Source organism: Ignavibacteriota bacterium (genome assembly GCA_013285405.1).
Lineage (GTDB): Bacteria > Bacteroidota > Ignavibacteria > Ignavibacteriales > Ignavibacteriaceae > IGN2.
Window position 1 is genome coordinate 115343 of the sequence record CP053446.1, and the last position, 115343, is coordinate 230685.

The window sequence follows — 115343 nt, forward strand, 5'->3', positions numbered from 1 at the left end:
GCGCAGATTCTCAAAGGAATCGGCGCAGGCTGCGATGAAGCTGCACGTGATGCCGTCTTACAAACCAAATTTAAACCTGGTAAGCAGAGAGGAGTGCCTGTAAAAGTTCAGGTCTCCATACCGATTGTATTCAAGCTTCAGTAATTTGATATTCGACCAAAGGAAGTTATGCTTTGTCCATAATGAGCATCTTCAATCTTGCCATGTCTCTCATCTATATTGGAGCAGGTATGTTTCTTATTTTAGGTAAAAATATTTTCAGTTTTACAGATTTTCAGAAAATTGGTTTAGGAGTAATACTAATCGCTTACGGAACTTTCAGAACCTATAGTTCGATAAAAAAATTATTGGGGAAAGAGGAAGAGAATGAAAGTTAATTTATTCACTTCATTTATTGTTTGTGCAGCACTATTCTTATCAAACTGTAAAAGTTCTGATTCTCCATCGGATACACCTACTTACGGAAAAATTGCAATCTCCGTTGATGAAACTTTCAAACCACTGATTGAATCTGAAGTCGATACCTTCCAGAAAATTTATGAATACGCTGAAGTTACAGTAAAATACAAAACTGAAATTGACGCATTTTATGATCTGATGGAGACGGATATCAGGCTGATCATTGTTCCGAGAACACTTAATAAGACAGAACTTGAAGTATTTGAGAAATGGGAAATAGTTCCCAAGATCACCAAGATTGCTTACGATGGTGTTGCTTTAATCGGAAGTAAAGACCTAAAAGATTCTACACTAACTATAAAAGAAATCGGTGAACTTCTGAAAGGGGAAAATATACCGGGATTTAAGGATACGAAAATTATTTTCGATAATAGCAAGTCAAGCACGATTCGGTTTTTAAAAGAAAAAACAGGCGCATCTGAATTATCAAAAAATTGTTTTGCACTTGACTCCAATACTGCAGTACTAAATTATGTGGCTGCAGAAAAAAATTGTATTGGTGTTGTTGGAGTAAATTGGATCAGCGATTCAGATGATACTACCAGGTTGAGTTTTTTAAAATCGGTTAAGGTACTCGAGATAGCGATGACAAAAGATGATGATTTTTATAAACCTTATCAGGCGTATATTGCACAAAAGTATTATCCTTTGTGGCGTGAAGTTTATATAATCAGTAAAGAAGCTTACACAGGTTTGGGAACTGGTTTAACTGCGTTTATTGCAAGTGAAAGAGGTCAACGCATCGTACTAAAATTTGGTTTGGTACCTGCAACAATGCCTGTAAGACTTGTAGAATTAGTAGAAAATGAAGACTTATACATTAAACAGGAATAAACGATGTCTCGTAAAAATATTCTATACATACTTTTCTTACTTCTTTTCATTCCCATAAGCTTATGCGCCCAGGATATTACATCTGGTGTGAAGCTGATCAGAAATGAAAAATATAATGATGCAAAAAAATATTTTAAAGGGTTCCTATCTTCAACGTCAGCGTCTGAAGCATATTTCTATCTTGGAGAAATTTATATGATCGAAGAGAATGTAGATTCAGCGAGGATTTGTTATACAAAAGGAATGGAATCTAATAAAGATTTTGCGCTTAATTATGCCGGTATGGTTAGACTAAATGTGCTTAATGGAAATGATTCAGAAATTGCTAAGAACAGAAACCAAGCTTTCGACTTAAGTGATGAAGAAAATCCAAAAGTTTATATTGTAATTGCTGAAGCTTTTATGCACATTAAATACTTTGACACTGCTATGCAGATAATGGATAAAGCATTGGCGAACAAACTAAAAACAGCGGATATTTTTATTACAATTGGGAAAATATATCTCGGGAAAATCAACGGCACAGAAGCAATAAAGAATTTTGAAGAAGCTTTAAGAATTGAACCGGAGAACCCTGAAGCTCTTTCACTAAAAGCCAGAGTTTATTCGCTTATAAGTAATTACAATTCAGCAATTTCACTTCTCGAAGAAGCAATCGCAAGCGACTCCACCTATTCACCGGCATACAAAGAACTCTCAGATGTTTATTCAAATATTAATAATTATTCTAAAGCTGCTGAGTATTACCTGAAGTATATCAACAAATCAGAAACAAATAATGAAAAACTAAAAAGGTATGCTTCAATTTTATACCTTAATAAAGACTACCGGAAAGCCATTGACATTCTTGAAGAATTAGTAAGTAAAGATCCTGATAATTCGTCTTTAGTTAGAATTCTTGCATATTCATACTTCAAATTGGATGACATCGAAAATAGCAAGTCATACTTCCAAAAATTATTTTCGATGTCCGATGATAAATATCTGCCAAGTGATTATGAGAATTATGCTGAGTTGCTGAGTAAAACCGGGAATGATTCCTTAGCGATAGAATATTTAGCTAAGGTAGTTCAAGCAGACAGCTCACGCAATGATGTTTACGGAAAAATGTCTATCCTCTACTACAAGAATAAAAATTGGGATGGTGTTATCAGTTCACTTAATAGAAAAAAGGATTTAACTGCTCAGGAATATTTTGATCTTGGTAAAGCATATTATTTCACTCAAAAATATAATGAAGCTGATAGTGCTTTCAGTACGCTGGCATCAAAAGTTCCTGATCTCGCAATTGCTTATTTCTGGCAGGCAAGAGTTAAAGCTAATTTCGATCCTGAATCAGTTGAAGGTCTTGCAAAACCTTACTATGAACAGTTCATCACAATATCACAAGAGGATACGACTAAATTTAAAAAAGAACTTATTGAAGCTTACTCCTACCTCGGCTATTATTATTATTTGAAAACTGATAATGCAAACTCGAAATTATACTGGCAGAAGGTTTATGCACTTGATCCTAAGAATGCGCAAGCTGTTGAAGCTTTAAAAAGTTTATAATAAAAATATTTTTCTTATTTCTTAAAAGCGTTCTTAAACAGGACGCTTTTTTGTTTTAAATAAATTATTCCTCCAACGTAGATAGATTTCCCGGATCAATTCCCAAAGCTTTTGCTTTTAAAACTCTTCTCATAATTTTTCCGCTTCTAGTTTTGGGAAGTGAATCAACAATTTCGATACGTTCAGGCTTTGCTATTGGACCGACTTCGTGACCAACGTGCTGTCTTAACTCTTCAATCAGCTTATCTGATTTTTCATAGCCTGTTCTTAAAATTACAAACGCGTGTATTGCATTCCCTTTTATTTCGTGAGGCAGTCCAATAGCTGCGGCTTCTGCAACAGCAGGATGACTTACAAAAGCACTTTCTATTTCTGCAGTACCTAGTCTATATCCTGAAACTTTTATTACGTCATCTACTCTGCCAATCACCCAATAGTAACCATCTTCATCTCTTCTGGCGGAATCACCTGTCATATAAACACCTGGAAATCTTGACCAGTATTGCTGGACGTATCTTTCAGGATCATTCCATATTGTTCTGAGCATTGCTGGCCAGGGAGTTTTAATTACTAGAAATCCTTCTTCATTGTCTGCAACTGATTTACCTTCTTCATCAACAACATCCACTTTTAGTCCTGGGAATGGTTTGGTTCCTGAACCTGGTTTTAATGGTGTACATGGCATCGGTGTAATCATAAACATTCCTGTTTCTGTTTGCCACCAGGTATCCATAATTGGACAGCGTTCACCGCCGACAACTTTATGATACCATCTCCATGCTTCAGGATTTATTGGTTCACCAACACTTCCGAGTAATCTTAGTGAAGAGAGATTGTGTCTTTTAACCCAGGCATCACCGAATCTCATAAAACCTCTGATTGCAGTTGGAGCTGTGTAAAGAATATTGATTCCATATTTTTCGATCATTCCCCACCATCTGCTTGGATAAGGATAAGTCGGCGCTCCTTCATACATAAAAGAAGTCGCACCATTTAGAAGAGGTCCATAAACAATATAACTATGTCCTGTAACCCAGCCTGGATCTGCGGCACACCAAAACCGGTCTTCTTCGTGAATGTCGAAAACATATTTCAGAGTTGTGTACATACCAACCATATAACCGCCGTGAGTATGTACGATTGCTTTAGGCTTACCAGTCGTTCCGGAAGTGTATAGAAGATAGAGCGGATCCTCAGCATCCATTATCTCTATATCGCATGAATTTCCTGCGATAGGCAACGACATCAAATCGTGATACCACATATCTCTTCCAAATTCCATATTAACTTCGTGACCGGTTCGTTTAACTACTAAAACGCTTTCAACAGTTGCTGCTCTTTGAAGTGCTTCGTCAGCAATCTTTTTCAACTCAACAATTTTTCCTCTCTGGTAAGCACCATCGGCAACAATTAAAACTTTAGACTGACTATCTTCCAATCTTTCACGCAATGCTTCAACCGAAAAGCCACCATAAACAACAGAATGAATTGCACCAATCCTTGCACAGGCAAGCATTGCCATTACAATTTCAGGAATTCTTCCCATATAAATTGTCACACGATCACCTTTTTTAACACCAAGACTTCTGAGAACGTTTGCAAAGCGGCATGTTTCTCTCTTCAAAGCAAAATAAGACAAAGATCTGAAATCACCATTCTCCCCTTCCCAGACAAATGCAACTTTATTACGCCGGTAAGTTTCGCAATGAACATCAAGACAATTATATGCGATATTCGTTTTTCCGTTTACAAACCATTTGAAGAAAGGTTTTTTGGAATCATCAAGTACTTTATCCCACTTTTGAAACCAGTGAAGATTTTTAGCTTCATTTTCCCAAAAACCGATATAATCTTTGTCAGCTGATTGATATAACTGCTGGCATTTTGCATTAGAATTTTTAATGATTTCTTCGGTTGGATAATAAACATCGCCGGAGAGTTTTTTATCTGTCATAATTAGTTTCCTCCATTTGCAGGATTATTATTATATCGTCCTGACGTATAGTGTTAACTGGCAATCAATTTATTTATTTAATGGTTATTTATTTTTCTATTCTCTGCTATCTGCTGAAAGTAAAACTCAATATTTTTACATTGAGATAGATGTTTCATTCAGTTTGTTATGCTCGGATCATTAACTAAACTATTTAAGAGCTACACTATTTATACCTTACATTATCTTCCAGACTGCTACCGGGCTGCACCCACTCTTTAATGGTTTTAATCTTATGATCATCAAGTTTTGCACCCGGATGAGTAAATGTATAAATCGGCAGCGGCATATTTTCTTTTTCAATTTCCTCAACTATTTCCTCATATATTTTTTCTCTTTTCTCAGCTTCATATTTATCCCACTCAGAAAAGTTAAGATGCTTTCTTCCATCATTCACATCTCCGGCAACTAGAAAGGAAACCGGTGCAATGTGAGAATACCACGGCCAATCTGTTTCGTTGGAGTGACAATCGTAACACGATTCGCGCAATATTGAAGCAACTTTTTCGGGTGCATTAATATCCCAACTGATTGAAGGATTTGTTCGTTCAACAGGTACAAATTGGATCCCAACTAAAATTACTACCAATGCAATTACAATTTTTTTCATTTGAATTAACTCTCTGATTATTTAAAAAATTTATCAATTGATAAGCCGGGTATTTTTATTCTCAATCAACTTATCAGCAATTGATTATACTAACTTTGGTCCTGCAGCAATAATTTCTTTCTCTGTATCAGCTTCATATTCTCTGAAGTTATTCACAAACATAACTGCCAGTTTTTTTGCCATTTCATCATAAGCATTTTTATCTTTCCATGTATTTCTCGGATTTAAAACATCAGCAGGTACACCTTCGCAGGATTTTGGAACTTTTAAATTAAATACAGGATCAGTCTCATAATCAATATTTTCAAGTTTTCCATGGAGAGCTGCATTTAACATTGCTCTTGTATATTGAATTTTCATACGTGAGCCGACACCATAAGGACCACCAGTCCAGCCAGTGTTGACAAGCCAGCATTTCACGTTGTGCTTTTTAATTTTCTCACCCAAAAGTTTTGCATAAACAGTAGGATGCCAAACCATAAACGGAGCCCCGAAGCAAGTGCTGAATGTAGCTTTCGGTTCAGTAACTCCTTTTTCTGTTCCTGCTACTTTTGCAGTATATCCGGAGATGAAATGATACATCGCCTGTTCTGTTGAAAGTTTAGAAATAGGCGGCAAAACACCAAATGCATCAGCAGTCAGCATAATAAGATTTTTCGGATGACCAGCTTTTCCTTCTTCAACAATATTTTCTATATGTGTAAGTGGATACGCAGCCCGTGTATTTTCAGTGAAAGTGTCATCGTTTAAATCTATTCTTCTGGTTTGTGCATCAATCTGGACATTTTCAAGTATAGTACCGAATCTTCTGGTTGTATCATAAATTTCCGGTTCTGCTTCTTCAGAAAGGCGGATAACTTTAGCATAACATCCTCCTTCATAATTAAATACTCCATCTTCACTCCAGCCATGTTCATCATCGCCGATTAGTTTTCTTCCCGGATCGGCAGAGAGAGTAGTCTTTCCGGTGCCGGATAATCCAAAAAATAACGCAACATCTCCGTGTTCTCCAAGATTAGCAGAGCAGTGCATTGACATAACATGATCAATAGGCATCAGGTAATTGAGAATAGTAAAAATTGATTTTTTAATCTCACCGGCATAGCTGGTTCCACCAATGAGTACAAGTTTCTTTCCAAAATTTATTATGATGAAAACTTCGGAGTTGGTATTATCAGACTGCGGATACGCGTGAAAGTTTGGCATCTGCATAACAGTAAACTGAGGAACATGATTTTCAAGCTCTGAAGAATCATTATATCTTCTGAACATGTTTCTCGCAAACAGATTATGCCAGGCAGCTTCAGTTATAACCCTGATAGGCAGACGATATTTTTCGTCAGCACAAACATAGCAGTCTTCAACATAAAGATCTTTCCCCTGTATATAAGCCATCATCTTTGCGAAGAGACGATTAAAATCTTCTTCAGTCATTGATTTATTTGCTTTACCCCACCAGATATTTTTTTCGCTTGATGGTTCTTTAACAATAAATTTATCATTCGGACTTCTTCCGGTGTGATGTCCGGTTCTTACTACAATCGGTCCTAAATGAGCAAGCAATCCTTCTCTTCTCCTAACCACCTGTTCGTATAATGCAGGCGTTCCATAATTATAAAAGACTTCACGGATATTACGTATTCCCTGTGCCTCTAATTCTTTAATTACTTTATCTTTAAGAATCATTTTTACTCCTTAGTTTTCATGAAAGTTATATTTTAAAATAATTGTTACATCAAATCCGAAAAATCATATTCAATATTCTCTTCACAATAAAATGGTTCGCCGTATTTTTTTCGTATCTGGAAACCATAAAATTCTGCACGCGTTCTGACGTAATCGAGAAATTCCGGTTTACTGATAAATGTGTCTTCCTTTTTTGACCTTGGATTATGAAACTGGCTTTTATACTTGCCGACTGATTCCATTTTCTTTTGGAAATGCTCAGAGATGTCCACGATAAACGTTGGTTGAAACAGATATGTTTGCATATAATAAAATAGCTTTTTGGGTCTATATTGAATCTGGGACTTTCCGGCAAACTTTGTTTTGAATTTTTCCAGACCAGAACTAAAAAATGCTCTCTTTACTAAATTGCTCACATCCATGTGGTCCGGATGACGATCGTTAGAGTAAGGAGCAAAAACTATCTTTGGTTTGTATTTCCGAATAAGTACAACAACACTCCTGAGATTTTCTTGTGAAGCTAAGATATTGCCATCAGGAATACCAAGATTTTCGTGAGCTTTCAGATTAAGAATTTTTGAAGCAGCAGCCGTTTCTTTTGCACGTAATTTTACGTTGCCTCTTGTGCTTAGTTCGGCTTTAGACAAATCGGCAACACCAACCTTCAATCCCTTCGAAGTAAATTTCGCAATCGTTCCGCCCATTGATAGTTCTGCGTCATCAGGATGAGCTGCAAATACAAGAATATCTAATTCCATCGTTTAAACTTTTTCCTTTTTGAAGATATGAAATAATCCAAATATACTTTTACCGATCGAACAGTCAAAAAATATATTTTGTTCTAATTTCCCTTCTAAAATAAGTTTTATAAATAACATTTTTCACCATTAAGAAATATTTGATTTTTATCAACTAATGTTTAATTTGTAGTAATTCTTTTTACGGTCAAACCATTTTATAATAACGGAGTAATAATGAAATACCTTGCAACCGCAGTACTTATTTGTTCAATGTTCCTGACTGTTAGTAATGCACAGCCTGCATATCAATGGGTTCTAAAAAGATCAGGAAGCAGTCTCGGAGGACCAATAGATTATCACAATTTCAATCCTGATATAGTTTACTATGGCTCGAATGCTACTATTTACAAAAGCACTGATCGCGGTGAAACTTTTTCAGCCACAGGAACCAACGTACCTGGTTCTTCAGAAATAAAAGCAATATTGCTTGATGATAGTAACCCCGGAACTTTTCTTGTAGCAATTGAATCTTCACCTGAGAAAATTATGAAAACTACCAACGACGGTCAAACCTGGACAACATCTCTTAATAATGTAACATTTTCTTATTTCGGAATTCCAATAACAGAAGATCCATCACACCCTGACACAGTATATACAATGAACGGAGTTAATTTCCTTCGCTCGCCTGATTTTGGTGATACATGGATTACATTATCCTCTAATACTGGTTCGAACTCTGCACCTTGCGATATTGAAGTTTTCCCTGATACTAGTATAATTTTAATTGGTGATAACGGAACCGGAATATTCCGGAGTACAGATTATGGTGTTACATGGTCACAAGCATATAGTACTTCAGGTGAAATACCGACAATCTCTATTAATTATACAACACCGGGAATAGCCTGGGCTACTAAATGGGGCGGTGGTGGTGGATTATTAAAATCAACTAATTATGGTTCTACATGGAATTTGCAATCTGGTTTTACCGGAACGAGTATGTGGGGAGTTCACGTTCAACCAACAGACGGAAATATGGTTATTGCTGGTTGTTATTCCTGTGGAGCTTCATGGAGAACAAAAAATGGTGGACAAACCTGGACTCAAATTTCAATTGGCGGATCAAACTATCAATATTCAATTGTTGATTCAATGACACAGTTTGCTGCTCAAAGCAGCGGATTTTATAAACTGGAATCTCAATACTTTATTCCTGTTGAATTGGCTTCATTCGTCGCTGAATTATCCGGTAATGATGTAACACTTAGCTGGACAACGGCAACTGAGCTAAACAATCAAGGTTTTGAAATTGAACAAAGTTTTGATAACCAAAACTTCAATAAAATAGGATTCGTACCGGGATTTGGAACAACAACTGAAATGAAATCATATTCTTTCATCATTCCTGATGTCAATGCGGTTGTTCAGTATTATAGATTAAAACAAATTGATTTTGACGGAACATCAACAACTTTTAATTCTGTTGAAGTAACAGGACCAATGCCAGATAATTTTGTACTTAACCAAAATCATCCAAATCCATTTAATCCTTCAACAACTATTTCGTTCACATTACCCGTCGAATCGTATGTAACAATAAAATTATTTAATATGCTTGGACAGGAAGTTGCTAAGATTGCAGATGGAAGTTTTCAAACCGGGAGCCATAACTTTGAGTTTAACGCACAGAACTTAACAAGTGGTGCTTACATTTATACGTTAGAAGCTAATGGAGTGAATGGACAGGTGTTCAAATCAACAAAGAAAATGTTGCTGCTGCGTTAAAGAATTATCATTGATATAATTTTGTTTTTCATTTATTATGAAGTCCCGGTTTTCGGGACTTTTTAATTCAGGAGATACCTATGAAAATAAATTTTATTCTTGTTTTAGCTTTTATTTCTTTCATCGCTTATGCAAATATCGATTATCTGCATGGAATTGTTGGGATGACTTTAAGAGATGGAGGAATCGGTTGTATCTGTCACAATATTGAATCTAACGATTCTGTTTTTGTTTGGATTGAAGGACCGGATAGTGTAAAAAGAAATTCTACCCAACAGTTTAAACTATTTATGAGCGGTGGTCCGGCAATTGCCGGTGGTTTTAATTTAGCAAGTTATTTTGGGGAACTCGACTCTGTTGACACTTTAACACATGTAATGTTCGGCGAACTAACTCACACGCAGCCAAATCCATTCATAAATGATACTGTATCTTGGAATTTTTTATATACCGCACCCGATTCAATTTTAACTGATACGATTTATTCTGTCGGAAACAGTGTTAATTGGGACAGCATACCAAGTAACTTTGATCAGTGGAACTTTGGTCAGAATTTTGCAGTTCAGGTAACCGATTACCCAGTAAATCTGAGTAATGAAAATAAATCGCCAAAAGATTTTGTGCTATATCAGAATTATCCTAACCCATTTAATCCTTCAACCAGAATTAGTTTTCAAATTTCAGATTTCGGATTCGTTAGTCTGAAAGTTTATGATATTCTTGGAAATGAAATTGCTGTTTTGGTAAATGGAAATTTAGCTGCAGGTGAATATGAGGTTGAATTCAATATTAACTCGGTCGAAAACCGAGACCTCACATCCGGAATATACTTTTACCAGTTGACTCAAGAAGGTCCTGAATCAAACCCGACTGACAGTGATGTAGGTTTAGAACAAGGTTTTGCCGAAACAAAAAAAATGATTCTTTTAAAGTAGTTCTGGATAAGGATTTTTAAATTCCCGGATATACGCCAAGAAAAATCATCAGGAAACCAATAGTATCATAAATTCCATGAGCTAAAATTGCTGCCCAGAGATTTCTGTTTGTTGCGAAGTAAAGCCAGGCAAATATGAAACCTGTTATTGCTGTGATGATCATCCCGGATAAACCCTGATACAGATGACCGAAGCCAAATAACAAATTGGAAAGTATCAGTCCAACAATCCATCCTGTATTATTTCTGTTGAACAAATCTGCAATCCTGTGCATCAGGTAACCACGATAAATCATTTCTTCAATGAATGCAGCAAATGTCCATGATAATACAAAATAAAAAAGTAATTGAGGAACATTTCCCACCATTGGTCTGAAAAAACTAACATCAGGAATATCGCCAGTTAGCTTTCCGAGGAAAGGTTCAATAACATAAAGGCTTAATCCCTGAAAAATAATTCCGACTAACAATGCGAGTGATATTGTCTTCTTCCAGTTTTCTGGTTTCTTTAAACCAAAATCGCTCCACCCTTTTCCTCTCAACCATAATGAAAACCAGGCATAAAGAACAATAGCTAATATTATAAACTGTGTTATCCAGCCAAGTTCTATTGCTAGTAAAATGAAAATTGCTAGTGATAACTCAACGAAGGTAATCCATCTGTTGTGTTCGATAAATGATTTTATTTGTTCGCGCATAGGTGATTGTTAATTTTTTGTCTAAATAAATTAGAAGTATCTTAAAACAGAATAAACACTTTCAATTAACTGTCCTTCGATTGATGGAATCATTACATTATGGGCAAACAAAGATATAGATGAAGTATAAATCAATCAACATTTTGGATCATCATAATTAAAATTCATTATTCTTAAAAATTGAGTTCCAAGAAAAAAAATTTAGGAAAATTTGAAATAACTAATTAGTTTTCACAACATATTAATCTAAACTAAATTGTAATTGCAGTTTCATTTGTAAAAGTTTATCCCAAAATCTACTCACATATTTAAAAGTTATCCCGGATGAAAAAATACTTTATTAAAAAGCCACTTCATATCCTGCTGGAAGAAGTACACGGTGAGAATCGATTAAGAAGAATTCTTGGCCCGGTTGCATTGACAAGCCTTGGAGTTGGAGCGATAATCGGAACCGGAATTTTTGTCCTGACCGGCGTAGCTGCACATGATAAAGCAGGCGCAGCAGTTGTGCTTTCATTTTCGGTCGCTGGTATTGCCTGTATCTTTGCAGCATTATGTTATGCTGAATTCGCTTCAATGGTTCCCGTTGCCGGTTCTGCTTATACTTATGCATACGCTACTCTTGGTGAATTATTTGCATGGATAATTGGTTGGGATCTTATTCTTGAATATGCTGTTGCTTCTGCTACAGTTGCACACGGATGGTCTCACTACTTTCAGGATTTTATCGGGATTATCGGGTTACATCTTCCGCCTGAATTAACAAAAGCACCGTTTGATTTTGATGTTGCAACAGGACAGTTCGTCTCAACAGGTTCAGTCGTTGATATTACAGCTATAATAATCGCACTGATTATTACTATAATACTTGTTAAAGGAATTAAAGAGAGCTCAGGATTTAATACAAGTATGGTAATAATAAAGTTAGCTGTTGTTTTACTTGTAATAATTGTCGGTGCAATGTATATAAATTCAGCTAACTGGGAACCATTTGCACCTTTCGGTTATGCTGGTTTGAGTATTTTCGGTCATACAATCTGGGGTGAAACCGGAGCCGGAGGAGTTCCGGTTGGAGTTCTTGCAGGTGCTGCGATGATATTTTTTGCTTACATAGGTTTTGATTCTGTCTCTACTCATGCAGAGGAAGCAAAGAGACCACACCGTGATGTCCCGATTGGTATTATTACTTCTCTGATTTTGTGTACAGTACTTTATATTCTGGTCTCCGGTGTAATTACAGGAATGGTGCCTTACGACAAAATTGATATTGACGCACCCGTGTCAAATGCATTCAAACAAGTTGGTTTGGAGTGGGCACAATTCATCGTTTCGCTTGGAGCAATTGCCGGAATAACATCCGTCCTTCTAGTTATGATGCTTAGTCAACCAAGAATTTTCCTGGCAATGGCTCGTGATGGTCTTCTTCCTGAAAATATTTTTGGTGCAGTTCATGAAAAATTCCGGACGCCATGGAAATCAACTATTCTTACAGGAATTTTTGTTGCTCTGTTAGGTGGATTTTTGCCGCTGAGAATACTGGCAGAACTTGTGAATATAGGTACCTTGTTCGCATTTGTTGTAGTGTGTGCGGCTGTACTGATAATGAGAAAAACTCATCCTGAGGCTGAAAGACCATTTAAAGCGCCTTTGTTTCCGTTCGTTCCTATAATGGGAATTATAACCTGCCTCATTCTTATGTTTTCACTTCCCGAAGAAAATTGGTTGAGATTATTTGTTTGGCTGGCAATTGGTTTTGCAATCTATTTCCTTTATAGTGTAAAACACAGTAAGCTTAGAAAGCTAAACCAAAATGAATTGAAAGATTAAAGTTCAGGGACACTTTATGCTGTGTCCCTGTTTCATCCTATACATAATAATATTAGTACTGCAATTATGTAGCGAAGCTCGCTTCTATAACTTTTATTCCGTTCTTCAAAATATATTCACTAGAAAATTTTTTCTGAACTTTTCTTGAAGTGGATTATACTCTACAGCTTGCATATCTCTGAAGAGTCTTTCCATTCCAAAATTTCTGTAAAATCTCCGTCCACCAACTGCTGATTAAAAAGAGTGTTCAATAATCGCGATACATTTCAAAAAGTATTCTACCGATTTCAAATTTGTTATAATAATCACTCGTGCGAATATCCACGAATAGGTTTAACAAATTCTTGAACTATAAAATATTTGTATTACAAAAATTGACTGAATAAATTTTTCTAATACGATGCTTTTTCTTCGCCACTTAATGGATCAATATACAGTTTAGGTTTATTTGCTGATTTACGGAATTTAACTTCCCACAAGCCATCTTCGAATTCAACTTCTTTTATATCTTTTGTTCCCTTGGATTCAAGTGATTCGATGATCGTCGAGATTAGCAGAGCATCTGCAGGCGGTAATTCTTCTCTGTCAGTTCCTTTCCTGAACTTTTCCATACCAGAAATCGGATCAATATAAAGTTTCTGGCATTCACCCGAATTGCAAACTTTTACTTCCCACAAACCTTCATCAAGTTCGGCATTTGCAATGATTCCAATTTTCTGAGCTTCAACCGATTTTAATATTGACGAGAGAGGTTGACTATTTGCAAGCTGCGGCTGACCTATTGAAAATGAACAGAGCGTAAGAGTTATTATAAAAACTGATAAGATATTTCTGGTGTTCATAATTTTTCCTCATTTTTATTTGTGATTTATTTTTTAAAAAAAAGAAAAGAAAGAACTTGTCGGAAAATAGGAAATAGAAATGAAGCGGTCAATGAATAGCAAATATTTCGTGATACAGATCAAATATTATTCTATCCGATCAAATCAATGATGTATTACCATTAGCATATAAATATTATTATCGGAACGAAAATAATTACTCCTGCGGAAATGCTTTTCTAAATTTTGCTATCCTCACTTCAAAAGCAAAATTTTATGCGTATAATTTTTTTTCGATGTTCTCAATACAATGAAATATACGCCGCTAGATAATGAATTTCCTTCCAGATGAATTTTGTGATCGCCGGATTTTCTGAATCCTGTAAAAATATTACTTACCTTTTCACCAAGACAGCTTTACAAATCTAATGAAATGTTATCATCATCAGTTAAATAATATTGAATTATTGTAGAGCTGTTAAACGGATTCGGATAGTTTGTAATAGAAAATGCTGATGGAAGAATGCCATCATCCGGTACAGAAACCACAAAATTTTCAAGAGCGAGTGCTGCAATTGTTGCGATACCAAGTTTAGAAACATTATGAAAGTAGGTTAAATTAAATTTATCAATTCTGTCCTGACTGCTATGATAATACGGATTGAAATCACCTCCGTAGTAAGCTTCACTAAAACAAATCGCCGAATAATTGTGCTGCCAGAATGATGAGTGATCGCTTGCCGTTGTTCCCGGATTATATACAACCGGTACAGTCGGCAAGTTATACAATGTATCAATGTTTTTCATAAAATTACCAAGTAAAACAGAATTAGAAATATTACGTGTGTGAATATCCATTAGCCCATCGTTATTACTATCCCAGCCAGACATTTCAAATTGTATTACACCTTTAATGTTTAATTGATTTGAATCAGCTTGTTCAGCAAAAAAAGCGCTTCCAACCAAACCAATTTCTTCCTCATCCCAAAATCCATAAACGATCGAATACTCAAACTGATAAGATGATAATATTCTTGCAGCTTCTACAACTCCCGCACAACCGCTTGCATCATCATCAGCACAGAAATAGGTTACAGCATCATAATGAGCGCTGTAGATATAGTATTCTTCAGGGTAGAGCGTTCCCCGTTGAATTGCATAAATATTTCTTCCACTCGCACTGTAATGCTGGTCGTAAATTTCTAAACCATAACCTGTTAATTTTTCTTTAATGTATTCAGCAGCCAGATCATTCCCTGTTGAACTTACTCTTTGCGTTATTAACACAGTTGAATCACCAATGACAACAGAATCTTCTCCTGAAAGAATCCGGACATAAGAAACTAATGAATCTAAATTTGTTTCATCAATTACTTGCTCAATGAATGGATCATAAGTTTGACTAAAACAAAATATTGAGAATAAGAATTGTAATGAAAGAGTTGCTTTAAGTTTCATAATAACTACCAAATAATTTTTAGAGACTTCTGAATTATTATCGATGGGTCACTCTGAATCCGGCAACTGCCGGATTTTTTAATTTAAAAACAAGATATTTCACTCTTGCCTCGCCGGCAGGCAGTTCGCTCAACATGATAATTATTGATTATTCAGAAGTCTTTATAAAATAAATAAAGATTACTTTAAAAATAAATATCATCGTTTCGGTTTAGTTTGTGACCAGTGAGAACTTATCAGTTTCCAATCCCCTTCAATCAGTTTGTAAACTTCAGTTGTATTAAAATATTCCTTGCTGCCTTCCTTCATAAATCCAATAAAGTTGAAAGTAAGAATACCAATTTCACCATGCATTTGAACCTGCGGATCAAGCAATTCATAATCGGGAAAGCTGAATGTTCCGTTAAAAGCAGCTATCCAATCATGAAAATCATTTTTACCTGTGCAGCGTTTTTCCAGACCGGGATCAAAATAAGTTATTTCTTCGGCAGCAGCTTCGATGAATCCGAATGTATCGCCTGTTATCCAGCGGTCTAGTATTGCTTTTTCTTTTGCAATTATTCTTTCTTGTGGTTTCATTTGTGTTGAATCTCCTTTAGAATAACAGAAATCAGAATTATTAGCTATAAATATTGTTGATGAGATTTCAACTATAAAAATTATTACAGACAATTTTTTAATAAACATAATTACTCCCTTGTTTTTAACAGATGTCCTCTTGAATCTCTCGATACTTTATTTATTAATTTTGTATCTATTAAAAATAGTCCTTTTCAATTCAAATTGTCTAAAGCAGTTGCTTTTAACCTGCTGCTCAGAACAATAATGCAGAATAAAGCACAACTGTCTCTGATTAAAAATTAATTTTGCCGGTTTTATTTTTCCTCGATCATTAAGGGAGTCAATGCATCAGTAGAATCCACAATCGATCCTTCAAAGCTGATTCGGGGATCGTTTATATCGACAAGTTCATTCAATTCATAGACATTGTGATAACCATATCCGTAAAGGTTTATGTAAGTTGGTATATTCAATGCCATCATCAGCGGTTTTTCTTGTGAGTTGAACTGTGCAGTAATAATGCTGCCTGAGTTAGTTACCGGCATTGCAACTTTGGACGCAAAATCAATCTGGTTGCCATCGAAATTATTGTTGCAGTAGATTAGTATTGTTGTCTCGAATGAAGGAATGACTTCTGCAAGATTGTTCTGCGTAAAATCTGTGAAACTCAGGTGCTTTGCTCCTTTCACGTGAATGCGTTCGTAACGAAAAGTTGAACGACTATCCAGAATAATTACTCCAGGTTGATTACTCATCTTTAAGAATGTGTCGAGATCAACCAACCGTTTTTCGCGATGTGGCTCAACTTCAGAGACAAGGTTTTTAAAGTCATCAAAACTGACTTTAGCTTTTGGGTAGGAATTGTCCTGTGCTATAACCGATGTACTAAAAAGTATCATTGCAAATGCTGCAAGTATTTTCGCATTCATAACCATTCCTTTCTTTTTTTTCAGATATCGATGATACTGACAATTCCCTTTTCAGAATTTAAGCTGAGTTTGCTAAAGCACAAAAAGTTTTTTACTAAGCTGCAAATCTAAAAGTTCCGAAACAGCCAAGCCTGCCTGTCAGTAGACAGGTGCGAAAAGGCAATCAGGTTGATTACTAGTTATACAGCTTTTGCTATTTTAATTTCGTATCTAAACTTTTTAGAAACTCTTCTGCTGTCAAGATATCTATTTTACTACGTCTATAATCTATTTTATTTCTGGAAATAATAAGTGTGATACCATTATTTACAGCCGTGTAATACTGAATTGCATCTTCAAAATCATTGAATCCGGAATTAAGTGATTGTTCAATTACTCTTTCATCAATTGGTAAAATATTTATGAGAGTTTTTAGTTTTCTTAAACTCTTTAATGCTACGAAATTTGTGGTTTGTTTCTTTAGAAGGTAGTGCAGATTTGCGAAAATAAGTGGCGACGTGTAAGCGATAATTTTATTTTGATTAATCAACGTGAATAATCTAGCTGAGTGAATATAGTACGGCTCCCTTTCAGCAAGTAAATCCAATATTATATCCGAATCAACAAATATTTTTATCATTTGGAATATTTTGCTTCTATATGATCTCTATAAGCCTCTTTCAAATTAATATGCTTTGGTAACTTGATAATCCCGGAAAGTTCGAGAACATTTGGTGATATTTCAATTTCAGTAATGCTTTCTTTATCAGATATTAAATTGAAATATTTTTCTACCATTATTGAAAGACTCTGTTTATTTCTTTGAGCATATTTTTTAGCACGATCAATTGCTTTTTTATTGAGTTTTAATGTTAGTTTTGTATTCATATAAATCCTTTCTATCATACGTAAATATTCTAATGACAAGATACGTATAACCACTCCAATTTTCAAGTTCTACTATTTGCAATATAACGGCGTTATTGATAACCCGCTGCCTATAATTTATACTAAGATTACTAAAGAAAAAAAAGTTTTTACTTCACTCCGATTCCAAAAGTTCCAGAACTGCCAAACTCGAAAACACTGTAGGATTGAGTTGCTGGTTAGTTGCTATTTTAATATTTTCTAATAGCATTATATTATAATTATTAAATAGACATATTAAATATGCGTTTTGTTTGGGATAAAAATAAGAACCTCGCTAATATCAAGAAACATAAAATATCTTTTGAAGAAGCAAAGACAGTTTTTCTTGATGATAATGCCAGACTTATACATGATCCGGAACATTCAATATCGGAAGAACGATTTATTATTTTAGGAATTACAAACAAATTAAGACTCCTCGTTGTTGTGCATACCTATAAAGAGGACGGTGATGTTATTAGAATAATTTCTGCCCGCAAAGCAACAAGAACTGAAACAATATATTATTACAAGGTGAAATAAAATGAAAAAAGAATATAACTTCAGTGATTCCATTAAGAATCCTTATACAAAGAAACTAAAAAAACAGATTTCAATCCGTATCGAAAAAGAAACTGTTGAGTATTTCAAAAAACTGGCTTCAGAAATTGATATCCCTTATCAGAATCTGATGAATATGTATTTAAGGGAATGTGCGCAAAACAATTTCAAACCAAATATTCACTGGCGAAAGTAATTTTACACTAGCTTCTAATATTTTTCTTGAAACTATCAGAATAATGATATAATTTTGACATAGACAAAAGGAGTACTTATGCCAATTATAAAACCAATATCTGATTTGAGAAATAAATCAAACCAAATATCAGAACTTGCCAACAATTCTAACGAACCGATATTCATAACTAAAAATGGTGAAGGAGATTTAGTAGTTATGTCAATGTCTCATTATTCCAAGCTGCAATTAAAGATCGATTTACTTAGTAAACTATCCGCTGCACAGAATCAAAAAGCCGAAGGTGATAAGGGACGAACACTAAAACAAGTAATGACTGATATTCGGAATTCGATTAATGCCAAAAGATAAATATCAAATTCGATTTCTCAGAGTTGCTGATGAAGATTTAACTGAAATAATATCTTTTATTGCATCCGATAATCCGACTGCGGCAAATGCAATCGCTGACAAAATTGAAAAGAACATTGAACTTCTATCTGAGAATCCAATTCTTGGCAGAATACCAAGAGATGAAGACATCAAAAATCTTGGGTATAGATATATAATTATTCAAAATTATATCGTTTTCTATACAATCGAAGAAAGAACGATTTTAATTCACAGAATCCTGCACGGCGCTAGAAATTATAAAACAATTCTATGATTTCTTAACAGCTTAACGGCTTGCCGATAACCCCTGCCCAGCTTGCCCGCCGAAGTTTTAACGAAGTCGAGGACAGCAATGCAGATTAAAAAGACAAAACAAATGATTTATTCCGGTAGTTGCCGAACACTTTTCTTTCTTTGCAAGCACGTTTTGCAAGTTAATTATTTTTTTATAAGACTTTTAACAACAAACTTTTTACGGAACGACTAAGCCAAAAAAATAAAAACTGCCAAGCCTGCCTGTCGGCAGACAGGTGCGAATTGGCAGGCAGCTTGAGGCACGGGTTATATTGATATTAATTAAAATGAAATTTATTTGATTAAAGAAACAATAGTAACATTCAAATATAAAGGACCACCATCAACAGGATAACCTTCAATAAGATTTCCAGAAATTTTCACTTCTTTATTTTCAAAATTATTTAAATCAATAGTTGAACTGGTTAAAGCATAAATTGGCTTACCACCCGCATCATTGAGAGTATGTGTTCCGTACATCCAGGTTGATACTTCGATTTTATGAATTACACCAATCTGATTTTGTTTTTCTGCAGGATCTACACTTGACTCACAAGCAAAAAAGAAAAGTGAAAATGCTAATAAAAATAATGTTAGTTTCATTTCAGTCACCTTTAAATTGTTTGCAATATAACGACGTTGCCGATAACCTGCTGCCAAGAACAACAATGCAGAATAAAAAGACAAAGCCAAAGACCTGCCTGCCGGCAGGCAGGTTTAGTAAACTGTGCTTATCTTTCTTTGCAAGTGCAGTTTACAAGTTAATTATTTTTTTATAACACTTTAACAACAAACTTTTTACGGAACGACCAACCAGAAAATTTTATAAATACCAACTGCGAATTCGCAGGCAGCTTGAGGCACGGGTTAGGTTGTTATTGTTTTAGTTGAACGTTAGTTGAAACCAGTTCTCTTGTCTGGATTAAATATGTCGTATCACTATTATATGGTCTCATTGGTGTTTCACTGTAAATTAAACCAATACCAGGCGAATAGATTGTATTATAAGAAAAATCATAGAAATATCGATTGTATACATAACATTTTAACTTACCTAAATTTGTTTGAAATAGTGAATCTTTTGATGTAACAGTAAATCCATCTAATGATTCACCAACTTCTGCTGGATAAGGATATGTTATTGAATATGATTCAAAGTTAGTAACATGATGCCCAATGGTATCATTTCTAAAACCTGTTTGCCCAAGCATTGTCCTATTAGAGCCTTGAAGAAACCATAATACATTATTAATAGCAGTATCTTTTTTAATAAAAAATGTTAAAGTATCTATCCAATCTATTGCTCCCAAAGTATCATATGTTGTTATCTTAAAAGACCAGCTATTTCCAATTTTCAATGGAACTAATTCATCAGGCTCTGTATCTGGAGGTAAAATCGGATTTGTTGATTCACTGCACGTACTGATAACAATAGAAAAAAATATTAACAGTACTATTGAAATTTTTTTGTTATTCATATTTACCCCTTAATCTTCATTTGACAACCTAACGACGTGTTATGTTAAAACACAACACCGTAATTATTTTTAATTTAAGATTTCCTGTGTGTTTATCTTTTTATTAAACACTTTAATTAATTTCAATATCTAACTTAATCCAATCAACGAAATAAATCATCCTCTTTAATAATAGGATATCCTCCCGTATAGCAGGACAAGTCGTTATACGCTCTTCCACTAAAGAATGAGTAATTCCCAAAATGCCTGTCCCGAACTTGTTTCGGGAAAGTATGGCTGCCATAGCCTTTTTGATATTAAGGCAGAATAGTTGTTTTCCCGCTTTTGCAGGATCCCGTTTTAAGGGAAAGTAAGAAACATTGTAGATCAGTTTTTCAAAGCACTTAATTTTTAATTTAACTGTCTCGAGCCGGATAACTATTTATTTTCTGTGCCTATTGACTTTTTATTATTAAAGAGGTTAGGCACAGATTATAAATTATTTTTTTTATATACTAAATAAATGTTTAAAAAAGACTAAATATTAAAATGTTTTAAAATGAAAAATTGGAACATCAATTGCTGTTTCATTCAACATTATTTTTCTTATTTCTAAATCAGCTGCAAAATAAACTAGGTTTGCAAAAACATTATCCTCTTTTGAGAATTGAAAACTAAACTTTGCTGTACTATTTGGATAAACAGAGATTGAATTTTTAATCATACTCTTTCCATCTTTGAGGAAACCCTTTTGATTATAAAAATATACGTTATCTAAATTAAATACTTTGTAATTAGTAATATCGTTTAAAACTATATCATCCAATAAAAATTTAATTGAATCAACTTTACTTGATATTTCAATTTCGAAATTACTATAATTGAGAAGTGGCGGTTGGTCGTAATAATGAAAATCTCCCTTAACTTTAACAATTAATTTATCTGTTAAATAGATGATATATTCATCTGATACAGAGTAATTTGAAGATTCGATTGGTTTATATTCTATTAAAAGAGTGCAACTTGAAAATATTAAAGCGACTATAGATATATAAAATCCTTTTTTCATTTTAGTGCCTAACTATTACTTATACCGAGTTGGTGGTCCTCAATCCGGTTGTTATTTAAGAATTATTTTCTAATCTACCGACCACATTATTTATTATTTTTTTCTTCTAACTTATTTTAATGCTTATACTTAAAAATGCAATTACCGGGTTCTTTCAGGAATATATTCCCGAAAGTTTTTCTCATCTATCAACTTTTAATCCAATGGGCTTCTAACTCCAATGCCTCTATTCAACACGTGAGTATATATCATCGTTGTTTTTACAACCTAAAATTAAAACTTCGTGGTAACTATATCAATCAACATTTAACAATAATTCGCTCAACTCTTTTCAAATTTTTATATTTACTGAAGACTGTTCATAATAATTCTTAATATCAAAATATGATCATCCAAAGAATAAATAATTCTATGTCGTCCCAAAGGGACTTTCATTTATCTTATGTAAATTTTTACTAAAAATATTCAGTCCCTAAAGGGACTATCACAAATTTATTATCCCACAGGGACAAAATATTTGTAACTTAAAACATCCAATAAAATTAAAAGTCCCGTAGGGACTATATAAAAAATGTTTGAGAGATATATATTTGCACAACAACAATAAATCAAATAACTCGATGAAAAATTCAGCGCTATTTATTCTAACATTAATTTGCATTCATACGTTCATACAACCATTCCTGCCTGTCCGGCAGGCAGGCATTCATACAACGATGGCTCAATCGAAGCAGACCGCTTTCATCAACGGAAAAATTTATACAGTTAACGAAAAGCAGCCGTATGCAGAAGCTGTTGTTGTTGAAGGAAATAAAATAAAATTCGTCGGTTCAACAAGTGAAGCAAGAAAATTCATTGATACACAAACAGAAGTAATTGATCTTGATGGAAAGCTGATGCTTCCGGGATTTAATGACAGCCATCTCCATTTTACAAGCGGAGGGAATTATTTGCTTGGAATAAATCTTCGTCCTGCACTCAGCAAAGAAGAGTTTGTTGAAATAATTCAGTCATATATTTTAAGAAGAACTCTCTCCGAATCATCCTGGGTTACAGGAGGACGATGGGACCACGAACTCTGGCAGGATAAATCTCTTCCTACAAAAGATTTGATTGATCCGGTAACAGAAAACACTCCGGTTTTTGTAAGCAGAATTGATGGACACATCGGTCTTGCAAATTCAAAAGCACTTGAGCTTGCAGGAATAAATAAAAATACACCCGATCCGGATGGTGGGTTAATAGAAAGAGATAAAAACGGAGAACCGACAGGAATTTTAAAAGACAATGCAATGGATTTGGTTTTCAAAATAATTCCCTCGCCAACTCTTGAAGAAAATATTGAATCCACTCTTCGTGCGCTTGAAGAAGCAAGAAAACTTGGAATTACAAGCGTTCAGGATATGACTCAACCGGGAGAACTTGAAGCTTATCAACAAATAATGAAAGATGGGAAATTGACCTGTAGAATTTATTCCATCTGGCCAATTGATCGGTACGAAGATATTGTCCGTGCTGGAATTACAGTTAATACTGAAGATATTTTTATTAAACGTGGTGGACTAAAAGGCTATGCTGATGGTTCACTCGGAGCAAGCACTGCATGGTTTTTTGAACCGTATTACAGCAATCCTTCTAACTACGGATTGGCAAATGATGTTGTTACAAATGGCAATCTTGAAAAATGGTCAACTGATGCAGATAGAAATCGTTTGCAGGTTTGCATCCATGCAATTGGTGATAAAGCTAATGCATATGTTCTCGATATGTTTCAGAAAATTAAAAACATTAATTCACCGTGGAACAGAAGATTCAGAATCGAGCATGCACAACATCTTCGTAAAGAAGATATAAATCGATTTGCAGAAATAGGAGTAATTGCTTCTGTTCAGCCATATCATTGCATTGACGATGGTGTGTGGGCTGAAAAAAGAATTGGATCTGAAAGAATAAAAACTACTCACGTATATCATTCGTTACTGGAGAGTGGAGCAGTAGTTTCATTCGGTACTGACTGGCCAGTTGCACCGCTCAATCCTCTCTATGGAATTTATGCAGCGGTTACACGAGAAACTGTTGACGGTAAAAATCCAAATGGCTGGATACCTTCAGAAATAATCTCTGTTGAAGATGCTGTGAAGTGTTACACATTAAATTCAGCTTACGCATCTTTTGAAGAAAAAATAAAAGGCAGTATCGAAGTCGGTAAACTGGCAGATTTTGTTGTATTGAGTGATGATATTTTTTCAATCGATCCAGATGAAATAAAAAATGTTGAAGTAGAGATGACAATTTTTAATGGCGAGATTGTTTATACGGTGAGGGAATAGAACGCAGATACCACCGATTAAGCAGATTATAACAGATTTAAATCTGCGTAAATCAACCCGATCTGCGTAATCAGCGTTCTATTTATTCAGTGTAAACCTTACATTTCTCCTCTATATCAAAGCAATATTCTACATCGCCTTTGTAACTATGATTTTGAGATTGTTAATTTTCTAATTATTTATCAACCAATCCAATGGATTTCATTGGCATTTAAGTTGACCTTATGGAAACAAAATTTATAAACAAAATGGAGGTTCAATGAAAACCCGGTTACTTGTAAGTCTGTTATTTGCTTTCTTTTTCATATTCGTTTCAAATCTTTCTGCACAGACATTATACTTCTGCGAAGGAGTTGATGATGACGGTTATCCGATAACTGATGCATCTTCATTCACAATTCCGGATGATGGTGGATATCTCTACGTACTAATCCGTCTGCCATACGAGGTTGATTGTTCATCAGTGAGATTGGAAATTTACAGGAATGGAGATTATGATAATACAATTTATGTTGATACAGAATATGAATGGAGCTGGTTCTGGAAACAAATTACATTTTATAAGCGCGGCACGTATGATGTTTATGCTTATGATTGTGATGATTATGAATTGGCAAGCGGCAGAGTCAAGATAAGTTTTGATTAATAAATTTTTAGTTCTATCAAGTGGCTGTCTCATAAGTCTGATTTTGTCAACCTGAACCTGCCTGACGGCGGACAGGTTTGTTTCTCCAAAGGAGTCCTTTAGACAGGTTCTAATTTTTAACTGAAATTAAGATATTAGATTCCGAAATAAATTCGGAATGACAATTCTGAGACAGCCTCTTTTCTATTTTAAAAGCCTAACACCAATGCAATCCATTCATCTTCTTTTTCAATTCGTCTGATCTCAAAACCAATAGAATAATATTTATTCCTGATTACATCAAAGTCAGAGTCTAACAAACCAGAAAGAATTACAAAACCATTTTTATTCAATCTTGATTTTAACTTCTCAGCAATTTCGATAAGCACATTCTTCTGGATATTGGCAAGTATTAAGTCAAAATCATTTTCATTGACTGCATCAATTTCGCCGGTCAGTATTTTAACTGAATCAACAACCTGATTTAATGAACAGTTCTCATTACAATTATCAAGACAAATTTCATCCGAATCAACCGCAACAGCTTTTGAAGCTCCTAATTTAATTGATGCAATGGCAAGTATTCCGGTTCCCGAACCAACATCAAGAACTTTTATTCCGGGTTTTACAGTATCTTCAAGCAATTGCAAAATAAGTTTGGTTGTTTGATGTTCACCAGTTCCGAATGACATTTTTGGATCGATTGTGAGAACGATTTCATTTTCTTTTGCCGAGTAATTTTTAAACGTAGGTTTAATTACAATTCTATCCGAAATGCGGATCACTTCCCTGCTTTTTTCCCATTCCTCATTCCAGTTTTTATCTTCCAGAATTTCTTTCTCTACTCTGAATGATTCGATAAAATTTTCATTTTTTAATTTCATTAATGATGAATTCAATTTTGCTTCAACAGCTAAGTCAATATCAGAAATAAAAACAGAAACGTGATCATCGTTTTCAAGAAGACCGGTTATGTTAAACTCCCACATTATTCCTGAAAGCAGCTCAGTATCAAATGGTTGAGTGTAAATCTTATAAATTAAAAATTTTTTCATTTGTTATTAATTAACTCTCAGATTCCCGACACTCTCCGTTCGCGGGAATGACAACCTCACAGTCATTCCGGCGATAATCCCAGAGGGTTTGAGTCCGGAATCTACTCTCAGATTCTCAACAGGTCCGGTAATTGCCGGACTTGCGGAAATGACAGCCGTCTCATTGTCACTCAAACTCAACCAGCAGTTCACAAATTTTATTCTGAAAGTTTCTTGCTCTGGAAGATTGATCAACATAATTCTGAATCAGAATTGAAAATGCAAGCAAATGTCCGTTCTTTGCAGTAACATATCCTGAAAGATTGCTGACTCCGTTAAGTGTTCCGGTTTTTGCATGCACATTATTTAGTGCGGATGTGTTTTTCATTCTGTTCTTCAATGTACCATCAACACCGGCAACGGCAAGTGAATTGTAAAAGAGATTGAACAAACTTTTATGATCGTAGTACATATATTTCAATGTAGCAAGAATAAGCTCAGCATTGAGAAGATTATAATGAGATACGCCTGAACCATCGGCAATTGAATAATCATTTGAATTAAAACCAATTGAATCAATTAATCTTTTTACAGCAGCAAGTCCGTCATCAGCAACCGCCGGCGCACCGGAATCTTTATATGCCATAGCATAAATCAGCATTTCAGCACTGAGGTTATCACTATCTTTATTTACAAAAGAAAGTACTGTATCAATTGAATGATAAATACTTGTCAGGTAAACAGAATTCTGTTCAAGATTTTTTACATCAACGGGTTTGTAAAAGGTAATTCCACTTTGTGCAAGTTTCTCCTTGCACAATTCAAGAAAATATCTTTCCGGATACATTAAATTAATTTTAGAAGAATATTCATGCGATTGATCCTTACCTGCACTTCCGCTGATCAGGATAATATTTTTATTATTCAGCCAATCGCGAGTGATTAAAATTTCTTCGGATTCATCGGAGTCAACCGTAATGGAGTTGTTAGCAACTTTAACAAATTTTGTTTCCGGATTTATTTTAATGATTAAAGGTGAATCTATCTCTGCAGTATTTGCAAAAACTTCGATTGCATTTCCGTTTACATTTAATGAACTCAGATAAGGAGCGCCCGGATCAGGATTATCATCCCACATCCAACCTCTGCCCCAGTAAATTGAATCTTTCTTTGATATATCGGCATAGACACCACCAGATATTTTTTTGATTCCAAGTGATTTAATAATCGAAATCATTGAATCTATATCTGTAGTCATCAACATCGGATCAAAGCCGCCAACAATAAATAAATCTCCATACATTATTGTATCCTCTATTACTCCCGTATGATACAAATCAGTTTTGAAAGTATAATGTTCGCCAAGGTTTAAAAGCGCAGATGCTGAAGTGAGCAATTTCATATTTGATGCGGGACGAAGCAGCAGTTGATTATTTTTTTGATAGAGTGACGTGCTGTCTGTTAAATCAAAAATATCAATTGCAATAATTGTTTTATCAAAGAAAGGATCATTGACTATTGTTTCAATCTCTAATGAGAGGTTACTGCTTGCGGATTTCTGATTGCGGGTTTCGGATTGAGAGAAAATATTATTGTTGAAAAGAAAGAATATGGAAAATAAAATAACTTTTATAAAACTGCTCTTCAGATATTTTTTAAAGCTAAAATTATAACCTTCCACATTTTTCATATTCCATCAGCCATTTTCCAATTAAAAATATTCTCTTACTCTGAAATCTGCACCAACTTCATCTACTGCAATTTTTCTGGCACGTTCAATATCAACCTCATCAACAGAAACGATTGTCAGAACAACTTTTTCAACAAAATTTTTTGATTTTTTTGCGAAGTCGATCATTTCATTAAAATAATTTTTCCCGAGTCCAACTAATTTTGAATATTGTTCCGGATCAAAAGAATTCAGGCTGATTGAAACAACATCAATAAGATCTTTCATCTCGGATGTAATATCCCTTTTGTTTATTACATTTCCATGACCATTAGTATTCAGTCGTGTTCTTCCGCCATTTGATTTAACATAACTGGCAATAGATTTTAAAATATCCCATCTAATAGTTGGTTCACCATAACCGCAGAAAACAATCTCTTTATACTTTTGGGGATCATCAATCTCCTTTATATAAACTTCAGCGGACGGTTCTTCGCTTCTTTCCATACCAAGATTGTAACCGCTGATTACTGGATTTTCATTTCTCTTACAAAAGACACAATTAGCATTGCAGCGATTCGTAACGTTAATATACAATGAATTATCAAGTTTGTAAGTAAAAGATGTCTCAGGTTTAGCACCAATTCCATAGATTCTGAATGCATTGAATGATGTAATGTTTGCAACATCTGCGATTCTCAAATTATGAAGTTCGGCTACTATTTCAGCAATGAATTTTATATTTGCCGGTTCATTTCTTTTTCCGCGATTCGGAACCGGAGTCATAAAAGGTGAATCAGTTTCAAGCAGTAAATTTTCTAATGGAATATGTTTTAAAATATTTCTTAAACCATCAGCATTTTTAAAAGTAATATTCCCCGTAAAGGAAATCATAAAATTCATTCCCACTAATTCCATTGCATCTTCAAGCGATCCATTAAAACAATGAAATTGACCTCGCAAACCTGAACCGCAATAACTTCTGATTATTTCCATCATATCTTCATCCGAATCACGATTATGAACGATGATGGGCAAATCAAGTTTCAAAGCCAGATCTATCTGAGATTTGAAAGCTTCTATTTGTTTTTCTTTCGGAGAGAAATCATAATAGTAATCAAGACCGATTTCGCCAATGGCAACAATTTTTTTATTCTTTGCTAACTTTTCAATCGGAGAAATTAAAGAAGGATTCCAGTCTTTTGTATCATGAGGATGAACACCAACAGCACCGTAAATCATTTCATATTTTTCAGTCAGATCAATTACCTGTTCTGCAGTTTTAAGATCGGTTGCTGGTACGAGAATATATTTGACACCGGTTTTTTTTGCCCGGTCAATTACTTCATCGAGTTCTCCATCATAGTTTGGATAGAAAAGATGTGCGTGAGAATCTATAAACATAAAAGCTAAATCAGATTTTATCTACTTCGCCAATCACTATAAACTGCTCGTTGATTTCATTAGCAAGTTTTAGCGCAGCACCAACTTTTTTCTTATGAATAATTATTACAAGTCCGATTCCCATATTGAATACTTCGTGCATTTCTTCATCAGAAATTTCGCCGGAAGATTGTATCAGTTTGAATATTTGAGGTGTTTCCCAATTGTTCCAATCAACGTTTAGTTTTAATCCCTGCGGAAGAATTCTCTTTGTATTACCTATCAATCCCCCGCCGGTAATGTGAGAAAGACCTTTAACATCAATTTTACTTTTGATTGCGTTGATAAGCTTTAAATATGAACGATGAATAGTGAGAAGTTCTTCACCCAAAGTCTTCTTTAGTGATGGAATTTTTTCAGTGAGTTTGTATTTTTCGAGTAATACTTTTCTTGCGAGAGAATATCCATTTGTATGAAGTCCGGTTGAAGGAACTCCAATCAGTACATCACCTGAAGAAATTTTATCACCTTTAATTATTTCTGATTTTTCTACGACGCCAACAATAGTTCCTGAAATATCATAATCACTTGTTTTATAAACTCCGGGCATTTCAGCAGTTTCACCACCGATAAGAGAACAATTATTTTCTTTGCAGGCGATCGAAAATCCTTTTACTATTTCCGCTCCAATATTTGAATCCAATTTTCCAAAAGCTAAATAATCCAGAAAGAAAAGTGGTTCGGCTCCACAAACTGCAATATCATTAACACAATGATTCACCAAATCCTGACCAATAGTATCATGTTTGTTTAACTCAATGGCTATTTTCAGCTTCGTTCCAACTCCATCAACGCTGGAAACCAGGACAGGCTCTTTATATTTTGAAAAATCAGGTTGGAAAAATGCACCAAACAGACCAATGTCCGTTAGAACAGATCTGCTAAAAGTTGTTTTTGCGTATTCTTTTATCTTATCAACTGTATCATTACCAGTTTTTATACTTACACCAGCTTCTTCATATTTCTTAGCCAAAACCAGTTCCCTTCACTCAAAATAAACATAATAAAAATTTCTTTTTGAAAATTAAGCAGATATGCCAAATTATTCAAAAAACCAGGTCAGTAAAGCTGAGTAATAAATTAATAAAGAGAAATTTAAATTGAGACTTTATGAGTACATGATCATCCAATGCCTGCCAAATAATGCTTAATTTTGATATATTTGCGCCTTGATTTCGTGCAAGAAAAACTAAAAATGGAAACAGAAGAATTAAATCAGAGAGAGAAATCTATACTAAGATCAATCGTTCAGCAGTTTATACTTACTGCAACACCGGTTGGTTCTCGTAATATTACAAAAAAGTATGATATCGGTTTCTCACCGGCAACTGTGAGAAATGTAATGGCTGATCTTGAAGATTCAGGTTATATTAATCATCCGCACACATCGGCTGGAAGAATTCCAACGGATAAAGGTTATCGTTATTATGTAGATTCATTGATGGATGTAGAAAAGGTTAACACAAAAGAAAAAAGCCTGATAGAAAACAGTTTGAATCAGATTGTTGATGAAACTGATGAATTAGTTAAAGTTACATCAAAATTACTCAGTTCTATAACCAGACAAATAGCTTGTGTATCATATCCAAACCTTGAATCGGGTATTCTCGAGAAGATTCAAATAATTTCTCTTACTTCAACAAGAATTCTGGTTGTGATCAGTATTAAATCCGGGCTCGTAAAAACTATTACGATGGAACTTGATACTGAGATGAAAGAATCACAGATAGATTCTGTTCAGATTCTTCTCAATGAAAAATTAGCCGGGCTAAATCTTGCTGAAATAAGAAATACTTTTGAAGAGCGATTCACTGATGTTACTGACGACCAGAAACCGATAATCCGGCTTTTTGTTGATTCAGTTGATAAACTTTTTAAAGATGAAGTCAGATCAGAACGTTTAATTGTAACCGGTGCAAAAAATATTATCCAGCAGCCCGAATTTGAAAGCCCTGAAAATTTCCAGAGCATAATAGAACTCATTGAAGACAAAGATGTAATTGTTCATATAATGGATAAATCATCCGAATCTAAAAAAGAGGAAGTTTACATTTCAATCGGCAGTGAACATTTAGAAAAAAAACTGCAGGAATATAGTTTCGTAAGTAAGGAATATAAATTTGGTGAAAACAGCGGGACGCTTGGAATAATCGGACCGAAGCGTATGGAATATTCCAGGATTGTTGCAATTGTGGATTATCTCGCAAAAGTATTATCCGAACATTTAAAATCACGTTAATAAAAACAGGAATAGATGAATTATGATTAAAAATAAAAAAGACAACCACCAGGAAGAACAAAATATTGAACAAGTTGACAACAAATCAGAAAATTCAACCAATGATGCTAAAGATGAACAGAAGCAGCTTCAAAGCGCAGAAGCAAAAATTGCAGAGCTCGAAACTCAGGTAAAAGAATGGAATGACAAATATTTAAGGAAAGCTGCTGAGTTTGAAAATTATAAAAGACGAACTGAAAATGATCAGTTCAACTTAATTAATTATGCGGCTGAATCTTTCATCGTAAAAATTCTTCCTATTGTTGATGACTTTGAAAGATCAATGGAACACATTGATGATATTGACAACAATAAATCAGTTAAAGATGGAATTAAATTAGTATATGAAAAGCTATTGAAATTACTTCATGAACAAGGCGTAAAAAAAATCAAATCTAAGGGAGAGCCCTTCAATGTTGATTATCATGATGCTTTATTGCAGAGGAAAGATGATTCCGTTCCTGCACACACTGTGCTTGAAGAAATAGAATCAGGCTATTTGTACCGCGATAAAGTAATACGACACGCAAAAGTAATAGTGAGTGAAGAATCTTCTGACAGCCCGGCAACAGATGAAAATTCTGCTGATTCATCTTTAGAGAATGAGAACTAATTTTAATGGCTAAAAGAGATTATTACGATGTCCTCGGAGTAAGCAGAAATGCCTCGAAGGATGAAATAAAAAAAGCTTACCGCAAACTTGCAATGCAGTATCATCCGGATCGCAACCCGGGTGATAAATCGGCTGAAGATAAATTTAAAGAGGCTGCTGAAGCGTATGAAATATTAAGTCACGATGATAAGAAAAATAATTACGACCGATTTGGTCATGAAGGTGTCAGAGGAAGTGGATTTGGCGCTGAAGGGTTTTCATCTGTTAATGATATTTTTTCACACTTCTCAGATATATTCGGTGGTTCATCAATCTTCGATGAATTTTTCGGAGGAAATCAAAGAGGCAGAACAAGAAGACGAGGCACTGGTACACAGGGTTCAGATCTGCGTGTTAATTTAAAATTGACACTTGAAGAAATTGCAACCGGAATAACAAAAAAAATCAAGATAAAAAAACAGGTGAGATGTAATGATTGTAATGGAACAGGAGCCCAAGCCGGAACATCTCTAAAAACTTGTCCGGTTTGCAACGGAACCGGTGAAATAAAAAGTGTGTCGAGATCAGTATTCGGACAGTTTGTAAACATTACAACTTGTAATAATTGCGGTGGTGAAGGACAAGTAGTAGATTCACCATGTAAAACCTGTTCAGGCGATGGAAGAGTGAATGAGGAAACAACATTGAAGATAGATGTTCCCTCCGGAGTTGAAGATGGAAATTATATGACAATGCGTGGAGAAGGTAATGCAGGTAAACGCGGAGGTCAGCCCGGAGATATTATTGTAGTATTTCAGGAATTACCCCACGAACATTTTATTCGTGAAAAAGATGACATTGTTTATAATTTATTTGTTTCCTTTCCACAAGCTGCGCTCGGAGCAGAAATTGAGGTACCGACTCTCACAGGAAAATCAATGCTGAAGATTGAACAAGGCACACAGCCCGGAAAATTGTTGAAGATGAGAGGGAAAGGAATCAGACATCTTAATTATTCGGGCAGCGGTGATCAGATTGTCAGAATTAATGTGGCAATTCCACAAAAACTTAATTCAAAAGAGAAAGAATTACTGAAACAGCTTTCTGAAATGCCAAATGTAAAATCTTCTTCAGAAGATGAGAAAAAAAACTTCTTCAGCAAGTTCGGATTGTAATTGATAAAATACGGAACCAGAAAAGTTGGACTTAATTAAGTTGTTGGTTTTCTAAATATTATTTTTTCTTTTATTAATGTTTGAAAAAATTTCTAAAAAAATAGGTTTTACTCAAACAGAAATTCTGGTAATTCTTTTTCTTTCGGGTTTGCTTCTGTCTGGTATTGTTTACGTTGAATTTTTTAAAAAAAGCAGCAACGATAATAAATACATTGATTACTCAAAAGAAGATAGTCTCTTCTACTACTATTCCAATTTGAATCCTGAATTTGATATTGAAGACACAACTCTGATCAACAACATTGAAATTAAAAAGAGAGTTCTGGAATTATCAGATACTGTTGAATATGCAAAAAAAGATATCGCTTCACTTACTGAGAAAAGCATAAATCTCAATACTGCTGGTTTAAATGATCTGACTAAATTACCGGGAGTTGGAGAAAAGACTGCTGAGAAAATACTTGAGCTTAGAAATCAAAGAGGTAAATTCAAACGATTGGAAGAGTTGATGGATGTTAAGGGAATTGGTGAAGTAAAGTTCAGTAAGATTAAGAAGTATGTATATCTTTAACTATAATGCGAATGATTAACAATTACTTTTACAGCATAAATAAAAAGCCGTGAACGCATTGCAAAAATTTGGCGGGATTAATATAACTGCTTCAAGGTTACAAATTATTGAACTGGAAATTGAGTCGAATCATTTCTCTGTCAATAATGTTGGTCAGACTTTTTTAAGTCCTGCTATTAATTTCGATGACCCGGCTGAAGAAATTATTTTCCCCCAGATTCAAAATGCTTTTGAAGAAATTAAAATAAGAAATGGATTCAACTGCTCTTTTGCATCGTTTACACTTCCTCCGGAATTATTTCTTACAATTCAGCTTCCCTATGACTCCAACCTTAATCAAAAAGAAATACGTGATGAATTCAGTTGGGAAATATCTCAACTTTTTCCATTTGTACCTGTTGAAGAACTTGCGCTAAAATTTTATGACCTTGAAAGCAAATTCCTGCAAGGCAGAAACAACGCACTCGTCGTTGCGTTACCGAAAAAATATTTAATGCTGCTAAAAAAATTCTGTTCAATAAATAATCTTCAGCCAAAATTAGTTGATAATGCATCAATCAGTGCGAATAGTTTCATAAACTCCTCCAGAAATGAAACAAATAATTTTATCGGCATTAATCTTTACAATTCTAAAAACTCCATTACTTTGTTCATCAATATTTCATCAAAGCCCGCATACATAAAAGTTTTTAATAAGAGTGACAAGAACTTAATCAGCACAATTGTTAACGAATTACGACAGGAACGATTCGAAAAAATCTTCAACCAGTCACAATTGAGCGGAGCTATTTGCGGTGAAGATATCGGCATTGATGCAATCGCACAATTAGAACAGGAACTAAATATAAAATTTGAAAACTTTGACCCATTCAATATTATTAAATTTAAAGATGATGCTCATAGTTTTGAAATTCCATTGGATTACTACAGTTCCTTTACACCTGCAGTTGGTGTAGCATCCCGTTACAATTGATTGAAAACTTAGTGAGATTAAGAATTACAGCCGGTGAACTTAAGGGAAGATTTATCAATGTTCCCAAATCAGATTTAGTCAGACCGACAACTGAACGAGTTCGGGAAACTATTTTTAATATCCTGAATAACCGAATCTCATTCGAAGGGATACGAGTTCTGGATTTGTATTCGGGTTCAGGAGCGCTTGGTTTTGAATGCCTAAGCAGAGGTGCAGAGGAAATTCATTTTGTGGAAAAGAATTCAGTGATTTACAAAACGATCGAAGAAAATATTAATCTTCTGAAAGTCAAAGATCAATGCAGAATTTTCAAAATGACTGCAATTCAGTTTTCATCAATGAAAATTAAAAACAACTACAATTTAATTTTAGCAGATCCTCCTTTTTTCAAAGATGATATTTATAATGTCGTTGAAAATATATTGAATAATGGATACCTTCACAGCGAATGTTTTATGATCATAGAAAGATCAATTCAGACAAAACAAAAAGATATTGAGAATTTTAGAATTGATCCTTTTAAAATCATAGGTGATGCGTGCCTCTACGAAATAAAATCCTTGCATTAACTCTTACATCCCTTTTATTTTTCGCTGCAGCTGACATCTGTTCACAACCGTTTCATCGGGAACTAAATCTTATTCCTGTAAGCGATGGATCCGGATTGATTAAAAATAATTTCAGCGGCGGACATAACAATCTGGAGTATCAATTTGTAGATATTGATAATGATGAAGACCTGGATATTTTTTTCCTTGACAGCGATAAAACTTTCGGTTTATTTGAAAATATTGGTAACAAATTCAATCCTGAATATAAATACCTGATTAACAAACCAAATAATTTATTTTTTTCAAATTGGTTTTACTTTGTTGACATAGATAATGACAATGACTTTGATTACTTTACCGGTAATAACGATCAGATATCATATTACCAGAATAATGGGAGCATAAACTCACCTTCTTTTATTCTGGTTCAAGACACTGTCTGGGATGATACCGGACAACCTATCTATAGTGAATTCGGAAGCAATGCTTTATTCGCAGATATTGATAATGATGATGATTTAGATTTCTTCAGTGGAAATTCAGCAGGGACAGTTAAATTCTATGAGAACATTGGAACGCAAACAAATTTCAATTTTAAATTTATTACCAACGAGTGGCAAAACTTATATATTGTTGGTACTCTGGCAGAGAACTCACTTCACGGTGCAAGTTCATTGGACTTTATTGATATCAATGATGATGACGATCTGGATCTTTTCTGGGGAGATTTTTTTAGCAACAGTCTTTATTTTATTGAGAATCAGGGAAATTCCATCTCTCCTGATATGCAAAAAATTTCAGATGTTTATCCAATTAACTCTGACAGCGTAAATACAAGCGGATTCAATATGCCGCGTTTTACAGATATTGATAGCGATGGTGATTACGACTTGTTTGTTTCTGTACTTTATGATCCAACTGTTCCTCAATCATTAATGTTTTATGAAAATACCGGTAATGCTCAATCAGCAAATCACATATTAAGAACAAATGATTTTCTAAAAACGCTTGATGTCGGTAATAACAGTTCGCCGGTTTTTGTAGATATAGATAATGATGGTGATCTTGATTTATTCATAGGTTCTTTCAATAACCCGAATGGTTCAATTCACTTTCTTGAAAATACAGGAACTGTTTCCAACCCATCATTTTATTATTCTGACTCTCAGTACTTTAATATAATGAGTGATCTCGTTGTAACTCCGGCATTCGGTGATCTGGATAATGATGGTGATTATGATTTGCTGGCAGGAAAACTAAACGGAACAATTGACTTTTATCTCAACAATGGAACACCTGTATCTGCAAATTTTCAAAATAGTATTTTGTTAAGAAATAATAACAATGACAGCATTGATGTTGGTTCAAGTTCGTCACCATTTTTGATGGATGTTGATGGTGATTCTGATCTCGATCTGGCGATAGGAGGTTTCAATGGTAAATTAAGTTTTTATGAAAACACCGGCAATCCCGCGTCATACGAATTCACTTCTAACCCTGCTTACTTCGGCACGTTAGATATTGGTGATAACAGTACGCCATTTTTTATTGATTATAATGAAGATGATGTATTAGATTTATTTTCTGGCAGCAGAAATGGGGAAATGTTTTATTTCAGAAATGATGGAAATAATATTTCGCCCATTTGGAGTCTGATAACAAATCAATTCATCCATGATAACTTTGGTGGAAATACGTTCCCCTGTTTCTTTGATATTGATAATGATACTGACTCAGATTTATTCCTTGGAAATGTAAAAGGCGGATTATATTTTTACCTTAATTCTATGATAACAAGTGTTGCTGAATGGGAATTAACGCCAGTTGACAATTATTCAATTGCAACTTTTCCTAATCCATTTAATCCATCAACCAGAATAAAATACTCAATTCCTGACAATGGTTTTGTAAATCTTTCAGTTTATAATTTGCTTGGCGAAAAAATTGCTCAACTTGTAAATGAAATAAAAACGGCTGGTGAATATGAATCTGAATTTGATGGAAGCGGATTAGCTTCAGGAGTTTATATCGCGAAATTAGTCTCAAATAATAATCATCATACAATAAAAATGATTTTAACCAAATAAAAGGAGTATCATGAAAAAAGTTGTTCTTCTTCTTGCATTACTTTCAACAGCAATTTTATCTCAGACTAACGTTACATTTCTTAGTAACCTGAATGAATATAGTTCATTCGGTTATAGTAATATCTGGGGTTATGTTGATCCTCTGGGAAATGAATATGCTCTTCTTGGAACCGGTAATGGAACATCTATTATCAGTCTTGCTGATCCGACGAATCCGGTTGAGTGCGCTTTTATTCCTGCACCACAATCTGCGTGGAGAGAATTAAAAGTTTGGAGTCATTATGCCTACGTTGCAACCGATGCTACCGGTAATGGATTACAGATAATTGACCTTTCTCAATTACCAACTACAGCAACACTTGTAAATACTTTAAATACATATTTCAATGATTGCCATGATCTTTTAATTGATGATGGTTATTGTTACACTGTCGGAGGAGATGGAGTGGGTGGTTTGCGCATACTTGATTTATTAAATCCGGTCATCCCGGTTCAAACAGCATACTATACCGGAAGCGGTTACATTCATGATATTTACATCTGGAATGATACGGTTGTTGCTAGTTGTGGAAGCTCACAAGAATATCACCTGATAGATGTAACAGATAAATCTAATCCACAATTCATTAGTGCAAGTCAGTCATTACCAGGAATTTATGCTCATAGCGGATGGATGACAGAGGATAAAAGATATTTTTTCGCAACTGAAGAATTTAATGTCAGAGATATGACAGTTTGGGATCTTCAGGATCGAAATACCTGGGACTTAAAAATTTCTTCGTGGGGTTTGAATAATAGTTCAGTTATTCATAATCTTTACATAATCGGAAATTATGCGCATATATCTTATTACACTTCAGGATATTTGGTTTTAGATATCTCGAATCCATTAAGCCCGCAAATAGCCGGGCAATACGATACCTATCCACAAAATAACAGTGGTAATTATGATGGAGCCTGGGGAGTATATCCTTTCCTGCCATCTGGTAATACAATTATTTCAGATATTAGTACAGGATTGTATGTCTTACATTTTGACGGAATGGTTCCCGTTGAATTATCATCTTTCACCGCAACTGCTTTTGAAAATTCAGTTATATTAAAATGGTCAACTGCAACTGAGACTAATAATCAGGGATTTGAAATTCAAAAAAAGATTGATAGTGATTTTTATTCCATCGGGTTTGTTAGGGGTGCCGGATCAACAACTGAATTACAAAATTACTCATTCACTGACAGGAATTTAGTAAATGGGAAGTATGAATACAGAATAAAGCAAATTGATTATGATGGAAGTTTTCATTACTCGGATGTTGTTGAAGTGGAGGTAACTGACGTAAAAACTTTTTCATTAAGTCAAAATTATCCTAATCCATTTAATCCTACGACAAATATAAAATTTAATATTCCTAATGCAGGTTATACTACTCTTTCTATATATAATCTGATTGGAGAAAAAGTCAGTGAACTTGTAAATGAAGTACTTGTTGAAGGCGAATACAACATTTCGTTTGACGCAAAAAATCTGCCGTCAGGAATTTATGTTGCTAAACTGACAGCAAATGGATTTAATCAAACGATCAAAATGACTTTATTGAAATAAAAAATAATAGATTAAGAAATATTTCGGCTTATATTAATTACCTTAAAAGGTACTTGTGATTTCTGTGCTTGTGATGAAGAAATTATAATTCATCTGGTTGATGAGACGAATAATGGATTTCCACCAAAAGAAATTGTTGAGATATTTGTATCATATTGTTTGGAAGCCGAATCTCATTGTAATATTGACCTGCATCATAATTTGAACCTCATTATCAAATACCTGGTAAAATCAGAGCATCATTAGTTTGTGTTTATGATGTATCTGCAAATGAGATTGTAAAAATTATAGATGTTGGCAGTTTTGCTACCGGAATTGCAGCGAGTGAGAATTAAGCTTACTATTCTATTTGTTTACTGAGGTTTGAACTGTAGAATTCCCGAGGTAAAATAAAAGTACATTTTTCTTCCTTAAGAAAGTCGATTATTTTTTTGAATTCATTGAATTGGTTTTCATCCCACATATTTGGATGAATTTGAAATACAATATAGTTGCTGCTGACTGAATGATTTTTTAGAAATGAATTAAAGTCCGGATTTCCAACTGGAAATTCCATCTCTTCACTTCTATGCAGAACAAGTTTATCTGAGTCATCCCGACCGAAAAACCAGACTTTTATCTCATCAAATGCATCAAGAGCTATGGAAGTGTTTTCATCAATAGCATTTCCCGGAGCTCCAAAAGTTTGCATAGTGAAATCAAGTTTTTGCTTCGAAAGATCAAGTGCTTTTTTAATTTGTTCTTTCTGAAATTCAAGCGATGAATTGCGGAATTCATCATATAAATCTCCATTCGGATGTTTGACTCCGAGCCGATGATCATAACCATGAATCCATAGCTCTACATAACCTGTTCTATTCAGATACTTCAAAAGTCCGGGATATCTTTCATCATCCGTTTCCAAAGAATTTACGACCAGACCAACACTTGATTTTATTTTTTCAGAGACTACATAATCAAGAAATTTGTACCAGTTTTTCGAGATAACATTTACTTTATCGTGCACAAGATCATCTGCTTTTAGTATTACAAATTGCCTGATATCTGTTTTGCTGCTTGTTTCTGATTGACAAACAGAAGAACTGACCATCATAAGAAAAATCAGTGGAAATATTTTCAGAAAAAGTTTCATTTACAGGTAAATATCAAATTATAGTTGAATTGAAAATTTAATTTAATTACAGATTTTCAGCACTAAATGTGTCGCCATCTTCCAGGTTGCCCGCATTGAATCCTTTGTAAAACCATCTCTTTCTTTGCTCGGAAGTACCATGAGTAAAACTTTCAGGTACAACATAACCTTGCATACTTTTCTGAATACGATCATCGCCAACTGCACTTGCAGCGTTTAACGCTTCATCAATATCCCCCTCTTCAAGTAAATTTGCTCTGTTTGCATAATGAGCCCAGACACCAGCAAGGTAATCAGCTTGCAGTTCGAGACGAACCAAATATTTATTGAATTCTTTTTCGCTCAGTCTCGACCGCAAAGAATTCACTTTCTCATTTATCCCCAGCAAAGTTTGAACATGATGACCAACTTCATGAGCAACAACATACGCCATCGCAAAATCTCCAGGAGCTTTAAATTTGGTTTTTAGTTCATCATAAAAACTCAAATCGATATATAATTTATAATCGCCCGGACAATAAAAAGGTCCTGTAGCTGCGCTTGAAAACCCACACGCAGATTGAACGCTTCCGGTATAAAGTACAAGCTTTGGATATTTGTACGTCAATCCATCTTCGAGGAATAATTGTGTCCAGACGTCTTCGGTTTCAGCAAGAACAACAGAAACGAATTGAGCTAATTCATTTTCTTCGGCAGTTCCCTGGTAAGAAGAAGTTGTAGTGTGATCATCAAGCTGTGAAGTGTTCATTATCTGTGAAGGATCTCCACCGAGGAAATATATTAAAAGAATAACTACTACACTCCCTATTCCTCCACCGACCATACCTTTAGAATAACCACCACGGCGATCTTCGACATTACTGCTTTCCCTTCTGCCTTTCCAGCGCATACTTCATTCCCTTTCTATTATGTTTTTTGGATTCAGACAACAGCTAATGAATTCTGTATGCAAATATCTTATCAATATCAGCAAAAGCAAAACCGTTTTTTGTTAAATTTAACTTATTGATTAATATTTGAATAATCATTTACAAAATTATTGGCGGTATTCAATATGCGTAAAGTTATTTATCCAGGAACGTTTGATCCGGTCACTTATGGTCACATTGATCTGATTAAAAGAGCAATAGAACTTTTTGATGCTGTTGTTGTAACTGTAGCAGTCAACCCCGGTAAAGCACCATTGTTCACAACTGAAGAAAGAGTAAATATGCTTCAGGAAAGTTTGAAAGATTTTCAGAATGTATCAGTTGATTCGTTTGATGGATTAGTTGTTGATCATGCAAGGATAGTCGGAGCTTCAGGGATATTAAGAGGACTTCGTGCGGTAAGTGATTTCGAGTATGAATTTCAAATGGCATTAATGAACAGAAAACTCGCAAATGATATTGCAACTGTTTTCCTGATGCCGCATGAGAAATTTACTTATCTCAATTCAACAATTATCAGAAATCTTGCAAGCCTTAAAAGTGATGTGAGTGATTTTGTCCCACCAATTGTTGTTGAAGCATTAAAGAAAAAATTCCAGATGAAGTAGTGATTTGATATTGGAAACAAAAAAGGCTGCCCAATTAAGACAGCCTCTTTTGCAGTTTAATAGCTGAGATTACTATCAGCTTAGAAAAACTATTGTAACAAGAAGGAAAAGTGCGCTGAATACAAAACTTGTTATAATATTTAATGCCGTATCACTTTGCATAGTATTTACCAGACTTTAGTTAAGATGATTTTAATTGCTTGAATTTTTCAACTAACATGCCGTTGCAAAATTCGAATTTAATTTGAATTTTAGATGATACCAGCGAATTAATGGTAATTTCTACTCTTTTTCAGGTTAAATCAGGAATTAATAACGGAATTTCAAGCTTGTAATCTTATTGAATGTCAAATTTGTCAGTGAGTTTTCATTAACAAAAAAATCAATCGATATTCATTTCCAAACGGATAGAACATTTTGTTATCGACTTGAAAATTAAGTGTGTCACTGTTTATCAACTTGTTTATGGTTTGCAGTACAAATAATTTTCAATGGTAAATTTTTATTATTTAACTAATCATCAAAATACAGGGCTGAAATTATGAGCTTAAGTCTTATCGCTAAATCAATAAAGCCCTCTCCCACCCTTGCACTCAACGAAAAGTTCGCAATTTTAAAAGAGAAAGGTGATCCGGTAATTCACCTCGGTGGAGGAGAGCCAAAAACCCGAGTTCCGATGGAAGCTATTATGGCGACTGTCGCTCACGTAAATACAGGTGAAGTTCGTTATGCACCTGCTGATGGAATACCTGCACTCAAACAGGCAATCATCAGATACACAGAAGAGTTTTATAACAGAAAAGTAACTCCTCAACATATCATTGCTTCAAGTGGTGCAAAGCAAGCAATAATGGTTGCACTCCAGGCAATACTAAATCCACAGGAAGAAGTAGTTTTTCCAGCTCCATACTGGGTAAGCTATCCTGATATGGCAAGATTGATTGGTGCAATTCCGGTTTCTGCACCTGCTGAAGACGGAACATTTTATCCCGCAATAAAAGATATTGAAGATCGCGTTGGTTCATACACAAAAGCTGTTATCATCAATAGTCCGAACAATCCAACCGGAGCAATGTACTCGGAAGAATTTATTTCTGATATTGTTCAGTTCTGTGAGAAGAAAGACATCTGGCTAATAATGGATGATATTTATCATCGTTTAATTTTTGATGGGAAGAAACCAATCAACGCACTAAAGTATGCAAAGAAACAGGATGAAAATTCTAAGATAATCATCATCAACGGAGTTTCTAAACAATATGCAATGACTGGATTCAGAATTGGCTGGGCAGTTGGTAATAAAAAAGTAATTGCAGCTATGAGCAATATTCAGGGACATCAAACATCAGGACCATCTGTTCTGTTACAAAAGGCTGCAGTTGGTGCACTTAATGGAATTCAATCTTCTGTTGAATCACTCAGAGTTACACTTGAAAATAACAGAAACGTTATGATAGGTCTTCTCAATTCATTTGAAGGAGTAAAAGTAACGAAACCCGATGGGACGTTTTATTGCTTTGCAGATTTCAGTACATATAATAAAAATTCAAACGCACTCTCAGCTTTTCTCATCGATAAAGTTCAGGTGCTAACAGTTCCAGGTGCTGAATTTGGATTAGAAGGATATTTAAGATTGAGTTATTGCGGAACGATAAAAGATATCCAGGATGGAATTGAAAGAATGAAATGGGCACTCGATCCTAATTCACCTAACGAACTTTACATCGGTGATAGAAAATTAGTGAGGGATTGGTCATGAGTAAATATTTAGAATTCGATACACCAGCAACCAAACAAGCGATGGAGCTTGCTTCTGATTTCAGATTGAAGAATCAGGGTTTTACAGATCTTGACAGAGTATTCTGGAATCTTCCTGATGAAGCATTATATGAAGAAGCAATTTTCCGAAATGAGGGAAAGCTAACTAAACACGGTCCATTATTAGTAAACACAAAACCACATACAGCCCGCGCTGCTTCAGATAAATTTGTTGTTGAAGAACAATCGACAAAAGATAAAATCTGGTGGGGAGTTTATAACCGTCCTTTCAGCCAGGAGAAATTCACATCAGTAATGGCAAGAGCAAGAGCATATCTTCAGGGTGAAGAATTATTTGTGCAGGATGTTTACGCCGGTGCTGATCCTGATTATAGATTGAAAGTTAGAATCATAACAGAAAAAGCATGGCACAGTTTGTTTGCAAGAAATATGTTTCTAACAATAGCTAACAAGGACGAACTAAAAAACTTTATTCCTGATTTCACAGTCATCGCATTACCAGGTTTTAAACTTGATCCTTCAATTGACGGCTCAAGAACTCAAACCGGAATACTTCTGAACTTTGCTGAAAGAACCGCAATCATTGCTAACTCACTTTATGGTGGTGAAATAAAAAAATCTGTTTTCACCGTTCTGAATTTCCTTTTAACATTTGAAGATGTTCTACCGATGCATTGCTCTGCAAATGTTGGAAAGTCGACTAGACCCGGCTCTGACGGGAAAGGAGATGTTGCATTATTCTTTGGATTGAGCGGAACTGGTAAAACAACTCTTTCTGCTGATCCAAATCGTCTTCTTATTGGAGATGATGAACACGGCTGGAGTTCAAACGGAGTATTTAATTTTGAAGGCGGATGTTATGCAAAAGTAATCAGACTTTCTGCAGAAGCTGAACCGGAAATTTATGCAACTACCAGACGATTCGGAACAATACTGGAAAATGTTGTATTTGATTCCGTCAGCAGACACATTGATCTTGACGATGATATGATAACTGAGAATACACGTTGTTCGTATCCAATAGATTTTATTCCAAATGTGGTTCCTGAAGGATACGTTCACAAACATCCAAAGAATGTTATCTTCCTGACTTGTGATGCATCTGGTGTTATGCCTCCGATTGCAAGACTGAATCCTGAACAAGCTCAATATCATTTTATCAGCGGTTACACTTCTAAGATTGCCGGAACAGAAATCGGACTTGGCATTGAGCCACAGATAACTTTCTCAGCGTGTTTCGGTGGACCTTTTATGGTTCGTCATCCTTATGAATATTCGCAGATGCTGAAAGAAAGAATGTTGAAGCATAAATCAAACGTATGGCTGGTAAATACAGGATGGGTTGGTGGAAGATTCGGAGTTGGAAAACGAATCAGCATCCGTCATACGAGAAATCTTTTAAATGCAGCACTCGAAGGCAAGCTTGATAATGTTAAATATAGAAAAGATAAATTATTCGGATTTGAAGTTCCTCTCTCCTGTCCCGATGTTCCTGAAGATGTTCTCGAACCATCCAACAGTTGGGGAAACAAAGATGAGTACTGGAAAAAATACGATGCACTTGCTGCAAGATTTGTAGAAAACTTTAAGCTCTTTGCAGACGGGACTGCTGAAGAAGTTAAGAAAGCAGGACCGGTGAGGTTGAAATAAAGGCCCCCTCCAACTCCCCCAAAGGGGAAGAGTAAGAAACTTTTTCAAGAACGGGTCTTTGACCCGTTTTTTATTTCAACAAAATCATTTTCTTTACTGTGGTATTGAAAGCTTCCAGTTTGTAAAAGTAAATGCCTGATGCCAGAGAACTAGCATCAAATTCAACTTCATATAATCCTTTCTCCTGATTTTCACTTACCAAAATTTTTACTTCCCTGCCTAATATATCATATATAATTAACTTAACATTGTGATATGACAACAACTCATAAGCAATTTTGGTTTTTGAGTTGAATGGATTTGGAAAGTTATTATAAAGGACATCATAATCAGCAGGTGGATAAAATAGTTCTGATTCAAAATTTACATTTTCATTTTTTCTAACATTTGCCCAGATATCATAACCCGTTCCTTCATTACCTGGATTTTCGTAAGAAAAAATAATTTTATCATTCAAAATATCTGAACTATTAGATCCATTGTAATTATCATAATATGGATCAATGAATTCATACTGATGCAACAGATAAGATTCCGTTTCCCTTCTATTATCATTCGCATAAAAACCGATTACATCTAAATTGGAATTGTAGGTAACAAAAACTTTTTGATTATCAAACTCAACAATATTAAGCTGGGTTGGACTGTAACTATAATCACTAAAACTATTTTCAAATGTGTAATTATCATCCTTGTCGTAAATTCTTTTTAAATAAATCTTAGTGCCATCCCTGTAGAAGATTACAAAATTGTTTCCTTTATTTTTGCAAATGAATTCGGCGATATATGAATTCACTGAGTCGATGATAAATCCCGAAGAACCATTCCCATTTTTGTCGAAAAATTTTCCCCTGATTTTATTGTCAGAGGAATAATTTTGATAATCATAATTAACGTATGAAATAAAAGTATTAAATAAACTATCTACTGAAACTGTAATTGGGTTAAAGCTAATGTTATTTGAGGAGTGAAGTAACGTCTTTTCGGGAATGATATTATTAAGATTTTTATCAAATATTCTCATAGATGCACCATTCTGGTTATACCAGCACACAAGTATTTCATCGTTTGAGTCAACACTTAGAGAAACATCGTACTCATAATAATTATTGCTCTGTTTCACTAACTTATTATTTCCAATTTTTTCGCCTGAATTACTTACTAACTGCAGAAAAGCACTACTAGTAGAATAATTTTCGTTACCACTGAAAGCGATGACAAATGTACCATCTGACAGACTTTCAGCAGTCTTATTTTGCAAAAGCCAATACTCTTTATCAGTTTCATTTATCTGTATATTTCCACCCATCGGTTTAAATTCTGCATCATAGACCTGAGCGTATAAATCAAAACGTCCGTTTCTTTGATCCTCCCAGAGAACAATTGATCCACCTAATTTGTTAAATTTTACAATCGATTTTTTTTGACTTGAACTACCAATATCATCGTGGATTTTATTAAATGCGCCAATGGGTTGAAGTTCAAAATTAAATTTTTGTAAATAAATATTTTGATCATGCCGTACATAAATTTCCGGAGCAATAAAAAAGTGATTATCAAACATGTCTGTTAGTCCGCTATAGTAGCCATAACCTGAAATCGATGAATTATAACTGACCTTAACTGTATCACCAATATATTCCCCGTTGGATTTTATTTTTTGGAGATATTTACCATCGTAACCTAGCCAGAGTACAATAAAAACGCTGTCTTTATCTGATGAGACATCAACAGGATTCCATGAAGTACCCGGGTGTCTATAGATGCTGAAATCATCCGTGATGAAGTATCCATCTGAATGAAAAATTCTACCACCCACACCTCCACCACTTAGAGGATAGTCAAAATCTTTTTCCCAGGTAATTAGAAAATGACCATCATCGGTTGAGACAATATCAGGAAAATAATTACGTGAACTATCATTAGGACTGCTGACTAAGACATTTCCTCCAATTTTTTGTCCAAAGCTATTAATTATTTGAAGATAGATTTTGGAGGAGGTGGGAGCCGTAGCTGCACTCCACGTCAGACAATATTTCCCGGTTTGGTCAACGTCAATAGTCTTGCCTCGACCAATACTTGAATAGCTTAGCTGGTAGTCGTTAACATTAATTTGCTGTCCGACAGAATTTCCTAAACTATCAAATAGCATAGCATAAATTTGATTATTCCCACTATAGAATTCAGTACTCCACATTACCATAAAGGATCCATCATTACTTACAGCTACTGATGGTTCTGAAGTATTCCATCCGGAAGTGTTGGTAACTAAAATATTATTTCCGACTTTTTGTCCATACTTATTATATCTTTGAGCCATAGCAACACGAAAATCTCGAAGCCATACAATTACAAAATTTCCATTTTTATTCACAGAAATAAACGGAGAGTTATTGCCATTCAAAGGATCTTCATTTACTAAAATATTAATCCCAATTCTTTGATCATCACTATTGAAAAACTGTACATAAATCTGTTCCTGGCTGTTTCTGTAATCAATCCAAGTAAACGCATAGTTTCCACTTCCATCCATCGCACCGCAAACTCTGTTCTGATCTGCTCCATAATCTCCATCAAATGAATTAACAATGAAATCATTTTTAATGAATGGAAGACTGCCTTCATCAGTGGTGATTAAATTATTTTTGCTCATTGGTGCATGATCAAGGAATAATGAATCATTTCTGAATTGATAATCTCGGTACAGAACTCCATTTCTTTCAACAACTTGTCCAACGGATTCTCCATCAAATACCATTAATATGTTCAGGATTACCATAGTAAATGAAATTTTTAGTTTCATATTAATTCCTTATGCCAATTGCTTTAATTAATTCACCTTATGAATATCAAATTAAAAATAAAAATTTATTCCAATGCCAATATGCGTTACAAATTCAGAAGTTGAATATTCAATTGAGCGAGTAATTGTTTCATAATTATCTATATATCTGTAATCATATTCTGAACTAGCATTAGTATAAATAAATCGAATATTAGAATTTAGTGATAGCGATTCATTAAATAAATATTCTGCACCAAATCCAAAATCCAGATGCCATGGTGAATTCATTTCTTCCAGATAATCCGCCATATTATCTTCAATAATCGGTCTTGGTCCAGGACCAGGATATAAATTCTCCTCGCTCACATCTGCAAAAGCAAATTGTCGCCCGAATCCAGCAAGCGCATATATATTTACATTATTAGAGTTGAATTCGAGAAAATAATATTTCAAGCCCAAGCTAAAGTCAAATAAGTATAAACCATTTGTTGTTTTTAATCCTGAATCAAAATCTTCAAATTCGTTTCGTCTATGATACTCTGAACTCAATTCACTGTATGTGGAGGAATAAGAGACATCGAGTGTTAACATTACATCTGATACTAGTGCATACGCTAGCTGACCTTGAATATTTATTTCGTTATTGGCGTAGCTGGAGATTAAGACATCAGGCGGATTATAGCTATAATATTGAATTACAGAATATATTGTCCCTGAGTAATATGGAATTAAAAGCACACCAAATGACCACTTCTTTGTCTTAAAAGGTTTTTGATAGATAATATAATTTTCTGGCTGATTGTTATAATCTGTGCCGATTTGCTCGGAACTTGAAATAGCAGAAAGCTTAGCAAGTTCTTGCTGCACTAACTGTTCCTCTGCTATTTTTTCCAGCCTGGAATTGACAAATATATTAATCTGGTCAACATCTTTTATGAAACCCTGGTTTGAAGTATAAACAGTTCCTAATTCTTCTATTGAAAGCTTTTCGACTGCCTTTGATACGATCGATTCATCCTTATTGTTCAGATAACGAAAATTAATCTTTGCACCATCAATGCTTGTAACTAAACAGGGATATGTTCTACTATCGGTTAATAGAAGTGTATCAGGATAAGGAATTTGTGCAAAAAGTAAAACCGGGTACAGCAAACAAATGACTGTTTTCATAATTGACCCCACAATAATTTTGTTGATAAATAATTTTTAAAAGTAGGCTGTATAAATCGGATTTCGTCTGGTTGAAAATTAATCGTTTTACTAAAATACCTGGGTAGGAAATACTACTGAAACTGCTTAAGAGAATTGATGTCAGAAAATATTTTATTTCTTTATTCACCAGGATTTTGCCAGTAAGATAAAGTTTAATGAAAATAGTTTTTATAAGTGATTATAAATTTGAGGAATTTTCTATAATCATCAGTTTAAATATAGCAGTAATCATTCTTAAAAAGTTCAAAGATTTAAATGATTGAGGTGTAAAAATATGTCCCTGATATTAGTTGATAAATGCGAAACAATTTATTGAAATGTTTTTCATTTTGATCAATTAAGGAATATCTTGTATATAATATATAGCTATAAATTATTTATTACTTACGACGTATGAAAAATTATCCGTTTATTCTGTTTGTGATATTAAATCTTAATATAACTTCTAATTCCCAATCGCTCACAATCGAACGCGCATCTGCATTTATCGAATCTATGATAACCGATAGCGACTCTCTGGGAGCTTTTGTTCTTCAAGAAGAACTGGAAATTTCAAAAAGATTGAGCATTACCTATGATGGGGTAAAAACTAAATTTCTTATCTCGTATGAAATTCCTCAGCAGGTTATCAAAGAAATCAAAGAAGAGAGCTTAAAGTACACACTTTCTATCGAGAAGATTGACGGAGAATTTTCTATCTTAAATTTTAAAACAGATAACTTTAAAACTAAATATTATTTCAAGAATGGTTTTCTAATTTCACCTCCCTATTTTTTCAGCAAAGGTTGGAAGAAAATAGAGTCTGAGCATTTCATTTTTTATGTAAGTGAACCGGAATTATTCAACCAGTATTCCGTTAACCAGCTTGAAGATTTTGTAAAAAATATTTTTTCTGTTTTGAAATTCACTGATGAAGAAAAGAAAACCATTCAAAAAGAAAAGCTGATTTATATTCTCTGCAAAGATGAAAATGAAATTGAAAAGCTTACTGGCTATAAAGCAAGAGGAATGGGCAATCTCGCTTATGATTATGTGATTACTACTTACAACTGTCATTATCACGAAGTACTTCATATTTTATTAAATTTTAAACTTAAGAGTTTACCCTTATATACTCATCCATTTTTCCAGGAAGGATTCGCAGTTGCTTTTGGTGGGCGCGGAGGTTATGAACCGGGTATTATATTAAATCTTGGAAAATTTCTTGAGCAATCGGAATTTCTGAACAAGAATCAACTTCTCAATGCAGATGAGTATAAATCTTACGACGTTTCGATGAGCTATCCTTTGAGCGGTTTGTATAACCTATTCCTCATTCAAGAGTTAGGAATTGATAGTTATTTAAAACTTTATTTGAAATACAGCTCAGGAAATGTCACCGGATCTGTAATAAATCCTGCTGACCTTCCGGAAGAAACAAAGTGGAATAATTTCGTAAGCAGTTTTACAAACGATGGTGAGATAGGAATAAATTTTGGTAATCCATCCCATCAGGGCAAGAATGAAGATTTTAAAACACTGATCGAAAATTCAACTTTAACCCTTAAAGAAAATGAGGAGTTTTATCTTTTAGAAACTATAGGAAATATCCTGATTACTGCAAATGATAAACAAGAAAATTATCACAGCAAACTTTTTAATGAATTTTATCCTGATAAAAATTATAATGGCGAAAAATATTTAATCAAAGTAAATGACAGTGAAGCTGCGATTTATAATATTTATACAAATAATTTAATTGCAAACTATGTAAGTGGATTCAGCATAGATATGAAACCGGTTCCAAAAGAAAATGGTTATTATAAATTTTTAATGAATCAAATTATATTTGATGAGAAAGAAACAGAATGGATATTAAAAATACAGGATTAAAAATGATCAATACATTATCGGATCTTTTCCTTCGTGATCTTGAAAAATTAAAAACAGAAATTTCTTCATTCAGAGATGAAAAGAACCTCTGGAAAATTTCCGGAGACACCCACCTGGACGGCGGGCAGGTAAAAAACTCATCCGGGAATTTGTGCTTACATCTTTGTGGAAATCTTCAACATTTCATAGGAGCTATACTTGGAAATTCAGGTTATATTAGAAACCGTGATGCAGAATTCAGCCAAAAGAATGTTCCCATTCGTGAACTGGTGGCTGAAATTGAATTAACGAGTAAAGTTGTTAAGCAGACATTAGAATCTTTAACTGAGTCTTCACTAAATAATATTTACTCCCTTTACTGATATCCCTTGGCTGTGATCATAATGCCAGCAGATAATTTCGTTTTCATCTGTACTTGGTTTTTCTTCTATTGTGTCGTCTATTATTATTATGCTTTCTTGGCTTTCTATTTCTCTTACTGTTGATTTGATTAGAGCCCATAGTCCCGATGGTGTAAAATCTTCTGAACTCAAAAACCTGGTCACTTTGTCGTGACTAATCTTCCCTTCTGACATTGCTGAAAGACCGGTAGCTGTTGTATATGAAAACGAACTCATTAAATAATCTGAGTATAGTTCTAAGAATTCTTTTTTCATCTTTTACCTCTGATTTTTGTCAACTGAAATCTAACTCTTTTTTATATTTTTGCGTAAGGTGAGTTAGTAAGTTGCATCAGGAGAGAATAGAGCTGCTTGGTTCGGAAAGTTTTTTTGTAGAAAATTAAGTCTAAGTCAGATATGACAGTTCTTAGAGAACTGTCATATTTTGTTATCAGTCATTTTTCATCAATCAGTTGAAGTCAATAATTTATAGAACGGAATAAATATAACTTTCGTTTCGTTTATTATAGTTTGATCTGAATAATTCATATTGATAACGAAAGCTTGCTTAGGTGAATATCTCTCTATAAAACTTCTGAGTGCGCGTTTAATTGTGTTATTTCTTATTGCTGAATATTTAACTTCAATCGGTATTACTTCGCTGCCCTTATTAATTACAAAATCAACTTCGGCTTTATCTGTTGTTCGCCAGAAATTAATCGTCCAGTTTTTCCAGAGCAAATGCTCATTAATTAAATTTTTTATAAAGTTCTGAAATACAAACCCGAGTTCATTTTGATTTTGCAGCAGCATAAAAGAGTTATTCGCAAAATTTCTCAATCCATAATCATAAAAATAAGCAGTCCGGGATTTGGTTAATTCTTTTAAAGAGTTACCTATAAACGGACCAATAGTTTGTATCACATAAGTTTTTTCAGCATACCACAAGTATTTTTTAAGCGTTATCGTTGATATACCAATTGCCGTCGCTAATTTTGAGTAGTTCAAAAGCTTGCCCGTTTGAGATGCTAAGATTTTAATTAACAAGCTGAAAGCATCAGGTCTGTCAATATTTAAAAGACTAACAATGTCTTTCTCAATATAACTTCTATATATCTCGTCAATTATTTTTTTCTTTTCTTCTAAATTATTTTCAGTAACAATTCTTGGATATCCCCCAAAACTCAAGTACTCATTAAGCAGCATTTCTGTTTCTTGATTTTCTAAATTAAAATAATCATCAAGCTTATCTTCATATCTGTACTCTGTTTTATAATTTACAAATTCCTTAAAAGTTACCGGCAGAAGCTCGAACAATCTCTTTCTGCCAACTAAAGACTCCTGGATTTTTTCTTTTAGTTCTAAGCTGCCCGAACCGGATAAAATGAATTTGTATGGCAGGTGTAGATCATAAATTCCCTTTATAAATATACCGGCATTTTCCTTTCTTTGTATCTCATCAATAAAAACGTATCCATCATTGCCAATTTCCAGCTTAATTTTGCTTAAAAGTAAATCCTGATTTTCAAAAAATCTTTTATCATTTTCATAATCTAAATTTAGAAATAATGCCTTTTCTCCAGTATCTTTTAGAGAATTTAATAATTCAAGCATTAAAGTTGTTTTACCAACCTGTCTTGGACCTATAATAATAGAGATTTCTTTTGCTCTGAGATGATCTTTTATTTCATTATACAATAAACGTTTTATAAGCATTTTTTTGATTTAACCCGATATTTTTTGAAGTCAACTTATCAAATAATCGGGTTATCTGCAAATCTAATGTCACTTATTAAATTCTTCTGATGCAAGGTACGTATTTAATTAGAAATGACAGTTCTTTGAGAACTGTCATATCTGGCAAGTACTGAAGAAGTTAAGAAAGCCGGAGACCGGTGAGGTTGAAATAAGGCCCCCTCCAACTCCCCCAAAGGCGGAGAGTAAGAAACTTTTTCAAGAACGGGTCTTTGACCCGTTTTTTATTTTCACAGTCAAAATGATATTGATAATCTTGATTCTCTGAATTAAATTTGAATAAAATTAAAGATATAAAAATGGAATACAGAAATATTATAACAATGAATGCCCAAAAAAGAAGCGGAAAACCATGTATTCGAAATTTAAGAATTACTGTTTATGATGTTTTAGAATACCTAGCTTCTGGAATGTCGATAGACCAGATATTGAGTGACTTCCCGGAGTTGACAAAAGAAGACATTTTCGCTTGCCTCAGTTTTGCCGCAGATAGAGAAAGAAGATCAATTAATCTTTCTCAATGAAAATCTTGCTTGATCAAAATCTGTCCTTTAAACTTTGCTCAAAACTTAAAGATATCTTCCCTGATATAATTCACATAAAAGATGTTTCCTTAGAGGCTGCATCTGATGAAGAAGTGTGGCTTTATGCAAAGTTGAATTCTTTTATTTTAATTTCGAAGGATTCTGACTTCATTGAAAAAGCTGTAATAAAAGGTCATCCACCAAAAATTATTTGGATCAAGACAGGAAATTGTCCGACAGATCAAATTGAAATGCTGGTAAGGAAGAATAGGAAAATAATTGAGGAGTTCATTGCAGATAAAGAAAATTCGGTTCTTACAATTTCCTAAACTCAGCACAGCATTGTGAATTAAAATTAAATTATACCTTTAACTTTTCACGGATTTGCCTTTGGAAGAAATTAATAAAGCTAAACCTGTGAGGTTGAAAGGACAATTAATAATTTGCGGAGACAGGTTGATAACCTGTCTCGCTAAAACATACAGATACAACCATGACAGAAACACTCACACAACTTTTCCTTCGTGATCTTGAAAAATTAAAAACAGAGATTTCCTCATTCAAAGATGAAAAGAACCTCTGGAAAATTTCCGGAGACACCCACCTGGACGGCGGGCAGGTAAAAAACTCTGCGGGAAACCTTTGCCTCCACCTTTGTGGAAACCTTCAGCATTTTGTCGGTGCAGTTCTCGGTAATTCCGAATACATTAGAAACCGTGATGCAGAATTCAGCCAAAAGAATGTTCCCATTCGTGAACTGGTGGCTGAAATTGAATTAACGAGTAAAGTTGTTAAGCAGACATTAGAATCTTTAACTGAGTCTTCACTAAATAATATTTACCCAAGCAATATTTTTGGTGAAGGAACAACAACTGCTGGTTTCCTGATTCACCTCGCAGCACATTTAAATTATCATCTTGGGCAAATTAATTACCACAGGAGATTAATTGATAAATAGTTCAAATCGAATAACTGCTTCTTGTATCTTTAAAAATTATTTTCTAAGTTATTAAGTAAATGATTAGTGTTTACAAAAATTGAATCAAGCATAAAGATTAAAGTTTCATAATAGCATTATCTCAGTTACTTAAAATTTTTTCATAAATAATTGATTGGGTAAAGTCATGAGTAAAATTCTTTACTTTCTTATGCGGAGATGCAGTGTGCCAGCATTGTTTTTAACACTCTTCGCTTCTCAAATAAATTTTTCACAAACCTGGGTCCGGCATGTTGATGGTTTTTCAATGTGGTCAATTGCAAAAGATTATGCAGGTAACATCTATGCCGGGACTACAGGATCAAACCGTGGAATTTTCAAATCAACTGATGGTGGCATTACATGGACGAATATGTTTTCGACTGGTGTATCAAATTATTTAGAAATCGCCTGCGATTCTTTGAACAACATTTATATTGCGAATGTTTCAAACGGTCTATTAAAATCAACTGATGGTGGACAGAATTTTACAGTTATTCCGGCAAGTACATTCGGCGGCGGTAATGTTAATACAGTAGCGTGCGGAATTAATGGATATATTTTTGTTGGAGTTACAAATGGCGGTATTTGGCGAAGTACCGATTTTGGAACAACATTTAATAACACCGGTGCACTAACTAATACTATTGTTTCATTTGCGGTTGACAAATTCGATGCTGATAGAATTTATGCAGGTTCTTCATCCAGTTCGTTAAATGGATTCTTTATTTCAACAGATGGCGGACTTACTTTTGGTGCGTCCACTATTTCTGTAAACATTTGGCAGATTTTACAAACGTCAAGTAATTCAATCTATATTGCTACAACATCTTCACCATATTCATTCAATAAATCTACGGATGGTGGATTAACGTGGACTGCTGTCGGCACTCAACCCGGTGCGATGCGTGGTGCTGCTCTCGATTTACTGGAAGATATTTATATTTCTGGAAATGGTGGTGTTTACAAATCAATTGATGGTGGTGCAACATTTAATAATCATAATTTAACTTTCAGTTCAAACAAGATTATTACATTTGAAAATAAAGTGATGGTTTGTGTTACGGGATCCACAAATGGTGGTGTGTGGGTTTTTACAGATACTCAAATTCCTGTTGAGTTGACAAGTTTTACTGCTGGTGCAAGTACTGATTATGTTGAACTGAATTGGGCTACTGCTACTGAGTTAAATAATTCCGGATTCAATATTGAAAGATCAAAATCAGATGAATTGCAATGGGAAGTTATCGGCTTTGTACCGGGATTTGGGACTACAACTGAAATGCATTCTTACTCTTTCACAGATAGCGATGTTCAAACCGGTCATTACTCTTACAGATTGAAACAAATAGATTTCGACGGCACTTTTGAATACTCACATATTGTTAAAGTTGAGGTTGATACTCCACTCGAGTTTATTCTGGAACAGAATTACCCAAATCCCTTTAATCCTTCCACAAAAATAAAATTCACCGTCCCGGCTCTCATTGCGATCCGGCAATTGCCGGAGAAGCAATCTCAAATGGTAACCTTAAAAATTTATGATGTTTTAGGAAATGAAATTGCTACACTGGTCAATGAGGAGAAACCCGCCGGTAACTATGAAATCAATTTTGATGCTTCGAAAATATCAAGCGGTGTTTACTTTTACAGTATTGCTGTCGGAAAATATTATGAATCAAAAAAAATGATATTGATCAGATAAAAACTTTACTCAAGTATATAATTTTAACCAAGCTTTTTGTTTTACTTAAAGAGGTCAGCAATGAAAAATATTGGAACTGTATTAATAATTTTTGTGTTACAAATCTCAAGCATTTCTTTTTCACAGAACTTCTGGGAACAAACAAATGGACCAACCGGCGGCAGCGTCATGACAATATCAGCTAACTCAAATAACATACTATTTGCTGGTTCAAGAGGTGGTGGAGTTTTAAGATCTACTGATGATGGTGACAGCTGGGAACAGATCAATAACGGATTGACAACTAACAGCATTGCATCGATTGCAATCAATTCAAGCGATCATATTTTTGCAGCATCTAACAGCGGTATATTTAGATCAATTGATGATGGAGAAAACTGGATAGAAGTTAATAATGGTTTGTCTTATCCATTTGTTATCTCGCTTGCAATTAATTCAAACGATGAGATCTTCGCTGGTACATTTGAAGGCGGTGGAGTTTTTAGATCGACCGATAACGGTGAGAACTGGACACTGGTGGTAAACGGTTTGACTAATACGTATGTACTCGGATTAGCAATAAATTCAAACAATGACATCTTTGCAGCAACTTATGATTTTGTTTTTCGTTCCACTGATAACGGAGAGAACTGGATTCAACTTACAAATGGAATTGCAAATCCTTATTGTTGGTGTTTTGCTATAAATTCTCAAGATCAAATTTTTTTGGGAACTGAAGGTGGCGGAGGAATTTTCAGATCGACTGATAATGGAAATAGCTGGACTCACATAAACAATGGACTTACTTCTTCAAACATTGTCAATGCACTGACTATCAACTCATCTGACGAAATATTTGCCGGTACTTATGGCGACGGAATTTATAAATCGACTAATAATGGAGATAGCTGGATACAGATCAATAACGGCTTGACCGGTCAATACGTGGTTTCATTAGCTGCAAATTCAAACGATAATTTATTTGCCGGAACTTTTCTCGGTGATGGTGTTTTTCGCTCGACTAATGGTGGAAATAACTGGACACAAATAAATAATGGTTTAATTGCGACTGAAGTCAGAGCAGTAAAATTCAATTCAACTAATTATTTATTTGCCGGTACTTATGGAACTGGAATGTTTCGATCTTCAGATTTTGGAAATATCTGGGAAGAAAAAAATAATGGATTAACAGCGGCTTATTTTACTTCAATAGCATTCAACTCAACTGATCAGGTTTTTGTTGGAGCTGATTTTATAGATGGTGCCGGAGGAGTTTTCAGATCAACTGATAATGGTGAAAACTGGACTGAGATAAATCAAGGAATGATAACGACTGATGTTCGCGCTATTGCAATTAATTCAAACAACGAAATTTTTGCTGGAACTTACTTCGGAGGTGGTGTTTATCGCTCAACAGATAACGGAAATAGCTGGACTCAAATTAATAACGGACTGACTTGTACAAATATCTGGTCGTTGGTAATAAATTCAGAAAATGTTCTATTCGCGGGAACTGCTGGTTGCGGATCAGGTGTATTCCGTTCAACTGATAACGGAGAGAATTGGGTTCTTCTGAATAATGGTTTAACTTCGACTGATATTGCTTCATTGGTAATTGATTCCGATAATAATATTTACGCCGGAACGATGAGTCAGATGGGTTCAGGTGGAGGCGTTTTTCGTTCGACTGATAATGGTAATACCTGGTCTGAAGTAAACAACGGTTTAACTAATTATGATATCAATGCTCTTGTATCAAATACTTATGAACTTGGTGATAATGTTTTTGCAGGAACTCCAAATGGTGTATTTCAATCTTCTGATAATGGAATGAACTGGTTTGAACTGCCTGATGGATTAACAACAAAAGATGTTCGAAGTTTATCATCAAGCTGGAATGGTTATTTATATGCGGGAACGGTCGGTGGTGGTGTTTTTAGAAGCACTGCTTCGACAACATCAGTTGAAAATGAAAATATAAATCCTTCATTATTTATTTTATATCAGAATTATCCGAACCCGTTTAATCCGAGTACAACAATCAGATATTCAATTCCGGTCTCCCGAAATTCCTCCAAAGGCGAGACTTTCGTAACACTGAAAGTTTATGATGTTTTAGGAAATGAAATCACGACATTGATTAACGAGGAAAAATCTGCTGGTAACTATGAAATTCAATTTGACGCTACCGATATCCCAAGCGGCGTATATTTTTATACTTTACGTACCGAAGAATTTACTCAAACCAGAAAGTTGGTTTTATTAAAATAAAATTGTTAAGGATTGGTTGACGATCATAATTAAACCCGATTTCAACCATCGGGTTTATTTTTTGTGCGAACTAAAATTTTCTGTTTTTACAAATTCTATTCTTTTGTTTTGCATGACATTAATATATTTTTAAGTGCTTCAATAATAAAATCTCTTTCAAAATAGTAAAATAAATCGGAGGTACTCTATGAAAATGTTACAAGAATTTAAACAATTCGCTATGCGTGGAAATGTACTGGATATGGCAATTGGTATCATTATCGGCGCGGCATTTGGGAAAATCGTTTCATCATTTGTTGCGGATGTGATAATGCCGCCAATTGGGTTATTGCTTGGCGGTGTTGATTTTTCAAGTCTTTCAATCACTTTAAAACAGGGTTCTGAAGGTGTAGCTCCTGTCATGCTGAAGTACGGGGTTTTCATCAACACAATTATTGATTTTATAATTATTGCATTCGCAATATTTATGGTTGTGAAAGCAATAAATTCGATGAAGAAAAAGGAAGAAGAAAAACCAGCAGCACCTCCAGCACCAACTAAAGAAGAAATTCTTCTTACAGAAATCAGAGATGAATTGAGGAAAAAATAAACTATATTTTTATCTTTGAGCCACGGATTAACCGTGGCTTTTTATTTTTAAAATGTTTGTGTTATGAAATTTAATTTGGTCATCTCTCTGCTATTTTTATCCTTACTCATTTCTTGCGGCAGAAAAGAATATACTGAGCAAGGCATACTTGAAATTAAAAATGAAATTGATTCATTACTTTACAACCCCGAAGCTGAAGAACATTTTAACTGGGGTTCTTCTGATGCCTATTCAAACTTCAGAGCTTATTTTAATGGGTCAAAACTAATTTTTATCAATGAAGATTTCCACTACAGAGAACCCGGAGAATCATTCAACAGGTATTATTTCAAAGATGGCAAAATGCTCTACTTTGTGGGCAGAGAATTAACTTATATGCCGGATAAACAATTTAAAAATGTTGAACTAATGGTTGATCCCGATGGCGATGTAATTGCGTACGATTATGTAATTAATGGTCAAAGGACAGGACTCGACGGTGATGATTCAAAAAAAATTATTAAGCATTCGCAGGAGTTAGAACGAATAGTATCTCAAAGGTCCAAGATTATCAGAAACTGAATTATGGATTATAATAGTCTGAGCAATGAATAGAATATTCTGGTTGCAAAAGGCTTTTCTGCTTCAACTGAAATTATTCGCTTTATATCATATCCTCTTCCGGATTTAATTGAACCGAGGTCTTCATCACAAATTACGATTCAAATATTTGAATCACTGACCTCAAAAAGATTTTACCTTACTGTATCTTGCCTGCCGAAAAGGTGCAGTAACAATTCAAATCGTAAAGAAACCAGGATTCTATTGTATCTGAGAAAGTTCTGATGGACTTAAAATTATTTATCCGGATCAAAGCGAATTATTTTTTGATTATGTTAAGAAGCAGGAAGAAGAATGTGCGATTATTGAAAATGATATTACGGGCTGAATTTGCTGTATAGGAAAAAAAAGTGCAGATCAATCAGTAAGATAATACCGCACACCAAAAGTATAATTCATAGCGCTCATATTTCCTGATCTGTATTCAGCATCGCTTTTAGCAAAGTTATATTGAGCTTCCGCGAATGTTGAAAAGTTGCTGTCATCCCAGTTTTTTTCTGCGATGAGTCCACCAAAAGCACCCCAGATATTTTCATTTTCAACACTTGAGATCACTCTCCCGGTTCTCAATCTTGCTTCCTGGTTGACTACCATAAAAGTTAAACCGCCATTAACACCTAACACGAGGTCATCAGTGACAAGGAAATTGTAAAGCAAACCACCATTAAGAATTAATTGGCTGAATGAGGAATTTACTTCCACAAATTTTTCTGAAAGCTGGCTGCTGAAGTTCAGATAGGATGAGTTGTACCACGATTGAAAATTTGATTGCGAGATGTAAGATGTTCTTGCATACATATACATATTTTTTATGAATAGAATTGGAATACCAATACTTCCGCCAAATGCAAATGATGCAGGACTCTGGGTTTCATTACCGGATAAATTAACGGTTGCAACTCCAGCCATTCCTCCAAGAAATATTGAGTTAGGTCTTAAATATGACTGTGCGTTAGTAAGAAAACCAGTTGAAAGCGATAAAACGAAAATCAATGTAAGTTTTTTCATAATTCACCTTTGTTTAATTGAAACGTAATAAATAATCCGGATATTGTCAAACTATATTTCAAGCGAATGGCTTTAATAATTTATATTTTTTTAATTCAACTCATCACGATTATATTTCATTAAATTTTTTTGAGATTTAAAACATCCCATTATTAAATCTGCAATGAAGCAGATGAACCTTCTTTCACCATATTTCTGGAATATTTAATGATTGCTAACAGAGTAAATGAGATTGCCGTATCCGAAACCATGCATATTGCAGCCGAAGCAAAAAAACTCAAAGCCGAGGGATTTGATGTTATCAATCTCAGTATGGGAGAACCCGATTTTCCCACACCAAAAAATATAAAAGAGGCTGGCAAAACAGCAATCGAAGAAAATCATACAAGATATACTATTAACGCAGGAACTGTTGAGCTTAGAACTGCAATTCAGGCTAAGCTTAAAAGAGACAATCAACTCGATTACAAACTAAATGAAATAATTGTTTCCAGCGGAGCTAAACAGAGCTGCTACAATGCAATTTTAACAACAGTAAATCCCAGCGATGAAGTTATTATTCCCTCGCCATATTGGGTTTCATATCCTGCGATGGTTAATCTTGCAGGTGGTACAGTTGTTGTCATTGAAACAACTGAAAAGAATGGATTCAGGATTACACCTGAACAGCTTGAAAAAGCCATCACAAAAAAAACTAAATTGTTTATTCTTTGCAATCCATCCAATCCGACAGGTTCAGCATACAATAAAGAGGAGCTTATTGCTTTAGCCGAAGTTGCTGAAAAAGGAAATTTTTATATTCTTGCCGATGAAATTTATGAGAAGATGGTTTATGATGATTTTGAGTTCTACAGTTTCGCAACTGTGGCACCTGAACTTCGGAATAGAATTATACTTGTAAATGGAATCTCAAAATCCTATGCAATGACCGGCTGGAGAATTGGTTACACAGCCGCCAATGAACATATAGTTGAAGGAATGAACAAGATACAGAGTCACAGTACATCACATCCATCTTCGGTTTCGCAATTTGCTGCTATTGAAGCATTAACCGGACCTCAATATGTGATAAATGAGATGTTTGTCGAATTTAAAAAGCGAAGAGAATTTTTGCACAATGAATTAATTTCAATTAAAGGAATTACTTGTTATAAACCGGAAGGTGCTTTTTATCTTTTTCCTAACATTTCAACATTTATGCATAAGCACTCAAAAGTATTGAAGATTGAAAATTCTTTTGACTTTGCGATGCACTTGCTTTACGAAGCACATATTGCTGTAGTTCCTGGAAATGCATTTGGCGCAGATGATTATTTGAGAATCTCCTACGCAACTTCGATGGAAAATTTGAAAGAAGCTGTGATAAGACTAAAAAAAGCTTTAGCGAGACTTGAAGTCTGAAATATTTATACTCGGCTTTAGTTTCTTTACAGGCTGATCTGCAAGATGATTTGAATGTTTGAGTGATTAATTGATTGAATGCGTTACGTTAAATTGAACTTTTATTCTTCATCATCAATTAAACATTTTGCTGTTTAATGTATTCCTGTAGTGAATCTGCTATGACTTCAACAGGCATATCAAGACCTGTCCAAAGTTTAAAAGATTTGGCAGCCTGAGCAATAAGCATCTTTAATCCTCCCACTACTTTTGCTCCTTGCATCTCTGCAGTTTTAAGAAATTTTGTTTTAGTCGGATTATAGATCAGATCGAAAACTATTTGATCTTCATTGAAAGAATCATCAATATCCGTGATTGTATCTTCAATCTCAGGATACATTCCTATTGTAGTAGCGTTAACAATAAGTTTTGAATCCCTTAAAGTATCAACATTATCCGGCGGAAAAAGTTCAAATGTATGAAACAAATCATATCGCATCTTCAAAGAAAAATCATTCGCCAGCGTATCAGCTTTCTGCTGGGTTCTGTTTATGATATTTATTTCCTCAGGTTTGAAATAACGGAGTAAAGTATAAATAACGGCTCGCGCACTTCCGCCGGCACCAATTACAGTTGCTTTCGCTCCAGATATTTTTTCTTTAAATGGAAGTAACGTTTCCAGGATTCCAAAAGCATCAGTATTATAACCCATCAACTTGCCATGGTCATTAACAATAGTATTTACGGCTCCTATAATTGAAGCTTCTTCAGATACTTCATCAAGGAACTTTATTATTTTTTCTTTGTGTGGAAGTGTTACATTTAATCCTTTTAAACCCAGTGCAAGCACTCCATTAACTGCGGCTTTAAGATTTTCGGATGGAACATCGAAAGGAAGATACACATAATCTAAGTTCATCTGTTCAAGCGCAAAATTTTGAATAAATGGAGAATATGAATGCTTAATCGGATGACCAATCAAACCAATTAATTCCGTATTTGCTAAAAAGGAATCTCTCACATAGCCCTCATATAAAATTCACAGGAATTGTGCACTTGTTAGTTTTCGCCTAAAAGTTTCTTAAAGAGCTTGGAAGATTTTATTTCAGGATAGTCATTTGTAAATTCCTCTTCAATACTTGGGTCCAGTTCAAATGCTTTCTTTAAACAATGAATTGCATCCTCAGTTCTGCTGAGAATAAAATTGACCTTTGCTTTCTCATAAATAGCTTTAGCATCATTTTCCTTTAAAACTATACATTTATCAAAAGCTTCAAGAGCGCTCAGCCATTCACCAAGTTCTATATAAGTTTCTGCAAGCGTGAACCATATATCGTAATTAGCAGGTGATATTTTTAATGCGTGAATATAACTTGCGACAGCTTCTTTTAATTTGCCCAAAGAATATTCAAGATCAGCTTTTGCGTACCATGCCTCTGCACTATCCTGAGCAAGAGTAACAGCTTTGTTAAAATCTCTTAAAGCATGCTGATATTTTCCTGCTGAATCGTAACAGTAACCGCGGGCTAAATATGCTTCAAAATAAGCATCGTTATTTTTTATTGCTTCACTGTAAAACCTGAGAGCATTTTTCAAATCACCAAGTTCTTCGTAAAGATTTCCAATATTAAAGCAGGTTGTTTCATCGTTCGAATCAAGTTCATAAGATTTCCTGAAACACTCGAGTGCTTCATGGTATCTCTCAAGTTCAGCAAGAATATTTCCTTTGTTGAACCATGCACTTGTAAAATTTTCTCTTATAGAAACCGCAAGATCATAGCTGTTTATAGCCTGTTCAGGTTTGTTCATCTTGGATAGAATAACTCCACGGTTATACCATCCGTTTGGGTTATATGGTTCCAACTCAAGAAATTTTTCGTAAGAAGCCAAAGAGTTAGAATAATCTTCCAAATTCTCATAACAAAAGCCAAGCTCGTAGTATGCTTCAGAATAATCAGGATTGAGTTTCAAAACTTTATTAAAAAATCTGATTGCAGCTTCGAATTCTTCATTATGCTGATGAAGAATTCCGAGGCTGTAGAGAGCATCTTCATTATTCGGATCGTTTGAAAGAGCTTTATTCAATGATTCTTTTGCCTGTGTGAATAAACCAATATTTTCTTCGGCAATTGACCGGTCAACAAGTGCATCAGTATCGCCAGGATTCAACGACAAAGCTTTATTAAAACATTCGATGGATTCATTAAAATATCCAAGTGCATTCAGGAATAATCCTTTTTTAATCCAGTATTCTGAATTGTATGGAGAAATTTCAAGAAGCGCATTTATTATGTATAACCCATCTTCATTTAGGTCATGTTCGAGGCAGGCTTGAGTTACTTCGTCAAACATATCAAGATAACCATAGACAGCACCAGTATCTATCAGCTTTTTACATTCTTCTATCTGTTCCTTAAGTTTTTCATTTCCGGAAGGTTCATCAAATACATATTCTTCATTAAAGAAATTCATCTACTTTCCTTATTAAATTTAATTCCACAAAAAATTTAGAACTAAAAAAAACTAAAAACAAGAATCGAACCGTTTGACATATTAATAAAATTTTTGTAAGCAAATATCGGACATAAAAAAAGCCCCGAATGAACGGGGCTAAGAAAGATAGGAGTTTACTTTAACAGTATAAGTTTCTTTGTATCGACAAAATTGCCGGAAGTAAGAGCGTAAACATAAATTCCACTTGGCAGATTTGAAGCATTAAATGTAACTGAGTAATTTCCAGCTTCTTGATTTTCATTTACCAATGATGCTACTTCTGTCCCGAGCATATCATAAACTTTCAAAGAAACTTCTCCGGAAGTTTTTATTGAGTATGAAATTGTTGTCGTTGGGTTGAACGGGTTTGGATAGTTCTGACTTAACTCATAGTTATCAACAACTTCGGTTGGATTATTAACAGAAATTTTATAAGGATCCTCTCCTTGAACAATTGCTTCTACTTCATTTGATGCTGGTGAAACTTTAGCTGTTAAATCAACTGCGGTAATATAATATTTTGCTACTGTTCCACTCTGGCATTGTGCACCAGGAGGAGGATTGCAAACTGTTTCCTCATTGTCAATATATTCAGTGGGCAGTGAGGCTGAAACAGTTGTATGCAATGTGAAGGGAAGAGAACCGATCCTCCTATAAATACGATAATAATCTATATCCTGTTCAGGATTTTTCTGCCAAACTAATTTAGGATGATTATTATGCGAGGACATAGTAAGATTTTGTGGTGCAATTGGATTTAAATTTTCCCACCTGTACCTCAAATTATTTCCGTTGTTGCTTCCTAAACTATCTTTCCAGATAACGTGAACTTCATTGCCTGCCGAAGATACATTTACGTGCATTGGATCAACTGATGGTGGATTAAGGCCATAGTTATAAATAATATCATCAGGATATCCGCTTATTGATTTGGAACGCCAGATGGCAAAATCCTCTATTTGTCCACCACCTTCACCACCAGCTATTTGTTTGTAATAAAATGCCGAATGACTGTTATTGTCAAAAGTAGTTGTTGAGTAAACCAATTGATTGAAATTAGAATAAGGGTTAGGCAGATAACCTAAAAAAGCATTATCACTTAATCTTTTCCATGCCCAGCCAAGCCGATGACTGTAAGTTCCATTCTCATAGAATGAATAGTAAATTACAAGTGTTGTGCTTGTAACACGAATACCAGCAAGGTTTGATGAAACAAGATTAGGTTCTGATACAGTATAACCTGATAATACAGAAGTCCAGTCATTTTGTGTAACTCTATATTTTCTCCAGTTATTAGTATTTGTGCCGCTCTTTTGCCACATAAAATAGACATAATCTTCGTTCACTCCAGTGTAACGGGCAGTTATTTTTGGATATGTGCCGGTTTCTCCTGTGGAAACTACCATTTCACCTGTGAAATTCCCACTCTGATAATTACGGTATCTATATTTTACTATTCCTGACTCAAGGTAAGTTATGTGCAAGTTTTGATTGGAAACTATAGATTCCATCCAAGATGTACTTGTCACAAGATTGAGTGTGTATATTAAACTCCAGTTTGAACCACCATTAGTACTACGTCTTACTCTCATTTGGCTTCCGATTCCATAAACAATATAAATATTGTCTGCATCACCGGAAATACTCGGAGAAACTACTGCGGAGTATTCTATAGTTATTGGCGAACCTGCAACTCCGTTCAGATTCATTTTGTAATATTTCAACGAACTACTGTTTTGGACGATAATATGGTTACCATCCCGGTTTGTAAATATATCCACACCGCCAAAATTTAATGCATTAGAAACATTAATGTTTGTTTCTTTAACAGAAGTCCAGTTTGGCGTCTGTGTAAAACCTGCTGCATATAGCAGCAGAACAATTAAGATGATTATCTTCTTCATTTTTAAAATACCTTTCTTGTCAAGGCTCAGCAGTTAAGCTGAGTCTGATTATTTTAACAAAAGTGATTTAAATGTTCTAACAGAATTCTTTGTCTTGAGGACAATTAGATAAACACCGCTTGGTAGTGAATTGCCAAGTCTGTCCCTTGCATCCCAGGAAATATTATAATTTCCCGGAGAGAATACCTTATCTAATAGTGTTGTTATTTCTTTCCCTAATGAATTAAAAATTTTTAACTGAACGTTTGAAGTTTCATAAATATTGAAGCTGATAATACTTTCTGAATTAAAGGGATTCGGATAAGCCCGAACGACTTCAAAGGATAGTTCTTTAATCTCTGATTCAATTATTCCAGATATTTTATCTCTTTTCAGTATGTAGCTAAAGTTATAAATAACTGAAGGTGTATATTTTTCCATCGGAATAAGAAGGTCTCTCTTTCCATCACCATTAAGATCTGCAATAGAAACAGGATAGAATTGAGCGCCGAGCTGTGTTACTTCTCCGAGCTTTGCATACCACAGCTTATACTGATGATTGCCGGGAGAACCAACAAATTTTATAATTAGTATTACATTGCCTATCGAAATAATTAATTCTTCTTTGTTGTCGTCATCGATGTCTACTGCTTGTAATAAATTAGTAAAGGAAAGGGAAGTCAAATATCTGAGTTCAATGCTTGCAACTACCTTATAGCTGTTATCCCTATCTGTTTCATAACATTGATAAAGAGTAATTCCCTCTTCAAAATCTTGCCCGCCAATCCAGAATTCAGGTTTTCCGTTCCCATCAAGATCTTTTGTAGCAGCTTGCATATATGTATTAGGCGTAGAAAATGGGAATTGATTAACAATTGAATACTCATTTTCATCTTCATTTTCTATTACAAATACATTACCGGGACCTGAGCTAATAACCAGTTCAGTCTTATTATCCTGATCAAAATCCCCGATTGCAAAGCCAGAGATATCACTATCAAAGATAGATTTAAATCTGAATACTTCTTCAAAATTGTTTATGCTATCTCTGTATTCAGATATAACACACATTGTTGTATCCCAAATACTCGGAGTAGTAAAAGCACAATCTGTTATCCCGTTATTATCCCAATCTCCCAATATTAAATTATTTATTTGGAGTGTGTCTAAATAAAAGAAGAAATCGGGAGTTGTTGGTAAAACACTTGCTGAATCACATTTATAAACTGGATAAAAGAAAAAAACATCATCCACTAATGATGCTATAATTATCTCTTTGTTCTCATCTTTGTTAAAATCTGCAATTCCTTTTACTAAAACTGTAGAAGTATCATAAGAAAATATATCTTGGTAAATGTCATTGATATTTCTCTCAAATATTTTTACTGGCCCAGCAATATTGGGTATAATTGTATTTGTACATCCGAATAATTCCGGTCGTCCATTATTATTTAAATCTTCTACTGGCTGAGGTAACCACCAAGAAATATTAGCTACAGGAACTTGTTGCCAAAAGGTAAATTTGCTGCTGTATTTAGTTGTATCTATTTCCCAAATGTTTATTATTGTTGTATCAACATCCGCATTACTTTCAAAAATATTTTCTTTGCTGCCAAGATAAAAAGTCCTGCTTTCTCCAATTCTGTTTGTTAGCCTGTAAATATTTGGTGAATTTTCTTCATACTTTCCTCCCTGTTCAACAAATTTTTGTAGTTCATACCCTTTGTTAAAATTGTTTTGCTGCGCAAGGATAATTGCACTTAATCCAAAAACCAGTAAGAAAAATATTTTATTCATTCTGCTACTCAATATTTTATAGGGAAAGAAAACACTGTTAGAGATTGCTTCTCCGTCAATTGCCGGATAGCAATAACTGATGATTTTTTTCAAGCTATGTAAAACCAGAAGGGAAGAATAAGAAATGAATGGATGGTTGATTGAATGATTGTATGAGAACTTTGAAAGTTTCATACAGAATAATCTGGATTGGTGAAAATAATTTCACCATCTTTCTCGCTCCGGAGAGAGAGAGAGAGAGCTAAATATCGTGCCAACTTTGAAGAACTTATTTCTGAAAAAAAGTTCATCGGTTTTCTACCCTGAATTAATTTCAATGAGAACTTAACGAACTGATCTCACAAAGTCAATATCTTTATTAAATTATATCAGAAAAATATTTTTGCATCTATGGATGAAGGCTGAATAATTGCGATGTGATGAAAATATGTTTATGAGTTTTGGATATCCGGGAAATAAATAAAAACAGAACCCGGTATTAACCGGATTCCGTGTGATGTTGAGGCTGGTTGTTTACTTCAGCAAAATTAATTTCTTCGTCTCCATAAAATTTCCTGAAGTTAATGTGTAGAAATAAATCCCACTCGTTAATGCCGAGCCTGATCGGCTTGGAAGTTCTGCTGCGTTGAAAGTAATTGAGTAATTTCCTGCTTCTTGATTTTCATTTACCAATGAAGCTACTTCTGTTCCGAGCATATCATAAACTTTCAAAGAAACTTCTCCTGCATTTTTTATTGAGTATGAAATTGTTGTTGTTGGGTTAAAAGGATTGGGGTAGTTCTGGCTGAGTTCATAGTTGTAACTTAACGCTGCAGAACCAGAGTTGTTAACTTTATTTGTTGCATTCGAACCATTATTCCCAGGAGAGTTATGTATGAATTTCAAAAATTCGATCATTACGGTCGAGGAATAAGCTGAATAATGATTGTTATTATCTAAAGCTCTCATTCTGTATTCAGCAAAATAACTCTCTCCGGAACCAGCACCTTGAACTTCTGAATCTATGAACTGAGATATACTACCGCCGGGAGAATAAACAACTGTCCAAGGTCCCCAGGGATTATCCAGAAACTTTATTCTGCGTTCAACTTGATAAGCATTATATGTCTTTACAAATACATCAGGTTCGTTATTTAATTGCCAGGTTAGCTTTGCGCACTGTACATTTCCTTGTTGATATGGATTAACTGCTAATCCAGTAGGTGCAAGTGGAGCATCATCATAATGCCTGAATTTTATTTTCGAAGGATAATCTGGATTGGAAACTCTTAACAGATATAAATCATTCGAATTTGAACTTAAGAAACTTGATTGCTCAAACAAAGGTACATTTGCGATAACACCTGAATAAGTTGTACCTGTAAGATACTTGTGAACATAGTTGACAGCCTGTTCATCATAATAGATAATATGTATTCTGTTATTAAGCGTATTATTGACAACGTGTATTTTGTTAACCGGAGTGAAAAGGTTTTCGTTGTTTTGATTCCAAGTGGAACTACCCAAACTTCTATATGAATGACCAATATATGAGCCTTCTGTACCGATTGAAGCATAGTCCGCTCTGTACATTTCATTTAAATAGTTACTAGAAATAATTGGTTTACCCTTTCTCAGATTGGTTGTATATGGTAAATAATTGAACGGAACGCTCTGAGATGCTTGCCAGGTACCTGAAGAACGGTCTCTAGTTTTTGGTTCATCAAATTGATATTTAATAAAGCTTACGTGAACTCTGTCAGGTGAAAATGTTAAATCAGGTTCGTCTCCACCGTACTCTTCATTATCTGTAATATTTTTATATTCGCTCCAACTAGGACCCGATGGAGTAAATTTTATGAAGTGTGAATCATAGCCCCAACCGCTTACTCTGACTTCTGACCAAACTATGTAAATTAATGCATCATATTTATAAGCAAGAATTTTATTGCAGCCGGTATTGACTAAATCACGACTAGAAAATGTGTTATTCCAGGTATCACCGAGATTGGTGCTTCTTGCTACTTTAATATCATCGTTTTTGTAATAGACTGCATAAACGTCATTTCCAAATGCAACTACGTTTGCATGATTAGTTCCTGCGCCTTCTGATTCAATTACTTTGTCGTATTTTATTACACCTCCATTCGAGTTCACAAGTGCATATCTTATTCCTCCATTCCTTGAGTAAACAATATGCACACCATTTTGATCTACAAACGAAGTAACTATTGTATTTGACTGGACAAAGAAATTAATATCGGTTTCAGACGACCAATAATTCTGACTAAAGCCGACTGATATAAATAAAACTGTAAGAATAAAAATTAGCTTTTTCATTTTAGTTCTCCCTTTTTATCCAGGCTCAGCAAATAAGATGAGTCTGATTATTTAATTAAAACTGATTTAATTGTTTTGCTGTATTTATCAGCAATCATTGTAATGAAATAAATTCCGGAAGGAACTAAATTTCCATTTACATCTGTTCCATTCCAGATAATTTCATATTCTCCGCTTAAGCAGGTTTCATTTATTAATACTTTTATCTCTTCCCCGAGTGAATTATAAATGCATAAAGATACTCTTGCGTCCGATGGTAAATGAAATTTTATCCTGGTTTCAGGATTGAATGGATTTGGATAGTTATTATACAAATCAAATCTATCAAGAATAGGATTATAATTATCATCTACTTCAGAAATCTTATTGCGTTTATGAAAAACAGAGTAATAAGCACTCTTCTGAGATGGAAAGTAAAGGTAATGATTTGCAACAATTTCATAAGTTCCATCACCATCTAAATCAGCAGCATCAATTCTATCTATCAATTGACTTGAGTATGTAGTATCAATTAATGGTAAGAGGTTAATAAAATCGAAATAGTAAGAACCTACGCCATTATTTTTAATCCCAAAAACAAAATCTCCGTTTGCAAGAAAAAGATCTTTCTTCCCATCATAGTCCAGATCACAAAAACGCAATTTACCTGTTGTAAAAGCAAAAAGTCCCCGAATATCAATCTGGTAAACCTGCTCATAATTTCCGGGCACGTCAGCTTCAAAAACGTAAATTCTTGTTACACCGCCATAAAGGCTGCTGTTGAAATCACCACCTATCCATATCTCCGGCTTCCCGTTACCATCCATATCGTCTGTAAAAGTGGTCAGATATGCATTATAAGTTTGGAGTGTATCTTCAAGTTCAACCATATATTGCTTTCCCTGAACATGTTCGTATATATAGAATTTACCATCTATACTTCCGGTTCCAAAATTTCCTTTCACATCCTGATCAAAATCACCCGTTGAAATACCATAAGTATATTTATCAGGTAATGGGCGATGATAATAAATAAGTTCATAATTATTTATTTGAGGATTATACTTAGCCACGTGGTTGCTGTATGACCATACACTATCACCATCTCCTGCATCCAGAAAATAAATTATCTCGAGATTAATATCATTATCAATATCATAAAATGTTGGTGTGTTGGGTTGATACTGTGGGGGAAAGGAGTTATAGATAAAATTGAAATTATTGATTAAATCATTAGGTGTATTCTGTTTGAAAAATTTCATACTGTTTTCCCTACCTCTATAGAAAATATCCAACAGTCCATCATTTGTAATGTCTCCAACATCAAAAAACTTATCAGATGAATCCAACGGAAAATCATAAATCAAGCTGAATAACGAGTCATTACTTTGCTCATAAATTTGTGTGGCATGAAAATCCAAAAACGGTGAATTATTGACAAATCGATAAACATAAAGTTCCATCTTATTATTCTTATTAGCATCAATGGCAATGTAATTTGCTGAGTAAGCATTATAGGCTGGTATTTTTCCATAGGAACGGTATAGATTATCATAGTAACTGAGATTTAGTGTATCTAGCTCTAAAATCAAGTCTGCTTGACTAAGATTATCTTCTTCTGGGAATGCTCGCAAAGATTTTAAGTAGCGGTCATTTGTTGCCTTGTCAATTACTTCGAAGGTGCTATCCTGCAAAAGATGGACATCAATACCTGGATTATTCCTGAATTCATTAAATGACCTTTTTTGTGCAAATGTGCTTTGAGCTACTGTCATAACTAATAATATCACAATAAAAAATTTATTCAATAACATACTATCCTCTTAATAAAAATTTCGTGGAAGAGATTTGCTTATCTCCGAGCTATGTAAAACCAGAAGGGAAGAATAAGAAATGAATGGATGGTTGATTGAATTGCTGTATGGAAACTTTGAAAGTTTCATACAGAATAATCTGGATTGGTGAAAATAATTTCACCATCTTTCTCGCTCCGGAGAGAGAGAGAGAGCTAAATATCGTGCCACCTTTGAAGAACTTATTTCTGAAAAAAAGTTCATCGGTTTTCTACCCTGAATTAATTTCAACAGAAACTTAGATAAGGAATTTTAGAAAGTCAAGGTGGTTCTTGATAAATTGTTGAACTCGTAAAAAAACCCACGATCACTCGAGAATTTACAAGCACTAAATAGATTTAATTTTTACTTTTTCAAAACCGCAGTCACTTTTTTCGCAGCATCAGCAAATGAATCAGCAACTTCAAAGTTTAATCCTGATTCTCTCAGAAGTATTCCTGCTTCTTTTGCGTTCGTACCTTCAAGCCGTACAACAATCGGAACAGCAACGTGCATTTCTTTTGCTGCGTCAATAACTCCCTGTGCAACCCGGTCGCATCTTACAATTCCACCAAATATATTAATAAGAATTGCTTTAACATTTATATCAGAGAGAATAATCTTAAAACCGTTCGCCACTGTTTCTTTGCTTGCACCACCGCCAACATCAAGAAAGTTTGCCGGTTCACCGCCCGCAAGTTTTATAATATCCATTGTTGCCATTGCAAGTCCGGCGCCGTTAACCATACAGCCAACGTTTCCATCGAGTTTAATATAATTGAGATTATACTTTGATGCTTCAATCTCCAAGGGATCTTCCTCATCAAGATCTCTGTAAGCTGCAATTTCAGGATGACGGTAAATTGCATTATCATCGAAGTTCATTTTTGCATCCAGTGCAATAACTTTGTCATCATTCGTGATCACAAGTGGATTGATTTCAAGCAAAGAAGCATCCGTTTTTTCATAAGCATTATAAAGAGATTTTATGAATGGTATAAAACTTTTGAAAGCACTTCCTTCCAGACCAAGAGCAAAAGCAAGTTTACGTGCCTGGTAATCTCGCAATCCGACTGCCGGATCAATCCATTCTTTTATAATTTTTTCGGGAGTTTCCGCAGCTACTTTTTCAATCTCTACTCCACCTTCAGTAGAAACCATGATTACATTTTTAGAAACTGCACGATCAAGAAGAATTCCGAGATATAATTCTTTTTTGTAATCGAGTCCTTCAGTGATGAATAGTGTTTTTACAATTTTCCCTTCCGGACCTGTTTGATGTGTAACAAGAAGATTACCTAAAATCTTACTTGCAATTTCTTTTGCTTTTTCAACTGAAGTTGTGAACTTAACTCCGCCTTCAAGAATTAATTCATCAGGGTTTTTAGGATTATATAATTTACCTTTTCCTCTTCCGCCTGCATGAATCTGCGATTTAACAACAAACTGACTTATACCTTTCTGCTTAAGCTGGAAGATTACTCCATCGAATTCGTCCATACTTTTTATTGCAATTCCATCCTGGACAGGAACGTTATATTTCTTTAAAGTTTCTTTTGCCTGGTATTCGTGTATTTTCATATAATTTCCTTTATTATTTGCTATTCCTATTTTGTCATTCCGAACTAGGTTCGGAATCTCGTTAAATGATTTTAGAAACTGAAACAAGTTCAGCTTGACAAATGTTATTTTTCCCCCATAAACGGATAGCGCCAATCTTTGGGCGGATCAAAAGTTTCTTTAATTGTTCTCGCTGTCATCCATCGCAAAATGTTCATTGCACTTCCTGCTTTATCATTTGTGCCTGAAGCTCTTCCACCACCAAATGGCTGCTGACCAACAACTGCTCCGGTTGGTTTATCATTTATATAAAAATTTCCAGCAGCATTTCTTAATCTATTAGACATTTTAACAATTACATTTCTATCTTGTGCAAAGATTGCACCTGTTAATGCATAGGGAGAAGTTTCATCGCATAATGTCAAAGCTTCATCAAGTTTGTTATCATCATAAACATATATTGTTAAAACTGGTCCGAATATTTCTTCCTGCATCGTTTTAAATTTTGGATTAGTTGTAAAGATAGTTGTTGGTTCAATAAAATATCCTTTTGAATCATCAAAGTTACCACCGGTGATTATCTCAGCTTCGTTAGATGCTTTTGCATATTTGATATATTCGGTGATTGTCTTAAATGCACCTTTATCAATTACAGCACCCATAAAGTTCGTGAAGTCTTCCACATCACCCATTTTTATTTTACCAACTTCAGCTACATATTTTTCTTTGAACTCTTTCCAGATTGATTTAGGAATATACATTCTTGAAGCTGCAGAACATTTTTGTCCTTGATACTCAAATGCACCCCGTAAAGCTGCAACAACAAGTGCATCAACATCTGCAGAATTATGAGCAAAAATAAAATCTTTACCGCCGGTTTCTCCAACTATGCGTGGATAGTATTTCATATTTTTTAAATTGTCCGAAATTGTTTTCCACATATTCTGAAAAACTTCAGTCGAACCGGTAAAGTGAACACCTGCAAGATTTGGATTTGTAAATGCCGGTGTTCCAACCTGTCCACCAGAACCGGGGACAAAATTAATAACTCCTTTCGGTAAACCAGCTTCTTCAAATAATTTCATCAACCAGTAAGCTGAATAAACTGCACTCGATGCTGGCTTCCATAAACTAACATTACCTACAATCGCCGGTGCAGTTGGAAGATTTCCAGCAATCGATGTGAAGTTAAATGGTGTAACGGCAAAGATAAAACCTTCAAGAGCTCTGTACTCCGATCTGTTCCACATTCCATAAGGTGAATATGGCTGCTCTTTCATTAATTCTGTGGTGTAATGACAATTAAATCTATAGAAGTCAACCAGTTCAGCAGCAGAATCAATTTCTGCCTGGTAAACAGTTTTGGATTGCCCGAGCATTGTTGCAGCATTAATTGTAGATCTCCACGGTCCTGCTAACAGATCAGCAATCTTTAAGAAAACGGAAACTCTATGTTCCCAAGGCATTTCAGCCCATTCTTTTCTAGCTTCGAGTGCGGCTTCTACTGCCATGTCAACTTCTTTTTTACTTGCTTTATGATAAACACCAAGAACATGGCTATGATTGTGTGGAATTCTCATCTCCTCAGTATTGCCGGTTTTGACTTCTTCTCCGCCGATTATTAACGGAACTTCAATCTTTTTAGATTTTAATTCAATTAATTTTTTCTTTAACTCTTCTCTTTCCGGACTGCCTGGTTTGTAAGATTTTACTGGTTCATTTATTGGGTGTGGTACTTTGAAATATGCATTAGACATTGGATATCCTTAAAATTAAAAAATGTGTTATGAAAATTACCCTTTTTGGCTTTGAGATACAATGTAAACGATTATCACTCAAATGATTTTTCTCATAGATTTCTTTCAATAATATTTCTTTGCAATTAATTATTACTGCATTATTTTACAGGTAGATAAATGATGGAAGCAGTGACAGAGGGTTTGCAGCCATTCATTCCACTTAAATAATTTTAATGCTTTGCTGAACTAAATGGAGTAGCCAATGGGATCGTTGAAAGCATTCTACACAATACCTGAACTTTATAAATTCTTAACAGAAGATTTCGGACCTAAAAAAGGTGGTCACGCTATTTTCAGGAAAGTCGATAATGTTTACACAGGAATTACCTATCCCGAACTTAAAAAAGAAACCGATTCTTTTGCGTTTGGGTTGAATGCACTCGGTTTAAAAAAGGGTGACAGTGTAGCACTAATTTCCGAAAATCGTCCTGAATGGGTTTATGCTGATTTTGCAATGCAGATGCTGGGGATAGTTAATGTACCTCTATACCCATCTTTAACTTCAGATTCAATAGAATACATACTCAACGATTCGGAATCAAAAGCGATAATTGTTTCGACTGGATTTCAATTAAATAAAGTTCAAAAGGTTTTAAAGAATTGCAAACATTTGAAATATATTATAATCCTTAATGATCACGATGATGTTTCGGTATTGGATAATCTTTTCACTTTCGCACAAATTCAGGAAAAAGGAAAGAACATCCGGAATAGCAGCCCCGATTTGTTAAAAAAATCTTCGGCTGAAATTAAAGAAGATGATATCTGCACAATCATTTATACTTCCGGAACAACTGGCGAACCAAAAGGAGTAATCCTTACTCATCAAAATATTATTTCGAATGTAAACGCTGCACTTGAGATTTTCCCAATTACGAAAGATGATGTGTTCCTTTCATTCCTTCCTCTTTGTCACATCTTTGAAAGAATGGCTGGTTGTTACACCGCATTCGCAGCAGGATGCACAATTTACTACGCTGAAAGTATTGAAAAGGTTGCTGCAAATCTCCAGGAAGCAAAACCAACTTTGATGACATCCGTTCCAAGATTGTTCGAAAGAATCCAATCACGAATAATTAAGAATGTTGAAAGTCAATCGGTTACAAAACAAAAAATATTTTATTGGGCACTGGATTTAGGCAAACAATATTTCGCCGCCAAAAAGAAAGGCTCAGTCCCATTTGCTCTGTCAACAAAATATAAAGTTGCCGATAAGCTTGTATTCAAAAAAATAAGAGAACGCACAGGTGGAAGATTAAGATTTTTTATTTCAGGTGGTGCTGCTCTTTCAAAAGAGCTGGGAGAATTTTTTGAAGCTGCCGGAATTAAGATTGTTGAAGGTTATGGGCTAACAGAGTCGTCTCCGGTAATTACAGCAAACAAACCTGACGATTATAAATTTGGGACTGTTGGCAAACCATTGCCGGGAGTTGAAGTTAAAATTGCTCCTGATGGTGAAATACTTGCCCGCGGTCCAAACATCATGAAAGGTTATTACAAAAAGAAGAAAGAAACAGACGAAACAATAATCAACGGCTGGTTACACACCGGGGATATCGGTGTATTTGATACAGAAGGATTTTTACAAATCACGGATAGGAAGAAACATCTGTTTAAAACAAGTGCCGGAAAATATATTGCTCCAACTCCTATTGAAAATATTTTTCTTGCAAGTAAATACATTGATCAATTTGTTTTGATCGGAGATAAGAGAATGTTCCTGAGCGCGCTCATTGTTCCTGATTATGAAGCATTAAAAGAATATGCCGATGCACATAAAATTTCTTACAACAATGAGGGTGATCTTACAAACAATGATCAGATTTATAAATTAATTGAAGATGATATGGGCAAGCTGCAAAAAAAACTTGCTAACTATGAACGTGTTAGAAAGTTTGCATTGCTTGATAAGCCCTTCACAATTGAAACAGGCGAAATAACTCCAAGCCTGAAGATTAAGCGAAAAGTTGTTGAGGAAAAATACAATTACCTGATTGAGAAAATGTATTTCGGTGGGATGGAGAAGGGTTAAAGTTTTCTTCTTTTTAAGTCATTCCTGGAGCGTAGCAACCCTGCCTGTCGGACAGGCAGGTCAGGAAACTGAACGCAGATTCTGGAATCGTTCTATTTACCTGAATGACAGAAGCAAAATGAAAAATTCTAATAAAGACTTCTGAAAAATTCTAGTTTGTTATATTGAACGACCTGCTTGCAAGGCAGGTGTGAAATATCTTGTTTTAAATTAAAAAGATAATATTCAGAGTGACACATCGATAATAATTCAGAAGTATCAATAATTACTTAAACTCGTCTCATCACATCAATAATTTTTTGATGGACGAATTTATTTGTTGCAAGGATTCTATTTGAATAAATACCAATTTCTTTCCCATCAAAATCTGTAACAAGTCCGCCTGCTTCTTCAACAATTAATTTTCCAGCACAAATATCCCATGGGTGAAGAGAAACTTCCCAGAATCCATCAAATACTCCGCTTGCAACAAAACAAAAATCAATTGCTGCGGAACCAAGTCTTCGTACAGCACGGGCTTCTTTTAAGAAAGCGATAAATCTTTCAAAAGCTTTATCAGGATTTTCTTTTATGTTGTACGGAAACCCGGTAACTAAAACACTGTGCCCGAGGTTTTCATTTTTACTAACAGAATTTTTTTTCTCGTTTTCAAAACTGCCTCCATTTTTCTCTGCAGAAAAAATTACATCTCTCATAACATCGTAAACAACTCCGTAAATTGTCTCACCGTTTTTCTGAACACCAATTGAAACTGCAAATATTGGAAGTCCGTGAGTAAAATTAGTTGTTCCATCGAGAGGGTCAATTATCCAGAGATATTCTGCATTTTTATTTAGCTCACTTCCCTCTTCCGCTAAAATTCCGTGAGAAGGATATTTTTTCTTTATAAAATCCGTAATAAGTTTTTCCGATGCTTTGTCGGTTTCGGTAACAAGATTTTGTTCGTTTGTTTTGAATTCTACTAAATGAGTTTTGCCGAATGCATTTCTGATTAACTCACCGGCTTCTTTGGATATTTGGATTATGTCGTTAAGCATAAAATTATTTTTTGGTTTTAAATATAATAACATAAAATAATTTTTATCATTAAAGTATGCTGATTGTTTTTGAGAAGAAATAAAAAGGCGAACTGTCAATGTTCGCCTTTTTTGTTGAATGGAATACCTACTTAAGCAGAATTAGTTTTTTAGTTTCCACAAAATTACCAGAGGTGAGTGTGTAGAAATAAATTCCACTGGTCAAGTTGTAGGCATTAAATTCGACAGAATAGTTGCCTGCTTCCTGATTTTCATTAACCAAAGATGCTACTTCTGTTCCGAGTATATCATATACTTTTAATGATACCAAACCTGGTGATTTAATTGAGTAGCTTATTGTTGTAGTGGGATTGAATGGGTTTGGGTAATTCTGACTTAACGAATAAGCATACACGGCTCCATTGAAAGGGTTATCAGCAGTTGGTTTTGATGGAGGAGTTCCTTGTAATATTGCTTCAACTTCATTTGATGGTAATGAAACTTTTGATGTTAAGTCAACAGCCGTAATATAATACTTAGCTACAACTTCATTTTCACAATGCGCACCGGGTGGAGGATTACAAACTGTTTCTTCATTATCAACATATTCAGTTGGTAATGAAACAGAAACAGTTGTAAGCAAAGTGTAATTTCCTGTACCTTTCTTCCTGTAAATACGATAATAATCCACATCCTGTTCAGGATTTTTCTGCCAAACTAATTTAGGATGATTATTATGAGAACTCATAGTAAGATTTTGTGGTGCAATTGGATTTTGATTGTCCCATCTGTAACGCAGAATATTTCCGTTATTGCTCCCCAAATTATCTTTCCATATTACGTGAACTTCGTTACCTGCTGAAGATAAATTTACTGGCGGATTAAATACAGCTTGCTGATTATTATTCCAATAAAAGAGATCGGGAGCGATAAATTGAGTACTGAGATTCTTTTGACGATATAATCCTGGATAGAATTCATCCCAATAGGCAGTGTGACTTGCACCATCAAATGTTGTAGTTGTGTGTACTCTAAATGTTTCATTTCTCGGTTTAGCATAACTTTCCCAAATTAGACTGCCAGTCTTTGTTAATATTCTGTATTGAAAATATATCTCATTTGGATTGGTAGTTGAGTAAGAATAGTAGTAATAAACATAATCACTACCAACCGTGAAGCCTACTGGCGCTGATCCAGAAAGGTTTGAAGGATTAAGACTATAACCCGTATATTTACTTCCCCACTGATTTGCTGTAATATTATACTCTCTGAATTTGCCAGTTGTAAGTGAGTTACGATAAATAAAATATACTTTGTCTTCATCTGCATCTTTCCAAGCCGCTATCCTGGGTGCCGTACCTGTTTCTGTATCGGAAACTGTATATCGCGAAGTCCAAGCACTTCCATCAAGAATATATTTTCTACTATAATAAACTGAATTACTAATTTGAAAAGAAATATGAAGATTGTTGTTGGAAACTACCGACTCAATATTACTACCATTACTATTTGAAGGGGTTTGAGATAAATAAGACCAGGAACTCCCGCCATTTGTACTTACTCTTGTCCTGATAAAAGTTTCATTGCTTCTTCTGTAAACTACATAAAGTCTTGTTTCATTTCCGGTTATGCTTGGTGAAACAACAGAAACACTTTCAAGAGTAATAGGTGAGCCTGCCTGACCATTTAAATTCATTTTGTAATACTTCAAAGAGTTACTCTCCTGAACAATTATGTGATTCCCATCCTGATTAGTGAATATATCGAATGATAAAGCTGAACCAACATTTATATTAGTTTCCTTAACAGATCCCCATTCAGGATTCTGTGCTGTAATGACTGACGAAAAACAAAACAGGATTACGAATATTACGTATCTCCCTAAATAAAGGGATTTAATTTTATTAAACATTTTTCTTTCTCCTTATTTTAAAAGAATTGTTTTAGTTGTTTTAAAGACATTGTCTGTCTGGAGACTGATAAAGTAAATTCCGCTTGAAAGTGGATTACCGTATTTGTCTTTTGCTTCCCAGTGGGTTTCATATTCCCCGGGAGAAAGTTGCTCTTCTAACAGTGTTTTTATTTCTTTCCCTAATGAATTATAAATTTTAATTTTTACAAAACCTTCCTTTACTATTGAAAATCTAACTGATGATATTGAGTTGAATGGAACAGGATAACTTTTTATATATATATCAAAACTAATTGAATCAGTATTTAATTGTTCAACACCTACTGCACCATTTTGTTTTAGTATATAGCTAAAATTTATAGCTTGACCATTTTCAGATTTTTGGAATGGTAAAAGAATATCAATTTTTCCATCTCCATTTAAATCTGCAATATTCAATGGGAGGAACTCAACGGTTGGCTCAGTAGCTTCACCAATTTTTACATAATAAATTCCATATTGATGATTGTTCGGTGAGCCTTCAAACTTTAATATTAAGATAGTATTTGCAACAGATAAAATAAGTTCTTCTTTATTATCTCTGTCAAGGTCAGTTGACTGCAGGTAAAAAGTGTAAAGTGAATTTATATATCTTAATTCAATCATTGCAACAGGTTCGTAGTTATTATCTCCGTTTGCCTCGTAACATTCAAGTCGTGTAATGCCTTCAACAAAATCCTGCCCGCCAATCCAGAATTCCGGCTTTCCGTTTCCATCAATATCATTTGTTGTGGTTTTCATATATGCATTGAATGTAGAAAAATTACTCTGCCAGATTAACTCATAAAGATTCTCTTTAGTAGCTTCAATAGAGTATATTATCCCTTGTGTAGTACCTGATACTAATTCAGTTTTACCATTGTAGTTGAAATCATTAATCGCAAATCCCGATGGAACATTTACAGTAGTTGTATCAGACGTAATTTGTTCATAAACAGTTGAAAAATTATTTGTGCTATCCTTGAATTCACTAATAATAATTAATGGGATACCATTTGCATCAGAACTTATAAAAGCACAATCAGGTATGCCGTTTTTATCAAATTCACCAAGGGTCATATCATATATTGAGAAAAATGGGATGCTATAATAAAAAATGAAATCAAAAGTAGTTGGCAAAACACCTATAGAATCGCTTCTATAAACAACAAATTGTGGTATTGTATCGTTATAATAATTCATAAATATCTCTTTTTCGCCACTGCTGTGCAATTCACCCATAGCTTTTACAGATAATGTAGCAGAATCTTCATATGCATAGAGCGGTCCAAATACTCCATTTTCATTTCTTTCGTAAACTTCAACTGGTCCTCCATTAATCCCTAGAAAAGAAGAATGATGTTTACCATAAATTTCGGGTCTGCCGTTTCTATTTAAATCATCTACATATGGTGGAGTAAAAACATAGTCATTATTTAAAGCAACTCTTTGCCAAAATGTAAATTTGTTGTTGTATTTGGTAGTATCAATTTCCCACATATTTATTATTGTTGTATCAACAGAGTTATTATTAACATCGGTATTTTCTTTTCGGTTCAGGCTAAATACTCTGCTTTCTCCCGTTCTGTATGTTAGCTTGTAAACATTCGGAGAGATTTCTTCAACCTTGCCGCCTTGTGCAACAAACCTTCGTAACTCAGCTTCTTTGTTGAATGTGTTTTTCTGTGCAACAATAATTGCACTTAATCCAAAAACCAGGAATAAAAATATTTTATTCATTTTGCTACACAATATTTAATAGGGAAAGAAATATTTACTGTTAGATTCCGAAACAAGCTTGCCTGCTGCAAGCAGGTTCAGAATGACGGATGACTTTGTCAAGTTATGTAAAACCGGTTGTATAAAAATTTGTGGATAAGAAAAGATTTGTGAAAGGAAGATGAACATTATTCAGGCACAAAAGAATTATGGGAGAGGAAATCATTTTGTTTTCCTCCCAGAGAGAGAGAGAGAGAGTAAATATTGTGCCAGAAAATATTCATCAATCAGCTATCTTGAATTAATTTCAACAGGAACTTAAGCAGTGGATTTTACAAAGTCAAGCAGTCCTATTTTAATTTTTTTACGACGATATGTTCCGAATATCAAATAACTACAAACTCTGACTTTTGAATCTATTATACATCTGCTTGACCTCGAAGGTAGATCTGTCAATACAGGCTTACTTCCTTGAAAGCAGATCGTTAATTAGATATATTTAACACGTGAGATAATAATTAATATACACGAGAGAAATTGTAATAATGCTTATCTCACGTGTTGAACGAACTGAATTTATGTTCAATAAAGGAAAATTTTTTGGAAAAATTAAAGGATTTGGAATCTCACATGTCTGAAAATAATTCAATAGTAGATAGCATACCCGAAGAATTGCCAATTTTACCACTGAGAGATATCGTAATCTTTCCTTATATGATATTTCCTGTGCTTGTTGGCAGAGAACAATCTATCCGAGCAGCAAATTATGCTGTTGAGCACACAAAATACATTTTCTTATCAACACAAAAAAAATCAGCAGTTGAGGATCCTTCAATAAAAGATTTATATCCGGAAGGTACAGTTGCAAAAATTGTTCAGATATTAAAACTGCCAAATGGATTAATGAAAATTCTCGTTGATGGTTTGTTCCAGGCAAAGATAATTGAGTTCACGAATAATAAAAGTTTCTTTGAAGGTAAAATTGAATTAATAATTCCGGGTGTTGAGAATGACCATGAAATGAACGCTATGATCAGACAAATGACGCAGTTGTTTAAGGATTATGTGAAGATCAGTAAGAACGTACCAAAGGATACAATAACTGCTTTTGATAATATCGAAGAACCTGACAGAAAACTTTTTTATGCTGCGGCAAATATCAATCAGTCAATTGAAGTCAAGCAAACTATTCTTCAAAAATTTACACTTAAAGAACAATATCTTGAAGTAATCAAAGTATTGAATTCTGAAATTGATATACTTAGAATTGAAAAGGAGATCGATAACAAAGTCCAGGAAAACATTGCAAAGACACAACGTAAGTTTATCATACAGGAACAAATAAAAATTTTGCAGGATGAACTCGGAGAAGATGAAGATGCATCGCCGGAATTTGTGAAGATACGCGAACAGATTAAGAAAGCTAAGATGCCGAAGGAAGTTGAGGATAAAGCTTTTGAAGAATTCAACAAGCTTAGAAAAACTCCGCCAATGTCTCCTGAATCAACAGTGATAAGAAATTATCTTGATTGGCTTGTTGGTGTTCCGTGGAGTAATAAATCAAAAGACAATCTGAACATCAAGCACGTTCAGAAAATTCTGGATGAAGATCATTTCGGTCTTGAAAAACCAAAAGAAAGAATCATTGAACATATTGCTGTTTTGAATTTAGTAAAACAGATGAAAGGACAAATTTTGTGTTTTGTCGGACCTCCCGGAGTTGGAAAAACTTCTCTCGGTAAGTCAATTGCCAGAGCTCTCGGAAGAAATTTTGTTCGTATCAGTCTCGGCGGTGTTCGTGATGAAGCTGAAATTCGCGGTCACAGAAGAACTTACATTGGCTCAATGCCCGGTAAAATAATTCAATCAATGAAACGAGCCGGAACTATTAATCCTGTTATTCTTCTCGATGAAATTGATAAAATGAGTATGGATTTCAGAGGTGATCCTTCATCAGCAATGCTCGAAGTTCTAGATCCGGAACAGAATCATACTTTTAACGATCACTATCTTGAAGTTGATTACAATCTTCAGCAAGTAATGTTCATAACTACTGCAAACATTCGTTACAACATTCCTCTTCCGCTTCAGGACAGAATGGAAATAATTGAACTCCCCGGTTATCTTGAATATGATAAACTGGAAATTGCAAAGAAACATCTAATACCAAAACAATTAAAAGCTCACGGACTTGAAAATAAAAATATTGAGTTTAATGAAAATGCGATTAAAAAAATTATCGGTGAATACACAAGAGAGGCAGGAGTTAGAAATCTTGAAAGAGAGATTGCTTCGATTTTCAGAAAGCTCGCAAAAGAAATCGTTGTAAAAGAATCGACAAATGGAAAAAATAAAAAGAAATCTAAATATGTTATCACCGAAGAATTGGTTGAAGAATATCTGAAAACTCCAAGATACAGATATCAGAGACATAGCAAAGGAAACAAAGTAGGCAGCGTAACCGGATTAGCATGGACAAGTACAGGCGGTGAATTACTTTCTGTTGATGTTACAATTATGAACGGAGCTGGAAAATTAAATCTCACAGGTCAGCTTGGAAATGTTATGAAAGAATCAGCTCAGGCAGCCTTGAGCTATCTTAGAGCTTCTGCTAAACACTTAGGTTTAAATCCGGATTTCTTTAAAGGAAGAGAAATTCATATTCATTTACCCGAAGGTGCAATTCCAAAAGATGGTCCGTCCGCAGGAGTTGCGATGGCAATGGCAATGCTTTCAGCAATAAGCGGTAAACCCGCATCGAACAATGTTGCAATGACTGGTGAAATAACTTTGACAGGTTCAGTTCTTGCGATTGGTGGGCTGACAGAAAAACTTTTAGCTGCAAAAAGAAACAACATTAAAACAGTTCTTATTCCAAAAGAAAATGAAATTGATTTGAAAGAAGTGTCGGATAAAGTTAAATCAGGGTTAGATATTATCACAATTGATAAAGCAGAACAGGCTATTCCATTTCTGTTTGATGGAGTCAAATCGAAAAAAACTGCTGAAGTGAAAAAAGAAAAAACAACAAAGAAAAATAGATGATGATTGAGGAAATCAGAATTGATAAACATCTGTCTGAAGAAGAACGGTACAGACTTCTTGTTTCTCAAATAAAATCTCTTCTGATGAAAGAAGATAATTTAATTTCCAATCTTTCAAACTTTACCGCTATCATCAAAGATACTTTCGATAAAATTAGTTGGGTCGGTTTCTATCTTTTCAACGGCGAAAAACTATATCTCGGACCTTTCCAGGGAAAAGTTGCCTGCACCAATATCGAAATAGGAAAAGGTGTCTGCGGAACTGCTGCCAGAAAAAGAGAGACGATAATAGTTGCTGATGTTGATATGTTTCCCGGTCACATTGCCTGCGACAGCAGTTCAAAATCAGAAATTGTTATCCCACTAATTCAAACCGGTAAATTACTCGGTGTTCTGGATATTGACAGTTATGAACTGAATTCTTTTGGAATAATTGACAAAAATTATTTAGAAGAAATTTGTAAATTTCTATGTGATGAAATCTTTCCATCAAACAATAAAAAGTAAATGAGCAATTTTGTAGTAACAGCAAGAAAGTGGAGACCGCAGCGATTTGAAGATGTTGTTGGTCAGGAACATATAACAAGCACGCTGAAGAATGCAATCAAAGAAAAAAGAATTGCGCATGCATATTTGTTTACCGGTCCACGCGGTGTTGGTAAAACTACAACCGCAAGAATTCTTGCAAAGACATTAAACTGTGAGAACAGAAAAAACTCAGAACCCTGCAATGAATGTGAAATGTGTAAATCAATTCAGAGTTCTCAGCTGATTGATATAATCGAAATTGATGGTGCATCGAACAGAGGAATTGATGAAATCAGGACTTTGAGAGATTCAGTTAAATACGCACCAACTCGTGGAAAATATAAGGTTTACATTATTGATGAAGTGCATATGCTGACAAAAGAATCATTCAATGCATTTCTGAAAACACTTGAGGAACCACCGGAACATGTCATCTTTATCTTTGCAACTACAGATGTTCATAAAGTTCCACTTACAATTATTTCGAGATGCCAGAGATACGATTTCAGAAGAATCCAGCTCGATAAAATAAAAGAGACTCTGAAGATGATCGCTGATGAGGAAAAAATAAAAATCGATGATAAAACGCTGACAATCATTGCAAAGAAAGCTGATGGTGCATTACGTGATGCTGAAAGTTATTTTGATCAGATTGTAGCATTCTCCAAGGGAAAAATTGATGCAGAGCTTGTAACACAAATGCTCAACCTGATTGATGAAGAAATTTATTTTCATATTTCAGATGCAGTAATTAATAGAGACTTCAAAGTTGTATTTCAAAGTTCTGAAAAAATCTATGAAAATGGCTGGGACTTCAGCGATTTGCTGGATGGTTTAACCGAACATTTCAGAAATATTTTATCAGTTGTAATAACTGATTCTACAGATAATATCGAAACTGCAGATGTTTATAAATCAAAATATTTAAGCTACTCGAATAAATTCTCTGAAAGTGATATTCTCCGACTTCTTAACTTTCTGAATAAATCGCAGCAAGAACTTCGCTATTCACAAAATCAAAAACTGAAAATTGAAATTATCCTTAGCCATCTGATTGGTCTCGAAAATTCAAAAACTATCTCAGAATTAGTTTCAGAAGTTGATAGAACCGATTCAAAAAATATCAGTGTAAAAGAACCAGCAAAAACTTTCTACTCCTCCGAACCTACTTCTAAAAAAAAAGCAGGCAATAATCAGGTCGCTCTGAAAAAACCTGAATCTGTTGAAGACTCACAAACATCCAAAACGGATAATCCAATTCCGCAGCCGCATTTAGACTTTGAAGAAGTTGTCAAAAAATGGGAAGGATTTATCGAATCTATTAATTCGGAAAAAGGATTTACTCTCGGACCTGCCTTGAAAAATTTCAGTCTTCTATCATTAAAAGATAATAATTTGTATTTTTCATCTGTGAACGAAGCTGATATAAACATATTCAGAATCAACGAAAAATATCTGACAAAAAAATCAGAAGAATTTTTTGGTCGAAGATTTAATTTTTCAATTAGTCATACAAAAATCCTTAATAGCGACAAGCCTCAAAAAAACCTGGAATCAGATTCCGCATCCACCGCTTCACCAGATCCTTACGAAGAGATAATACTTAACGAACTTGACGGCGAAAAAATTGCTTAATTGCTAATTTTTTAAGTTTTTAATCCATATCATTGCTTGTGTAACTATGTCTCTCAATATCTTTGATTTGGCGTTAATAATCGATATTTTTGTAGTCTATGTCAAAAGGACTTGTTGTAGCAATTGATGGTCCTGCCGGTTCCGGAAAAAGCACTTCGGCTAAGCTTATCGCTCAAAAACTTGGTTACATATACATAGACACAGGTGCAATGTACCGTGCGATAACTTACCTTGCTCTTCAAAACGGAGCAATTGGTGATGAAATCAGAATAATTGAACTGGCAAGGAGATGTAAAATTGATCTTAAGTTTGAAGATGGTGAAGTTATTGTTCTTTTAAATGATAAGAATGTTTCAAAAGATATTCGTTCAACTGAAGTCAACGAGCATGTAAGTGAAGTGAGCAGAATCAGCGAAGTGAGAAAATTGCTTGTAGAAAAACAAAGAGATATGGGTGAAAGAGAAAAAGGTATTGTTATGGAAGGTAGAGATATCGGAACAGTTGTTTTTCCAAATGCTGATGTCAAAATCTTCTTAACAGCATCTCTTGATATACGCGCAGACCGTCGAGCCAGAGAATATCTTGAAAAAGGATCACGCGTTCTTGTTAATGATATCAGAGAAAATTTATCAAACAGAGATAAAATTGATTCAAGCAGGAATGATAGTCCATTAACAAAAGCAGCAGATGCCATTGAAGTTGATACAACTAATGTTTCAATTGATCAGCAAGTAAATTTGATATTAGAAGAAGTACAAAAAGCTGCAACGAAAAAAAATATTCAATTAAAAATTAATAAACCGGCTAACTAATTATGTCAAACAAAACAAACTATATCTTCTCTGTTCATCCGGTTTTGAGCGGAAAGATATTTAATTAATTTCAGGAGGATTAATGACCACTGATGTGAAAGTAAAGTCAACCAATGTATTAGAAGATTTCGAAAAAGCGAAAAATAAGTTCAATACATACGATTACACACAGGAAGAATTCGAACAGCTTGCTAATATGTACACCGAATCATTTCGGGATGTAAAGCAAGGTGAACTTGTTAAAGGTAAACTAGTAAGAATTCAGGATGATAATGTAATTATTGATGTCGGATTTAAATCTGAAGGTACTATTCCAAGAAGTGAGTTCGGCGAAGATGCAAAACTTGAAGTTGGACAGGAAGTTGAAGTAGTACTTGAAAGTGTAGAAGACCAGGAAGGAAATCTCGTTCTAAGTAAATCACGGGCAGATTTCTTACGAATCTGGGAGAAAGTTCTGCGAGCCCACGATACCGGCGAAATCATCGATGGAAAAATTATCAAAAGAATTAAAGGCGGAATGGTTGTTGATTTAATCGGGATGGAAGCATTTTTACCCGGATCACAAATTGATATCAGACCAATCAGAGATTTTGATGCTTTAGTTGGACAAACAATGGATTTCAAAGTTGTGAAAGTAAACATCCCAACGGAAAACGTTGTTGTTTCTCACAAAGTACTTATTGAAGAAGAAATTGCAGATCAAAGAAAAGCAATTCTTGAAAGCCTTGAAAGAGGTCAGATACTTGAAGGTGTTGTTAAAGCTGTAACAGATTTCGGTGTTTTTGTTGATCTTGGTGGAGTGGATGGTTTAATTCATATAACCGATCTTAGCTGGGGAAGAATAAATCACCCAAGCGAAGTTGTTAAACTTGATGAAACTCTTAAAGTTGTTGTAACAGACTACGATGAAGCAAAGAGGAGAATCTCTCTCAGCCTTAAAAAACTACTCCCGCATCCATGGGAAAATATTGACGAGAAATATAAAATTGGTGATAAGGTTGCTGGCAGAGTTGTTTCACTTACTGATTACGGCGCTTTCATTGAAATTGAAAAAGGTATTGAAGGTCTGATTCATAATTCTGAAATGAGTTGGACTCAGCATATCAAACATCCTTCACAGGTTGTTGCGATGGGACAGATTGTTGAAGCAATTATTCTGAGTCTGGATAAAGATGAAAAGAAAATTTCTCTTGGAATCAAACAACTTGAACCAGATCCATGGCAGACATTGATGATTAAATACCCTGTTGGTTCAAGACATACAGGTGTTGCAAGAAATCTTACCAATTTTGGTGTATTTGTTGAACTTGAGCCGGGTGTGGATGGACTTGTACATATTTCTGATCTTTCCTGGACTAAGAAGATTCGTCACCCCGGGGAAGTTGTAAAGAAAGGTGAATCGCTTGAAGTTATCGTGCTAAGTGTTGATGTTGAATCAAGAAAAATTTCACTCGGTCATAAACAAATTATGGATAATCCATGGGATACATTCGAACAGAAATTTGCTGTTGGAACTATCTCTGAGGGAAAAGTAGTTCGAATTATTGAGAAAGGATTGATTGCTGAATTACCGGAAGGCGTTGATGGATTCGTTCCTGCAAATCAATTATCAACTTCTAAATTGAAGAACCTTGCAAATCATTTTCCGGTTGATGATATTATCCCCATAAAAGTAATCGAATTCGATAAGAACAATAAGAAAATTGTACTCAGCACTATTGCTGCATTAAAAGATAAATCAGATAATGAAATTCAGGAATATCTGAATAAACATAAACTTGAGAAAGTATCTCTGGACAGTATTAAAAATGCTGATACAGGTGCAATTGATTCTTCTGAATTCCCGATTTTTGAGATTCAAGAAAATCCTGAAGTAAAAAAGACTGAAGAACCTCAATAATCATTTCATAGTTAAATTTGAAGAGCGGGTATTCATCCCGCTTTTCTTTTAAAAAGTAATGAATAAAAAAGTTGCGTTACATACACTCGGCTGTAAGTTGAACTATTCAGAAACTTCTTCAATCGGCAGTCAATTTCTTGACAAAGAATATGAAATCGTAAGCATCCAGGAAATTGCTGATGTTTATGTTCTGAATACCTGCTCAGTAACGGAATCTGCCGAAAGAGAATGCCGGCAATTAATCAGAAGAGTACTAAGACAAAACCCTGAAGCATTTGTTATCGTGACAGGATGTTATGCTCAGCTTCGCCCTGAAGAAATCGCAAAGATAGATGGAGTAGATGCCGTACTGGGAAGCAACGAGAAGTTCAAACTTTTTTCTCTGATTGAAAATTTTAATAAAAGAGATTTGACTTGTATATCTGTTACTCCCACAGAAAATTTGACTGAGTTTGGTGTAGCTCACTCTACAGATGCCGATAGCAGAACACGAGCATTTTTAAAAATTCAGGATGGATGCGATTATACTTGTTCTTTTTGCACGATCCCATTAGCACGCGGGGCAAGCAGAAGTCTTGCTGTAAATAAAGTTAAAGATGAATTTATAAAATTGCTTGATTCAGGTTACACGGAAATTGTTCTTACTGGTGTGAATGTTGGTGATTATGGAAAAAACATTGATACTAATTTGTTTAAACTTCTCTCGGAACTTATTAGAATCGAAGGTAAATTCAGAATAAGAATAAGTTCAATCGAACCGAATCTTCTTTCAGATGAAATAATTAATCTCACGGCTGACTCAGAAAAACTCTGTAATCATTTTCATATTCCTCTGCAGAATGGAAGTCCACGTATTCTGAAAGCAATGCAGAGAAGATATACATCAGATATTTACTATCATTTGATTCATAAAATTAAAAATCGAATTCCCGATGCAGGAATAGGAGTTGATGTAATAGTTGGATTCCCCGGCGAAACTGAAGAGGATTTCATCCATACCCATAATTTTTTAAGAGATTTGCCAATCTCCTATCTTCACGTTTTCACATACTCGGAAAGACCAAATACAAAAGCAATTTCATTACAAGGTTCAATTGACGTTCAGGAAAGAAAGAGAAGAAATAACATTCTCCGAATATTAAGTGAGAAAAAAAGGACCCGGTTCTATGAAGAGATGATCGGCACAACACAAAAAGTTTTATTTGAGCATAACAGCAAAGATGGAATGATACAGGGCTTTACTTCTAATTATATCAGGGTTCAAACAAATTTTCATGATGCTTTGAAAGGTAAAATAGTGCCTGTAATGCTGGATAATACACCCGAAGAAGTTTGTAATTGTACTTTATTGTCCACAAAAAATTCAGTTGATTTAATCACCGCAGAAACATAAACTTCAAATAAAAAAATATGAAATTATTTTGCCTGATACTTCTGATTTCCTCCACTATCATTTTCTCGCAGACAGAAAATTCAAAATCAATTCAAGAATTAAAAAATACAATAAAAGATTCCGATATTAGCTACAACGCGTCAAACATTGCGATTAATTCATACGTAAGCAATGAAAAGAAAAGTGTTGGGTTGGGAATTGTGTACTCTCTTCTTCTGCCTGGTATGGGTGAACTTTATGCAGATGCTTATGATGTCGGTAAGTATTTTACAATTGCTGATGGACTTTTATGGGGAACGTTTATCGGTATGAGTGCATATTCAAACTGGCAGGAAGATAATTATAAATCTTATGCGGCTACTGCAGCGGGTGTGATAAATGATGCCAATAAAGACGAAGATTTCTATGCTAACATAGGTGACTATACAAGCGTTTACACTTACAATGAACAGAAAGCTTTAGAAAGAAATTTCAACGAGATGTACGATGAGCAATCATATTTCTGGAAATGGAATTCTACTGACGAACGAAGAACTTATCGCGATATGTGGAATTCAAGTGAACAGGCAAGCAACGGAATCAGGTTTGTTGTTGGCGGTTTAATTTTGAACAGATTAGTGAGTGCAATTAACGCAGCGAGAATGGTTTCAGCTTATAATAACAATTTGGAGGAAGAAGTAAGCTGGAATTTTTCTGTGGGATTTATGAGCGTACCAAATTTACCAACAAGTCTTGCATTTAATGTGCAAAAATCATTTTAACAGAATCATCTTCTTAGTCGAACTATAAATACCGGCTTCGAGTTTATAAAAATAAATTCCGCTTGTTAAACCAGACGCATCGAATTTCACATCGTACTCCCCGGGCGATTTTTCCTCATCTACTACATTAGCAACTTCTTTTCCCAAAGCATCATAAATTTTTAGATTAACAAATCCAAAATCCGGAATCCGAAATCCAAACGTCGTTGTTGGGTTAAACGGATTCGGATAATTCTGATACAATACAAAATCTTCAGGACTGGAAATATTATCTTTAACATCTGTCACTGATATAATTTTAACAGGATACTTCGGTCCAAAATTCCATCTGTCTCTAAAATCAGGAATGGAATCCCACACAAGACTTAATCCACAGGAATAAATTGTATCCCAATCAGTAGCTGATTCAAGTGCTTTGTATCCGAACTCCCAATATATCGTATCCTGAGTCGTTGGAAAAGGAAGAGAGAATGCTTGCGTTAATTCGTTTAGTGCCAATGGATGTCGTTCAGAAAAAGAATCCACTAAAACCATTTCACCAAATCTTCCGGCTACGTTATAACCACCGGCTTCAGCCGGACCACCAGCCATTAGCATTTTGTATAGACCCGTCTGTCCGACAAGTAATGACTCGGGACCTTCAATCCATACTTTAACAAGCGTATCACGCTCGGTTGTATGACAAACACATCCACTGCCATTAAGCTCAGTGCAGCCAATCAAAGTAGTTTCTTCAATGTTTGCAACAATAGCAACAGTTAAAAAAACTAGAAATAAAAACGCTAAAAAGTAATTTACCTTCACAAAGTATTAATATTTGTTAATGATTGGCAAAGATATAAAAATTTAGCTACAATATGCGACTCACATTTTAGTGAATCATTCAATAATTTCTTCAGTAACAACATTTTTTAATTGAATAAAACTCATGGCTTTTAACTAATAAAAATACACTGCACGAGAGGATGTTCATTTTTGATCAGAAGACATATTGAACCAAATGTAAAAAAAAAGGGAACTGGGGTTCCCTTTTCAATAAAAGCATTGTAAGTTTATTTATTTTGTAAGCATCATTTTCTTAGTGGATGTTAATTCGCCACTTGTTAGCTGATAGTAATATACTCCGCTTGACAGATTCGATCCATCAAATACTACATCAAATGTTCCTGCCTGCTGGAATTCATTTACTAACGTACTTACTTCTTCCCCAAGTATATCGTAAATTTTCAATGTTACATTTCCGTCAGCAGGAATTGAATACTTGATATTTGTTGATGGATTAAATGGATTCGGATAATTCTGACCAAGATAGAAAACATTCGGTTGTGAGATCTCGATTTCAACTTCATCTGAATATGCAAATGAGCCATCAAAGTCCGTCTGCTTTAATCTGTAAGTATAATTTCCTGAAAGGAGATCCTTATCTCTGAAAAGATAATTTTGAGCTTCTGTTGTTGTTCCTCTTCCTTCAACGAATCCAACTCTTTCGAATTCACCAGTAATCTTTCTTTGGATTTCAAATCCCTGATTGTTCAATTCTGTTGCGGTATTCCAGGTGAGGATAACATCATTTTTATCTGAAGCTGCTGCGAAAGATGTAAGTTCAACAGGTACGATTACATCGAGAGTAATTGTTCTGCGATGAACCGGCGGTGCGCCACCTGGTCCCGTGCCTTGAATTGTGATTGTATAACTTCCCAGTGTTACATTTCCGCTCGTCTGAATGCTTAAAGGAATGCTGGCCGGAAATGAACTGATTGTATTGCCGCTCGGAAAATCAAGCGTAATATTTCCATTTGGAGGAGTTGGACTGACCGTTGCAGTAAATACTGCATCACTCGAATATAATTTAACTCCGGGTACACTTACAGTTACTATTTCCTGACCACCTGAATTAGGAATGATCACAGAATTTGGTGCAACAGTCATTGCGAAATCAGGAAAGTATCCTACAAAGCTGCCAAAGTTATTATTTCTGAAATCTGTCCACATCATAAGTGACTGATTATCCGAAGAAATAATCGCATCATAATCTCCCTGATAACGTGGAGTTCCACCACCAGGGCATGATGTGCAATTGATTCTCATCTTCTGATTGGATATCCGCTGGTTTTGAGCCCATGTTACACCACCGTCATCTGAATAACTTGCATAAATATACGCACTGTCGCTGGTTGGAGTATCGCGAGTATCCATCCACTTAACAAATAATCTTCCGGAACCAACATCGCACCAGATTGATGGATGCCATTGATGATTACCTGTACTGGGAACATCATCATTTACAGTTACTGCAGATGACCAGGTGGTTCCCTGATCAGTTGAATATCTGCAAAATATATCAGGTTTGTTTGCATTACCTGACGGGTTATTGGAAGCATAAACAAGATACAATCTCCCTCTGTATGTACCAGTACTCTGATCAGCAACGATGAATGGATAAGGTCTGGTTCGCATATTTTGTACAGAATTTCTTCCGCCAATATTAGTTCCAACATAATTGGAAAAATTCTGTGCCGATTTTAATGTGAAATTTAAACCACCATTTGTTGAAAGATAAAAAGTGTAAGTAGATGCAAATGCACTGCCTGAGTTTGTTACAACAAAAACATTTCCACCATCAGTTGAACCATTTGGACCAATACAAATCATAAAGCCAGGTAAATTTTGAGTTGAAAACGTATTAGTTGTAGTCCATGATGCACCAAGATTTGTAGATCGTGCAAAATTGCCGGGGGTCATTCCAGTGTAAATATTGCCTGAGTTTGGTCCTGATGTTTGATCTGCAACCATCCAGTTTTTATCCTGACCAGCAACAGCAACGACCCCAGTAGTCCAGGTAGCACCGTTATCTGTTGACCGGATTACCCTGCAACCGGTAACACTTCCGACCATAGTTTCATAATATAAATTTCCTGCGCCATCATAAGTAGTTATTGGGTCACCATTTGGCGAAGCTCCAAAATTTGGTGAGGATGAAGTCCAGTTGTGACCATCTGAAGTTCTCCATGCACCGTTGGTATTATATGCACCAAAATACTGCAGCGGATTTAACGGATTTTGAGAGAGGTGCGGTTCTGCGAAATCAATACCAAGATTGAAATCATCATAACCATTAATAGTTATAACATCCTCTTCTGAATCTGAATGATAGTTTGCCGGGACCCAAACGCTTGGTACCGCATCAACAAGTGGATTATCTCCCTGTGCAATAATATGTCCTGAAAAGAACAGAGACACAGTTATAATAATTAATAGTAGAGAGAGAATTGGTTTTAGTAGCCTGTTATTCACTAAACCTCCTGAATTGATTTATGGATGAATGTAATTAGTTTAATATTTATGTGATGCTCTTTCTGAAAATGATGACTAATATTTCTGAGAACTGCAAACTCAATTAAAGGGATAGAAATACTGCTGTTGGTTCTATTGTAATAATTGTTCAACAAATTTTTGAACAAAATTAAATCTATTTTAGCAATAATCAAAAAAGTTAATCGTTATCTGAAGAATTTACCCCGAACAGTTTTTTATATTCTTCAACATTAAGATTTGTACCTGTCTTAATTTGATCCTCAAAGTCTTCATTTGCTTGTTTTAACTGGTAAGTAAAATCCTCGCTCCGAATTACTTTGCAGCTACACACTCTCCCAAATTCAATCAGATTATTATCTGATGTGATAAGAATGATATTCCTCGGATTTTTGCTCTTCTCAATTTCACTTTTGATCTTGTTATCGGCAGAAGAATTATTCGAATAAATTATTTTGAGATTTGAAGTTTTAACTGATTCTTTTTCAAAACCATCAAAGTGTAAGCTAACAGATGACTTAGTGCTGCTAAAATATCTTGAAAGCATAAAAGAAAGTTTCTCTCTGCTCTGTTGTTTATTTTTCTTTTGTATCTGATTTAAGATTTTATCTTTACCAATCAGGTTATTGCCATCTATTATATAATGTTTCAATTGAATCTGTAGTTTATCATTTAAAATATTTCAATAATTACCGGGTGTTATAGAATTGATCCTGCTTGGTAAGTTTCAAATCCTGCAACTGCGGGGCTTTGACTCTTATCTCAAATCTAAACCCTGTGTATGTACCAATTGGGTTCCATACGAAATTCATCAGCCAGCAATGTAGATCTCTTGAAATCCTTATCTGAGGTGCAGCAAATTCTTTACTTTGAAAATCATAACTTCCCGTTACATCAAATTTCCACAAAGGAGTTAAGCTGAAACTGAAACTACCACTTAGATTTGATTGGATGGTTGAGTTTTCGGGAGTTGGACGGCTAAGGTTGTAATTGTAGCTAAGTGAGATACTCCATGGAATTGTAAAATCAGGATCAGCATTATTATAAATTCCCTGGTAAACACTTTTGCTTTCCTCATCAACAAGACCAAATTCGTCATCTGTTGTTTTGTTTTGATTATCGGAAGAAGCAAATTTTTCACCGGATATACTTGAGGAGACTGAAAAATTTAATCCCGTCAATCTTAATATTCCTTTACCTGCATCAACGAGGTAACGATTAATTCTGGAAATATTTCCACTGTAATCATAAGGAGTAAACCGTGAAGCACCCGATAAATCAAAAAACTCTCCGACCTGAGTTCTATAAGTCAGACTTACATCTGCAAAGTTTAACGAATCTGCGGCAAAATTATATCCGGAACCGATTGTAAGATTCAGCAGTTGAATTTTATTTTCTTTGGACGTTGTATCTGTCGGATCAACTATAGTTTTCATTTCAAAATTATTTCCGATGGAGAAATTTATGTTTTGTTGCTCACCTAGTCCCGAACCGCCATAAACTTCTTTCTGATACCTGTCATATTTCATTGTAGTGCCATCTAATTTAGTATATTGACCATAATAGCCCCAACCGGATTCAGAAAAATCAGGACGATAATTGTATGAAATATTCGGAGTAACTGTATGACGAATAACATTGATGCCAACAGAATTAATATTGAACATTCCATAAAATTTTGTTGAAGCATTTATTCCAACATCAAATGTATTTACTGCACTTAACTTTTTAACTTCATTTGTAATAATCGAATCTTTTCCAGCAGATGAAGCTATAGAATGTTGTTCAATCTGTTCGTTATACCATTTTGAATCAAACCTGATTCTTGGTGAAACAGAAAAGTATCCTATTTTAGGCGACAGATCAGAAGTAACACTATGCTGCAAACCCAATCGTTCTTCCAGATTGCCGGATGTTTTATTTCTTTGATTCTGAAATTGACCTGAATATGAATAACCAAGCAGTTCATACCACTCTCTGTCTATTTCACTTGAAGATGATCTGAATGGATAGCTTTGTGCTAATCTGAATAAAGCACTCGGAAGCACTTCGAAGATATCGTTGGTTTCAAGTACTTGTCTCCTGTTATAATTTATGGAAGCACTATTTCCTGATTCATCCCATGTTTTTGATAAAGTAGCATTTGAAATAATTTCGTTTCTTAAAAGATCATTTAAATCACCTGTACCGTTCTGAAGAAAATCTTTTGAAGCAAATTCAAGATTTGCATCAAGCCGCAATGTGGGAGTGAAATTCTGAGCATGGAAAAACTTGATCCTCCAATCTACCTGCTTATTGTAATTTGGATCGGTCGGTTCACCCTGTGTAAAATCTCTGTAAGAACCTTCAGCAAAACCATTGTAATTATAACGATTCGCATATCTAAATCGCGAACCAACACCAATGCTTCCGCGAGTGTAATAATCCATCGTTGCATTTATATCCATATAATCACTGATCGCCCAGAAGTAACCAAATCTGCTGATATAAGTTCCATATCGTGCATCGCTTCCAAAAACCGGCGGAATTAGACCTGATCTTCTTCCTGATTGCAGCGGAACAATGATAAAAGGCAGAGGTATTGGTACCGGTACACCGCCAAAGTTCAGCCATATCCATTCAGCAGCTAATTCTTCTCCCTGAATCATTTTCATTTTGGGTGATGTAAAACAATAGTGTGGTTCTTTAATATCGCAGGTCGTGTAAACTCCGTCCTGAATGAAATAAGTATCTTTAGTCACTTTTTTAATTTTTGCACCATGATAAAAAGCACCTTCAAGTTCAGTATCAGCAGCAGAAAGCGAACCTTGCCCGGTTTTAAAATTATACCTCATCTGTTTTCCTTCATAAACTTCTCCTGCTTCAGTTAGAACTGGTGTACCAATCAGGGTTGAAGCAGAGGTATCTGAGGGAACTCCAACGGCTTCAATTTCATATTTTTTAAAATCGAGGAAAATGTTAGCACTTTTAATTTCGGACTGCCTGTAATTGATTTTAGCTTCACCGTAAATTGACATTTTCTTTTCTTTGACGAAGAAGAATAATGAATCCGACCCGCTTGCATAAACAACCGTATCGAGATCCGATTTTTTTTGCGATTGAAGTTTTAAAGAGTCTGTCGCAGAAGTTAAAAGAGTATCTTCAATTCCTGTTTGGAGTGAATCTACATTGATTTTTTGAAGTAAATCATCCTGCTGTGCAATTGCACGAATACAAATAACATACACAAGAATTACAGACAGAATGATTTTCATACCTGAAAGATAAAAATATGAAATGATTAAGAATAGTCTGATTATTAGAACGATCGCAATCGAAATTTATTTTCGTTTGAGGACATAAAAAAGCCAGAGCTTACAACTCCGGCTTTTGTAAAAAAGGTTAATTTACTTCAGCAAAATTAATTTCTTCGTCTCCATAAAATTTCCTGAAGTTAATGTGTAGAAATAAATTCCACTCGTCAATGCTGAGCCTGATCGCCTCGGAAGTTCTGCTGCGTTGAAAGTAACTGAATAATTTCCTGCTTCTTGATTTTCATTTACCAATGAAGCTACTTCTGTCCCGAGCATATCATAAACTTTTAGTTGAACCTGTCCGGAAGTTTTTATTGAGTATGAAATTGTTGTTGTTGGATTGAAAGGATTCGGATAATTCTGTTCGAGTAAATATTTCAGAGGAGTTGATAAATCAACTTCCATTTCTTTTGAATATTTAAAACTGCCGTCATAATCAATTTGCTTTAACCTGTATGAATATTTCCCACTCGTTAAACTTGAATCTTTATAAGAGTATTTTTGCTGTTCGGAAGTAGTTCCATGTCCTTCAACAAAACCAACCAATGACCATTGACCATTGACTGATGACCTTTCTATTTCAAATCCTTTATTATTTAACTCACTGGCAGTACTCCAGCTTAACAAAACATTATTGCCTCTGAGCAAAACCGTAAATGAAGTTAATTCTACAGGCACGATAACCGAAGGACGATATATGCTGGTAAATAATCTAAGTTGTCCGTTATTTTCTTGTTGTCTACTTATTAAAATTTCTTCTTTAGAATCACCAGTCAGATCATACATTGAAGCACCATAATAAACATTATAATTACCCACCATCTCATTTTTTTTAATGTAATAAAGTTCATAGGAATGTTGATTAGGACTCCCAGTAAACTTCAGTATCAGAAAATGCTGGTCAACGCATATTCCAAGCTCTTCAACTCCGTCCTTATCAACATCAACTGCAAAGGCATTATAAGCGTCGAATGAGAATACTCCCACAAGCCAGATTTTGGTTACAACTTTATAATTGTTATTCCCGTCAGATTCATAGCATGTATATAACGTTTTGGGAGTACTGCCATAAAAAGCATCCCCTCCGACCCAAAATTCCGGCTTGCCGTTGCCGTCAACATCCATTGTTGTAAAGTGTACATAAGCGTTATAAGTATCAAGAGTATCATTCCAAATATTCTGGTACCCTGTGCCTGGCTGGTATTCCAATACATGCACTAATCCATGAATACTACCTAGTACAATATCTGGATAACCGTTCCCGTCTATATCTTCGGTAGAAAAACCGGCCCCATAGATATCTGGTTCTGGGAAAGCATAAACGGAATCAAAACTATTAAATACAGAATTATACTCGGCAATTGCTGTATATGCATCTAATGAATAATAAAGCAGGTCAGTCAATCCATCGCTATTATAATCACCAAGCATAGGGTCATTCATTTGGTTCCATACAGTAAAACGAAAATCCTCTGTAACAGCAAATGAATTAGGGAATGGTTTTTTATAAATGACTTTTAAGTGTGGTGCCAGTAAATCGGTACTTGATGTAAATAACTGCAACTGCCCATCACCATTTATATCGTACTTACCTTCTGCTCTTGTTATCGTATCGGGATAAGTATATACAATCTTAAATATGCTGTCAGCAGGATCGAGCTCGAAGATTTTTAAAGGTAAGTTAAACCAGCTTGTTTGGTAATGCTTTTCAAAACCATACAATTCGGGCAGGTAATTCTGGTTTATATCTGCTGCTTTAATAGACAGTGGCATTTGCGCAGGAGCCACAGGTACTTCCTGCCAGAAGCTGTACATCTGGTAATAAAGCGTTGTATCAATTATTGTAAGGTCTATTATCGTGCTATCGTAATTTGGCGAGTAGTTCGGGTAATCGGTAACTAGTGATCGGTAATCGGAAATGTTTTTATATAGCACTTTGCCATTAGGGTATTCAAGTTTCAGAATATCTTTTTCAATCTCGGTTACTTTTATGTCATCTCTGTCTTTTAATTGCTGCAACCTTTCTTCTCTGCTCATTTGTGCAAGAGAAACACTACTAACTAAAAACAACAGACAAAAAACTATTTTCAAACGCATCTCTTTATTCCTTTGTTACATAATAAATAGGGAAAGAAAACACTGTTAGAGATTGCTTCTCCGTCAATTGCCGGATCGCAATGACTGATGATTTTTTTCAAGCTATGTAAAACCAGAAGGGAAGAATAAGAAATGAATGGATGGTTGATTGAATGGTAGTATGAAAACTTTGAAAGTTTCATACAGAATAATCTGGATTGGTGAAAATAAATTCACCATCTTTCTCGCTCCAGAGAGAGAGCGCTAAATATCGTGCCAGCTTTGAAGAACTTATTTCTGAAAAAAAGTTCATCGTTTTTCTACCCTGAATTAATTTCAACAGAAACTTAGATAAGGAATTTTAGAAAGTCAATAGATTTGTTAACATAAAAACAAACACGCAAGTTGTAAAAACACATAAACGAGTAAATCAGACATACAGCCATCGTATTATTTTATGAGTTGATTATTTAGGATGAAATACCAACGCAGAAGCACCTTTTATACCGGCATCATTTTTTAATTTTGCAGGATGAACTCTAACCCTTGGTCTTATAGGTGCCATTACTCTGTTTGAAATAGTTTTCCTGATTGAATCGAACAGCGGTTTGCCAAAGCCTGCAATTCCTCCTCCGATAATAAAAACACTTATATCGAGAACATTACAAAGAGAAGTGAATGCTGCACCAAGATGAAAACCAAGTTCAACGATTACAGATTTGGCAAATTTATCGCCTGACTCAGCAGCCTGCTGAATAATACGGGGTGAAACTTTACTTAAATCATTGTTAATCAACTTCCATATTTTTGATTCAGGATGTGATTTAAGCTGCAATCGAACTCTTCGCTTTAAATACTGGTTGCCTGCATAAGCTTCAATACAACCGTAGGATCCGCAATTACATTTTGGTCCTTTATAATCAATTGAGATATGACCAATTTCACCTGCAGCACCAAAATCACCGTGATAGATTTTTTTATTGATAATAATCCCGCCACCAACACCTGTTCCAAGAGTAACCATTATGAAAGATTTATAATTTTTTCCATTTCCGAATGTAAGCTCACCTATCGCAGCAGCATTAGCATCGTTGTCAACGAAGACATTTTTCTTAAACTCTTTGCTAATAATTTTTTTAAGGTTCACTTTTTTCCAGCCCGGTAAGTTTGGAGGATTTTCTACAATGCCTTTCCCCGGAATAACAACACCCGGACAACCAATTCCTATTCCATTAATTTTATATTTTGATCCATTTGTCAACTCCTCAATGGCTGAAATAATTTTACGAATAATTGTTTTTGGACCTTTATCTGCTTCAGTACGAAATGTTATTTTTTTTAAAATTTTACCAGTACTGGTAACAATTCCAATTTTTATATTTGTACCACCGATGTCAACACCAATTGCGTATTTAGTTTTCGTTTTCATTCTAATTTCAAAAATTTTTTTTGAGATTGCTTCTCTCAGCAGGGTCGGGATCGCAATTCAGATAAAAAAAATTAATTAGTAAATGATTGATCAACAATCTTTAATTCACCCGGATATTTTATATCTCCAACAGGCGAAGATACAGTTGGAGATGCAAACAGGGATAATCTGGTTGATGAACCCTGTTGACCTCCTAAAGTAAGCGCAAGATTTATAAGGTTATCAAAACCCTTGTTGCCAAAAAATTCAATCAAATCAATATTCATCGTCAATGGTATATTAGTAACTTCGCCGGTTCCCGGAACCGTAACAGGTGAACCAATGTTTCCTGATATTGTTTCGACGTTATCAATTTCTAATCGCCAGGGAAACGCTTTTAATGTTGCATCGGTTTTAGGATAACCACCTGTTCCATCATTTGGATTTTTTGCTTCAACATTAAGTGTAAAAGATACTGGTAGTTTTCCTGATGCAATTACCGATGTCAGGTTTACAACTTCGAGCGGATTGAAATCCTGCAAAGATTTTTTACCGGAGATATTAATTCCGCTGACAGTAAAATTATTGACTGCACCAAGTTTAAATTTTAATCTTGACAGATTAACCATTGTCTCATATACGCTGCAGCTTGAGGTTAAGAATAAAAGTGCTGTAGAAAGTAAAACTATTTTTTTCATGGTAGTCCAATTGTTTTAATTATGTATTGTTTAATTGTTAAACTCTTACGCAATCCTTTGACCTTCAATCTTCTGAATAATGATTTGTGCAACTTTTAAAGCTCGCAATCCATCCACTCCTGAAACTAACGGTTTTGTTTTATTTAATACGGAGTTGACAAATAGTTGAAGCTCAAACTGAAGTGCATTTAATTCTTTCTGTTCAGGCTGCTCATACACTATTTTTTTTCTCTTGTTACCAACACCAATTTCTCCAAATGAAATCTGCGTCGGCTCAGCCTGAGCATCAGGAGACAAAAGTCTGTAGGCTTCAGCGACACCGGTTACAAAATCAAGAGCAATATAACTATCACGCTGAAATATTCTCATCTTTCTTAGTTTCTTTTGTGATATACGGCTGGCAGTTACATTTGCAACAGCACCGTTTTCAAACTGAAGTCTTGCATTTGCTATATCAAGATGATCGGAAACCACGGCAACCCCGTTAGCCTGAACATCCACCACATCGCTTTTTACAAGACTGAGAATTATATCAATATCATGAATCATTAAATCAAGGACAACAGCTACGTCAGTTCCTCTCGGATTGAATTGAGCAAGTCTGTCTGTCTGAATGAATTTTGGCTCATCAATATATTTTTCCATTGAAACAAGTGCAGGATTAAAGCGTTCAATGTGTCCAACCTGAAGATTTAGTTTTTTCTTTTCAGAAATCTCCACAAGTTCTTCAGCTTCTTTGATTGTAGTTGTAATTGGTTTTTCAATGAATACGTGAACTCCGGAATCAAAACATTTTTTTGCAACTTCGAAATGAGCCGTGGTAGTTGCAGCTATTGAAACTGCATCAACTTTATTTAGTAAATCATCAATCGAACCAGTACCTTGAACATTGAATTCTGAACTAACTGACTTCAACTGTTCTGTATTGGAGTCGAATATGCCAACAAGTTCACAATTTTCAATTGACTTAAACATTTTAATATGAAGTTTACCGAGATGACCGGTTCCGATTACACCAACTTTTAGCTTTTCCATTATTATTTCTTTTTAGTTCTTAGTTTTTAGTTGATGATTTGTTTTAGTTTTTAGTTAATAGTTATAGTTAAATCGTTGCTTGTCATAGTTAGCGGATAACTGTAAACTCAAACGAAAAATAATAAACCAAAACTAACAACCAGCTAACCAATAACTGAATTCACAACTTAAGTTTACTTGCTATGTTTTCTTTATTTGTTCTTAGTTTTTAGTTGATGATTTGTTTTAGTTTTTGGTTTTTAGTTAATAGTTATAGTTAAATCGTTGCTTGTCATAGTTAGCGGTTAACTGTAAACTCAAACGAAAAGTAATAAACCAAAACTAACAACCAGCTAACCAATAACTAAATTCACAACTCAAGTTTACTTGCTATGTTTTCTTTATTTGTTCTTAGTTTTTAGTTAATGGTTTTAGTTGGATAGTTACATGTTATAGTTATTAGTTAACAACGAACCAAAACTGAAAACTAATAGACCAAAACAAACAACCAGCTAACCAATAACTGATTACTGCTTACTAATTACTCTCTTATAACCAATGATTCTTTCATACGGTCCTTTATCCTGTTCATTATAATAAAGAAAGACATCAAATTCTTTTGTGTTCAGCCAGGTGTTGCCTTCGAGAATAAGCCAATCAGGATTTAATATTTCATTATTGTCAACGTCAGCAGCAACATATTGATAATCGTAAATTCCTCTTTTCAGCGGAATGGTGATTGAATAAATCCCTCCGCTTTCATTCATCCGGTAATTAAGTGAAAGTTTCCAATCATTGAATGCACCGACTAAAAATATACTATTAAAATTCTCCTCCGGCGGACGAATTGAAAATGTAACGTTCAGGTAAGTTGAAAATTCATCTCTGTAATTTGCATATATTTTTCCACCATTAAGATCTTTGTGAAGCGGATTAAGAAAAAATCTTGAATATTCTAATCCATCAAGCTGGGCACGAACATCCTTTGTATTGAAAAGATTATGATCTCTGATATCTACTTGTCTGAATTCATTTCCAGCGGGGATATCTCTTGCAGTGAACGTAAAATTCCGGTTAGCATCCCACTTAAAAAATCTGAAAAGTGTATTGGTTTTTCGATCAACAACAATCGGATAATTTATCCTTTGATCATCAATTATTTCAATCCGGTCAACGAATGATGGATGGAAATCCTCCGTTAAATAGAAATCTGTTGTAACATTAATCGCCTTGGAAAGTTCAACAGGCCAGTATGATTTATCTTCCAGTTCATCTCTTTTAACATTTACGCGAAGTTCAACATCATTATTGACAACAAAAAATTTTCCGGTTGCATAAACAATTGATGTATCCTGTGAATCAGTTACATAAAATCTCCATTTGCCTGAAAAAGGAAATCTTACCTGATCTTTCTCATCGGGGTATGAACTTTTATGATGATACCGGGCATCATCAGCTACCATTATCGGAAGATCTTCAAAATCCAGGAAATAAAAAGTGTTGTATTGGTAATTAAGAAGAAAAATATTTTTTGTTGGAGTCCAACCTATGTCACAGAACCTGAAAACGATATTCATACTCGGATAGAATTCTCCCTGAACATCGAATTCAATCACAAGTTTATTAACACCAGTTAAAACAGGAAGTGAAGTTGGATTATCAGTTGAGTAAACATTAAGACTTTTCACCGCGAATTCCTGCGCAAATAAATTGATTTGCATGAACAGATAAAATGAAAGAATTAATATGACGGATTTCATTATCTCCCCCGGATTTATAAATTAAATATCTCAACGCACTTAATTGAATTAATTGGTATAAAGATGCCAATGTTTTCGCCCTCTCTGTTAGTTTCCAAAAGTAAGCCGTCATCATAAACGTTTATTAGTTTCCCGGTTTTAAAAACTATTTCATACAATGGTTGATCAGCTTGCGGATCTTTTACTGCACCATAGTTTTCGTGCATTGTTACATTTAAAGTATAATTGATGTACTCTGTCCAGTCGAGTTTCATATTTCTTCCTTACAACAAATTATTGATAGTACAATTTAGGATATTTAGAAATAAGATGCGATTGAGAAAGAAGGGGGAAAAATTATATTGATTTGTAATTGGCTGTTCCATTTATAAACTGATAAGTCAGAAAGATTAAAGAGGTTAGATGTGTCTCTAATTTTTTTAATATTTTTTTCTAAATCTTCTTTTTTGAGTAACTGATTACCTTCAAAAACTGTCAGCACTTCTATTCTTTTCTTTTTTATCAGATAGACTATTCCATAATTCTTATACAATAATTCTCTGATTACCTTAATTGAAAATTCCGGAACTATTCTGCCTCTTTCGGGATTTTTAGATAATCTTTCAGTATGCGATATTAAATGATCAATAAATTTAACCGCTGAGATGGGATTATCGCGTTTAATATAGGATTCTATCTCGTTTAATCTGAATATTGATTCTTTCGTCCAGAATACTTTCATTTTATCTGGAACGATTCTTCTTCAACAGCGATTTTACCTGTGCAGTTGAAAACACCTCTCCTTTTTCTGAATCTGATAATCCTCTTGCAACTGATTCTGCAAATTGTTTTGACTGTCTTAATCCATCAAATTCTACAGGAGATAAAAGTACGCCAGCAGGTTTGCCGTTCTGTGTAATCACTAAAGCATTTCCTTTTTCCTGAATCTCTTTAAGAAAATATGCCAGTCTGGATTTAAACTCGCCAACCGGGATTATATCCTTTGATATATTTATATTTTTCATAGTCGTTTTTTATTTAGTCTTATTACAGTCTTAATATAGTATCTTATTTTGACTTACTCAATTTAGGATTTTTGGAAATAATAAGCGATTGAGAAAAAAGGGCGAAAAATTATATTGATTTGTAATTACTTGTCTGGCTCAGCATAAGGCTGATAAATTTGACAGACTTGTCCGGCTTCGACGGATTAAAGAGGCTATGCCTTACCGACTATAAAACATATAGTTTAGCTTCTTTAACTTTTTTAAAATCCTTCTCATTAAAGGTAGCAACAGTATCTATTTGATTAGCTAAGCCAATACTTAATATTTCATAATCATGGATTTGTAATCCTACAGGTTGGTACTTTTTCAGTAAATCTCTGAATACTAAAAAGGTTTCTTTGGTTGGATATAATATGGTCATCGTATTTATAAAATCTTCGATCACCAGTAGGGCTTCTTTTAATGATAACGAATTTTGAGAAAATCTTGTTACCACAGTAAGAAATTCTGATAAGTTTTTTGATGTTGTATATAATTCGAGCTCTTCAGAAAATATCTTTTGAGCACTATCAAAATATTTTGAATCTTCGTCAATAGAATAAATTAAAACATTAGTATCTACTAATATTTTATTCATATGCTCTTTCTCGAATGTTTACATTATCAAATTGTCCCTTTAGATTAAATGTATGAATCTTCTTCTGTTTATGTGTTGTCTTCACTCCAAGAGAATTAATATATTTATATACCTTTTCTAATAAATCATTAGGCATTTTATCTATTTCTTTTTTTACTCTTTCTTTCGTTGTCATTTTTACCTCTTTTAAAAATTAACTTGCCTAAAATATAAATTTTCCACTCAAACATTCAAACTTTGCTTGAAGGCATAACGGTGTTGTGCTTAAGCCCAGTTTATCAGTCTGTGGCTGAAAGTGATACTTTTGTATATCAATTCCGCCAGAGACGGACAAACTTTCAAAGAACTATTTTTTTGCAAATCTTTTTGCAGGGCATTTTTGTTTTCTTTTTACGCTGTTGACTTTTTACTTACCTGTCCGGCTTTGACGGATTAAAGATGTTATGCCTTATTTAATATTATTTAATTTGAAAATAGCAAAAGAAACAAGACCAATAAAAAAACTGATAAACATAATTAAATATAGAATATGACTTTGATGACTTTTCTTTTGAATTGAATCTGTTGTTAGTGGGACTTCCTTTTTTTTAACGGTATAATCATACATTTTTTTTGCTTGTAAAGTTATAGTCTTTTGCATAATGTGAAATCTTATAAATCCTAAAATAAAAGTAATTGAAAAGGCTCCCCACGAGATATATAACGGAAGAGTATAATTATAAGTAATATTTTTTTCTATGGTTTGTATACTAAAAGCAATAATACCAATCGCAAAAACAATCAATATATGATTTAGTTTCCAACCTTGTTCATTAAAGATTTTTGCTATTTCGTTATAATCCAATTCAAACCTTTTGAGTTTTAATAAATATCAATCTCTATTTCGTCACCGTTAGAATTTGTTCCAACTGCATGTCTATTTACAATTATAGCACCAGTAAGAGACATCTGTCCACCGTTTGGCCAATCAACATATTCAAATTCACCACCGCTCACACTTACTTGAACATCATATGTCCCCGAAGGTGTTGTAACAGATGCACCATAAATACCATCTTGAAATTCATCTTCTTGTTTTTCGATGGATGAGCCTTCTTAATTATAGTTGTTTTTATTGTCACAACTACTTATTGCTATTGAAAGAAATAATACAAGAAGAAGAAAACCTTTACCTATTTTTTGTTTCATATTTTCTACCTTTCTTGAAAGAGGCATAACTAATAACTATTAATTATACTGCCAAAATTCTGTATAATCCTCTTTCAGCGGACAGGCATTCCGGCAGTGAGAATGTTATATTCTAACAACTTCTGCAGCCTGCTCAGTTCATTACCCGCTTAAATACTTTATCTTAATTCAAATCAAGTTTCTTAAATTGAAAACAAAACTTATACCAGTATTATATATCATAAATAAGTCCCGTACGGGACTTTATAATCTTGACGGCATAATGCTCTATAAATATTCAGTTCCTAACGGGACTATCATAAAAAATGAGTTGATACAAATTTTTTTTGTTTTTGTCCCAGAGAGACAAAATATTTATAGAAAAAAAATAACTACCCATAAACAGAGTCCCGTATGGTACGATATAGAGATTCATTTTCAGCTTAAAAATATTTTGGATAGAATGTAAAATAAAAAAGGTCACAATTTGTTTGTGACCTTAACAGCAAAAAGATGACATCTTTAATTAATTCGAATAGGACTAAACTAAAATGGTAATCGTTATAAGAACAAAACATTTATATTCTTAACAAAAAGATGTCATCTTTAAACTCATTACTAACCTGCGTGTGCACCGGATAACTGTTTCACCAAATCTCCAATCACAGCTTTTGCATCACCGAAAAGCATAAAAGTATGATCAGCGAAATAAAGTTCATTTTCAATTCCGGCAAAACCAGGATTCATCGAACGCTTAATTGCAAAACACATCTTTGCTTTATCTGCATCAATTATCGGCATTCCATATATCGGACTGGTTTTATCCGATCTTGCTGCGGGATTCACAACATCATTCGCACCAACAACAATAACAACATCAACCTGCGGCATATCAGAATTAATATCATCCATTTCAACTAACTGTTCATACGGAATTTTTGCTTCAGCAAGAAGTACGTTCATATGACCGGGCATTCTTCCAGCAACAGGATGAATTGCAAACTTTACATCAACTCCCTGCTTTGTAAGAAGATCATAAAGTTCTCTGATACGATATTGTGCCTGTGCAACAGCCATTCCATAACCTGGAACTATTACAACTTTGCTTGCCTGTTCTAATATCTGTGCTGCACCTTCAGGAGTTTCCTGTTTCGCAGATCTTGTTTCAACTCCTGTTTTTGAAGACTGTACCTGACCGAAAGCACCAAATAAAACATTTGTAAATGATCGATTCATTGCTTTGCACATTATAATTGAAAGTATCAGACCTGATGAACCATCGAGTGCACCGGCTGTAACCAATAATTTATTATCAAGAACAAATCCCATTGCAACAGCAGATAATCCAGCATAAGAATTTAAAAGTGAAATGACAGTTGGCATATCAGCACCACCGATTGGAATTATCAGCAGCACACCAAACAATAATGCAAGTATGATAATTACAGGAAAAATGTAAGTATATTCAACTGGATTTATAACAAGAAGAATCCCTCCTATTACTGCGATAGCGAGAAGACTCAGATTAATAAAATTTTGTCCTTTGTAAGTAATTGGTCTTTGAGGAATCCATTTTACTTCCTGAAGTTTTCCTGTTGCCATCAAACTTCCGGTGAATGTGAGATAACCAAGAATAATTTCAGCTATGATTGCAATCATTCTGAAAGTCGTTAAATTCTCCGGACCTTCGGAAAGCCATAAATAATATTTTGCGGTTCCGACTAAACCTGCAGCAAGCCCACCAAATGAGTGTGATAAAGCAGTTCGCTGCGGAACAGCAGTCAATGGAACTTTTGATAACGGTACACCAACGATAAAACCTAAAATTATTGCATAACTTATCCAATCCCAGTTAACAATACCGGGTTCAAGAGCAGTGCTTACAATTGCAATAATCATTGCAGCAACACCGGCAAATACACCATGTCTTGCAGTTTTTGGATCTTTCATCCAGTTAAGTGAAAAAATAAAAAGCGCAGTCGAAAGAATATATGCGATATGAATAATTGAATAAATCATGACTTCTTCGTCTCCTTCGACTTAAACATCTTGAGCATTCTGTCGGTTATTAAAAATCCGCTGACAATATTTGTCATAGAAGCAAAGAGTGCAATTGCACCAAGTATTGTTATAAAATCGGGATAATCTCTGCCCGTAAGTATGAGGGAACCAACAACAGCAATCGCCGAGATAGCATTTGTCAATGACATCAATGGAGTGTGAAGTAATCGTGAGACACGTGTAATTACACCAAGCCCGATAAAAGTTGCAAGCATAAACACGAAAAGTAATCCAAGATAGTCGGGTTCTGCGTGGGTTCCTTCTGCTTCAGCAAAGGCAATCCCAGGCAATGAGCAAAGGGAAAGAAATATTTTAATCAGTAGTCTATTATTAAAAAAAAGAAATCTATTATTCATATCTCACCTATTATTTAAGAAGATCTTTAATTCTTTGATTTACAACTTCTCCGTTGAGAGTAATGAGTGCACCTTTTATAATTTCATCTTCAAGTCTCAATTCAACTTTACCTTCCTTACCGAAGTGCTGAATGAATGCCAGAATATTTTTGGAATACATTTCACTTGAATGAGTAGGAACAAGGCTCGGAAGATTCGGTTCGCCGATTATTGTAACCCCATACTTCTTCACAATCTTACCTTTCTCGCTGACCTCACAATTTCCTCCAAACTCAACTGCCATATCAAGAACAACGCTTCCCGGTCTCATATTTTTTACCATTTCTTCAGTAACAAGTACCGGTGCTTTTTTCCCGGGAACGAGTGCAGTTGTAATGACAATATCAGCTTCTGTGATATGTTTAAAAATCAGATCTTTCTGCTTCTTCAAAAATTCCTGCGAAACTTCCTTCGCATAACCACCAGCATCCTGCATATCAGCAGCACCTTCAACTTCAATAAATTTTCCGCCAAGACTGTGCACTTCTTCTTTCACTGCTGCACGGATGTCGGAAACTTCAACAACTGCTCCTAATCTTTTGGCTGTACCGAGTGCCTGCAATCCTGCAACTCCGGCACCCATAATTACAACTTTCGCAGGTGAAATTGTACCGGCGGCTGTCATTAACATTGGAAAAATTTTCCCAAGATGATCTGCCGTCATAATTACACTTTTGTATCCAGCAATGTTCGCCTGTGAGCTAAGTGCATCCATTTTTTGTGCGAGTGTTGTCCTCGGAATCATATCCATCGAGATAACATTAATTTTGTTTGCAGCGCACTTTTTTGCCAGTTCAGGATGATTTAACGGATAAAGAAAAGTTATCAAAAGTGTTCCGTCTTTCATTAAGTCAATTTCGTTTTTCCCTGCTGATGGATGATCAAGTGGGCGTTGAACTTTCAAAACTATATCTGCCGATGAATAAAGATCATTTAAGTCAACAATCTTAGCGCCGGATTTTTCATACAACGTATTTGTAAAACCGGCATTTAATCCGGCATCTTTCTCTATCTGGATCTGGAAACCAGCTTTTATAAGTTTTGAAGCAACATCCGGGGTACACGCTACTCGATTTTCGCCAGGCAGGATCTCTTTAGGAACTGCTATTACCATACCTGAAACTCCTGTGTGAATTGAAAAATATTATCTTGTGAAAATTAAGTTGATTGATTGCGAATTGCAAAAATCATCATTAACATTTTCAATAGTATCACAATTTTGAAAAAGGAGACTAGGATTAAATTCGTTGCTAATAAAATCACATAGAGTGATGATTCAGTTTAAACTGGATTTACTAAAAAAAGCTCTATTTGAATAATGTATTGTTCAGCTTATCTGATAAGAATCATTTTTTTAGTTTGAATAATTTCCCCTGATCGTAATTGATAGAAATAAATTCCACTGGAAAGAGAGCGCCCATCAAACTTAACTTCATAATCTCCCGAAGGTTTTTCCCCACTTATTAAAGTTTCGATTTCATTTCCAAGTACATCAAATATTTTTAAGCTAACATATCCAGATTCTGCAATCTTAAACCGAATATTAGTAGTTGGATTAAAGGGATTTGGATAATTTTGTTCTAATAAGAAAGAAGCTGGTAGTTCTGCAAAAGAATTTTCAAGAGATGTTGTTTTATTTACGCTTTTGTAAACACCTTCGCCACTTGTTCCTGCCAAAATATAGTCATTATCAGTAATAATTAAATTATTAAGACTCACGTTATCCAGTCCTGAATTTATTTCCTCCCAGATAATACCATTGTCTGCCGATCTAAGAACACCGGTTCCGGAAAGCAAAATGAAGAGATTACCTTCGCTGTCATCTGCAAATGATTTAACAGCGTTTCCATTACTTTTATAGATAGAGTTCCAGCTATTTCCAAAATCAGTTGAGCGATAAAAATTGCTGTCGGAAGCTGTGGCATACATTTCGTTTGTTTTTGTTATTCCGAAAATTACTATTCCTTCAGGAGTTGATACTAAATACTCCCAATTACCACCGTTATCAGAAGATCGAAAATATCCTGTACCTGTCTCACAAAAAATGTATCCTATATTATTAAATGTAACCGATTTTATAAATTCAGCAGGGGATGTTAGTTGAATCTCAAACCAATCATTACCGTTGTTTGAAGATTTGAATAATTTATGATTAATGATTGCATAGACAGAATTATCGAAATTAACATTTACTTGAGTAATTGCTGAATCAACCTGTAATATAATATCCCAATAAGTTCCTGAATCAATTGATCTTAGAATAACTCCCATTAATGAACCACCACTGCTTGCAAAAATAGTCCCATTTGGCGAAGCTGTGAATGAAGTAACTGGCCCCATTGTATTTAATATAGACCAGTTTTCACCATTATCAGATGTGACAGATAATCCTGCTGGCACTGATATAGCGTAAACTTTATTTATTAGTCCCTTTTCCATGGTGCTGATTGTAGAATTATTTATCCCGCTTGAAGATTGAGACCAATTATTTCCAGAGTCAACTGAACGAAAAACCCCACTAAAATATGTCCCGGCAAAAAAGAAATTATTATTTTCGGCAATGGACCGAACCATACCGCTGGATTGAAGAAAGTTTAATTTAGTCCAACTTATTCCTTCATTTGTTGAACGATAAACTCCATAGCTGCCCAAATAAATATCTCCATTGCTTGAAGAAAAAATTATTCTTGCCGAATTATTTATAGTTGAGATGCTATCCCAGTTCATTCCTTCATCTGAAGAAATATAGAAATCACCGAAATTTGAGATAGCAGCAAAATTGCCATTATGAATTAATGTCAAATCATTTATTGATTGATTGGGAGGCAAAACATTCTGCCAGGTAGCACCTGTATCCGACGATCTGTAAATTCCAGCGTCGGAAGCAACAACTATTAAATTGATATCTTTAGTAACAATTGAACGTATTCCCCAGATATCACTATTTAATGCTGTCCAATTTACTCCGTAGTCATTGGATCTGTAAATATTATTCTCATAAACAGAACCAACATAGATTGAACCGGCATCGTCTAAAGTAATAGTTGAAACCAGAAAGTCTGTCAAAGAAGATTGGGTCCAGGTTTCACCATTATCAGATGAAAAATGAATTCCATTTCCACTGCCAGCCAGAATATTTCCATTTGGTAATAGTTCAAGTGAGTAAACACTCTTATTGGAAAATTCATTTTCCAGATGGTTCCAGGTTTCACCCGCGTCCGTTGATTTGTACATTCCGCCAAGCCATGTTCCGATTAATACGAAATCATCTTTAAAAATAAAATCATAAACAATTACTGTTCCTGGTCCAGGAGTTCTTTCCCAATAATTTTGTGCAAATGAAGAATTAGATTGAAAACAACAAAGTAAAATTGAAGTGAGAATTACAATAGGATTAGAAGAAAAAATATTTTTCATTTTAAAACCTTTGAAATTGTTACCTCTATTTTAACTTCAATGTTTTTTCAAGTAAAGTCAAAGTTTCCTGCCCTTTATTACTTAACGATCAGCAATCAAATTATATAGCCGGTTGTTCTTTCGTTAAGCAGTGAAGCGTTCCCAATCCCCAAACCAAATCAACTGAATGAATACCGATTACTTTTCTGTCAGCGAAAAAGTCCGATAATATTCCGAGCACAATTCTGTCATTCGGATCATTGAAAGTCGGAACCAGGACAGCATAATTTGAAATGTAGAAATTTGCATAACTTGCCGGGAGTCTTTGTCCTTTGAAAATTTGAGGCGAAGGCATAGGCAGAGACACAACATTTAAATTAGAGCCATTTAATAGTTTAATATTTTGAAGACGTTCCCGATTCTCATTTAATAAATTATAATTTTCCTCAGAAGGATTTTTTTCGGAAACAAGAACAACCGTATCTTCATTTACAAATCTGCAAAGATCGTCAATGTGTCCATGAGTATCATCCCCAACAATTCCCTTTCCCAGCCAGATCACATTCGTAACGCCAAAATATTTCTTGAAGATTTCAAAATAATCTTGTTTTGTAAAACCAGGATTTCGGGTCTGGACTTTTTCATCGAGCAAACATTCTTCTGTTGTTATTAAAGTTCCTTTACCATTTGTATCAATAGCACCGCCTTCAAGTACAACTTGCCTGCTGTTATGTTCAGCAGCTATTCTTTTTAGTTTTAATTTTTGTGAAATGAATGCTGGAATTTTATCATCGTGTTTGTAGTCATCATACTTTGCCCAGGCATTGAATTTAAAATCAATTACTATGACTTCATTTCTATCTTTCACAAACATTGGTCCGGAATCTCTCAGCCAGCCTCGGTCCGTTTTCTTA

Annotated in this window: 100 protein-coding genes and 1 pseudogene (2 of these 101 running past the window's edge); 44 read left to right on the forward strand and 57 right to left on the reverse strand. The window is 34.6% G+C overall.

The features are described from left to right. The 4 genes and pseudogenes from HND39_00525 to HND39_00540 all read left to right on the forward strand — a co-directional run. A pseudogene (locus HND39_00525) lies at positions 1-144 on the forward strand (energy transducer TonB) (it extends 189 nt beyond the left edge of the window). A gap of 86 nt (positions 145-230) precedes the next feature. Next, positions 231-377, forward strand: a complete 147-nt coding sequence (locus HND39_00530) for a hypothetical protein (protein QKJ94869.1) — start codon at positions 231-233, stop codon at positions 375-377. Then, entirely contained in the window at positions 367-1293 is a 927-nt protein-coding gene (locus HND39_00535) for a phosphate ABC transporter substrate-binding protein, PhoT family (GenBank protein QKJ94870.1), read from the forward strand. Before HND39_00530 ends, HND39_00535 begins: the two co-directional genes overlap by 11 nt. 3 nt (positions 1294-1296) lie before the next feature. After that, entirely contained in the window at positions 1297-2847 is a 1551-nt protein-coding gene (locus tag HND39_00540) for a tetratricopeptide repeat protein (GenBank protein QKJ94871.1), read from the forward strand. A 64-nt stretch (positions 2848-2911) separates the two neighbouring features. Here the strand turns inward: HND39_00540 and acs are convergent, their stop codons facing one another. The 4 genes from acs to bshB1 form a co-directional block, all read right to left on the reverse strand. Further along, a complete protein-coding gene (gene acs, locus HND39_00545) occupies positions 2912-4801 on the reverse strand; it encodes an acetate--CoA ligase (GenBank protein ID QKJ94872.1) in 1890 nt (629 codons plus the stop codon). A gap of 205 nt (positions 4802-5006) precedes the next feature. Continuing rightward, positions 5007-5450 carry a heme-binding domain-containing protein gene (locus HND39_00550; protein ID QKJ94873.1) on the reverse strand — a complete coding sequence of 148 codons (444 nt, stop codon included), beginning with the start codon at positions 5448-5450 and terminating at the stop codon, positions 5007-5009. A gap of 84 nt (positions 5451-5534) precedes the next feature. Beyond that, complete coding sequence (locus HND39_00555; GenBank protein ID QKJ94874.1) at positions 5535-7136, reverse strand: phosphoenolpyruvate carboxykinase; 1602 nt, start codon at positions 7134-7136, stop codon at positions 5535-5537. 44 nt (positions 7137-7180) lie between these two features. Beyond that, a complete protein-coding gene (gene bshB1, locus HND39_00560; GenBank protein QKJ94875.1) occupies positions 7181-7894 on the reverse strand; it encodes a bacillithiol biosynthesis deacetylase BshB1 in 714 nt (237 codons plus the stop codon). A gap of 216 nt (positions 7895-8110) precedes the next feature. Here bshB1 and HND39_00565 point away from each other — a divergent pair, with 216 nt between their 5' ends. Both HND39_00565 and HND39_00570 read left to right on the forward strand, forming a co-directional pair. Then, entirely contained in the window at positions 8111-9664 is a 1554-nt protein-coding gene (locus tag HND39_00565) for a T9SS type A sorting domain-containing protein (GenBank protein QKJ94876.1), read from the forward strand. A gap of 290 nt (positions 9665-9954) precedes the next feature. Continuing rightward, the gene (locus HND39_00570) at positions 9955-10599 is read left to right on the forward strand and encodes a T9SS type A sorting domain-containing protein (GenBank protein ID QKJ97822.1); all 645 of its coding nucleotides are present in this window, start codon (positions 9955-9957) and stop codon (positions 10597-10599) included. 16 nt (positions 10600-10615) lie between these two features. Here HND39_00570 and HND39_00575 read toward each other — a convergent pair whose 3' ends face one another. Further along, positions 10616-11296: a CPBP family intramembrane metalloprotease gene (locus tag HND39_00575; GenBank protein QKJ94877.1), complete on the reverse strand. Its 681-nt coding sequence runs from the start codon at positions 11294-11296 to the stop codon at positions 10616-10618. Positions 11297-11620: 324 nt separating this feature from the next. On the opposite strand from HND39_00575, the gene HND39_00580 reads away from it, so the two are divergent. Continuing rightward, entirely contained in the window at positions 11621-13123 is a 1503-nt protein-coding gene (locus tag HND39_00580; protein QKJ94878.1) for an amino acid permease, read from the forward strand. A 392-nt stretch (positions 13124-13515) separates the two neighbouring features. On the opposite strand, the gene HND39_00585 is transcribed toward HND39_00580, so the two are convergent. From HND39_00585 to HND39_00615, 7 genes are all read right to left on the reverse strand, one after another. Further along, entirely contained in the window at positions 13516-13965 is a 450-nt protein-coding gene (locus HND39_00585) for a PepSY domain-containing protein (GenBank protein ID QKJ94879.1), read from the reverse strand. 234 nt (positions 13966-14199) lie between these two features. Continuing rightward, positions 14200-14334, reverse strand: coding sequence for a T9SS type A sorting domain-containing protein (locus HND39_00590; protein QKJ97823.1), 135 nt, complete (start codon positions 14332-14334; stop codon positions 14200-14202). Between the two features lie 27 nt (positions 14335-14361). Then, positions 14362-15402 carry a M28 family peptidase gene (locus tag HND39_00595; GenBank protein ID QKJ94880.1) on the reverse strand — a complete coding sequence of 347 codons (1041 nt, stop codon included), beginning with the start codon at positions 15400-15402 and terminating at the stop codon, positions 14362-14364. 198 nt (positions 15403-15600) lie between these two features. Further along, entirely contained in the window at positions 15601-16089 is a 489-nt protein-coding gene (locus HND39_00600; protein QKJ94881.1) for a SnoaL-like domain-containing protein, read from the reverse strand. A 188-nt stretch (positions 16090-16277) separates the two neighbouring features. Continuing rightward, positions 16278-16898, reverse strand: coding sequence for a rhodanese-like domain-containing protein (locus HND39_00605; GenBank protein ID QKJ94882.1), 621 nt, complete (start codon positions 16896-16898; stop codon positions 16278-16280). 187 nt (positions 16899-17085) lie between these two features. Beyond that, positions 17086-17511, reverse strand: a complete 426-nt coding sequence (locus tag HND39_00610; protein ID QKJ94883.1) for a PIN domain-containing protein — start codon at positions 17509-17511, stop codon at positions 17086-17088. After that, the gene (locus HND39_00615) at positions 17508-17759 is read right to left on the reverse strand and encodes a hypothetical protein (GenBank protein ID QKJ94884.1); all 252 of its coding nucleotides are present in this window, start codon (positions 17757-17759) and stop codon (positions 17508-17510) included. The genes HND39_00610 and HND39_00615 overlap by 4 nt, the downstream gene beginning before the upstream one ends. 273 nt (positions 17760-18032) lie before the next feature. Here HND39_00615 and HND39_00620 point away from each other — a divergent pair, with 273 nt between their 5' ends. From HND39_00620 to HND39_00635, 4 genes are all read left to right on the forward strand, one after another. Then, on the forward strand, positions 18033-18323 hold the full coding sequence (locus tag HND39_00620; GenBank protein ID QKJ97824.1) for a BrnT family toxin: 291 nt from the start codon (positions 18033-18035) through the stop codon (positions 18321-18323). A 1-nt stretch (position 18324) separates the two neighbouring features. Then, positions 18325-18537 (forward strand): antitoxin, encoded by a 213-nt coding sequence (locus HND39_00625; protein ID QKJ94885.1) that lies wholly within the window; start codon positions 18325-18327, stop codon positions 18535-18537. Between the two features lie 78 nt (positions 18538-18615). After that, positions 18616-18888 (forward strand): type II toxin-antitoxin system Phd/YefM family antitoxin, encoded by a 273-nt coding sequence (locus tag HND39_00630; protein ID QKJ94886.1) that lies wholly within the window; start codon positions 18616-18618, stop codon positions 18886-18888. Next, the gene (locus HND39_00635; GenBank protein ID QKJ94887.1) at positions 18875-19183 is read left to right on the forward strand and encodes a type II toxin-antitoxin system RelE/ParE family toxin; all 309 of its coding nucleotides are present in this window, start codon (positions 18875-18877) and stop codon (positions 19181-19183) included. Before HND39_00630 ends, HND39_00635 begins: the two co-directional genes overlap by 14 nt. A 314-nt stretch (positions 19184-19497) precedes the next feature. On the opposite strand, the gene HND39_00640 is transcribed toward HND39_00635, so the two are convergent. From HND39_00640 to HND39_00650, 3 genes are all read right to left on the reverse strand, one after another. Continuing rightward, a complete protein-coding gene (locus HND39_00640) occupies positions 19498-19806 on the reverse strand; it encodes a hypothetical protein (protein QKJ94888.1) in 309 nt (102 codons plus the stop codon). Positions 19807-20078: 272 nt separating this feature from the next. Next, positions 20079-20681: a hypothetical protein gene (locus HND39_00645; protein ID QKJ94889.1), complete on the reverse strand. Its 603-nt coding sequence runs from the start codon at positions 20679-20681 to the stop codon at positions 20079-20081. A gap of 523 nt (positions 20682-21204) precedes the next feature. Next, positions 21205-21729 carry a hypothetical protein gene (locus tag HND39_00650; GenBank protein ID QKJ94890.1) on the reverse strand — a complete coding sequence of 175 codons (525 nt, stop codon included), beginning with the start codon at positions 21727-21729 and terminating at the stop codon, positions 21205-21207. Between the two features lie 716 nt (positions 21730-22445). Between HND39_00650 and HND39_00655 the strand changes: the two genes are divergently transcribed. Beyond that, positions 22446-24059 (forward strand): amidohydrolase, encoded by a 1614-nt coding sequence (locus HND39_00655; protein QKJ97825.1) that lies wholly within the window; start codon positions 22446-22448, stop codon positions 24057-24059. Positions 24060-24318: 259 nt separating this feature from the next. Beyond that, entirely contained in the window at positions 24319-24705 is a 387-nt protein-coding gene (locus tag HND39_00660) for a hypothetical protein (protein ID QKJ94891.1), read from the forward strand. A gap of 188 nt (positions 24706-24893) precedes the next feature. Here the strand turns inward: HND39_00660 and prmA are convergent, their stop codons facing one another. From prmA to HND39_00680, 4 genes are all read right to left on the reverse strand, one after another. Next, positions 24894-25739: a 50S ribosomal protein L11 methyltransferase gene (gene prmA / locus HND39_00665; GenBank protein QKJ94892.1), complete on the reverse strand. Its 846-nt coding sequence runs from the start codon at positions 25737-25739 to the stop codon at positions 24894-24896. 166 nt (positions 25740-25905) lie between these two features. Next, positions 25906-27408: a D-alanyl-D-alanine carboxypeptidase/D-alanyl-D-alanine-endopeptidase gene (dacB, locus tag HND39_00670; protein ID QKJ94893.1), complete on the reverse strand. Its 1503-nt coding sequence runs from the start codon at positions 27406-27408 to the stop codon at positions 25906-25908. A 21-nt stretch (positions 27409-27429) separates the two neighbouring features. Next, positions 27430-28791, reverse strand: coding sequence for a YchF/TatD family DNA exonuclease (locus HND39_00675; protein ID QKJ94894.1), 1362 nt, complete (start codon positions 28789-28791; stop codon positions 27430-27432). A 10-nt stretch (positions 28792-28801) separates the two neighbouring features. Continuing rightward, positions 28802-29803 carry a phosphoribosylformylglycinamidine cyclo-ligase gene (locus HND39_00680; protein QKJ94895.1) on the reverse strand — a complete coding sequence of 334 codons (1002 nt, stop codon included), beginning with the start codon at positions 29801-29803 and terminating at the stop codon, positions 28802-28804. 222 nt (positions 29804-30025) lie between these two features. Here HND39_00680 and hrcA point away from each other — a divergent pair, with 222 nt between their 5' ends. The 8 genes from hrcA to HND39_00720 all read left to right on the forward strand — a co-directional run bounded on the left by hrcA (position 30026) and on the right by HND39_00720 (position 38660). Continuing rightward, positions 30026-31069 (forward strand): heat-inducible transcription repressor HrcA, encoded by a 1044-nt coding sequence (hrcA, locus tag HND39_00685; GenBank protein ID QKJ94896.1) that lies wholly within the window; start codon positions 30026-30028, stop codon positions 31067-31069. 22 nt (positions 31070-31091) lie between these two features. Then, on the forward strand, positions 31092-31721 hold the full coding sequence (grpE, locus tag HND39_00690) for a nucleotide exchange factor GrpE (GenBank protein QKJ94897.1): 630 nt from the start codon (positions 31092-31094) through the stop codon (positions 31719-31721). Positions 31722-31726: 5 nt separating this feature from the next. Then, positions 31727-32875, forward strand: a complete 1149-nt coding sequence (gene dnaJ, locus HND39_00695; GenBank protein QKJ94898.1) for a molecular chaperone DnaJ — start codon at positions 31727-31729, stop codon at positions 32873-32875. A gap of 76 nt (positions 32876-32951) precedes the next feature. Continuing rightward, positions 32952-33446, forward strand: a complete 495-nt coding sequence (locus HND39_00700; GenBank protein QKJ94899.1) for a helix-hairpin-helix domain-containing protein — start codon at positions 32952-32954, stop codon at positions 33444-33446. 58 nt (positions 33447-33504) lie between these two features. Beyond that, on the forward strand, positions 33505-34419 hold the full coding sequence (pilM, locus tag HND39_00705; GenBank protein ID QKJ94900.1) for a pilus assembly protein PilM: 915 nt from the start codon (positions 33505-33507) through the stop codon (positions 34417-34419). A gap of 11 nt (positions 34420-34430) precedes the next feature. Further along, positions 34431-34988, forward strand: coding sequence for a 16S rRNA (guanine(966)-N(2))-methyltransferase RsmD (gene rsmD / locus HND39_00710; GenBank protein QKJ94901.1), 558 nt, complete (start codon positions 34431-34433; stop codon positions 34986-34988). Beyond that, a complete protein-coding gene (locus tag HND39_00715) occupies positions 34958-37057 on the forward strand; it encodes a T9SS type A sorting domain-containing protein (protein ID QKJ94902.1) in 2100 nt (699 codons plus the stop codon). The genes rsmD and HND39_00715 overlap by 31 nt, the downstream gene beginning before the upstream one ends. 10 nt (positions 37058-37067) lie before the next feature. Continuing rightward, on the forward strand, positions 37068-38660 hold the full coding sequence (locus HND39_00720) for a choice-of-anchor B family protein (GenBank protein QKJ94903.1): 1593 nt from the start codon (positions 37068-37070) through the stop codon (positions 38658-38660). Between the two features lie 340 nt (positions 38661-39000). Here the strand turns inward: HND39_00720 and HND39_00725 are convergent, their stop codons facing one another. Together HND39_00725 and HND39_00730 are read right to left on the reverse strand one after the other, a co-directional pair. Next, on the reverse strand, positions 39001-39792 hold the full coding sequence (locus HND39_00725) for a DUF2334 domain-containing protein (protein ID QKJ94904.1): 792 nt from the start codon (positions 39790-39792) through the stop codon (positions 39001-39003). A gap of 46 nt (positions 39793-39838) precedes the next feature. Next, positions 39839-40681 carry a metalloprotease gene (locus HND39_00730; GenBank protein QKJ94905.1) on the reverse strand — a complete coding sequence of 281 codons (843 nt, stop codon included), beginning with the start codon at positions 40679-40681 and terminating at the stop codon, positions 39839-39841. 165 nt (positions 40682-40846) lie between these two features. Here HND39_00730 and coaD point away from each other — a divergent pair, with 165 nt between their 5' ends. The 3 genes from coaD (at position 40847) to pckA (ending at position 44758) form a co-directional block, all read left to right on the forward strand. Beyond that, positions 40847-41329, forward strand: a complete 483-nt coding sequence (gene coaD, locus HND39_00735; GenBank protein QKJ94906.1) for a pantetheine-phosphate adenylyltransferase — start codon at positions 40847-40849, stop codon at positions 41327-41329. Positions 41330-41870: 541 nt separating this feature from the next. Further along, complete coding sequence (locus HND39_00740; protein QKJ94907.1) at positions 41871-43088, forward strand: pyridoxal phosphate-dependent aminotransferase; 1218 nt, start codon at positions 41871-41873, stop codon at positions 43086-43088. Further along, on the forward strand, positions 43085-44758 hold the full coding sequence (pckA, locus tag HND39_00745; protein QKJ94908.1) for a phosphoenolpyruvate carboxykinase (ATP): 1674 nt from the start codon (positions 43085-43087) through the stop codon (positions 44756-44758). Before HND39_00740 ends, pckA begins: the two co-directional genes overlap by 4 nt. 70 nt (positions 44759-44828) lie before the next feature. Here the strand turns inward: pckA and HND39_00750 are convergent, their stop codons facing one another. Both HND39_00750 and HND39_00755 read right to left on the reverse strand, forming a co-directional pair. Further along, positions 44829-47561, reverse strand: a complete 2733-nt coding sequence (locus HND39_00750) for a T9SS type A sorting domain-containing protein (GenBank protein QKJ94909.1) — start codon at positions 47559-47561, stop codon at positions 44829-44831. A gap of 51 nt (positions 47562-47612) precedes the next feature. Further along, positions 47613-48713, reverse strand: coding sequence for an outer membrane beta-barrel protein (locus HND39_00755; protein QKJ94910.1), 1101 nt, complete (start codon positions 48711-48713; stop codon positions 47613-47615). 435 nt (positions 48714-49148) lie between these two features. Here HND39_00755 and HND39_00760 point away from each other — a divergent pair, with 435 nt between their 5' ends. Together HND39_00760 and HND39_00765 are read left to right on the forward strand one after the other, a co-directional pair. Next, on the forward strand, positions 49149-50627 hold the full coding sequence (locus HND39_00760; GenBank protein ID QKJ94911.1) for a hypothetical protein: 1479 nt from the start codon (positions 49149-49151) through the stop codon (positions 50625-50627). Between the two features lie 2 nt (positions 50628-50629). Further along, the gene (locus HND39_00765; protein ID QKJ94912.1) at positions 50630-50989 is read left to right on the forward strand and encodes a DUF1572 family protein; all 360 of its coding nucleotides are present in this window, start codon (positions 50630-50632) and stop codon (positions 50987-50989) included. Here the strand turns inward: HND39_00765 and HND39_00770 are convergent. Together HND39_00770 and HND39_00775 are read right to left on the reverse strand one after the other, a co-directional pair. Beyond that, positions 50963-51283: a hypothetical protein gene (locus HND39_00770; protein QKJ94913.1), complete on the reverse strand. Its 321-nt coding sequence runs from the start codon at positions 51281-51283 to the stop codon at positions 50963-50965. The two genes, HND39_00765 and HND39_00770, sit on opposite strands and share 27 nt — an antisense overlap. A gap of 189 nt (positions 51284-51472) precedes the next feature. Beyond that, a complete protein-coding gene (locus tag HND39_00775) occupies positions 51473-52723 on the reverse strand; it encodes an ATP-binding protein (GenBank protein ID QKJ94914.1) in 1251 nt (416 codons plus the stop codon). A 338-nt stretch (positions 52724-53061) separates the two neighbouring features. Here HND39_00775 and HND39_00780 point away from each other — a divergent pair, with 338 nt between their 5' ends. The 7 genes from HND39_00780 to HND39_00810 all read left to right on the forward strand — a co-directional run bounded on the left by HND39_00780 (position 53062) and on the right by HND39_00810 (position 59367). Further along, entirely contained in the window at positions 53062-53286 is a 225-nt protein-coding gene (locus HND39_00780) for a DUF433 domain-containing protein (GenBank protein ID QKJ94915.1), read from the forward strand. Further along, positions 53283-53615, forward strand: a complete 333-nt coding sequence (locus HND39_00785) for a DUF5615 family PIN-like protein (protein ID QKJ94916.1) — start codon at positions 53283-53285, stop codon at positions 53613-53615. Before HND39_00780 ends, HND39_00785 begins: the two co-directional genes overlap by 4 nt. 164 nt (positions 53616-53779) lie before the next feature. Next, entirely contained in the window at positions 53780-54244 is a 465-nt protein-coding gene (locus HND39_00790; GenBank protein QKJ94917.1) for a DUF1572 family protein, read from the forward strand. Positions 54245-55313: 1069 nt separating this feature from the next. Continuing rightward, the gene (locus HND39_00795) at positions 55314-55967 is read left to right on the forward strand and encodes a T9SS type A sorting domain-containing protein (GenBank protein ID QKJ97826.1); all 654 of its coding nucleotides are present in this window, start codon (positions 55314-55316) and stop codon (positions 55965-55967) included. A 60-nt stretch (positions 55968-56027) separates the two neighbouring features. After that, the gene (locus HND39_00800) at positions 56028-58217 is read left to right on the forward strand and encodes a T9SS type A sorting domain-containing protein (protein ID QKJ94918.1); all 2190 of its coding nucleotides are present in this window, start codon (positions 56028-56030) and stop codon (positions 58215-58217) included. A gap of 187 nt (positions 58218-58404) precedes the next feature. Beyond that, positions 58405-58806 carry a large-conductance mechanosensitive channel protein MscL gene (gene mscL / locus HND39_00805; GenBank protein ID QKJ94919.1) on the forward strand — a complete coding sequence of 134 codons (402 nt, stop codon included), beginning with the start codon at positions 58405-58407 and terminating at the stop codon, positions 58804-58806. A gap of 63 nt (positions 58807-58869) precedes the next feature. After that, positions 58870-59367, forward strand: coding sequence for a hypothetical protein (locus HND39_00810; GenBank protein ID QKJ94920.1), 498 nt, complete (start codon positions 58870-58872; stop codon positions 59365-59367). Positions 59368-59763: 396 nt separating this feature from the next. On the opposite strand, the gene HND39_00815 is transcribed toward HND39_00810, so the two are convergent. Continuing rightward, positions 59764-60414 carry a hypothetical protein gene (locus HND39_00815; GenBank protein QKJ94921.1) on the reverse strand — a complete coding sequence of 217 codons (651 nt, stop codon included), beginning with the start codon at positions 60412-60414 and terminating at the stop codon, positions 59764-59766. Positions 60415-60621: 207 nt separating this feature from the next. Here HND39_00815 and HND39_00820 point away from each other — a divergent pair, with 207 nt between their 5' ends. Further along, positions 60622-61815 carry a pyridoxal phosphate-dependent aminotransferase gene (locus HND39_00820; GenBank protein ID QKJ94922.1) on the forward strand — a complete coding sequence of 398 codons (1194 nt, stop codon included), beginning with the start codon at positions 60622-60624 and terminating at the stop codon, positions 61813-61815. 118 nt (positions 61816-61933) lie between these two features. On the opposite strand, the gene aroE is transcribed toward HND39_00820, so the two are convergent. The 6 genes from aroE to HND39_00850 form a co-directional block, all read right to left on the reverse strand. Then, positions 61934-62815 carry a shikimate dehydrogenase gene (gene aroE / locus HND39_00825; protein QKJ94923.1) on the reverse strand — a complete coding sequence of 294 codons (882 nt, stop codon included), beginning with the start codon at positions 62813-62815 and terminating at the stop codon, positions 61934-61936. 38 nt (positions 62816-62853) lie between these two features. Continuing rightward, the gene (locus HND39_00830) at positions 62854-64266 is read right to left on the reverse strand and encodes a tetratricopeptide repeat protein (GenBank protein ID QKJ94924.1); all 1413 of its coding nucleotides are present in this window, start codon (positions 64264-64266) and stop codon (positions 62854-62856) included. A gap of 155 nt (positions 64267-64421) precedes the next feature. Continuing rightward, positions 64422-65996 (reverse strand): T9SS type A sorting domain-containing protein, encoded by a 1575-nt coding sequence (locus tag HND39_00835; GenBank protein ID QKJ97827.1) that lies wholly within the window; start codon positions 65994-65996, stop codon positions 64422-64424. 243 nt (positions 65997-66239) lie between these two features. Continuing rightward, a complete protein-coding gene (locus HND39_00840; protein QKJ94925.1) occupies positions 66240-67967 on the reverse strand; it encodes a T9SS type A sorting domain-containing protein in 1728 nt (575 codons plus the stop codon). Between the two features lie 513 nt (positions 67968-68480). Next, positions 68481-68915 carry a T9SS type A sorting domain-containing protein gene (locus HND39_00845; protein QKJ97828.1) on the reverse strand — a complete coding sequence of 145 codons (435 nt, stop codon included), beginning with the start codon at positions 68913-68915 and terminating at the stop codon, positions 68481-68483. Between the two features lie 1418 nt (positions 68916-70333). Continuing rightward, positions 70334-72073 (reverse strand): T9SS type A sorting domain-containing protein, encoded by a 1740-nt coding sequence (locus tag HND39_00850; GenBank protein QKJ94926.1) that lies wholly within the window; start codon positions 72071-72073, stop codon positions 70334-70336. A gap of 113 nt (positions 72074-72186) precedes the next feature. On the opposite strand from HND39_00850, the gene HND39_00855 reads away from it, so the two are divergent. After that, the gene (locus HND39_00855) at positions 72187-72360 is read left to right on the forward strand and encodes a hypothetical protein (GenBank protein ID QKJ94927.1); all 174 of its coding nucleotides are present in this window, start codon (positions 72187-72189) and stop codon (positions 72358-72360) included. Between the two features lie 103 nt (positions 72361-72463). Here HND39_00855 and sucC read toward each other — a convergent pair whose 3' ends face one another. Both sucC and pruA read right to left on the reverse strand, forming a co-directional pair. Continuing rightward, the gene (sucC, locus tag HND39_00860; GenBank protein QKJ94928.1) at positions 72464-73678 is read right to left on the reverse strand and encodes an ADP-forming succinate--CoA ligase subunit beta; all 1215 of its coding nucleotides are present in this window, start codon (positions 73676-73678) and stop codon (positions 72464-72466) included. Positions 73679-73782: 104 nt separating this feature from the next. Continuing rightward, positions 73783-75414 carry an L-glutamate gamma-semialdehyde dehydrogenase gene (gene pruA, locus HND39_00865; protein QKJ94929.1) on the reverse strand — a complete coding sequence of 544 codons (1632 nt, stop codon included), beginning with the start codon at positions 75412-75414 and terminating at the stop codon, positions 73783-73785. A gap of 244 nt (positions 75415-75658) precedes the next feature. On the opposite strand from pruA, the gene HND39_00870 reads away from it, so the two are divergent. Continuing rightward, positions 75659-77488, forward strand: coding sequence for a long-chain fatty acid--CoA ligase (locus HND39_00870; protein QKJ94930.1), 1830 nt, complete (start codon positions 75659-75661; stop codon positions 77486-77488). Beyond that, on the forward strand, positions 77469-77633 hold the full coding sequence (locus HND39_00875) for a hypothetical protein (protein ID QKJ94931.1): 165 nt from the start codon (positions 77469-77471) through the stop codon (positions 77631-77633). Before HND39_00870 ends, HND39_00875 begins: the two co-directional genes overlap by 20 nt. Positions 77634-77757: 124 nt before the next feature. On the opposite strand, the gene HND39_00880 is transcribed toward HND39_00875, so the two are convergent. The 3 genes from HND39_00880 to HND39_00890 all read right to left on the reverse strand — a co-directional run bounded on the left by HND39_00880 (position 77758) and on the right by HND39_00890 (position 82174). After that, complete coding sequence (locus HND39_00880; protein ID QKJ94932.1) at positions 77758-78525, reverse strand: inositol monophosphatase; 768 nt, start codon at positions 78523-78525, stop codon at positions 77758-77760. 127 nt (positions 78526-78652) lie between these two features. Beyond that, a complete protein-coding gene (locus tag HND39_00885; protein QKJ97829.1) occupies positions 78653-79252 on the reverse strand; it encodes a T9SS type A sorting domain-containing protein in 600 nt (199 codons plus the stop codon). A 1176-nt stretch (positions 79253-80428) separates the two neighbouring features. Then, positions 80429-82174, reverse strand: a complete 1746-nt coding sequence (locus HND39_00890; GenBank protein QKJ94933.1) for a T9SS type A sorting domain-containing protein — start codon at positions 82172-82174, stop codon at positions 80429-80431. 609 nt (positions 82175-82783) lie between these two features. Between HND39_00890 and lon the strand changes: the two genes are divergently transcribed. The 7 genes from lon (at position 82784) to HND39_00925 (ending at position 92226) form a co-directional block, all read left to right on the forward strand. Beyond that, entirely contained in the window at positions 82784-85198 is a 2415-nt protein-coding gene (gene lon, locus HND39_00895) for an endopeptidase La (protein ID QKJ97830.1), read from the forward strand. Then, a complete protein-coding gene (locus HND39_00900; protein QKJ94934.1) occupies positions 85198-85704 on the forward strand; it encodes a GAF domain-containing protein in 507 nt (168 codons plus the stop codon). Before lon ends, HND39_00900 begins: the two co-directional genes overlap by 1 nt. After that, positions 85705-87360: a DNA polymerase III subunit gamma/tau gene (dnaX, locus tag HND39_00905; GenBank protein ID QKJ94935.1), complete on the forward strand. Its 1656-nt coding sequence runs from the start codon at positions 85705-85707 to the stop codon at positions 87358-87360. It abuts the gene before it with no gap. Between the two features lie 98 nt (positions 87361-87458). Next, positions 87459-88172, forward strand: a complete 714-nt coding sequence (locus tag HND39_00910; protein ID QKJ94936.1) for a (d)CMP kinase — start codon at positions 87459-87461, stop codon at positions 88170-88172. An 82-nt stretch (positions 88173-88254) separates the two neighbouring features. Next, positions 88255-90072 (forward strand): 30S ribosomal protein S1, encoded by a 1818-nt coding sequence (gene rpsA, locus HND39_00915; GenBank protein ID QKJ94937.1) that lies wholly within the window; start codon positions 88255-88257, stop codon positions 90070-90072. Positions 90073-90130: 58 nt separating this feature from the next. Continuing rightward, positions 90131-91465, forward strand: coding sequence for a tRNA (N(6)-L-threonylcarbamoyladenosine(37)-C(2))-methylthiotransferase MtaB (gene mtaB, locus HND39_00920; protein QKJ94938.1), 1335 nt, complete (start codon positions 90131-90133; stop codon positions 91463-91465). 17 nt (positions 91466-91482) lie between these two features. Continuing rightward, positions 91483-92226: a hypothetical protein gene (locus HND39_00925; GenBank protein QKJ94939.1), complete on the forward strand. Its 744-nt coding sequence runs from the start codon at positions 91483-91485 to the stop codon at positions 92224-92226. On the opposite strand, the gene HND39_00930 is transcribed toward HND39_00925, so the two are convergent. The 20 genes from HND39_00930 to HND39_01025 all read right to left on the reverse strand — a co-directional run. After that, positions 92218-92823: a T9SS type A sorting domain-containing protein gene (locus tag HND39_00930; GenBank protein ID QKJ97831.1), complete on the reverse strand. Its 606-nt coding sequence runs from the start codon at positions 92821-92823 to the stop codon at positions 92218-92220. The genes HND39_00925 and HND39_00930 overlap by 9 nt on opposite strands. 459 nt (positions 92824-93282) lie before the next feature. Beyond that, a complete protein-coding gene (locus HND39_00935) occupies positions 93283-95121 on the reverse strand; it encodes a T9SS type A sorting domain-containing protein (protein ID QKJ97832.1) in 1839 nt (612 codons plus the stop codon). 598 nt (positions 95122-95719) lie between these two features. Next, on the reverse strand, positions 95720-96190 hold the full coding sequence (locus tag HND39_00940; GenBank protein ID QKJ94940.1) for a hypothetical protein: 471 nt from the start codon (positions 96188-96190) through the stop codon (positions 95720-95722). 37 nt (positions 96191-96227) lie between these two features. Further along, on the reverse strand, positions 96228-98792 hold the full coding sequence (locus tag HND39_00945) for an LPS-assembly protein LptD (protein ID QKJ94941.1): 2565 nt from the start codon (positions 98790-98792) through the stop codon (positions 96228-96230). A gap of 132 nt (positions 98793-98924) precedes the next feature. Further along, a complete protein-coding gene (locus tag HND39_00950; GenBank protein QKJ94942.1) occupies positions 98925-100928 on the reverse strand; it encodes a T9SS type A sorting domain-containing protein in 2004 nt (667 codons plus the stop codon). A gap of 445 nt (positions 100929-101373) precedes the next feature. Then, positions 101374-102336 carry an ROK family protein gene (locus HND39_00955; GenBank protein QKJ94943.1) on the reverse strand — a complete coding sequence of 321 codons (963 nt, stop codon included), beginning with the start codon at positions 102334-102336 and terminating at the stop codon, positions 101374-101376. Between the two features lie 71 nt (positions 102337-102407). Next, positions 102408-103013: a hypothetical protein gene (locus HND39_00960; GenBank protein ID QKJ94944.1), complete on the reverse strand. Its 606-nt coding sequence runs from the start codon at positions 103011-103013 to the stop codon at positions 102408-102410. Positions 103014-103058: 45 nt separating this feature from the next. Beyond that, positions 103059-104048: a Gfo/Idh/MocA family oxidoreductase gene (locus HND39_00965; GenBank protein ID QKJ94945.1), complete on the reverse strand. Its 990-nt coding sequence runs from the start codon at positions 104046-104048 to the stop codon at positions 103059-103061. A 506-nt stretch (positions 104049-104554) separates the two neighbouring features. Further along, the gene (locus HND39_00970) at positions 104555-105787 is read right to left on the reverse strand and encodes a DUF5103 domain-containing protein (GenBank protein QKJ94946.1); all 1233 of its coding nucleotides are present in this window, start codon (positions 105785-105787) and stop codon (positions 104555-104557) included. A gap of 14 nt (positions 105788-105801) precedes the next feature. Continuing rightward, complete coding sequence (locus tag HND39_00975) at positions 105802-106041, reverse strand: hypothetical protein (protein ID QKJ94947.1); 240 nt, start codon at positions 106039-106041, stop codon at positions 105802-105804. A gap of 44 nt (positions 106042-106085) precedes the next feature. Then, positions 106086-106508, reverse strand: coding sequence for a type II toxin-antitoxin system RelE/ParE family toxin (locus HND39_00980; GenBank protein QKJ94948.1), 423 nt, complete (start codon positions 106506-106508; stop codon positions 106086-106088). A gap of 1 nt (position 106509) precedes the next feature. After that, positions 106510-106791 (reverse strand): type II toxin-antitoxin system Phd/YefM family antitoxin, encoded by a 282-nt coding sequence (locus HND39_00985; protein QKJ94949.1) that lies wholly within the window; start codon positions 106789-106791, stop codon positions 106510-106512. A 208-nt stretch (positions 106792-106999) separates the two neighbouring features. Continuing rightward, positions 107000-107410: a type II toxin-antitoxin system VapC family toxin gene (locus HND39_00990; GenBank protein ID QKJ94950.1), complete on the reverse strand. Its 411-nt coding sequence runs from the start codon at positions 107408-107410 to the stop codon at positions 107000-107002. Next, the gene (locus HND39_00995) at positions 107403-107585 is read right to left on the reverse strand and encodes a hypothetical protein (protein ID QKJ94951.1); all 183 of its coding nucleotides are present in this window, start codon (positions 107583-107585) and stop codon (positions 107403-107405) included. Before HND39_00995 ends, HND39_00990 begins: the two co-directional genes overlap by 8 nt. Positions 107586-107858: 273 nt before the next feature. After that, positions 107859-108254: a hypothetical protein gene (locus HND39_01000; protein ID QKJ94952.1), complete on the reverse strand. Its 396-nt coding sequence runs from the start codon at positions 108252-108254 to the stop codon at positions 107859-107861. 941 nt (positions 108255-109195) lie between these two features. Further along, entirely contained in the window at positions 109196-110593 is a 1398-nt protein-coding gene (locus tag HND39_01005) for an NAD(P)(+) transhydrogenase (Re/Si-specific) subunit beta (protein QKJ97833.1), read from the reverse strand. Further along, positions 110593-110994, reverse strand: coding sequence for an NAD(P) transhydrogenase subunit alpha (locus tag HND39_01010; GenBank protein ID QKJ94953.1), 402 nt, complete (start codon positions 110992-110994; stop codon positions 110593-110595). Before HND39_01010 ends, HND39_01005 begins: the two co-directional genes overlap by 1 nt. 10 nt (positions 110995-111004) lie before the next feature. Further along, on the reverse strand, positions 111005-112147 hold the full coding sequence (locus tag HND39_01015; protein ID QKJ94954.1) for a Re/Si-specific NAD(P)(+) transhydrogenase subunit alpha: 1143 nt from the start codon (positions 112145-112147) through the stop codon (positions 111005-111007). A gap of 218 nt (positions 112148-112365) precedes the next feature. Next, complete coding sequence (locus HND39_01020; protein QKJ97834.1) at positions 112366-113760, reverse strand: T9SS type A sorting domain-containing protein; 1395 nt, start codon at positions 113758-113760, stop codon at positions 112366-112368. A 790-nt stretch (positions 113761-114550) separates the two neighbouring features. After that, positions 114551-115343: the 3' portion of an agmatine deiminase family protein gene (locus HND39_01025; protein ID QKJ94955.1), read on the reverse strand. It continues 245 nt past the right edge of the window; only the last 793 of its 1038 coding nucleotides appear in the window; its start codon lies beyond the right edge, outside the window — the gene reads right to left on this strand; its stop codon occupies positions 114551-114553.

Coding starts and splice junctions, on each gene's coding strand:
- HND39_00530 (QKJ94869.1), top strand. CDS start 231: ATGTTTCTTATTTTAGGTAAAAATATTTTCAGTTTTACAGATTTTCAG.
- HND39_00535 (QKJ94870.1), top strand. CDS start 367: ATGAAAGTTAATTTATTCACTTCATTTATTGTTTGTGCAGCACTATTC.
- HND39_00540 (QKJ94871.1), top strand. CDS start 1,297: ATGTCTCGTAAAAATATTCTATACATACTTTTCTTACTTCTTTTCATT.
- acs (QKJ94872.1), bottom strand. CDS start 4,801: ATGACAGATAAAAAACTCTCCGGCGATGTTTATTATCCAACCGAAGAA.
- HND39_00550 (QKJ94873.1), bottom strand. CDS start 5,450: ATGAAAAAAATTGTAATTGCATTGGTAGTAATTTTAGTTGGGATCCAA.
- HND39_00555 (QKJ94874.1), bottom strand. CDS start 7,136: ATGATTCTTAAAGATAAAGTAATTAAAGAATTAGAGGCACAGGGAATA.
- bshB1 (QKJ94875.1), bottom strand. CDS start 7,894: ATGGAATTAGATATTCTTGTATTTGCAGCTCATCCTGATGACGCAGAA.
- HND39_00565 (QKJ94876.1), top strand. CDS start 8,111: ATGAAATACCTTGCAACCGCAGTACTTATTTGTTCAATGTTCCTGACT.
- HND39_00570 (QKJ97822.1), top strand. CDS start 9,955: ATGAGCGGTGGTCCGGCAATTGCCGGTGGTTTTAATTTAGCAAGTTAT.
- HND39_00575 (QKJ94877.1), bottom strand. CDS start 11,296: ATGCGCGAACAAATAAAATCATTTATCGAACACAACAGATGGATTACC.
- HND39_00580 (QKJ94878.1), top strand. CDS start 11,621: ATGAAAAAATACTTTATTAAAAAGCCACTTCATATCCTGCTGGAAGAA.
- HND39_00585 (QKJ94879.1), bottom strand. CDS start 13,965: ATGAACACCAGAAATATCTTATCAGTTTTTATAATAACTCTTACGCTC.
- HND39_00595 (QKJ94880.1), bottom strand. CDS start 15,402: ATGAAACTTAAAGCAACTCTTTCATTACAATTCTTATTCTCAATATTT.
- HND39_00600 (QKJ94881.1), bottom strand. CDS start 16,089: ATGTTTATTAAAAAATTGTCTGTAATAATTTTTATAGTTGAAATCTCA.
- HND39_00605 (QKJ94882.1), bottom strand. CDS start 16,898: ATGGTTATGAATGCGAAAATACTTGCAGCATTTGCAATGATACTTTTT.
- HND39_00610 (QKJ94883.1), bottom strand. CDS start 17,511: ATGATAAAAATATTTGTTGATTCGGATATAATATTGGATTTACTTGCT.
- HND39_00615 (QKJ94884.1), bottom strand. CDS start 17,759: ATGAATACAAAACTAACATTAAAACTCAATAAAAAAGCAATTGATCGT.
- HND39_00625 (QKJ94885.1), top strand. CDS start 18,325: ATGAAAAAAGAATATAACTTCAGTGATTCCATTAAGAATCCTTATACA.
- HND39_00630 (QKJ94886.1), top strand. CDS start 18,616: ATGCCAATTATAAAACCAATATCTGATTTGAGAAATAAATCAAACCAA.
- HND39_00635 (QKJ94887.1), top strand. CDS start 18,875: ATGCCAAAAGATAAATATCAAATTCGATTTCTCAGAGTTGCTGATGAA.
- HND39_00640 (QKJ94888.1), bottom strand. CDS start 19,806: ATGAAACTAACATTATTTTTATTAGCATTTTCACTTTTCTTTTTTGCT.
- HND39_00645 (QKJ94889.1), bottom strand. CDS start 20,681: ATGAATAACAAAAAAATTTCAATAGTACTGTTAATATTTTTTTCTATT.
- HND39_00650 (QKJ94890.1), bottom strand. CDS start 21,729: ATGAAAAAAGGATTTTATATATCTATAGTCGCTTTAATATTTTCAAGT.
- HND39_00655 (QKJ97825.1), top strand. CDS start 22,446: ATGGCTCAATCGAAGCAGACCGCTTTCATCAACGGAAAAATTTATACA.
- HND39_00660 (QKJ94891.1), top strand. CDS start 24,319: ATGAAAACCCGGTTACTTGTAAGTCTGTTATTTGCTTTCTTTTTCATA.
- prmA (QKJ94892.1), bottom strand. CDS start 25,739: ATGAAAAAATTTTTAATTTATAAGATTTACACTCAACCATTTGATACT.
- dacB (QKJ94893.1), bottom strand. CDS start 27,408: ATGAAAAATGTGGAAGGTTATAATTTTAGCTTTAAAAAATATCTGAAG.
- HND39_00675 (QKJ94894.1), bottom strand. CDS start 28,791: ATGTTTATAGATTCTCACGCACATCTTTTCTATCCAAACTATGATGGA.
- hrcA (QKJ94896.1), top strand. CDS start 30,026: ATGGAAACAGAAGAATTAAATCAGAGAGAGAAATCTATACTAAGATCA.
- grpE (QKJ94897.1), top strand. CDS start 31,092: ATGATTAAAAATAAAAAAGACAACCACCAGGAAGAACAAAATATTGAA.
- dnaJ (QKJ94898.1), top strand. CDS start 31,727: ATGGCTAAAAGAGATTATTACGATGTCCTCGGAGTAAGCAGAAATGCC.
- HND39_00700 (QKJ94899.1), top strand. CDS start 32,952: ATGTTTGAAAAAATTTCTAAAAAAATAGGTTTTACTCAAACAGAAATT.
- HND39_00720 (QKJ94903.1), top strand. CDS start 37,068: ATGAAAAAAGTTGTTCTTCTTCTTGCATTACTTTCAACAGCAATTTTA.
- HND39_00725 (QKJ94904.1), bottom strand. CDS start 39,792: ATGAAACTTTTTCTGAAAATATTTCCACTGATTTTTCTTATGATGGTC.
- HND39_00730 (QKJ94905.1), bottom strand. CDS start 40,681: ATGCGCTGGAAAGGCAGAAGGGAAAGCAGTAATGTCGAAGATCGCCGT.
- coaD (QKJ94906.1), top strand. CDS start 40,847: ATGCGTAAAGTTATTTATCCAGGAACGTTTGATCCGGTCACTTATGGT.
- HND39_00740 (QKJ94907.1), top strand. CDS start 41,871: ATGAGCTTAAGTCTTATCGCTAAATCAATAAAGCCCTCTCCCACCCTT.
- pckA (QKJ94908.1), top strand. CDS start 43,085: ATGAGTAAATATTTAGAATTCGATACACCAGCAACCAAACAAGCGATG.
- HND39_00750 (QKJ94909.1), bottom strand. CDS start 47,561: ATGAAACTAAAAATTTCATTTACTATGGTAATCCTGAACATATTAATG.
- HND39_00755 (QKJ94910.1), bottom strand. CDS start 48,713: ATGAAAACAGTCATTTGTTTGCTGTACCCGGTTTTACTTTTTGCACAA.
- HND39_00760 (QKJ94911.1), top strand. CDS start 49,149: ATGAAAAATTATCCGTTTATTCTGTTTGTGATATTAAATCTTAATATA.
- HND39_00765 (QKJ94912.1), top strand. CDS start 50,630: ATGATCAATACATTATCGGATCTTTTCCTTCGTGATCTTGAAAAATTA.
- HND39_00770 (QKJ94913.1), bottom strand. CDS start 51,283: ATGAAAAAAGAATTCTTAGAACTATACTCAGATTATTTAATGAGTTCG.
- HND39_00775 (QKJ94914.1), bottom strand. CDS start 52,723: ATGCTTATAAAACGTTTATTGTATAATGAAATAAAAGATCATCTCAGA.
- HND39_00780 (QKJ94915.1), top strand. CDS start 53,062: ATGGAATACAGAAATATTATAACAATGAATGCCCAAAAAAGAAGCGGA.
- HND39_00785 (QKJ94916.1), top strand. CDS start 53,283: ATGAAAATCTTGCTTGATCAAAATCTGTCCTTTAAACTTTGCTCAAAA.
- HND39_00790 (QKJ94917.1), top strand. CDS start 53,780: ATGACAGAAACACTCACACAACTTTTCCTTCGTGATCTTGAAAAATTA.
- HND39_00795 (QKJ97826.1), top strand. CDS start 55,314: ATGGTTTGTGTTACGGGATCCACAAATGGTGGTGTGTGGGTTTTTACA.
- HND39_00800 (QKJ94918.1), top strand. CDS start 56,028: ATGAAAAATATTGGAACTGTATTAATAATTTTTGTGTTACAAATCTCA.
- mscL (QKJ94919.1), top strand. CDS start 58,405: ATGAAAATGTTACAAGAATTTAAACAATTCGCTATGCGTGGAAATGTA.
- HND39_00810 (QKJ94920.1), top strand. CDS start 58,870: ATGAAATTTAATTTGGTCATCTCTCTGCTATTTTTATCCTTACTCATT.
- HND39_00815 (QKJ94921.1), bottom strand. CDS start 60,414: ATGAAAAAACTTACATTGATTTTCGTTTTATCGCTTTCAACTGGTTTT.
- HND39_00820 (QKJ94922.1), top strand. CDS start 60,622: ATGATTGCTAACAGAGTAAATGAGATTGCCGTATCCGAAACCATGCAT.
- HND39_00830 (QKJ94924.1), bottom strand. CDS start 64,266: ATGAATTTCTTTAATGAAGAATATGTATTTGATGAACCTTCCGGAAAT.
- HND39_00835 (QKJ97827.1), bottom strand. CDS start 65,996: ATGAATCTGAACGGAGTTGCAGGTTCGCCAATAACTATAGAATACTCC.
- HND39_00840 (QKJ94925.1), bottom strand. CDS start 67,967: ATGAATAAAATATTTTTCTTACTGGTTTTTGGATTAAGTGCAATTATC.
- HND39_00845 (QKJ97828.1), bottom strand. CDS start 68,915: ATGAGAGCTTTAGATAATAACAATCATTATTCAGCTTATTCCTCGACC.
- HND39_00855 (QKJ94927.1), top strand. CDS start 72,187: ATGGAAACTTTGAAAGTTTCATACAGAATAATCTGGATTGGTGAAAAT.
- sucC (QKJ94928.1), bottom strand. CDS start 73,678: ATGAAAATACACGAATACCAGGCAAAAGAAACTTTAAAGAAATATAAC.
- pruA (QKJ94929.1), bottom strand. CDS start 75,414: ATGTCTAATGCATATTTCAAAGTACCACACCCAATAAATGAACCAGTA.
- HND39_00870 (QKJ94930.1), top strand. CDS start 75,659: ATGGGATCGTTGAAAGCATTCTACACAATACCTGAACTTTATAAATTC.
- HND39_00880 (QKJ94932.1), bottom strand. CDS start 78,525: ATGCTTAACGACATAATCCAAATATCCAAAGAAGCCGGTGAGTTAATC.
- HND39_00885 (QKJ97829.1), bottom strand. CDS start 79,252: ATGAGTTCTCATAATAATCATCCTAAATTAGTTTGGCAGAAAAATCCT.
- HND39_00890 (QKJ94933.1), bottom strand. CDS start 82,174: ATGAATAAAATATTTTTATTCCTGGTTTTTGGATTAAGTGCAATTATT.
- lon (QKJ97830.1), top strand. CDS start 82,784: ATGTCTGAAAATAATTCAATAGTAGATAGCATACCCGAAGAATTGCCA.
- HND39_00900 (QKJ94934.1), top strand. CDS start 85,198: ATGATTGAGGAAATCAGAATTGATAAACATCTGTCTGAAGAAGAACGG.
- dnaX (QKJ94935.1), top strand. CDS start 85,705: ATGAGCAATTTTGTAGTAACAGCAAGAAAGTGGAGACCGCAGCGATTT.
- HND39_00910 (QKJ94936.1), top strand. CDS start 87,459: ATGTCAAAAGGACTTGTTGTAGCAATTGATGGTCCTGCCGGTTCCGGA.
- rpsA (QKJ94937.1), top strand. CDS start 88,255: ATGACCACTGATGTGAAAGTAAAGTCAACCAATGTATTAGAAGATTTC.
- mtaB (QKJ94938.1), top strand. CDS start 90,131: ATGAATAAAAAAGTTGCGTTACATACACTCGGCTGTAAGTTGAACTAT.
- HND39_00925 (QKJ94939.1), top strand. CDS start 91,483: ATGAAATTATTTTGCCTGATACTTCTGATTTCCTCCACTATCATTTTC.
- HND39_00930 (QKJ97831.1), bottom strand. CDS start 92,823: ATGCTAATGGCTGGTGGTCCGGCTGAAGCCGGTGGTTATAACGTAGCC.
- HND39_00935 (QKJ97832.1), bottom strand. CDS start 95,121: ATGGTCGGAAGTGTTACCGGTTGCAGGGTAATCCGGTCAACAGATAAC.
- HND39_00945 (QKJ94941.1), bottom strand. CDS start 98,792: ATGAAAATCATTCTGTCTGTAATTCTTGTGTATGTTATTTGTATTCGT.
- HND39_00950 (QKJ94942.1), bottom strand. CDS start 100,928: ATGCGTTTGAAAATAGTTTTTTGTCTGTTGTTTTTAGTTAGTAGTGTT.
- HND39_00955 (QKJ94943.1), bottom strand. CDS start 102,336: ATGAAAACGAAAACTAAATACGCAATTGGTGTTGACATCGGTGGTACA.
- HND39_00960 (QKJ94944.1), bottom strand. CDS start 103,013: ATGAAAAAAATAGTTTTACTTTCTACAGCACTTTTATTCTTAACCTCA.
- HND39_00965 (QKJ94945.1), bottom strand. CDS start 104,048: ATGGAAAAGCTAAAAGTTGGTGTAATCGGAACCGGTCATCTCGGTAAA.
- HND39_00970 (QKJ94946.1), bottom strand. CDS start 105,787: ATGAAATCCGTCATATTAATTCTTTCATTTTATCTGTTCATGCAAATC.
- HND39_00975 (QKJ94947.1), bottom strand. CDS start 106,041: ATGAAACTCGACTGGACAGAGTACATCAATTATACTTTAAATGTAACA.
- HND39_00980 (QKJ94948.1), bottom strand. CDS start 106,508: ATGAAAGTATTCTGGACGAAAGAATCAATATTCAGATTAAACGAGATA.
- HND39_00985 (QKJ94949.1), bottom strand. CDS start 106,791: ATGAAAAATATAAATATATCAAAGGATATAATCCCGGTTGGCGAGTTT.
- HND39_00990 (QKJ94950.1), bottom strand. CDS start 107,410: ATGAATAAAATATTAGTAGATACTAATGTTTTAATTTATTCTATTGAC.
- HND39_00995 (QKJ94951.1), bottom strand. CDS start 107,585: ATGACAACGAAAGAAAGAGTAAAAAAAGAAATAGATAAAATGCCTAAT.
- HND39_01010 (QKJ94953.1), bottom strand. CDS start 110,994: ATGAATAATAGATTTCTTTTTTTTAATAATAGACTACTGATTAAAATA.
- HND39_01015 (QKJ94954.1), bottom strand. CDS start 112,147: ATGGTAATAGCAGTTCCTAAAGAGATCCTGCCTGGCGAAAATCGAGTA.
- HND39_01020 (QKJ97834.1), bottom strand. CDS start 113,760: ATGAACTGGGATAGCATCTCAACTATAAATAATTCGGCAAGAATAATT.